Here is a 112,515-nt window from a genome sequence, read left to right as displayed (position 1 = left end):
GGCTTCGCAATTTCTGGCCTGCGCCGCTGGGCATCGACGGGCGTGAACGCCTGCGCTTTATCGCCGGTGCCGTGATCGGGGTTCTCATCACGGCATTGCTCAGCCGGTGGTGGGCGGGCGATGCGGCCTCGGGCCCCTGGATGGTGGCGTCCCTGGGGGCCAGCGCCGTGCTGGTGTTCGGCATGCCGTCGAGTCCCCTTGCGCAGCCGTGGCCGGTGCTGGGCGGCAGCACGCTGTCGGCGCTGGTGGGGGCGTTGTGCTCGGCGGTGGTGCCTGACCCCGTGATATCCGGCGCCCTGGCCGTGGGACTGGCCATCGCGCTCATGGTGCCGCTGCGCTGCCTGCACCCGCCGGGCGGTGCCATGGCCCTGTACGTGGTGCTGACGGCGGGCGATGGCTTGCATCTGGCCGTGTTTCCCATTCTGTTCAATGTCGTGATCCTGCTGATCGCGGCCATGGTCTACAACGGTCTCACCGGGCGCCGGTATCCTCATCCACAGCGGGTGGCGCCCAGAACCCACGTCGCCAAAGGCGCGTTCACCGCCTCTGACGTGGACGCGGCGCTGGCCCACTACAACCAGGTGCTCGATGTCAGCCGGGCCGACCTGGAGGGCCTGCTCCATCTGGCGGGGCGTGCCGCGTTCCAGCGCACGCTGGGAGATGTGCGCTGTGCGGACATCATGTCCAAGCCTCCGTTCGCGGTGGAGGCGGGTGTCTCGCTCAAGGAGGCATGGACGTTGATGCGCAGCGAGCAGATCAAGGCGCTGCCCGTGGTCGATATGCAGCGGCAGGTCATCGGGATCGTGACCGTGGCGGATTTCATGCGGCTCGCCAACCTGGACCTGCATGAAGGCCTGGGCCAGCGCCTGCGTGCGCTGGTCATGGGCCGCAGCGGCCAGCCCACTGCGGTGGACCAGATCATGTCCCACCCGGTTCAGGTGGCCCGGACCGGGCAGCACGCCATGGACCTCGTTCCCCTGTTTTCGCAGGGGGGCCACCACCACATCCCCATCGTGGACGAAGAAGACCGCCTGGCGGGCGTCATCACCCAGACCGATCTGGTGCGGACCCTCGCCGTGGCCGTGCAGGGGCGCGCCGAAGATGGCATGTCTGCACCGCCCCGGGCGCCTCGTGCGCAGGCGGCCCTGGCCGCCCAGGCAAGGCCGTAGGCAGATTGCTGCACATCGCGGTACAATCGACAGGCTTTGCACAGCGCTCTGCCTGTCCATTGACGCCGTCTCCCCCGGCCCTCTGCCTGATCTGCGCCCCGGGTGCAGCGACTCCCACCGCCCGCAATGCACCGTGTGTCGAGCACCGTCCCACGCGGTAGCTGCCGTGGTGGATGCACGAATCAGGCGCCGATCACAGAATATTTGTTTTGAAGAGATAGAACATGGCCAAAGAAGAACTCATTGAAATGCAAGGCTCCGTGACGGAAGTCTTGCCCGACTCGCGCTTTCGCGTCACGCTGGACAACGGTCACCAACTGATCGCATACACCGGCGGAAAGATGCGCAAGCACCACATCCGCATCCTGGCGGGTGACAAGGTATCCCTGGAAATGTCGCCCTATGACCTGACCAAGGGGCGCATCACCTTCCGCCATCTGGCCGGCCGTGGCCCTGGCCCTTCCAGCAACCGCTGATCCCCTGGGCTTGAGGTCCGCTGGTTTTCTTGCTGTTCCCGTGACCGCGCGCTGCTTCGCACGGGGTGTGATACCTGTCGGTGCCGGTCCCCATGAATTGCTTTCAGAAAAATCACAAAAAGCGGGCATCGAGCAAAAAACAGGCAAATTCCCGGGTTAGAATACGAGCTGTCGGAGCGTAGCGCAGCCTGGTAGCGCATCTGCTTTGGGAGCAGAGGGTCGCGAGTTCGAATCCCGCCGCTCCGACCAATGTTTGAAGGCCTTGCAGCACATGCTGCAGGGCCTTTTTTCTTGCCTGCTGGTTTTCCCGGTTCCTGGTTGCGGTTCCACGCGGCTGCCGCGGCGGCATCGGATTTCCGTACCATCGGGGCTCGCCGTGGCGAGCTGCCATCCGCACCCCCATCACCGCTCGCCGCCCCTTCGCCTGCAATGCAATGAACCGCGTGCCTTCCCCTTTGCCTGCTTCGTTTTCCCATTCGTCGCCGCGCTATGACAGCGTGGATGCCCTGCGCGGCCTGGCGATGGTGTGGATGACGGTTTTTCATTTTTGCTTTGACCTGAGCCATCTGGGTTTCTGGCCCCAGGATTTCCGGGGCGATCCGGTCTGGACCCTGCAGCGCACGGCGATCGTGAGCCTGTTCCTGTTCTGTGCCGGCCTGGGGCAGGCCATCGCACTTCAGCAGGGGCAGGGGTGGCGACGGTTTGGGCGGCGATGGCTGCAGATCGCCGGCTGCGCGCTGCTGGTGTCCGCGGGGTCGTTCGTGATGTTCCCGCGCAGCTTTATCTATTTTGGCGTGCTCCACGGCATGGCGGTGATGCTGCTCATCGCCCGAGGCACGGCGGGCTGGGGGCGGTGGCTGTGGCTGGCAGGGCTGGTGGCGGTGGCGCTTCCGCCGCTGGCGCAGCAGCTTCTGGCCAGCGCATGGTCCGAGGCCGCGCCGTGGTTCAACGGACGTGCCCTCAACTGGCTGGGCCTGGTTTCTCGCAAGCCGTTCACGGAGGACTACGTGCCGGTGCTGCCCTGGCTGGGCGTGCTGTGGTGGGGGCTGGCCACTGGCCAATGGGCCATGGCGGCGGGGGCGCGGGCCGGGGGGGCGCCGTTTGGGCGGCTTCCGGGGGCTTTTCAGCCCCTGGCACTGCTGGGCCGGTGGAGCCTGAGCTACTACATGCTGCACCAGCCCGTGATGATCGGACTGCTGATGGCCGTGGCCTGGATGACGACGAAGGGCTAGCTAGCGCGCGGGGAGCAGGGGGGCGCTGATGCATGCGCTGCATGCGGCATCGACAGAAACGCGGCTGTGCCACCATGAAAAAACGCGGCCTGGGCCGCGTTCGTTTCGGGCGGGCATCGCAGCAATGCGATGCGGCGGGACCCGTTACTCGACCTTGGCCTTCGCGCGCAGGTCTTCCTGGAACTTCGCCAGCTTTTGCTGTTGCAGCTGCTGTGCCACCTGGGGCTTCACTTCTTCCAGCTTGGGCAGTTCTGCCTGGCGCACATCGTCCAGGCGGATGACGTGCCAGCCGAACTGGCTCTTCACGGGGGCGTCGGTCATCTTGCCCTTTTCGAGCTTGACCAGGGCTTCGGTGAATTCACTCACATAGCTGGAAGGGTTGGCCCAATCCAGGTCGCCGCCCTTGGCACCGGACCCTGGATCCTTGGATTGCTTCTTGGCGATGTCTTCAAACTTGGCGCCCTTCTTGATGGAAGCGATGATGGCCTTGGCATCCGATTCCTTTTCCACCAGGATGTGGCTGGCCTTGTATTCCTTGCCGCTGTTGGCCGCGACGAACTTGTCGTACTCAGCCTGGATCTCGGCATCGGTCACCGGGTTCTTCTTCTGGTAGTCGGCGAACAGTTCGCGGATCAGGATGGTCTGGCGGGCCAGATCCATTTGCGCCTTGTAGTCCGCCGAGCCTTCCAGGCCGCGCTTTTGCGCTTCCTGCATGAAGATTTCGCGGGTGATGACTTCTTCCTTGATCTGGCCTTCGATGTCCGGTGTCACGGGGCGGCCCGAGCGCTCCACTTGCTGCTTGAGTGCCTCGACGCGCTCTTTCGGCACGGCCTTGCCGTTGACGATGGCGACATTCTGGGCGGAAACGGGCAGGGCCATCGTGCCCAGCACGGCGGCGGCCACGAGGCCGGACAGGAGCTGTTTCTTCATGCGGAATCCAAAAAATGAGAGGTTGTTTGCCAGCTGAGTTCCGGCAACTGGGGACATGGGGGCCGGTTCAGAGAACTTCAATGGCAAGGGCGTGAACCCCTTGGTCAATAAATTCTTGCAGCGCATCATACACAAGGCGGTGCTGCGCGACCCGGGCCTTGCCTGTAAACAAAGGTGACGAAATGCGGACCCGGAAATGGGTGCCGAAACCAGTGCCGTTGGCCCCCGCATGTCCCGCATGGGCGGCGCTTTCGTCGAGCACTTCCAGGGCCGTGGGCGTGAGCCGGTCCGCCAGGGCCTGGTGCATCTGCTGCGCGAGTGTGGTCATGGCAGGTCGTCCTTCAGGCTGCGGGCTCATCGCCTTCGTCGCCCTTGAGGTGGGGCGCCACATAGATGCCCTGGCCCACCAGGAAGACCAGCGGGAAGGCATACCCCCAGAGCTTGAAGTCCACCCAGGCCTCGGTGCTGAAGTTGACGACGACATACGCGTTGATGGCCGACATGAACGCGCAGTACACGATCCAGGCGACGTTCAGCCGGTGCCACACACCCTCTGGCAGGGTCAGCTGGCTGCCCAGCAGCATCTTGAGGAAGTTCTTCTTCATGATCCACACCGCCACCGCGAGCGCGACGGACATGGCGCCGTACAGCACGGTGGGCTTCCACTTGATGAAGCGGTCGTCCTGCAGCACCAGCGTGAGCGTGCCGAACAGCAGGATCAGCACCAGGGTCACCTTGTGCATGGTCTGCAGGCGCCGGTCGATGGCGTAGATCAGGGCCATCTGCGCGACGGTGGCGCCCATGAGCACCGCGGTGCCCACATAGATGCCGTACAGCTTGTAGGCCCCGAAGAACAGCAGGATGGGGAAGAAGTCGATCAGGATTTTCATGGGGTCAGGGGCGGGTCTCGGGGCTCAGTCCTTGCCGGATTCGAAATCCAGCGAGGCCGAGTTCATGCAGTAGCGCAGGCCGGTGGGGGTGGGGCCATCTTCGAAGACATGGCCCAGGTGGGCCCCGCATTGTGCACACACTGTCTCGGTGCGGACCATGCCATGGCTGCGGTCCACGATCTCGGTGATCGCCCCGGGGATGGCCTCGGAGAAACTGGGCCAGCCGCAGCCGGCATCGAACTTGGTCACCGAATCGAACAATTTCGCGCCGCAGCAGATGCAGTGGTAGCTGCCATCGGCCCAGTGGGCCTCGTATTTGCCGGTGAAGGGGCGTTCGGTGGCGGCATGGCGCGTCACCTGCAGGGCGGCGGGTTCGGCGCCCTTGCCCTGCAGGATGGCTTGCCACTCGGCTTCGGTCTTCTGGACGGGGTAGGTCATGATGAACAGCTGATCTCGATGGAAGACGCCCAGTCGGGCGGGAAGGCTGCGTAGGCGTCGTGCCCGGGGTGCTCGTCGAAGGGGTGCTCCAGCAGCCGCTGAAGGGTTTGGAGTTCGCTGAAGTCGCCAAGTTTCGCCGCGCGGATGGCTTGCTCGCCCAGGTGGTTGCGCAAGACGAACTTGGGATTGGTTTTCAGCATCAAATCGGCCGCTGGCGCTTGCTCATCAAGCGCCAGCAGCTCTGAATAGGATAGCAACCACTGGTCCAGGGCGGCGCGGTCGGCAAACAGGTCCCGCACGGGCTCGAAATCGCGCCCGGCCACTGCATGCGACAGGCGGCGCCAGAAGATCGTGTAGTCCACACCGTTGCGGGCGAGCAGCAGCAGGATGCCGTCGATCAGTTGCCCATCGCCTTCGCTGGCGCCCGCAAGCCCCAGCTTGGCGCGCATGCGGGCCATGAATTCCTCGGGGAACACGCTCTTGTAGGACTCCAGGGCCTGCTTGGCCAGTTCCTGGTCGCCGATCAGGGGCAGCAGCGCCTGCGCCAGGCAAAACAGGTTCCAGTACGCCACGTTGGGCTGGCGGTTGTAGGCATAGCGGCCCTGGGTATCGCTGTGGTTGCACACGTGGCCGGGCACGAAGGCATCCAGAAACTGGAAAGGGCCGTAGTCGATGGTCAGGCCCAGGATGCTCATGTTGTCGGTGTTCATCACCCCGTGGCAAAACCCCACGGCCTGCCACTGCGCCATCAGCCTGGCCGTGCGCTCGCTCACGGCCTGCAGCAGCGCGGCGTAGGCATTGCCGCCGACCTCGGTGGTGCCCCGGCATTCAGGGTAGTAGCGGTCGATGACATAGTCGGCCAGGGCCCGAAGCTGTGGCTGCAGGTCGTTGGCGGCGAAGTGCTCGAAATGGCCAAAGCGCACGAAACTGGGGGCCACGCGCGTGACCACGGAGGCTGTTTCGATCTCTTCGCGGCGCACGGGCGCGGGCGAGCCGGTGATGCACAGCGCGCGCGATGTCGGAATGCCCAGGCCATGCATGGCCTCGCTGCACAGGAATTCGCGGATGCTGGAGCGCAGCACGGCCCGCCCGTCGCCCATGCGGGAGTAGGGCGTGCGCCCCGCGCCCTTGAGCTGGATTTCCAACCCGCCGGCGGTTTCCCCCAGCAGGATGGCCCGGCCGTCGCCCAGCTGGCCGGCCCAGACGCCGAACTGGTGCCCGCTGTAGACGCTTGCAAGGGGCCGCGAGCCAGCGAGCAGCACGTTGCCCGTGAAGGCCTGCAGGGCTTCGTCGCTCTCCAGCCATGCAGGGTCCAGGCCGATCAGCCGCGCCACGGCGGCGCTGGTTCCCACCCAGTGCGGCGCGGGCAGCGGGGTCGGGCGCAGTTCGGTGAAAAAGTCCGGTCCCAGGGCCGCGAAACCATGGTTCCAGGCCAGGCCGATGTCGGCGGTGGTGTCGCTGTCGGCGGGCAGGTTCATGGGGTCGATTGTCTCGCACCGGTGATGCCCCGGCCCCGGCAGGGCCATGGGTGGGGGAGCGCGCAACCCGTTGCGCCGCGCGCAGGCCGCCGCGCGGCCCGCGTGGGTTCGCCGGGTGTTCTCAGGCGCCCTGTTCGGATGCCGTGCTTTCGGGCTCCGCGTGCAGTACGTGGGCCCGGTACTGGCCGGGCGGCATGCCGAACCAGCGCTTGCACGCCCGAAACAGGTTGCTCTGGTCGGCGAACCCCAGCAGATCGGCCACCTCCGCCAGGCTGCGGCGCTCATCGCTCAGGTACTGGCCGGCCAGCTCGCGCCGCGTGTCGTCCAGCAGTTGCTGGTAGCTCACGGATTCGGCCTGCAGGCGCCGCTGCAGCGTGCGGTCGGTCAGGTGCAGGCGCGCCGCCACGTCTTCGCGGCGGGGTTCGCCCAGGTGCAGGATGCGGGCCACTTCGGTGCGCACGCGCGTGCTGGCCAGCGTCTGGCCCAGGTGGTCCAGTTCGGTCTCGACCAGTCTTTCGTGCAGGGCCCACAGGCTGGGGTTGTGGGTGGGAATGGGGGCCAGAAGGTCGGCCTCGGCCAGCAGGAAGCGGTTGGCGGGCTGGCTGAAGTGCGGCAGCAGGCCGAAGGCGGAGCGGTAGCGCGCCTCGTCCGCGGGCGGCGGGGTGATGAGTTCGACCGCCAGCGGCGTGAGCTCGCGGCGCGTCAGCCAGCCGCACAGGGTCAGCAGGGTCAGCACGGCGAACTCGACCCGCTGGCGCGGAATGGGCCGTGTGGCGCCGATGTGGCTCAGGACGAGCCAGTACCCGCGCGGCCCGCGCTCCATCTCGAAGGTGGTGGCGTCCGAGATCACCGCCATGTGCCGCTGCAGGTGCTGAAACCCAACAAGGAGATTGGGGCCCGACGCCAGCGCATAGCCCACCAGATCCACGTTGCCGTAGCGCCCGGTCAGGTTGCGGTCGAGCCCCAGCCCCGGCTTGCCATACTGCGCCGCGGCCAGCTCCCACAGGCGGCTCACTCGGTCCACGTCGACGCGGGTCTGGGGCAGGTGCAGCGCGGCCAGGTCGATGCCCGCCTCGGTGCACAGCTGCGCGGCCGGCAGGCCCTCGGCCGCGAACATGTCCGCGATGCCCCGCACCCAGGCGGCCGAACTGGTGCGTGGGGTCATGGGTGGTTTTTCCCCTCAGGGTTAACGCTAGGGTGGTGTTCTGAAGTCACTGTTTTGGCGAGGTTGCGATAGTGGGCCGAAGGCGAAGCATTCACACAATCGTCGCTGAGGACGGGCCCTGCCGCAAGTGTGACGCTTCAGAGAGGCCCGCCCCATTCCTGAAAACCCCAAAGGAGACAAAACATGCCCGATTTTCAGTGGTGTCTGCGGTGGAGTGCCGCCGTGCTGTCGGTGTTGGCGACAACGGCGTGTGGCGGTTCGGACGGCAAGCCCCCCGAGCTGCGGGAAACCCGCTACGGCATGGTGCGTGGCGTGGACGACAGCGCCGCCACCGGCACCTATGCCTGGAAGGGCATTCCCTTCGCGAGGCCGCCGGTGGGCGAGCTGCGCTGGCAGCCGCCGGTGGAGCCCGTGGCGTGGTCGGGCGAACGCAATGCCAGCCAGTTCGGCAATGCCTGCCTGCAGATGGGCCGCATCTACGGTCCCGGCGCCAACAACCGGTTCGACGACACCATCGGCCAGACGCTCAACACGCCCGTGGGGAACGAGGATTGCCTGACGCTCAACATCTGGCGCCCGGCCACGTCGCAGGACAACCTCCCCGTGCTGCTGTTCCTGCACGGCGGCAGCGCCATCTCGGGCTACACCGCCGATCCCGTGTACGACGGCGCGGCGCTGGCCCGCGCGGCCAATGCCGTGGTGGTGACCGCCAACTACCGCTTGGACGTGCTGGGGTTCATGCAGCTGCCCCAGCTGCACGGCGGCGGCCAGCCCTATACAGGCAACTACGCCCTGCTCGACAACGTGCAGGCACTGCGCTTCATCCAGAACAACATCGCCGGTTTTGGCGGCAACGCGGGCAATGTCACCCTGATGGGGCAGTCGGCGGGCGCCATCAATGCGCTGGCGCTGCTGACGGCGCCCCAGGCTGCTGGGCTGTTCCACAAGCTCCTGCCGGTGAGCGGGGGGATTTCGCTGGCGGCGAATCTGCCGCCCGGCTCCATTCCCACGCTCAATCCCGCATCCCGGTATGCCACCCAGTCCGGCATGCTGCTGGCGCATCTGGCGCTGGCCGACGGCCTGGCGCCCGCGTTGCCCGCCGCCCAGGCACTGGTCGCGGGCTGGCCCGCCTCCCAGGTGGCCGGCTACCTGCGCGGCAAGGATGCGAGCGTGATCCTGCAGACGCTGCTCAAGAACGGGCTCACCGGGTCCGGCCCCATCCCCGACGGCGTGGTGGTGCCCGCCGATCCGATCGCCGAACTGGGAGCCGGGCGCTATCACAAGGTGCCTGTCCTGTCCGGCTACACGGCGGACGAGGGCAAGCTGTTCGCGCCGTTCCTGGCATTGCTGGGGGGCAAGCCGGGGATGAAGATTTCCGACGCGGACCGCTTCGCGATGATGCAGAAGTTCAACCCCGACGCGCCCACCACGCTCACGGCCGGCGACATCCTGGATGCCTCCTATCTGCCCGTGACGGCGCCCGGCACGGGCTACAACGCGCGCACCCGCCTGCTGGGCAGCGTGTTCATCGACCCGAGCCGCGACAACCTGCTCAACACCCTGCGCAGCCAGCAATCCGCGGTATGGAGCTACCAGTTCAACTGGGCGCAGCAGCCCGCGCCCTGGAACGACGTGTACGGCGCGGCGCATGCGTTCGACCTGCCGTTCCTGTTTGGCAACTTCGGGCCCTCGGTCTTTGCCAGGGCCACCAACAGCGCGGCCAACCAGCCAGGGCGCCTGGCGCTCTCCAAGGCCATGATGGACAGCGTGCGCGCGTTCGTGCACACGGGAGATCCGAACAACGCGACGGTGAACCAGAACTGGAAGCCGTGGCCCAGCCGGCTCCTGTTCGACGCCGACCAGAAGGCCGTGCGCCTGAGTGTGCAATAAGGTGAGGGTGCCAGTGCGATCTGCAGGGTGTCAGCGCGCCGCGGTGGCGGCGAGGTACGCGTTCAGCGCCTCGTCGTCCACGATGGCCACACGTCCGAAGTCCAGCGACACGATGCCCATGCCTTCCAGCGCGCGCAGCACCTTGTTCACCGTCTGGCGCGACAGGCCCACCAGCTGGCCCAGCTCGTCCTGCGTGAGGTTCAGCCGCCGCGTGCTGCGCCAGAACAGGCGGCTCAGGTACAGCGCGACGCGGTGCTCGGTGGACTGGGTCCGTCCGGCCTCGATGATCGTCATGGCCTGGCCCAGCCGCATGTTCAGGTGCAGCACCAGAAACTGGTTGAACGCCAGGCTGCTCTCGCGCAGCGTTGCGAACAGCGGCAGCGGCAGGCACAGCAGCGTGGTGGGGCGCAGGGCGACCACGTGGTACCGACGGGGCTCGGGCTTCATGGCCGATCCTTCGCCGAACCATTCGCCATCGGGCACGCCGATGAAGGCCGAGGAGCGCCCCTGGCTGGCGGGGCTTTGGAGCATCACCAGGCCGGACAGCACCGCGTGCCAGCCTTGCACGGCACTGCCGGCCGGCATCATCACTGCGCCCTTGTCGCCGTGCGTGGCGAATACCTCGGCGCGCAGGCGCTCCTGCAGGGCTGCGGGCACGCTGGCAAACCAGGGCTGGGCCGCGATGAACCGTGGGGCGGAGGGGGCGGAACTGAGCATGGGCGTGATTGTCACCGCCCACGCCAGGCGTTCAGGGTATTCCCTTGGCCTTTGTCAATGGGACGACAGGTGTTGGCAGGCGCGGCCGCCGCGCGCACACTGCGGCCCTGTTGCATGTGCGCCGGCCGGCCAGTCCGCTTGCCCTGGGCGACACCGCAATGAGACACGCCGCGCTACGATGACCATTCCATTCACCACAACATCCAAGGAGCACACATGCTGGGCCTGATGCAGAGCCAACCGTTGCTGATTTCGTCGTTGATCGAGTTCGCAGAGCGCCACCATGGCGATGCCGAAATCGTGTCGCGGCGGGTCGAGGGCGACATCCACCGCTACACGTACCGCGATCTGGGCGCGCGTGCACGCCGGTTGGCCAATGCGCTGGACGAGCTCAAGCTCGCGTTCAGCGACCGCGTGGCCACCCTGGCCTGGAATGGCTACCGCCACATGGAGATGTATTTCGGCGTGAGCGGCTCCGGCAGGGTGCTGCACACCGTGAACCCGCGCCTGCACCCCGACCAGATCGCCTGGATCATGAACCATGCCGAAGACCAGGTGCTGTGCTTTGACGTGACGTTCCTGCCCCTGGTGCAGGCCGTGCATGCCCGGTGCCCCACGGTGAAGAAATGGGTGGCCCTTTGCGATGCGGACAAGCTGCCCGCGGATTCCGGCATCCCCGGCCTCACGAGCTACGAAGCCTGGATCGGCGCGCAGTCGCCGGACTACGCCTGGCCCGCGTTCGACGAGAACTCGGCATCGAGCATGTGCTACACCAGCGGCACCACGGGCAACCCCAAGGCCGCGCTCTACAGCCACCGCTCGACCACGCTGCACGCCTATGCCGCCGCGCTGCCGGACGTGATGTGCCTGTCGGCCCGCGACTCGGTGCTGCCCGTGGTGCCCATGTTCCACGTCAATGCCTGGGGCATCCCGTACTCGGCGGCGCTCACGGGCTGCAAGCTGGTGTTCCCCGGCCCGGCCATGGATGGCAAGTCGATCTACGAACTCATCGAATCCGAGAAGGTCACCTACGCGGCCGGCGTGCCCACCGTGTGGCAGATGATGCTGGGCCACATGAAGCCGGCCGGCCTGAAGTTCTCCACGCTCCGGCGCACCGTCATCGGCGGCTCGGCCTGCCCGCCCGCGATGATCCATGCGTTCAAGGAAGACTTCGGCGTGGAAGTTCTGCACGCCTGGGGCATGACCGAGATGAGCCCGCTGGGCACGCTGTGCACGCTCAAGAACAAGCACCTGGCCATGTCCAAGGACGACCAGATGAAGATCCTGCAGAAGCAGGGCCGCGCGATCTACGGCGTGGACATGAAGATCGTGGGCAGCGACGGCAGCGAGCTGCCCTGGGACGGCAAGACCTACGGCGACCTGCTGGTCAAGGGGCCGTGGATCGTGGACAGCTACTTCAAGGGCGAGGGCGGCCATCCGCTTATCCAGGATGCCCAGGGCCGGGGATGGTTTCCCACCGGCGACGTGGCCACCATCGATGCCGACGGCTTCATGCAGATCACCGACCGCAGCAAGGACGTGATCAAGTCCGGCGGCGAATGGATCAGCTCCATCGACATCGAGAACATCGCCATGGCGCACCCCGCGATTGCGATGGCGGCCTGCGTGGGCATGCCGCATCCCAAGTGGGATGAGCGCCCCATCGTGGCCGTGGTCAAGCGCACCGGCACCGAGGTCACGCGCGAGGAGCTGCTGGCCTTCTACGAAGGCAAGACCGCCAAGTGGCAGATCCCCGACGACGTGGTGTTCGTCGAGGCCATTCCACTGGGCGCCACCGGCAAGATGCTCAAGACCAAATTGCGCGAGCAATTGAAGGACTACAAGCTTCCGGGCCTTTGAAGAAAGCATGACGGCGGTGGCCTCAATGCATCGCCATCGTCGTGGCCGTCGAATCTGGCGCAGACCAGACCAGGCCAGTGCACCCGTGGAACCGGTTTTGCCGGGCCACCGGGTGCGCCCCCTCCCGCGCAGCGAGAGACGGGTGAAGGCGCGCAGCGCCACAGGGGGTGACACCGATTCCAGTCACGTGTGCGACGCTGGTAGGGGCAATCCCTGAGCATCGCTTTGTTGCAACGCGGTACGCTGCGTTGTGTTGATTTACAAGGAGACAAGACCATGAAATTTGCTATTAAGGCTGTAGCAGCCTCGGTACTGTTGGCAAGCGCTGGCGGGGCATTCGCTCAAAAGGGCGAGACGGTGAAGATCGCCTGGCTCGACCCGCTCTCCGGCCTGATGGCGGCAGTGGGAACGAACCAGCTCAAGAGCTTCCAGTTCATCGCTGAAGAGTTCAACAAGAAGAACCCGGCGGGCGTCAAATTCGAGATCATCGGCATCGACAACAAGCTCAGCCCCCAGGAGACCACGAGCGCCCTGCGTTCGGCCATGGACCAGGGCGCACGCTACGTGGTGCAGGGCAACGGCTCCGGTCCGGCCCTTGCCATCATGGACGCACTGGAAAAGCACAACGCGCGCAATCCCGGCAAGGAAGTGCTGTTCCTGAACTACGCGGCCGTGGACCCCGACCTGACGAACAGCAAGTGCAGCTACTGGCACTTCCGTCTCGATGCAGACACCTCCATGAAGATGGAAGCGCTGACGACCTACATGAAGGACTTGCCTGAAGTCAAGAAGGTCTACCTGATCAACCAGAACTACTCGCACGGCCACCAGGTGGCGAAGTTCGCCAAGGAAATGATGCAGCGCAAGCGCCCCGACGTGCAGTTCGTCGGCGACGACCTGCACCCCCTGGCCCAGGTGCGCGACTTCTCGCCCTACATCGCCAAGATCAAGCAGTCGGGTGCCGACAGCGTGATCACCGGCAACTGGGGTTCCGACCTGGCGCTGCTGATCAAGGCAGCCAACGACGCGGGCCTGAACAACGTCAACTTCTACACCTACTACGGTTCCGTCACCGGCAGCCCCACGGCCATGGGCGCCGCCGCGGCGGGCCGCGTGTACATGGTGGCCTATGCGCACATGAACTTGCCGGGCGAGCTCAACAAGATCGTGGTGGACTACAAGAAGAAGTTCAACGACGACATGTACACCGGTGCCGTGTACCACGCGTTCACCATGCTGTCCGAAGGCTTCGCCAAGGCCAAGTCCACCGACCCGGTCAAGGTGGCCGCCGTGTTCGAAGGCATGAAGTTCAAGAGCTTCAACGGCGAGGTCGAGATGCGCAAGACCGACCACCAGCTGCAGCAGGGCCTGTTCATCTCCAAGTGGGAAAAGGCGGGCGCCAAGTTCCCGATCGACTCGGAGAACACCGGCTACACCTTCGTCCCTGTGAAGTACTACGAGCCCTATGTGGCCAGCACGCCCACGTCGTGCCAGATGAAGCGCCCGTAAATCCGGTTCCATCGCTTCGAGGCCCGACCTACTCGGGCCTTTTTTTTACCTTGCAATGAAAAATTCCAATGAATCCTGAGTTTTTCGTGATTTCCCTGCTGAACGGCGTGAGCTACGGGCTCCTGCTGTTCATGCTGAGCTCGGGCCTCACGCTGATCTTCAGCATGATGGGGGTGCTCAACTTTGCGCACACCAGCTTCTACATGCTGGGGGCTTATTTCGCGTTCACCATCTCCGGGGTGGTGGGCTTCTGGCCGGCGCTGGTGCTGGCCCCGCTCGTCGTGTTCGCGCTGGGCGCCGCCTTCGAGCGCTACTGCCTGCGCCGGGTGCACAAATTCGGGCACGTGCCCGAACTGCTGGTCACCTTCGGCCTTTCGTACCTGATTCTTGAAGTGGTGCAACTGGTGTGGGGACGCTCCACCGTGCCCTATGGCCTTCCGGAGCAACTGCAGGGACCCCTGTTCTCCCTGTATGGCACGCAGTTTCCCAAGTCGCGCTCTTTCGTGATGCTGGTGGCGTTGCTGATGCTGGTATCCGTGTGGCTGCTGCTCACGCGCACACGCATCGGCCTGGTGATCCAGGCGGCACTCAAGTACCCCGAGATGGTGGAAGCGCTGGGCCACAACGTGCCGCGCGTCTTCATGCTGGTGTTCGGCGGCGGCGCCGCGCTGGCCGGCCTGGCCGGCGTGATCGGCGGCAACACCTACGTGACCGAGCCCGCGATGGCGGCATCGGTGGGCTCCATCATCTTCGTGGTGGTGGTGGTCGGCGGCATGGGCTCGCTGGCGGGGGCCTTCCTCGCGTCGCTGCTCATCGGCCTGGTGCAGACCTTCGCCGTGGCGCTCGACTATTCGCTGATCCATGTCTTCCAGGCCGTGGGCGTGGCGGTGACCGACCAGACCTTCGGCTATCCCTTGCTCAAGCTCACGATTTCCCAGGTGGCGCCCATCCTGCCCTATCTGTTCCTCGTGCTGATCCTGATCTTCCGCCCCAAGGGCCTTCTGGGCACGCGGGAGGACTGATGCCATGAATTCCACTACGACAACCACCCCCGCTGTTTCCAGCGCCACCTCCTACTACCGGTTCAAGCCGTGGAACGTGGGCCGGTTCATGATCTGGACCCTGTTCGCGGTCATGCTCATCGTCGCGCCCATGCTGTTTCGCAGCAGCCTGGCGCTGACCATGCTCTCGCAGATCGGCTACCTGATCATCATCTGCCTGTCCTACAACATCCTGCTGGGGCAGGGGGGGATGCTGAGTTTCGGCCACGCGGTGTACACCGGGCTGGGTTCGTTCATCGCCATCCACGCGATGAACATGGCGACCAAGGGCTCGGTCAACATTCCCCTGGTGTTCATCCCGCTGGTCGGCGGCCTGGCCGGAGCGTTCTTCGCCATCCTGCTCGGCTTCGTGACGACCAAGAAGTCGGGCACCACCTTCGCCATGATCACGCTGGGCATTGGCGAACTGGTCGCCTCCATGGCGCTGATGTTCCCTGAGTTCTTTGGCGGGGAGGGCGGCATTACCACCGACCGCGTGTATGGCAAGGCCTTCTTCGGCCTGAACTTCGGCTCGGGCATGCAGGTGTACTACCTGATCGCAGCCTATTGCTTCGTCTGCACCGCCGCCATGTTCGCGTTCACCGGCACGCCGCTGGGCCGCATCCTGAACGCCGTGCGCGACAACCCCGAGCGCGTGGAGTTCATCGGCTACAACACGCAGCGCGTGCGCTACTTCGCGTTCATCATCGCGGGCTTCTTCGCGGGCATTGGCGGGGGGCTCGCCACCATCAACTTCGAGATCATCACGGGCGCCGACAGCCTGAGCGTGATCCGCTCCGGCGGCTACCTGCTGTTCACGTTCCTGGGCGGTGCCACCTTCTTCTTCGGGCCCATCATCGGCGCGGTGCTGCTGGTGCTGGCGTCGGTGCTGCTGTCCGAGCTGTCCAAGGCCTGGCTGCTGTACCTGGGCCTCGTGTTCCTGTTCATGGTGATGTATGCGCCCGGCGGCATCGCCAGCCTGATCATGATGAACCTGCGGCTGGCCAAGTACGGCAAGCTGCGCCCGCTCTGGAGCTCCTACCTGGCCCTGGCCGGCACGGCGCTGGTGGGCGTGATGGGTGCGGCCTGCATGATCGAGATGACCTACCACCTGCAGCTCAACGCAGCGCTGGGGCCTGAGCTGACGTTCCTGGGCGCGACACTCAATGCCAAGGGCTTCACGAGCTGGTTCGGCGCCATTTTCGTGATGGTCACGGGCTTTGGACTCTTTGAACTCTGCCGTCGCCAGTTCGTGCGCCAGTGGAGCACGATCCAGGAAGAGATCGAACATGAAATCAAGCGTGGGGAGGCGCTGTAAACATGGCGGCTGACAACGCAACCAATACCTATGCGCTCGAACTGCGCGACCTGCGCAAGAGCTTTGGCAAGACGGAAATCATCCGTGGCGCGAACCTGGCGGTCGCTCCGGGCGAACGCGTGGCCATCATCGGCCCCAACGGCGCGGGCAAGTCCACGCTGTTCAACCTCATCAGCGGGCGCTTCGCACCCACCAGTGGGGACGTGATCCTCAACGGCCAGCGCATCAACGGCCTGGCACCGTACGAGATCAACCGCAAGGGGCTGTCGCGCAGCTTCCAGATCACGAACATCTTTCCCAAGCTCTCGGTGTTCGAGAACCTGCGCTGCGGCGTGCTGTGGAGCATGGGCTACCGCTACACCTTCCTGCGTTTCCTGTCGAACCTGCACGACGCCAACGAGCGCGCCAAGCAGCTCATGGAGATGATCAAGCTCGACAAGAAACGCGACACGCTGGCCATGAACCTCACGTATGCCGAGCAGCGCGCTCTCGAGATCGGCATCACCATCGCGGGCGGCGCCAACGTGATCCTGCTGGACGAACCCACGGCCGGCATGAGCAAGAGCGAGACCACGCGCTTCATCCACCTGATCAAGGAGGTGACCGAGGGCCGCACCCTGCTCACGGTGGAGCACGACATGGGCGTGGTCTTCGGCCTGGCCGACAAGATCGCCGTGGTGGTGTATGGCGAGGTGATCGCTTTCGATACACCCGAGAAGGTGCGCGCGAATGCGCGCGTGCAGGAGGCCTACCTGGGATCGGCCGTGGCCGACGAGCAGGGCGCGGGACACTGACTTATGCTGAAAATAGACAATCTCCACGCCTACTACGGCAAGAGCCATGTGCTGCATGGCGTGAGCTTCGACGTGCAGCCCGGCGAGATCGTGGCGCTGCTCGGGCGCAACGGCTCGGGCCGCTCCACCACCGCCAAGGCCATCATGGGACTGGTGGACTGGGAGGGCACGCTGCAGTTCAAGGGCCAGGACCTCAATGGCAAGAAGGCCTATGAGATCGCCCACCTGGGCCTGGGCTACGTGCCCGAGAGCCGGGACGTGTTCCCCAACCTCACCGTGCACCAGAACCTGCTGCTCGGCCAGAAGGGCAACGGCAAGGGCAGCCGCTGGTCGTTCGACGACATGTACGAGATGTTCCCGCGCCTCAAGGAGCGCCAGCACACCGAGGCGGGGGTGATGTCCGGCGGCGAGCAGCAGATGCTCACGCTGTGCCGCACGCTCATGGGCGACCCGGACCTGATCATCATCGACGAGCCGACCGAGGGCCTGGCGCCCAAGATCGTCGAACTGGTGGGCCAGTACCTGCAGACCATCAAGGCGCGCGGCATCTCGGTGCTGCTGATCGAGCAGAAGCTGACCATCGCCATGAAGATCTCGGACCGCGCGCTGGTGATGGGGCATGGCTCCATCGTCTTCCAGGGCACGCCGGACAGCCTGCGGGCCGACAACTACATCCGCAAGGAATGGCTGGAGGTATGAAGGCCCCCCGGAGTCGCTTCGCGCCATCCCCCCATGGGGGGGGACGCTCCCAGCGCGGCGGGGCGGCCCTTGCGCGGGAGCGCTGGCCTTGGCCGCGTCCGATTCAAAGGCCATGAGCCCTGCTACAGCCTGTGATTGGCCGAGAGAGGCGCCTGGACTGACCTGGCGCCTCTTTTTTTGCCCGAAGAGACGGGTTGGCGGCCAGGAGCCATGTCCCCACCGGGACAAATTGACACGCCAGCGCCGCGCGAAGTCTCTACAATAAAAACGCACGATCGTTCTTTTTCACTCTCCAAGGAACAACAGCACCATGACCGCTGAATACAAAGTCCACGGCTCCGTTGCCGTGATCACCATGGCCAATCCCCCCGTCAACGGACTCGGTCTGGCGACCCGCCAGGGCATCGTGGACGGCCTCGGCCGTGCCAATGCCGATGCAGCGGTCACTTCCATCGTCATCACCGGCGCTGGCGGGGCCTTCTCCGGGGGGGCCGACATCAAGGAGTTCGGCACCGACAAGTCCCTGCAGGAGCCCAACCTGCTGTCGGTGATCGCCGCCATCGAGAACTCGGCCAAGCCCGTCGTCGCCGCCATGCACACGGTCGCCATGGGCGGTGGCCTGGAGCTGGCTCTGGGTTGCCACTACCGCATTGCCGCGCCTGGCTGCGCCATCGCGCTGCCGGAAGTCAAGCTGGGCCTGATCCCCGGCGCGGGTGGCACGCAGCGCCTGCCGCGCGTGATCGGCGTGGAGGCGGCGCTCAACATGATCGTGAGCGGCGAGCCCGTCAAGAGCGAAATGATTGGTGGCGTGCCAGGCCAGAAGCTGTTCGACAAGATGGCCGCGTCCGCCGAGTCCCTGGCGCAGGAAGCCCTGGCCTTCGCCCAGAGCGTGGCTGACGCCCGTCCGCTGCCCCTGGTGCGCAATTTCCCCTGCAAGCATCCCGAAGGCGACGCGTACTTCCAGTTCGCGCGCAACATGGTCAAGGGCATGGCCAAGAACTTCCCGGCGCCCGCCAAGTGCGTGGACGCGGTCGAAGCCGCCACGAAGAAGAAGTTTGCCGAAGGCATGCTGGTCGAGCGCGAGATCTTCATCAACCTGATGTGGACGGCCGAGTCGCGCGCGCTGCGCCACCTGTTCATGGCCGAGCGTGCGGCCAGCAAGATTCCCGACGTGCCGTCCGACACCCCCAAGCGCGACATCAAGCTGGTGGGCGTGATCGGCGCGGGCACCATGGGTGGCGGCATCTCCATGAATTTCCTGAATGCGGGCATCCCCGTCAAGATCCTGGAGATGAAGCAGGAAGCCCTGGACCGTGGCGTGGCCACGATCAAGAAGAACTACGAAGCCCAGGTCAAGAAAGGCAAGCTCAAGCAGGACAAGTACGAGCAGCGCATGGCCCTGCTGAGCACCACGCTGAGCTACGACGACTTGAAGGACTGCGACCTCATCATCGAAGCCGTGTTCGAGGAGATGGGCGTCAAGGAAGCCGTGTTCAAGCAACTCGACGCTGTGGCCAAGCCCGGCGCCATCCTGGCCTCCAACACCTCCACGCTTGACGTGGACAAGATCGCAGCGTTTACCAAGCGTCCGCAGGACGTGGTGGGCATGCACTTCTTCAGCCCTGCCAACGTGATGAAGCTGCTGGAAGTGGTGCGTGGCAAGCAAACCGCCAAGGATGTGCTGGCCACCGTGATGGCCATCGGCAAGAAGATCAAGAAGACTTCCGTGGTCTCGGGCGTGTGCGATGGTTTCATCGGCAACCGCATGATCGAGCAGTACAGCCGCCAGGCAGGATTTCTGCTGGACGAAGGCTGCACTCCGCAGCAGGTGGACAAGGCGGTCGAGAAGTTCGGCTTTGCCATGGGTCCGTTCCGCATGGGCGACCTGGCCGGCAACGACATCGGCTGGGCCATCCGCAAGCGCCGCGCCGTGGAGCGCGCCGACATGAAGTACAGCCGGACCGCCGACAAACTGTGCGAGCTGGGCCGCTTCGGCCAGAAGACCGGCGCGGGCTGGTACGACTACCAGGCCGGCAAGCGCGATGCGATCCCGAGCGACCTGGTCAACAAGATGATCGAAGACCACCGCAAGGAACTGGGCATCACGCCGCGCAAGATTTCGGACGAAGAGATCGTGCAGCGCCTGGTGTTCGCCCTGGTCAACGAAGGCGCGCACATCCTGGAAGACGGCATCGCCAGCAAGTCGGGCGACATCGACATGGTGTACCTCACGGGCTACGGCTTCCCCATCCACCGTGGCGGCCCCATGCACTACGCCAGCGAAGTGGGCCCGTTCAACGTGGTGCAGGCCATGGACCGCTTTGCCAAGAACCCCAACGACGATGCGGCGTTCTGGAAGCCCGCTCCGCTGCTGGCCAAACTCGCCGCAGAAGGCAAGGCGTTCAACTGACATCGATGCGAAGCCGCACCGCGTGCGCAGGCCGCAGGCCGCCACGGGTGCGTTCCACCCCCTGAAAGGATTTCCCCATGACCTCCGCAGTGATTGTTTCCACCGCCCGCACCCCGCTCGCCAAGAGCTGGAAGGGTTCCTTCAACATGACCCACGGCGCCACGCTGGGCGGCCATGCCGTGCAGCACGCCGTGGCGCGCGCCGGCATCGACGGCGCCGATGTCGATGACGTCATCATGGGTTGCGCCACGCCTGAAGGCGCCACCGGCAGCAACATCGCGCGCCAGATCGCCTTGAAGGCCGGTCTGCCCATCACCGCCTCCGGCGTCACGGTCAACCGCTTTTGCTCTTCGGGCCTGCAGACCATTGCCATGGCAGCTCAGCGCATCATCGCTGGTGAAGCCGATGTGTTCGTGGCCGGCGGCGTGGAGAGCATCTCCTGCGTGCAGCAGGAGATGAACCTGCACATGATCCAGGACCTGGCTCTGGCCAAGCAAAAGCCCGAGATTTACTGGAGCATGCTGCAGACCGCCGAGCAGGTGGCCAAGCGCTACAACATCGGCCGCGAAGCCATGGACGAGTACGGTGCAGGCAGCCAGCAAAAGGCCTGTGCCGCTCAGGCCAACGGCTTGTTCGATGCAGAAATCGCCCCCATCACCGTGACGGCCGGTGTGGCTGACAAGACACTGGGCCTGATCACCAGGCAGGTCACGGTGAGCAAGGACGAAGGCACGCGTGAAGGCACCACGGTCGAGGCGATCCAGGGCCTGCGCTCGGCGCTGCCCGGCGGCCTGATCTCGGCCGGCAATGCCAGCCAGTTTTCCGACGGCGCGGGCGCCTGCGTGGTGACCAGCGAGGAGTACGCCAGCAAGAAGGGCCTGAAACCCCTGGGCCGCTTCCTGGGCTTCGCGGTGGCGGGCTGCGAACCCGACGAGATGGGCATCGGCCCGGTCTTCGCCGTGCCCAAGGTGCTCAAGAAGCTGGGTCTCACGGTCAACGACATCGACCTGTGGGAGCTCAACGAAGCCTTCGCGGTGCAGGTGATCTATTGCCGCGACAAGCTGGGCATTCCGGCGGACCGCCTGAACGTGAACGGGGGGGCCATTGCCGTGGGCCATCCCTACGGCGTGTCGGGCCAGCGCCTCACGGGCCATGCGCTCATCGAAGGCAAGCGCCGCGCCGCCAAGCGCGTGTGCGTGACGATGTGCATTGGCGGCGGCATGGGTGCCGCAGGCGTGTTCGAGGTGTTCTGAGGCATGGCCTCGGACCGCCCCACCGACATGCGGTCCGGGATGGCCTCGCCCGAGGCCTTCCTGGCGCTGGGCCGGCAGGTGCTGGCCAACCAGCCCTTCAGCGTGCTGCTGGGGGCGGAGCTGGCGGCGCTGGCGCCGGGCCGGTGCGAGCTGTCCCTGGCGCTCACGCCGCAGCTGCTCCAGCAGCATGGTTTTGCGCACGGCGGGGTGGTGAGCTATCTCGCGGACAACGCGCTCACCTATGCCGGCGGAACGGCCATGCAGGTGCCGGTGGTCACGTCCGAGTTCAAGATCAACTACCTGCGGCCCGCGGTGGGCGAACGCCTGCTGGCCCGTGCCGAGGCGGTGCACCATGGCAAGAGCCAGGCTGTATGCCGCTGCGAGGTATTTGCGGTCCGAGGCGGGCAGGAAAAGCTCTGCGCCGTGGCGCAGGGCACGATTGCGGCATTGCCCGCTGCGGCGGGGCAGGGCGTGCCGGGCGAAGGGGCCGCGGCGGGCGAAGACTGACGGGATGAAGGGGCGGACTACAAATTGTTTCTTTGTCGGGGCGTGACGTGGAGGTCCGGTGCCGGCCGCACGGGCAGAATCCCCGCGGCCACCGGTGTGCTGGTGGCCCTGGCCTCCGTCCTCCACCCCAACCCGGTACCTTCCATGCGTTGCCTGCTTCCTTCCGCCCCCCTTCTTGTCGCCCTGTCGGCCCTGGCCGTGGCATGTGGCGCCCACGCCCAGAGCTTCAAGCTCCAGCTGCCGCTGGAGTCCGATCCTGACGTGGTGCTGCAGGACATCGTGCTCGACGCGCGGCAGACGCGTGTGACGCTGCTGGTGAAAAACACCACCGACGAGGCGTTTGAGGCCTGCGCGCAGCCCACCGGCTCGGCCGATGCGTTCACGCTCAAGGACCTGGGCAGCGGCGCCGTGCTGCAGCAGCAGGCGATCAGCGGCCTGACGTTCTGCAATGTGAAGATGGACGTGGTGAAGCCCGGCCGCACCAAGATCCTCAAGATCACCTTCCCGCCGCTCCCCGCGGGTGCATCGCGCCTGCAGCTGGGCGAGGCCAGTTGCCAGCCCAGGCCCGATTCGGACATGGACTACTGGTGTTTCAAGAATATTGTGCTGCCCGCACGCTGAGCCCCTGAACGCAGGGGCCGGACCGGGCATTGCACGCAGTGACAAGGAGACCTTATGACCCTGCGTTCCACCCTCGACTTCCTGCTGTACGACTGGCTTGATGCCAAGGCCCTGACGGCCCGCACGCGTTTTTCCGACCATTCGCGCGACACCTTCGACGCGGTGCTCGACACCTGCGAGCGCATCGCGCGCGAGAAGTACGCGCCCTTCAACCGCACGGTGGACATCGAGGAGCCTCATTTCGACGGCGAGAAGGTCACGCTGCCCCAGTGCACGCACGATGCGCAGAAGGCCTACGCGGCCTCGGGCATGCTCAGTGCCGCGCAGGACTACGACATTGGCGGCATGCAGCTGCCCTACACGGTGGAGGCCGCGGCCAACAGCTTCTTCGCCGTGGCGTCGATCAGCATGGGCTCGGGCCTGCTCACGGTGGGCAATGCCAACCTGTTGATGGTGCATGGCACCGAGGCGCAGAAAACCGTGTTCGCGCTCAACGAATTCTCGGGCCGCTTCTCGGGCACCATGTGCCTGTCGGAGCCGCAGGCGGGTTCGTCGCTCAGCGACGTGGCCACGCGCGCCGTGCCCGATGGCGAGGGCTTCGAGAGCGACCCGCTGGGCCCGCGCTACCGCTTGAAGGGCAACAAGATGTGGATCTCGGCCGGCGAGCACGAGCTCACCGAGAACATCATCCATCTGGTGCTGGCCAAGATCCCCGGGCCCGACGGCAAGCTCGTGCCCGGCACCAAGGGCATTTCGCTCTTCATCGTGCCCAAGAAACTGGTGGACACCGAGGGCAAGCTCACCGGCGTGCGCAACGACGTGGCGCTGGCGGGCCTGAACCACAAACTCGGCTGGCGCGGCACGACCAACACGCTGCTCAACTTCGGCGAGGGCAAGTACCCGGTCGATGGCGAGGCCGGCGCCGTGGGCTACCTGGTAGGCCAGCCCGGCAAGGGCCTGCACTGCATGTTCCACATGATGAACGAGGCGCGCATCGGCATCGGCATGGCCGCGACCATGCTGGGCCTGGCGGGCTACTACGCGAGCCTCGACTACGCGAAGAACCGCCCCCAGGGCCGTCCGGTGCAGGGACCCAAGGATGGCGCCGCTGCCGTGGTGAAGGACGTGGCCCAGCCGCAGGTGCGCATCATCGAGCACGCCGACGTCAAGCGCATGCTGCTGGCGCAAAAATCGTACGGCGAGGGCGCGCTGGCGCTCAACCTGTTCTGCGCGCGCCTGGTGGACGAGCAGGCCACGGGCGATTCGGCCGCCGCCGACGAGGCGCGCCTGCTGCTGGAGGTGCTGACTCCCATCGCCAAGAGCTGGCCCAGCGAGTGGTGCCTGGAGGCCAACAGCCTGGCCATCCAGATCCACGGCGGCTACGGCTATACGCGCGATTTCCCGGTGGAGCAGTACTGGCGCGACAACCGCCTGAACATGATCCACGAGGGCACGCACGGCATCCAGGCCATGGACCTGCTGGGCCGCAAGGTGCTGATGGAGGGCGGACGTGGCCTGCAACTGCTGGCCGGGCGCATCAATGCCACCATCGAACGCGCGATCCAGGTGCCCGCGCTGGCCGCGCATGCCAACGCGCTGGGCGCGGCGCTGCAGCAGGTGGGCGCCGCCACCAAGGCCGCATGGGCCACGGGCCAGCCCGCCGACGCGCTGGCCAATGCCGTGCCCTACATGCAGGCCTTTGGCCACATGGTGCTGGCCTGGGTGTGGCTGGACGTGGCGCTGGTCACGCTGGCCGCCGATGCACAGCTGGCCCGGCCGGCCAGCGTGGGCTGCATGGGCGCGATGCGCTTTTTCTTCCACTACGAGCTGCCCAAGATCGGTGCCTGGCTGCAGGTGGTGAGCGCGCGCGATGCGACCTGCGCCGCCTTTCCCGAAGAGGCGTTCTGATGGTGGCACCCCGGACGCTGCAACGCCTGCACAAGCTCATCTGGACGCTCATCTACGGCGGCCTGCTCACGCTGGTGCTGGGCATCGCCACGGGGCGCACCGATGGTGCGCTGGGCTGGAGCCTGGTGGTGGGCGGCGCCCTGGTGGCCGTGGTGGGCGTGGCGCTGATCGCGGTGCGCGCGCGCCTGAAGGCGGGCTGACCCCGCCGGCCGACGCGGGGGCGACACAATGGCCCCGCGTTGCGCCGCACAATCATTGACTGATTTCCCCTGCCGGAACAGCGCGGCGCGTGGCGCCTCCGTTCCGGGCAGACGACCCATCCAGAGCAACCCAAGGAGACAACCCATGACCCGCACCATCCAACAATTGTTTGACCTGACTGGCAAGACCGCGCTCGTCACCGGCGGCTCGCGCGGCCTGGGACTGCAGCTGGCCCACGCGCTGGGCGAGGCCGGCGCCAAGATCGTGCTGAGTTCGCGCAAGGCGTCCGACCTGGAAGAAGCCGCCGCCGACCTGCAGGCCGCCGGCATCGACGCCCGCTGGATCGCCGCCGACTGCGCCAACGAGGCCGACATCCGCCGCCTGGCCGACGAGACGCTGGAGCGCTTGGGCCACGTGGACATCCTCGTGAACAACGCGGGCGCCGCCTGGGGCGCACCGGCCGAGGACCATCCCGTGGAGGCCTGGGACAAGGTGATGAACCTCAACGTGCGCGGCTATTTCATCCTCTCCCAGCACATCGCCAAGCACAGCATGATCGGCCGCCGCGGCGGCAGCATCATCAATGTGGCATCCATCGCCGGCCTGGGCGGCAACCCCAAGGGCATGAATACCATTGCCTATAACACCTCCAAGGGCGCGGTGATCAACTTCACCCGTGCGCTGGCGGCAGAATGGGGCGCCTACAACATCCGCGTCAATGCCATCTGCCCAGGCTTCTTCCCGAGCAAGATGACGGTGGGTACCCTGAAGGCCATGGGCGAGGAAGCACTGGCGGCGCATGCTCCCCTGGGCCGCCTGGGCGACGATGAGGATTTGAAGGGCCTGTGTGCGCTGTATGCGTCCGATGCCGGCAAGCACATCACGGGCCAGTGGCTTGCGGTCGATGGCGGCGTGAGCATCGTCACGGGCGGCTAGTTGGAGTACAACCCCCCGAGGCGCTTCGCGCCTTCCCCCTTCTCTCGGCTTCGCCGGGAAGGGGAACACCGCCAGCGCGGCGGGGCGGCCCTTGCGCGGCGGTCGCTGGCTGGGGCCGCGCCAGTTTTTGAGTTTGTGTACTGAGGAAATGCCGTGAAAAGTTTTGGTGTCGAAATTCCCTTTGTCAGCCACCTTGGCTTCACCCTGCACCGCATGGAAAAGGGCGAATCCGAACTGCGCTACGAAGCCAGGCCCGAGCACCTGAACTCCTTCGACGTGACCCACGGCGGCGCGTCGATGACGCTGCTGGACGTGACCATGGCCACGGCCGCGCGCAGCGAGACGCCCGACATGGGCGTGGTCACCATCGAGATGAAGACCAGCTTCATGCAGCCCGCCCGCGGCCCGCTGGTGGCCAAGGGGCGGCTCATCCACCGCACCGCCACCATGGCGTTCACCGAAGGCACGGTGTACGACGCGCAAGGTAAGGTGTGCAGCCACGCCACCGGCACCTTCAAGTACGTGAAGCGCCTGCCGGTGGACAGCCGCACCGCGAATGGCCTCAAGGTGATTTCCACCGACTGAGTCCGCTCGGAATTTGAGTAAAAATGGCCACTGGCGCTTGATGGATAAGCGCTAGAAGCTATCAAAATAGTAGCAAATGTTCAAGGAGCTTCCCATGCCACGCAACCAACAGATCGTTCTCGACAACCGCCCCCAGGGCGAGGCCGTGGCCAGCAACTTCAAGCTGGTGGCGGTGGACACGCCTGCGCTGCAGGACGGCCAGGTGCTGGTGCGCCACCACTACCTGAGTCTGGACCCCTACATGCGCGGCCGCATGAACGAGAGCAAGAGCTATGCGGCGTCCCAGGGCCTGGGCGAGGTCATGATCGGCGGCACCGTGGGCGAGGTGGCCGAGAGCCACCACCCCAAGTACGCCGTGGGCGACAAGGTGGTGGGCATGGGCGGCTGGCAGGAGTACAGCGTGGTGGACGGCAATGCCGTGGGCGCGCTGCGCAAGGTGGACACCACCCATGTGCCGCTGTCGCACTACCTGGGCGCCGTGGGCATGCCCGGCGTGACGGCGTGGTACGGCCTGGTGAAGATCATCGCCCCCAAGGAAGGCGACACCGTGGTGGTGAGCGCCGCCACCGGCGCCGTGGGCAGCGCCTTCGCCGCGCTGGCCAAGGCGCGCGGCTGCCGCGCAGTGGGCATTGCCGGCGGTGCCGACAAGTGCCGCTATGCGGTCGAGGAACTGGGCTTCGACGCCTGCATCGACTACAAGGAACACAGCGATGTGAAGGCCCTGTCCAAGGCCTTGAAGGAAGCCTGCCCGAACGGCATCGACGGCTACTTCGAGAACGTGGGCGGCTGGATCATGGACGCCGTGATGCTGCGCATGAACGCCTTCAGCCGCGTGGCGCTGTGCGGCATGATCGCCGGCTATGATGGCCAGCCCCTGCCCATGGCCAACCCCGCGCTGATGCTGATCAACCGCATGAAGATCGAGGGCTTCATCGTGAGCGAACACATGGAAGTGTGGCCCGAGGCGCTCAAGGAACTGGGCACCCTGGTGGGCACCGGCAAGCTGCGCCCGCGCGAGACGGTGGCGCAGGGCATTGCCGCCGCGCCCGAGGCCTTCCTGGGCCTGCTCAAGGGCAAGAACTTCGGCAAGCAACTGGTGAAGCTGATCTGATGACGCTCCGTTGGGTCTGGGCCCGCTTCGATGACCTGGGCGTGCACGCGCTGCATGACGCCCTGGCCCTGCGCTGCAGGGTCTTCATCCTGGAGCAGGGCCCGTACCAGGACCCGGACGGCGCGGACAAGCAATCGTGGCACCTGCTGGGCTATGACGAGGCGGGTGCGCTGCAGGCCTGCCTGCGCGTGGTGGACCCGGGCGTGAACTACCCCGAGCCGTCCATCGGCCGCGTGGTCACGGCCCGGGAGGCGCGCGGCAACGGCACGGGCCGGGCGCTGATGCTGGAAGGCATCGCCCGTTGCAGCGGTGCGTGGCCCGGCCAGTCCATCCGCATCAGTGCGCAGGCCCACCTGCAGCGCTTTTACGGCAGCCTGGGCTTCGCGGCCGTGTCGGACGAATACCTCGAAGACGATATCCCCCATATCGAAATGTTGTGGAGCCCATCATGACCACTGCCGCTGCCCGCCCCGCCAGCACCCATGAGGTGTTCAACCAGAGCACCCCCTGGGCCGACGTCAATCTGTTCACCACCAACCGTCCCTTGCAGGATGCGCTGCGCCTGCACAGCCCGGCGCTGCCGCTGGAAGGCCTGACCGCGCTGGGCGCCGAGATGGGCTCCGCCGAGATGCAGGCCCATGCCCGCCTGGCCAACACCTGCCAGCCCCAGCTGCGCACGCACGACCGTTTCGGCCACCGCACCGATGTGGTGGAGTTCCACCCCAGCTACCACGCGCTCATCGGCGCGGCGCTGCGCCACGGGCTGCACGCCACGCCCTGGTCGCGCAAGGATGCCGCGGGCGCGCCGGTGCCGCATGCCCACATCGAGCGCGCGGCGGGCTTCATGCTGTTCACCGAGGCCGAGCCCTCGGTGCTGTGCCCCGTCTCCATGAGCTACGCCGTCACGCCCGCGCTGCGCGGCAACCCCGCCGTGTGGGCCGACTGGAGCGCGGGCCTGGCCAGCACGCGGTACGACCCGCGCCTGGCCCTGTTCTCGCAAAAAACCGCGCTCACCATGGGCATGGGCATGACCGAGAAGCAGGGCGGCTCGGACGTGCGCGCCAACACCACGCAGGCGGTGCCTGATGGCGAGGACGCCTGGGGCCCGCGCTACCGCATCACCGGGCACAAATGGTTCTTCTCGGCGCCCATGTGTGATGCCTTCCTGATCCTGGCGCAGGCGCCCGGCGGGCTCACCTGCTTCTTCCTGCCGCGCGTGCTGCCCGGTGAAGGGGAGGGGTCCGTCAACACCATCCGCATCCAGCGCCTGAAGGACAAGCTGGGCAACCACGCCAACGCGAGTTCCGAGGTCGAGTTCATCGATGCGATGGCCTGGCGCGTGGGCGAGGAGGGGCGTGGCGTGGCCCAGATCCTGGAGATGGGCACCATGACGCGCCTAGACTGCGCCCTGGGCACCAGCGGCCTCATGCGCCAGGCGCTGAGCATCGCGCTGCACCACACGCGCCAGCGCTCGGCCTTTGGCAAGAAGCTCATCGACCAGCCGCTCATGCGCAATGTGCTGGCCGATCTTGCTCTTGAAAGTGAAGCGGCTACCGCACTATCCATAAGGCTTTCCAGCGCTTTTGATCAAAAAGACAGCAGTGGGCACGAGGCCGTGATGGCCCGCCTACTCACGCCCGTGGCCAAGTTCTGGGTGTGCAAGCGCGGCAGTGCGTTCGCCCAGGAGGCCATGGAGTGCCTGGGCGGCAACGGCTATGTGGAGGAGGGCGGCGAAGGCACCATGGCCCGCATCTACCGCGAGATGCCGCTCAACTCCATCTGGGAAGGCGCGGGCAACATCATGGCGCTCGATCTGCTGCGCGCCGTGCGCCGCGCCGACACGGCGGCGGCCCTGGCGGACGAGCTGGCCCCGGCGCGCGGCGCCCACCCGGCACTCGACCGCATGGCCAGCGCGCTGCCGCTGCGCGTGGACGCGATGACCACCGAGGCCGAGGCCCGGCGCCTGGCGCAGGACGTGGCCCTGGCCGTGCAGGCCGCGCTGCTGTACAGGAGCGCGCCGGCCAGCGTGTTCGGCGCCTTCTGCGATGCGCGCCTGGGCGGCGACTGGGGCTACAGTTTCGGCACGCTGGGCGCGGGCGTGGATTTCGACGCCCTGCTGGACCGCGCGCTGCCTGCATGAGCGGCACCCCACCACCACAGCCTTGCCGGAGAGCCCCCGATGACCACCTCCCTGATCCTGCACCACTACCCCTCGTCCCCTTTCTCGGAAAAGATCCGGCTGGCGCTGGGCTACAAGCAACTGGCCTGGAAGTCGGTGATCATCCCCAGCATCGCGCCCAAGCCAGATGTGGTGGCGCTCACGGGCGGCTACCGCAAGACGCCGTTCCTGCAGATCGGTGCCGACATCTACTGCGACTCGGCCCTGGTCTGCGACGTGCTCGAGCACGTGCAGCCCGAGCCCGTGCTCTACCCGCCACACCTCAAGGGCGTGGCGCGGGTCTTCGCCCAGTGGGCCGACACCACGCTGTTCTGGGCCGCCATGGCCTACAACCTGCAGCCCAAGGGCGCATCGGCCATGTTCGCCAACCTGCCGCCGGCCGCGGCCCAGGCCTTTGGCGAAGACCGCCGCGAGATGAGCGCCGGCATGCAGCGCCTGCGCCCGGCCGATGCCACGGCAGCCTACCGCTCCTACCTGCGCCGCATCGCGCACATGGCCGAGGAGCATGACTTCCTGTTCGGCGCCGAGCCCTGCCTGGCCGACTTTGCCGCCTACCATCCGCTGTGGTTCACGCGCCAGTGCGTGCCGGTGATGGCCGACATCTTTGCCGCCACGCCCGCGTTGCTCGAATGGATGGACCGCGTGGCGGCCCTGGGCCATGGCCGCATGGAAAAGCTGAGCGCCGAGGACGCCATCACCGTGGCGGCGGGGCTGGACCCGCTGCCCCTGGCGGACGACGTGTTCCAGGACGAGCACGGCATCCCGCTCGGCAGCGCGGTGACGATTGCCGCCGAGAGCTTCGGCACCGAACCCACGGAGGGCGAACTGATCGCCGCCACGCGCACGCGCTACACCCTGCGCCGTACCGACCCACGTGCGGGCACGGTGCATGTGCACTTCCCCCGGATTGGCTACACATTGCGAAAGGCCGAAGCCACCAAATGATCGACGATTTCAAAGGCAAGACAGCCGTTCTCACCGGCGCGGGTTCGGGCTTCGGCCTGGAATGCGCGCGCATCGGCGCGCGCCTCCACATGAACCTGGTGCTGGTGGATGTGCAGCAGGACGCGCTCGACGCGGCCGCCGCCGAGGCGCAGGCCGCCGGTGTCCAGGTGCTGGCGCGCAAGGTGGACGTGTCCGACGCAACGCAGATGGAGCAGCTGGCGGCGGACGTGGAGCAGCGCTTTGGCGCGCCGCACCTGGTGTTCAACAACGCCGGCGTGGGCGCGGGCGGCCTGGTGTGGGAAAACACCGCCAAGGACTGGGAGTGGGTGCTGGGCGTGAACCTCTGGGGCGTGATCCACGGCGTGCGCCTGTTCACCCCCATGATGCTCGCCGCCGCGAAGAAAGACCCGGCCTGGCGCGGCCACATCGTCAACACGGCCAGCATGGCCGGCCTGGTCGATGCCCCCAACATGGGCATCTACAACGTCAGCAAGCACGCGGTGGTGAGCCTGTCCGAAACGCTGTACCAGGACCTGGCCCTCGTCACCGACCAGATCAGCGCCAGCGTGTTGTGCCCGTACTTCGTGCCCACCGGCATCGCCCAGAGCCACCGCAACCGCCCAGGCGAGCTGCAGGCCGGCAAGCCCACGCGCAGCCAGCTCATCGGCCAGGCCATGAGCGACAAGGCCGTGGGCAGCGGCAAGGTGACGGCGGCCGAGGTGGCGCAGAAAGTGTTCGACGCGGCCTCGCAGGGCCAGTTCTACATCTACAGCCACCCCAAGGCGCTGGCTTCCGTGCAGACGCGCATGGAGGACGTGCTGCAGGGCCGCAACCCCACCGACCCCTTCGCGGGCAAGCCCGAGATCGGCGCCCAGCTCAAGGCCGCCCTGCGTGCTGACTGAAAAACGCGGGCCTGCAGCAGCCCAGGGCTTCGCGCTGTTTTCGACGGCGGTGGGGCACTGTGGCCTGGCCTGGAATGGCCCCTTGCTGGTCGGTGTGCAGCTGCCCGAGGACGAGGGCGAGGCGCACACGCGTGCGCGCATGCAGCGGCGCTTTCCGGGTGCGCCTGAATCGCCCATGCCACCCGAAGTGGCCGCCTGGGCGGCACGCGTGGTGGCCTTGCTCGCGGGCGCGCACGACGACCTGCTCGACGTGCCCTTGGCCACCGAGGGCGTGCCGCCCTTCAATGCCCGTGTCTACGAGCTGGCCCGGCGCATACCGCCTGGCAAGACCATGACCTATGGCGAAATGGCCGCCGCCCTGGGCGAGCCCGGCGCCGCGCGCGCCGTGGGGCAGGCGCTGGGCCACAACCCCTTCGCGCCCGTGGTGCCCTGCCACCGCATCCTCGCGGCGGGCGGCAAGACCGGCGGCTTCTCGGCCGGAGGGGGGGCCGCCACCAAGATGCGCATGCTGGAGATCGAGGGCGCGTTCGCCCATGAGACCCTGGCGCTCTTCGCGCCACGGGACTGATGCCGGCCTCAGGGCCTACCCGCGTTTTCTGAGCAGGGCCGAGCCGCTGCTGGCCATGGCGAGTTCTTGCGTGGTAGCCAGCAGAGCGGGGCCCAGGGCCAGCATGCGCTCCTCGGTCAGGCGCACCAGAGGCCCCGCGATGGTGACCACGCCGATCACCGCGCCGTTGTGGCTGCTGCGGACGGGCGCGGCCATGGCGGTCATGGCGGGGGCGAACACTTCCACGATCATGCTGAAGCCGCGCTCGCGCGCCGCCTGCAGGTAGGCCAGCAGCGCCTTCACGGTGGTGGGCGCATTGGGGCCGTAGTCCTCGGGCTTGCCAAAGCCACGCCTGGCGACCAGCGCCAGGGCTTCCTCGTCGGTCATCGTGGACAGCCACGCGTGGCCGGCCGAGCTGCATGACAGGTTCACCGACAGGCCCATGTCCGGGTCGTAGCGCAGACCGCGCATCGCCCCCTGCGCCTTGGCCACGAAGGTCAGTTCGTCGCCATCCACCACCGCGAGGCGCACCAGCTCGCCCGATTCGGCGGCCAGCCGGTCCAGCAGCGGCTGCGCAATGTCCACGATGCCGCTGGCGCTCAGGAACCCGAGGCCCAGCGACACCAGCTTGATCGTCAGCATGTAGTTGCCCTGGTTGTGTTCCTGGCGCACATAGCCGCAGCGGACCAGCTCGGCCAGCAGCCGGTGCGTGGCGCTCAGCGGCATGTCCAGTTCGGACGCGAGGTTCGACAGCGCCTTGCCTTCGGGGTGGGGCGCGAGGTGTTCCAGGACTTTGAAGCTGCGCTCGAGGATGCTGCTCATGGGCAATGGCTTTCGAAGATTTGTGCGGACGCACGCTGGGAGCGTCCGCACCGGTTCGGCTGCAATGTACCAAAAATTGTTAAAGGGTTTCTACTATGGAAACACTTTCCACTTTTTTCTACGATGCCTCCCAAGTGCTGCGGCGGCGACTTCGGTTGCGCCCTGGCAAGCCTTGGTCCCTTTTTTGATGGAGATCCCCCGTGAAGAAAACTGCCTGCCTGCTGGCCACCGCCGGCCTGTCCCTGTTGCTGGCCCTGCCTGCCGCTGCGCAGCAAGAGCGCGTGATCCGCTTCGGCCATCTGAACAATGCGGACCATCCGGTGAGCTTTGGCGTCAAGCGCTTTGCCGAACTGCTGGCGGCCAAGAGCGGCGGCAAGCTCAAGGTGCAGGAGTACCCCGCCTCGCAGCTGGGCAACGAGATGCAGCAGCAGTCGGCCCTGCAGGGCGGCGTGCAGCAGATGTCGGCCCCGGCCACCACGTCGCTGGCCGGCATCGTCAAGGAATTCGGGCTGGTGGACTTTCCGTTCGCGGTGGCCAACTTCGCCCAGGCCGATGCGCTGCTGGACGGCCCGCTGGGCCAGACGCTGATCGCCAAGCTGCCCGAAAAAGGCCTGGTGGCCCTGGGCTACTGGGACCTGGGCTTTCGCAACGTGACCAACAGCAAGCGCCCCATCACCAAGGCCGATGACTTCGACGGCCTGAAGCTGCGCGTGATCCCCAACCCGGTGTTCCTCGACACGTTCAAGGCCTTCAAGGCCAACCCGGTGCCCATGCCGTTTGCCGAGTTGTATGGTGCACTGGAGGCCAAGGCGGTGGACGGCCAGGAGAACCCCTATGCGGTGATCCTGTCGAACAAGATGTTCGAGGTGCAGAAGTATGTGAGCGCCACCAACCACGTGTACGCCGCCAACATCGTGCTGGTGAGCAAGAAGTTCTGGGACCAGCTCTCCCCCGCCGAGCAAAAGATGATGCACGACGCCGCCAACGAGGCGCGCGGCTACCAGCGGCAGGTAAGCCGTGCCGCCGCCCAGAAGTCGGTGGGCGACCTGCAGGCCAAGGGCATGGCCTACAACGAGATCGCGCCGGCCGAGCTGGCCCGCATGCAGCAGATCGCCAAGCCCGTGATCGAGAAGTTCGCCGCCACCTACGACCCGGCCATCGTCAAGCTCTACAACAGCGAACTCGCCCGCATCCGCAAGTAATCGAGCAGCCCCGAAACCCCATGAAAATCCTCGTCCTCCACGGCCCCAACCTCAACCTGTTCGGGCGCCGCGAACCCCACATCTACGGCACCACCACGCTGGCGCAGATCAACGAGCGGCTGCAAAAGCTCGCGGCCGAACTGCAGGTCGAACTCGCCATCGTGCAGTCCAACCACGAAGGCGCGCTCATCGACTTCCTGCACGACCACATCGACGCCGCGCAGGGCGCGCTGGTGAACCCCGCGGGCCTCACGCAACACGGCGTGCCGCTGCACGACGCGATCAAAGCGATGCCGTTCCCGGTGATCGAAGTGCACATGTCCAACATCGCCGCCCGCGAGGCATGGCGCGCGCACTCCATCATCTCGCCGGCCGTGAAGGCCACGGTGCAGGGCTTCGGTCCGCATTCGTACCTGGCGGCGCTGCGCTCGCTGGTGGAGAGCCTGCGCGAGGCTGCGCAGCCCGCCTGAGCGCTGTTCCGCCAGGACTTACTGTGCTGTGCCTCGCGCGCAACGTACAAAACTGACTCAGCCCAAGCCAGTGCCCCCGTGCAAGGGCCGCCCCGCCGCACTGGGGGCGTCCCCTTCCCGACTCGCGCAGCGAGACGAGAGAGGGGCTGAGGGCCGAGGCTCCGAGCCTGCCTGCGCAGGGTCGGACGTGCTCGAAGAGCCGTCGCCTCTGGCGGTGGCACCGAGGCGCGAAGCGCCTCAGGGGGTGTTTTTTAGGACGCAACATGAATAGATGGATAGACCGCGCCTGCCGCGGCCTGGAGGCGGTGATCGCCGCCCTGCTCGCGCTGATGGTGGTGCTGGTGTTCGGCAACGTGGTGCTGCGCTATGGCTTCAATTCGGGCATCACCGTGTCGGAGGAAGTGTCGCGCTGGCTCTTCATCTGGATGACCTTCCTCGGTGCCATCGTCGCGCTGCGCGAGCATGGCCACCTGGGGGTGGACATGGTGGTGCAGCGCCTGCCCGCGCTGGGCAAGAAGATCTGCCTGGCCCTGGGCCATGGGGTGATGCTCTACATCGTCTGGCTGCTGTTCCAGGGCAGCCTGGCGCAGGCGCGCATCAACTGGGACGTGACGGCGCCGACCACGGGCGCGTCCATGGCCATCGTCTACGGCGCGGGCCTGGTGTTCGCCGTCTGCGCGGCGCTGATCCTGGCCATCGACCTGTACAAGCTGCTCAGCGGCCAGATCGCCGAGGAGGACCTGGTGATGGTGCAGGAGTCCGAAGAGGCGGTGCAGCTGCAGCAGATCCTGGGCTCGGCAGGCACCACCGATGCGCCGCGCGGCAAGGAGGCCGCGCGATGACCATCTTCGTCTTTGTCGGATCGCTGCTGCTGGCCATGGCCATGGGCATCCCGATCGCGTTCTCGCTGCTGGCCAGCGGCGTGGCGCTGATGTGGCACCTGGACCTGTTCGACGCGCAGATCCTGGCGCAGAACCTGATCGGCGGGGCCGACAGCTTTCCGCTGCTGGCCGTGCCCTTCTTCATGCTGGCGGGCGAGATCATGAACGTGGGCGGCCTGTCGCGCCGCATCGTGGACTTCGCCCTGGCGATGGTGGGCCATGTGAAGGGCGGGCTGGGCTATGTGACCATCATGGCCGGCTGCCTGCTGTCGGCCCTGTCGGGCTCGGCCGTGGCCGATGCGGCGGCGCTCACGGCGCTGCTGCTGCCCATGATGGTCAAGGCCGGGCACGACAAGTCGCGTGCCGGCGGGCTGATCGCGGCCACCGGCGTCATCGGCCCGGTGATCCCGCCCAGCATCGGTCTCGTGATCTTCGGGGTGGCGGCCAATGTGTCGATCTCCAAGCTGTTCCTCGCGGCCATCGTGCCGGGCATCCTGATCGGCGCCGCGCTGTGGCTCACCTGGGCCTTCCTGGTGCGGCGCGAGAAGATCGTGCCGCCGCCGCGCAAGTCCGCTGGCGAGATCCTCACGGCCCTGCGCAAGGCCCTCTGGGCGCTGATGCTGCCGGTGATCATCCTCGTGGGCCTGCGCATGGGGGTGTTTACGCCCACCGAGGCGGCTGTCGTGGCGGCGGTGTACGCGCTCTTCGTCTCGGCAGTGATCTACCGCGAGATCACCTGGCGCGACCTCTACGGCATCTTCGTCGCCGCCGCCAAGACCAGCGCCATCGTGATGTTCCTGATCGCCGCCGCCATGGTCAGCGCCTGGCTCATCACCGTGGCGGACCTGCCGTCCAAGGTGGTGGGGTTGCTGCAGCCCTTCATGGACAACAAGATCCTGCTCATGGCGGCCATCATGGTGCTGGTGATGGCGGTGGGTACCGCCATGGACATGACGCCCACCATCCTGATCCTCACGCCCGTGCTGATGCCGGTGGTCAACGCGGCAGGGATCGACCCGGTCTACTTCGGCGTGATGTTCATCATCAACAACTCCATCGGCCTCGTCACCCCGCCCGTGGGCACGGTGCTCAACGTGGTGGCGGGGGTGGGCAGGATGTCGATGGACGATGTGACCAAGGGGGTCGTCCCGTTCATGGTCGCGGAGTTCGCCATCATGTTCCTCATGGTGGTCTTTCCCTGGCTGGTGACCTGGCCCGCGAAGTGGTTCCACGGCTGAAGCGGGGCGTGGAGGATGCAGGGTAGTTCCGTGTTTTCGCGGGGACAGGGCGGGTGTTACATTCAAAACATGCCTGCTGGCGCGGGCCGCGCGCGGCGGCGCATCCCCCCAGCACCCGACAAGGACCCACCGCATGTCACCGGAACGCGAGCGACTGACCCGCATGCTCTTCGATGAGTACATCGAGATGTATGCCGCGCGCGATGCCCGGCTGCTGGCGCGTTTCAGCGAGAATTTCAGCGGCTTCGCGGGCAGCAGCGACCAGCTGATCAAGACCCGTGCCGGATGGATCGAGGTGACGCAGCAGGATTTCGCGCAGGTTCCAGCGCGCATCGGCATCGAGATGGTCGAGCTTTTCGTGCAGGACCTGGGGGCCGACCTGCTTGCCGCCACCGCCTTCTTCCACATCCACCTGCCCATTCCCGACGCGCTGTTTGCCCGCGAGACCGCGCGCAAGGTGGTGCTGTTCCGGCGCGAGGGCGGCCAGGAGGCGGGAGGCGACTGGAAGATCGCGCACGTGAGCGTCTCCATCCCGTTCGGCAAGGCCCGTGGCAGCGAGGTGTACCCCATCGAGGAGCTGCGCCAGCGCAACCGCGAACTCGAGGCGCTGGTGCAGGAGCGCACCCAGGCCCTGGCGCAGGCCAATCAGCGCCTGGAGCTGCTGAGCAATACCGACGGCCTCACGGGCATCGCCAACCGCCGGCACTTCGACGATGCCCTGGCGCGTGAATGGGCGCGCGCGCAGCGGGCCCGCACGCCGCTGGCCCTCATCATGCTGGACGTGGATGTGTTCAAGCACTTCAACGACCACTATGGCCACCTCGCGGGCGATGCCTGCCTGCAGGCGCTGGCCCTCACGCTGGCGCAGACGGGCGCGCGGCGCGAGGGCGAGCTGGCAGCGCGTTTTGGCGGCGAGGAGTTCGTGGTGCTGCTGCCCGGCTCCGACCTGCAGGCCGCGGCCGATGTGGCGCGCCACATCCAGGAGGCGATCCATCAGCTGGCGCTGCCGCACGAAGGGGCGCCGCTGGGCATCGTCACCGTGAGCTTCGGGGTGGCCAGCGTGCAGCCGCAGCGCGACGAGTTGCCCGAGATGCTGGTGCGCCTGGCCGACCGCGCCATGTACCGCGCCAAGCAGGGCGGGCGCAACCGGATCGAACTGGCCGACGGGGCGGGCTGACAGGCAGCGCGCGCGGGCCCGGCGCCTTGCGTCGCAACCGGGGGCGGCCGCGCTGTTGCGGGTTTTTGCAGGGTTAACCCGCAGGCTTGCACCAAACTGGTGACAATGGCCTGCTATGCATGCTTCCCGTTTCTTCAAGATGGCCCTGATCCTGGGCCTGCTGTCGGCCATCGGCCCCTTTGCCATCGACATGTACCTGCCGGCGCTGCCCGAGATCGGCGCGAGCCTGGGCGCGGAGGTGGGCGCCGTGCAGTGGAGCCTGACGGCGTTCTTCATTTCGCTGGGCGTTGGCCAGCTGTTCTATGGTCCGGTGTCGGACATGGTGGGCCGCAAGCCGCCGCTGTACGTGGGTCTGCTGCTTTTCACGCTGGCGAGCGTGGGCTGTGCGCTCGCCACCGACATCCAGACCCTGGTGGTCCTGCGTTTCGTGCAGGGGCTGGGCGCCGCTGCCGGCATGGCGATTCCCCGCGCCGTGGTGCGCGACCTGCACACCGGCACCGAGGCCGCGCGCCTCATGTCGCTGCTGATGCTGGTGTTCAGCATTTCCCCGCTGCTGGCGCCGTTGGCGGGCAGTGGCGTCATTGCGCTGACGGGGTGGCGCGGGGTGTTCTGGGCCGTGGCGGTGGCGGCGGTCGCCGGCCTCCTGCTGGTATCCCGGGGGCTGCGCGAAACGCGGCCGGCAGCCGAGCGCCTCGAAAGCAGCCTGGCGGGCGCGCTCTCGGGCTACTGGCTCCTCCTGCGCGACGGGCACTACCTCGGCCTCGTGTTCATCGGGGGCTGCTCGATGGCGGGGTTCTTTGTCTACCTGGCGGGCTCGCCCTTCGTGCTGATCAACCACTACGGCCTCACGCCCGTGCAGTACAGCCTGGCGTTCTCGGTGAATGCCGCCGCATTCTTTGCCGCCGCGCAGTTCACCGCTCGGCTGGGGCGCCGCTTTGGACTGGTGCCCACTGTCAAGGTGGCGGTCACCGGTGCGGGCGCCGTGATGGTGGCCATGCTGGCTTACTACCTGGCTGGCGGCGACCGGCTGGAAGTGCTGCTGGGCCTGTATTTCGTCGCCAGCGGCCTGATGGGCCTGGTGATTCCCACCACCTCGGTGCTCGCCCTGGAGGAGCACGGCGCCATCGCGGGTACCGCCTCGGCGCTGCTGGGCACGCTGCAGATGCTGATCGGCGCTGCCGCCATGGGCGTGGTCGGTGTGTTCGCCAATGGCAAGCCGCTGCCCATGGTGGTGGGCATGGCCAGCGGCGCGCTCCTGGGCCTGGTGCTGACCTGGGTCACGCTGGGCGGCGAGCGCGCGGCACGGCCGCTGGCCAAGGGCAACGCGCCGTAGCTTGATTGCTATTGAATTGATAGCTTTCTGCGCTTGTGCATCCAGCGCAGGCGGCCTTTTTCGTTCAAACCGCGTGATGCGGGCGAGCCCTGTGGATCACTTCGGCCCGGCATGGCGCCGTGGGGTGGCGCGCGGGCCCAGGGCATGGATCAGCGCAGGCACCTGCGCCGACAGTTCGCGCGCCAGGTAGCCCAGCGTGCCCTGGTCCCGCGCCAGCGCGCTGCCCGCGCGTGCATGCAGGAGCACGCCCCAGGCCGTGGCATGCAGCGGCGGCGCGCCGCGCGCGGCCAGGCCGCCGATGAGGCCCGCCAGCGTATCGCCCGAGCCCGACGTGGCCAGCCCCGGGGTACCGCCCGCAAACCGCAACGAACAGCCGTCGGGCTGCGCGATGCAGGTGGTGCTGCCCTTGAGCGCCACGCAGGCGCCCCAGCGTTGCGCGCCCGCCCGGGCGGCGGCCAGCGGGTCGGCCAGCACGGCGTCCTTGGATGCACCGGTCAGGTGGGCCATCTCCCCGGCGTGGGGCGTCATGACGACGGGCTGGTCGAACGCCGCGCCGACTGCGGCCGACATGGCGTAGGCGTCCAGCACCACCGTGCTGCGGCGAAACAGCGGCAGCATCGTGCGCACGAAGGCCACGCTGCGGGCTTCGTCCAGCATGCCGGGGCCCAGCACCACGGCGCTCACCTGGTCGGACAGGGGCCCGAGCCGGTCACAGTCGCGCGCGGCAAAACCCCCGGCCCGCGTCTCGGCAAGCCCCATCACGCGCGCCTCGGGGATGGCCAGTGCCAGGCCCTGCGCCACGCGCTCCGGTGCGGCCACGGTGAGTTTACCGGCCCCCGCACGCAGCGCGGCGACGGCCGCCAGCAGCGCCGCGCCGGGCATTTCATGGCTGCCCGCGACCACCAGCACGTGCCCGCGCGCTTCCTTGTCCGCATCGTCGCCGGGATGGGGCAGGGGCCAGCGCCGAAGCAGTGCCTCGGTCAGGGCTCTGGGCCGGGGCCAGGTAGGGTTGCGGGGCATGGCGTGCCGTCAGGGCTTGGGGGCGGTGGCGGCGTCGGGCTCCCGCGTCACCGGGGTCCGCGCGTCGCGCAGCGGGGCAAGGAAGTTGGCCTGGACCAACTGCATGGCCTCGTCGGTGCGCCCCTCGTGCGCCCCATGGGCGCGGTAGATCGTCACCGCGCAGTTGGGCACGTCGCCCTGGCGGTCGATATCCAGGATCTGCTGCTCGTCCATCTGCTCGATGAGGTAGCGCATGCAGTTGACGATGACCTGGTGCGCGACCACCAGCACCCGTTGCCCCGCGTATTCGCGCGTGACCATCTCCTGCAGGCTGCGCAGCCGCAGGATCACGTCGCACCAGCTTTCACCGCCGGGCGGCCTGAAGTAGAACTTGCCCACGTGGGTGCGTTGCTCATGCAGCTGGGCGTGCTGCTGCTGGATGCCGAACTTGGTAAGCCGGTCCAGGATGCCGAACTCCTTTTCCCGCAGCCGCTCGTCCAGCCGCAGGGTGACATGCTCCAGACGGCTGTGCCGCGCCACCAGGCGGGCGGTCTGCAGCGCGCGCACGTAGGGCGAGCACAGGATGACCTGCGGCTGCCCATCCACGGGCTGGCGTCCAAACCATTCCCCCAGCGCCACCGATTGCGCGGTTCCCAGGTCCGACAGCGGCACATCGATGTCCCGCCATGCGAGGTCGATGGTCTGAAGCCCCGCCGCCTCGGCCGCGTCGCGCGCGACATTGCCGGCGCTTTGTCCATGCCGCACCACCCACAGCCGCGCGGGCCAGCGTGTTTCCATGGCCTCGGGCTACCGAGGGGCGCGAAGGCGGGCCCTGCCCACGGCGCCAGCCGCCGGGGCCTTTTCCGCCGCCCGTGCCAGCTTGCCGGCCACCCCGTCGCGCCCCGATGCGGCGCGCGCGATGAGGGCGCTGCCCAGGGCCCGGCCCGCTGCGCGGCGCACCAGGCCACGGCTGCGGCTGGCGCCGCGCAGCACCAGCAGGCCCGCACCCAGCACCAGCCAGTGCTCGCCTGGAAAACCGGCACGTTCGGCGTCCCATTGGCGCACGCCGCGGAGTTTTTGAAGAAGGTTCATGTGACGGGCCCTGACGTTGACAGCATGCCGCCATCGTCGCGCAGGGTAAGGCCGCCCGGTGTCAGCGCACGGTTTTGGCGCGGGTGCTCCGCGTCCTACACCACGGGGCTGGGCGCTGCGGCGGGCGCCGGGCCGCCAAGCTGGGCCGCCACGCATTCGGCCAGCGCCTGCACGGTGCGCGGCGCGCAGCCTTCCGCATGGTTGCTGATGGCCACGAAGGCGTTGTGCCCCCGCCCGGTGACGCCCGCGATCAGGCTTGCCAGCGCGGCCCGCGTGCCAGGGTCGGGGTGGTGGAGCCGGTCATAGGGCGCATAGTTCTTTTCCGCGTCTTCATAGCCATAGGGGCCGTGGATGGGGTGGAGATTCCAGCGGCACACCAGCGGACCGGGCCAGAGCGCGCGCAGCATGGGCAGCTGTTCCTGCAGCGGCGGCATCTTTGCGTGCAGGCCCAGGCAGTAGGTGGCCCCGGCCTCGCGCAGCACCGCCGCGAAGCGCGGGGTGAGCCATTGGGGATCGCGCACCTCCACGGCCATCACGCCGTCCGGCGCGGTGGGGTGCAACGCAGGCTGCGCACACAGCATGGCGCGCAGGCGCTCCAGCAGCTCGTGCATGCGGTCCAGCTGCGCCAGGGGCAGGGGGCTGATCTGGAACACCAGCGCCCCCAGCTTGTGCCCCAGGCCCTGCAGCGCGGGTTCCACGAATTCACTGAGGGCGAGTTCGGGGCTGAGGAAAGCCGGATTGGGCTGGCGCCCCCGCCCGTCCTCGCTGCGCACGAGGGCGTCGGTCACCAGGCTGGGCGCCTTCACCACGAAGCGGAAGTCATCGGGCACCTGCGCGGCATAGCGCTCGTACTGGCTCACCGTGAGCGGCCGGTAGAAGCTGCGGTCGATGCTCACCGTGCGCAGCAGCGGGTGCTGGGCGTAGACCGCCAGCCCCTGCTTGGAGAGCATGGACTCGGAATGCTCGCCTTCCCACACCAGTCCCTTCCATCCGGGGTACGTCCATGACGACGTGCCCAGCCGCAGCTGGCGGGGGAGGGCGGCGGCCAGGGCGCGCAGACCATCGTGCCCGGGGGCCGGATGCACCCCGGTGCGGCGCGGCCTGGCCGCCGCGGGCTCATCTGCATCGGCCGCGAAGCCAGCGGCGGCGGCCTTGTCGGTGGGAGGGGGCGGCACCGGCGGGCCGCCGAAAAGGTCGTCTTGCATGTGAGGGACGCGGATGGTGTGGCGGGCGCGAGCCGGAATGGGGTGCCGCAGAGGAGGTCACAGGCCCGCGAACAGTCCACCTTCGTTCAGCAGTTCGTAGGTGATTTCCGGGTGCTGGTCCATGCTCTTGCGGATCGCGGCGGGAATCGCCTGGCGGGTCTTGCGGCACAGGCCGGGCTGCTCCAGCACCAGGATCGCAATGCCCCGCAGGCTGCGCACCTCATGGGGGCTGGGGGTGATGGAAAGGCGCACGCCCAGCTGGTCTTCCATGCGGCCCAGCAGGCGGCGCAGGTCGCTCAGGCTGGTGAGGTTTTCCAGCCGCTCAAGCAGTTTTTTTTCCTCATTGCGCGTGAGGCGCAGGATGCGGACATCCCCGCCCGGCGCCTCCAGCAGTGCATCCCGGCCGCACACGCAGGTGCCGGGAGGGCATTCGGTGCGGATGGGGAAGGCAAGAGGGGCGGCGTCCATGCGTGTGCTTGGGGTGGCTTGGTGGCCCGGCACATTCTAAGAGCGGCGGTGCGGGCGTTCGCGGCGTGGTACTTCTTCGGGCCGTTGCTGTGCCCGCACCGGGTGGAGCCTCGCCCTTTGCCGGTGTCCGCTTTCGGTGATGGCCGTGCCCTGCCGCGCCTGCGCGCCCGGGGGACGCTACCGCTCCAGCGCTTGCGCACCGTTGCCAGAAACGACCGGCGCGCCTCGAGGGCGCGCCGGTCTGTTCAATGTCGATGCATCAGCCTCTCGTGAGAGAGACCCGGGTCAGCGAAGGTTGCCCCGCTTGCGCTGTAGCCACACCCCGCCCATCAGGGCCAGGCCCAGCAGCATCATTCCGTACTCGCTCAGGGTGGGGATGTTGCTGACCACCGCGCCGCCACGGGTGAGGGTGTAAGACTCGCCGGTAGTGAAGTTGCCCGTGCCCGCGCCCGCACCGCCGAGAGGCGAATTGGCCGGGACAGGGCCGACGATGGAATCGTCGTCCACCACATCCAATCTCAAGGTGCCGCTGCCTGTTCCGGTATTGACAGTGACCGTGTAGACGGCTCCTGAACCGCTGACACCCGTCACCGATGCACCTGCAATGGTTCCGGTCGATGTCAGCACGAAATCCGAAGCACCGACCCCGGTGACCGGTTGAGTGAACGTTACCGTGTAGTTGACGGATGCCGCCGCGGTGGGGTCGGGATCGGTCCGCACAATGGACTGCACTTCAACACATCCAGGACCGCTGTCCGTGCAACCTGCCAATGCAAACACGCCCCCGCCTTGGGGCAGTCCTTCGATGACAAGACCCAGTCGGTAGCGACCGGTTTGCTGGATCCCCATCAGGAACCGGAGGTCGATGGAGGCGCCCGCGGCCAGGGGGGTTCCCAAGGTCACGGCCCCGGCGGACATGGTGGAGTTGAAACCACCGCCGTTGGTTTGGGAAGGGGGCTGTTCCAGCGTGGTACCTTCCACGGTCACGTTGCTCGTGCCGGAGCCGCAAGGAGCGCGGTCTACGGTGACCACCACACTCGAAGATGTGCGGGGGCGCAGATCAGCAATACCGGAAGGAGCGGGGAACGTCGTCAGGTCAATGATCTTGAAGCGCAGCCGCGTCAGGTCGCCTCCGCTCGTATTGGTGAAGGTCCGGCGGACGTCCAGCGTGCCAAAGGTGGAGTTGTTGGCCGGATCGCTTGTGAAATCGCGCACTGAATTGGGCGGTGCGGGCGCGGCCACACAAGGGTCGAGCAAGGCGGGGCTGACAATGCTGCCGATGACGGGGCTACTCAGGTTCGAGGGTGATGGTGCCCCCAGCCGCTGTCCGGCCCCCGCCGATGTGCCGTTGGTGTCCACAAAATAGAAATCGACGGCGTTGTTGTCGGTGTCCAGCGCTACTCCGGTAGCCAAGCATGCGGTAAATGTCGCGATGGAACCCTGTTTTCCGCAGATATCGCGGGTGAACGCGTAGTTGATGGAGAAGGGAGTTAGTGCGGGATAACCAGTGCCTTCCTTGTACAGCGTATTGGCCTCAGACGTGGAGCCTACGGCATCCAGGCGGTTGGCCAGCAAGAACTCGGCGGGGGTATTGCTGTTGAACAGTGCAATCCCGGCATTGTCGGGAATGTCCGTGACGTAGGTTGCGTCGCCTGTGGCGGTAGTGCCATTGCCGGCGGGGTAGCCACCGATGGAGTAGGTAGCGCTGTTGACGCACAGGTAGTGTCCATAGGCAGGGATGATCGTGCCATTCGGGACGGAGCACCGCAGTAGGCCATCCGATGCCGCAACGCCATACCCGGTGCCCGTACCGGTGGCCAACACCGTCAATGGTGAAGCGGTTTCGTTATAGAGCTTGATGAATTCATCGTTGGCACCAGCGGGGCCGCGCAATCGGAATTCCCCGACGATCAATGCAGAAGCCTGTGGCGCCGCGATGCAAAGCAGGATACAGGCCATCGCACTGGAGCGACGGCGCGCCAATGAAAGGAAATTCCGGACCAGTTCGTCGAGTCTCATACATCCTCCGGCACAAAGTGCGTGGCGTGGGGCCGTAAGTGGATGTGTAAATGAGAAGGGAGGCTGTCTGCCTGGTCACGTACAAAAGCAAATATTTACGGAACTGTTACAGAGTGCGCTTTATCTGCAGGCTGCGCAATAGGTGAAGGCCAGAACGCAGCCCGCTACAGTGCTGTCAATCCTCCCTGTACTTTTTGGCTGTCACTGCGGGTGATCCATCCGGGCTTCTGCACTCTTGCTGCCAAGAATCCCTGTGGCAAACTCGCGCGCTTCGCGTTTTGTTTGATTGAGTCTCAGAGAGTTCGCCCACCCATGCAGCAGATCGTCCGGCAGTTGGCCGCAGAAATCAAAGTCAGTGAATCCCAGGTGCGCGCAGCGGTGGAGCTGCTCGATGGCGGCGCCACGGTGCCGTTCATCGCGCGCTACCGCAAGGAAGTGACCGGCGGGCTGGACGACATCCAGCTGCGCGAACTCGAAGCGCGCCTGTCGTACCTGCGCGAACTGGAAGACCGCCGCGCCGCCGTGCTCAAGAGCATCGACGAGCAGGGCAAGCTGACCGATGCCCTGCGCCTGGCCATTGCACAGGCGCCCACCAAGCAGGAGCTGGAGGACATCTACCTGCCCTTCAAGCAAAAGCGCCGCACCAAGGGCCAGATGGCCCGCGAGTTCGGCATCGAGCCGCTGGCGGACAAGCTGTTTGCCGACCCCACGCTGGACCCGACGACCGAGGCCGCGGCCTTCACGCGGCCGCCCGAAGTGCTGGACGACGGCAAGACGGGCGCCGATTTCTCGACCGTGCCGGCCGTGCTCGACGGCGTGCGCGACATCCTGTCCGAACGCTGGGCCGAAGACGCCGTGCTGGTGCAGAACCTGCGCGAATGGCTCTGGGCCGAGGGCCTGCTGCGCAGCAAGAAGGTGGAGGGCAAGAACGAGAACGACCCCGAGGTCTCCAAGTTCCGCGACTATTTCGAATACGACGAACCCATTGGCCGCGTGCCGTCGCACCGCGCACTGGCCGTGTTCCGCGGCCGGGGGCTGGAGATCCTGGAAGCCAAGCTGGTGCTGCCCGTGGAGCCCGAGCCCGGCAAGCCCAGCCTGGCCGAAGGCAAGATCGCCCTGCACCTGGGCTGGAGCCATGCAGGCCGCCCGGCCGACGACCTGATCCGCAAGAGCGTGGCCTGGACCTGGCGCGTGAAACTGAGCCTCTCGACCGAGCGCGATCTGTTCGCCCGCCTGCGGGACGACGCCGAGAAGGTCGCCATCAAGGTGTTTGCCGACAACCTGCGCGACCTGCTGCTGGCGGCGCCTGCAGGCCCGCGCGTGGTGATGGGGCTGGACCCCGGCATCCGCACCGGCGTGAAGGTGGCCGTGGTCGATGCCACGGGCAAGCTGGTCGAGACCGCCACCGTGTTCCCGCACGAGCCGCGCCGCGACTGGGAAGGTTCTTTGCACACCCTGGCCAAGCTGGCCGAGAAGCACGGCGTGAACCTGATCGCCATCGGCAACGGCACGGCCAGCCGCGAGACCGACAAGCTGGCGGCCGACCTCATCAAGCTGGCGGCCAAGGTGGACCGCGTGATCGAAAAGGTGGTGGTGAGCGAGGCCGGCGCCTCGGTCTACTCCGCCAGCGAATACGCGTCGCAGGAAATGCCCGACGTGGACGTGAGCTTGCGCGGCGCCGCCTCCATCGCCCGCCGCCTGCAGGACCCGCTGGCCGAACTGGTGAAGATCGACCCCAAGAGCATCGGCGTGGGCCAGTACCAGCACGACGTGAACCAGAGCGAGCTGGCGCGCACGCTGGGCACGGTGGTGGAAGACTGCGTGAACTCCGTGGGCGTGGACCTGAACACGGCCAGCGTGCCGCTATTGAGCCGCGTGTCGGGCCTGTCGGGCAGCGTGGCCAAGGCCGTGGTGCGCTGGCGCGAGGCCAACGGCGCGTTCAAGAGCCGCAAGCAGCTCATGGACGTGGCGGGCCTGGGCGCCAAGACCTTCGAGCAGAGCGCGGGCTTCCTGCGCATCCGCGGCGGCGACAACCCGCTGGACATGACGGGGGTGCACCCCGAGACCTACCCGGTGGTCGAGCAGATCATGGAAAAGACCGGCAAGCCCGTGGCCGAGATCATGGGCCGCGCCGACATGCTCAAGACCCTGAAGCCCGAGCTGTTCGCCAACGAGAAATTTGGTGTGATCACCGTCAAGGACATCCTGTCCGAACTGGAAAAGCCCGGCCGCGACCCGCGCCCGGACTTCAAGGTGGCGCGCTTCAACGACGGCGTGGAGGACATCAAGGACCTCAAGGAAGGCATGGTCCTGGAGGGCACGGTGAGCAACGTGGCCCAGTTCGGCGCCTTCATCGACCTGGGGGTGCACCAGGACGGCCTGGTGCACGTGAGCCAGCTGGCGCACAAGTTCGTGAACGACGCGCGCGAGGTGGTCAAGACCGGCGACATCGTGAAGGTCAAGGTCATGGAGGTGGATGTGGAGCGCAAGCGCATCGGCCTGTCGATGAAGCTCGATGCCGCACCGCCGCGCCAGGGCGGGGAGCGGGGCGCGCCCCGCGACAACCGGTTCGAGGGCGCTGGCCGGGGCTACGCGCAGCCGCAGCGCCGTGCCCCCGAGCCCGCGCAGCAGTCGGCCATGGCGTCGGCATTCGCCAAGTTGCAACAGGCGAAGGGCCGTTGACGGATTGGGGGGTGATGGGGGCCATAATCGCCAGCAATCGAAACTCTGGCGCCTGACCCCATGGAGTTGAACGCATTGCTGGCACAACCAGTGGCTCTGCCCAGCCTTCCGCGTGCGGTGGCGCTGCTGATGAGCGAACTGGCCCATGAAGAGCCCAGCCTGCGGCGCCTGAACCAGCTCTTTGGCACGGACCCGGCGCTGGCCGGGCGACTGCTGGAGCTGGCCAATTCCCCCACCTTCCAGTTGCCGCGCCAGATCGCGGGCATCCCGGAGGCCCTGGCGCTGCTGGGCACGGCCCAGGTGCGCTCGCTGGTCAATTCGGCACCGCTGGGCACCACCTCCCGCTCGGTGCCCGGAGTGAACATGCAGCAGTTCTGGCGCTACAGCCTCAACACGGCCAAGCTGGCGCGGTCGCTGGCGGGTATCGCGCAGCAGGACCAGATCGCCGCATACACCGCGGGCTTGCTGCACGCGCTGGGCGAGCTGGTCATTCACCTGGCCGACCCGGAAAAGGCGCAGTCGGTCAACACGCTGGTGGCGCCATTCGATCTGCGGCGCGGCAAGATCGAGCAGCGCATCTTCGGCTACTGCTATGGCCATGTGACGGCCGGGCTGGCGCGCCGCTGGCAGCTTCCCGAGGTGGTGGTCGATGCGCTGCAGCACCAGAGCGTGCCGTTCGACAACAACGCCTACGAGCCCCTGGCGGGAGTGATCCACCTGGCCTCCTGGCGCGCGCGGGCCCGCGAGGCGGAGCTGGGCGAGAAGGAGATGGCCGTATCGTTCCCCGGCGAGGTCGGCCTGACCCTGGGGCTGGACATCGACATGGTGCTGCAGCAGGACCCCATCGACTGGACGGCCCGGCCCGAGGCCGCCGACTACGTGGTCTGACGGCGGGTTTGCGAACCGGGGTGCTTGCGCCCGGCCCGGGCACCTTGCGCGACACGCCGGGGCGCGGTGCTTTGCGACAATGCCGTCCATGAAAGCCCTGCGCATCCATGCCGGCCCCCGCGCCCGGCAGCACCTTGAAAACCACGGCCTGCGGCCGGGCGACGTGGGCGTGATCCCCGCGGCGGCCGGTGGCCCCAAGGGGCTCATCCTGGGCCCCCTGGACCGCTTCATCTTCGGCGAATGGCTGGCCCAGTCGCGCCAGCCGGTGGACCTGGTGGGCGCGTCGATCGGCGCCTGGCGCATGGCCACGGCCTGCCTGCAGCAGCCGGTGGCGGCCTTCGAGCGGCTGGAGCACGACTACATCCACCAGGACTACGACCTGCCGTCCGGCAAGAAGCGCCCGTCGGCGGCCCACGTGAGCGAGCGGTTTGGCCAGAACCTGCAGGCGTTCTATGGCGGGCGTATCGACGAGGTGCTGAACCACCCGCGCTACCGCCTGCACATCGTCACCTCGCGGGGGCGGCACCTGCTGGGCCGCGAGCACCGCGTGGCCACGCCGCTGGGCTATCTGGGCGCCTTTCTGACGAACACGGTGCACCGCAAGGCGATGGGGGCGTGGCTGGAACGGGTGGTGTTCTCCTCGTCCGATGCGTCCAGTACCTCCGCCGAGGGGGCGGGGGCTGCGTGTGCTGCATTGCCCTTTGGCACCTCGGACTACCGCACGCGGCAGGTGCTGCTCAGCAACGGCAACTTCATGCAGGCGCTGCAGGCCAGCTGCTCGATCCCGTTTGTGCTACAGGCGGTGCACAACATTCCGGGTGCGCCCCGTGGGGCGTATTGGGACGGGGGCATCACCGATTACCACCTGCACCTGGCCTACGGCCGGCAGAAACAGGATGCTATTGAATTGATAGCTTGTGGCGCTTATCCATCAAGCGCTGGCGGCCAAAAAGACTTGAATTCTGCCCCCGTGGTCTCGCCCGGCCTGGTGCTGTACCCGCATTTCCAGCACCGCGTGGTGCCCGGCTGGCTGGACAAGGGACTCAAGTGGCGCCACCGCTCCACGCCTGCGCTGGACAACATGGTGGTGCTGTCGCCCAGCCCCGACTGGGTGCGCAGCTTGCCCAACGCCAAGCTGCCCGACCGCAACGACTTCACGCACTACGGTGCCGACAGCGCCGCGCGCGCCAAGGCCTGGCTGGCGGCCACGCGGGCCAGCCAGCAGCTGGTGGACGAGTGGCAGGCGTGGCTGGCGCGGCCGGACATGAACGCCGTGCACCCGCTGTAGGGGCCGCTCAGGTCGCTGCAGGCCGCCGTGCCGCATCCTGCACGGCCCGGGCCGCGTGGCGGGCCGTGTGTTGCCGTGCCCAGGTCAGTACCTCGTGCGCGGGCATGGGCCGGGCGATGCCAAAGCCCTGGGCACGCTCGCAGCCCAGCTCCAGCAGCCGTGCGGCCTGCTCGGCGGTCTCCACCCCTTCCGCGACCACGTGCCGCTGAAAGGCCGTGGCGAGCGCGACGATGGCTCCCACGAGCGTGAGGTCGTCGCCGTCTTCCAGGATGCCGCGCACGAATGACTGGTCGATCTTGATGGTCTCGGCCGGCAGGCGCTTGAGGTAGGACAGCGAGGAGAAGCCGGTGCCGAAGTCGTCCAGGGCGAAGCGCACGCCCAGCAGCTGGCAGTTCTGCATCATCTGGCGCATGTACTGCATGTCCTGCAGGGCCGCGGATTCCAGGATTTCCAGTTCCAGGCGGGTGGGCGAGACCTCCGGGCAGGTGTGCAGGATGTCCTTGAGCCGCTCGACGAAGTTGGGCCGGTGGAAGTGCGGCGCGGAGATGTTCACGCTCACCTCCCACTGCATGCCGGCATCGGTCCATTGCCGCATCTGCGCCAGGGCCTGGCGCAGCACCCATTCGCCCAGTTCCACCTCCAGCTCTGCGTCCTCGATCAGCGGCAGCACATGCTGCGGGCCCAGCAGGCCGTGGTCGGGATGCTGCCAGCGCAGCAGGGCCTCCAGTCCCAGGATCTCGCCGGTGCGCAGGTGCACCTTGGGCTGGTAGTGCAGCACCAGCTCGCCCGCGTGCAGGGCCTGGGCCACGCGGGTCTGGCGGGTGTGCTGGGTCTGCACGGCATGGTCCAGCTGCACGTCGAACACGTGCATCTGGTTGCGGCCGAAGCCCTTGGCCTGGCACATGGCCTGGTCGGCGTGGCGCAGCAGGGTGTCGGGGTTGGCGTCGTCCTGCGGGAACACGGCCACGCCCACGCTCACGGTGGTGTGCAGCACGCGGTCGTCGATGGCGTAGGGGGCGGCCAGCTGCTGCATGAGCACGCCCACGCGGGCCTCGATGGCGGGCACGTCCGGCAGCTCGCCCAGCAGCAGCACGAACTCGTCGCCCCCCATGCGCGCCACCGCGTCCTGGGGCGTGATGAACGCGCCCAGGCGCCGCGCGGTTTCCTTGAGCAGCCGGTCGCCCACACGGTTGCCGTGGGTGTCGTTCACGGCCTGGAAATGGTCCAGGTCGAGCATGCACACGGCCAGCAGCAGGCCCTTCTGCCGGGCGACGAAGATCGCGTGCGTGAGGCGCTCGGCCAGCGCCGTCCGGTTGTACAGGCCTGTGAGCGCATCGTGGCGGGCATGCCACGAGATCTGGTGGCGCAGGTTGCGCGTCTCGGTCACGTCGCGGAACACCAGCACGCAGCCCACGGCCGTGCCGTCGCCCTTGCGGATCGCCGACGCGGTGTACTCGATGGCGTAGCGCTCGCCGGAGCGGTGGATCAGCACCTCGTGCGCGACCTGGTGGAGGGCGCCCGGCACGGTCTCGCGCTCCGCGGCCGAGCTGGCATTGCGGCTCGCGAGCTCCTGGTACAGCCGGAACACGTCGTCCAGCTGACGGCCCAGGGCCTGGTCCGCCGTGAAGCCGGTCATGAGCTGCGCGGCTTCGTTGATGGTCTCGATGCAGCCGGCCAGGTCGGTGGTGATCACGCCGTCGCCGATGGAGGCGAGCGTGACCTCGGCACGCTCCTTCTCGGCGCGCAGGGCCTCCTGCGCGCGCTTGCGTTCGGTCACGTCGACCAGCGTGCCGATGGTGCCGGCCAGTGTGCCCCGGGTGGTGGTGAACGGGGCTTCGTAGTAGGCCATGTCCCGGGGCGGCTGGTGGTTGGCGGGGTGGATGCGGATCTCGTTGTCCTGCGCCTGCGCGATCTGCGCGGAGCGCGCGGGCGCCAGCTCTTCGGGGTACGCCGGGGGGGATGCGGGGGCCGTGCCCGTGCTGGCGGGCGTGTGAAAGAGCCGTTGCCAGGCCCGGTTGACTTCCAGGTAGGCGCCATTGGCGTCCCGCACGAAGACGGGCAGGGGCAGCGCGTCGATCAGCTGGCGCGTGAAATGCAGCTGCTCGCTTTGCAGGTGCTGGGTTTCGCGCAGCGACAGCACGAGCGACTGGACCTTGCCGGCCATGTCGTTGAAGGTGGCCGCCATGGCGCGTGATTCGAGCGTGCCGGTCACTTCCATGCGCGTGTCCAGATGGCCGTGGCGGAACGCGTCCGTGGCTTCGGCCAGCCGCCGCAGCATGCGCGCATTGGCCCGCAGCAGCAGCGTGAGCAGGAACAGGATCGTGAAGATATTGAGCGCCGAGATGCGCAGCTGCACCACGACGGTGCTCCAGATCTGGCCCACGAGGGGCGCGGATTGCAGCGTCACCGTCAGCCGTCCGGTCTGGCCTCCGGGCACGGCCTGCCCGAACTGCTGCGTGGGCGGCGCGATGTGCACCCACTCTGAGAACCATCCCGGGGCCGATGCGCGCAGGGGCGGCGCCTGGACATCGATGACGGGTCCGCCGCCCACCTGCCATTTCACCGACTGGACGCCCGGCCCGAAGCGGGCGACCCCTTCATGCAAAAGCGTGGCCTGGGCTTCGTGCTCCGAAGCGGGCAGGGCCGCCACCCCGGGCAGCAGCGCATCGCCCGCCCGGCGCAGCTCGGTGGCGGCATGGCGGCGGACTTCGTCGGTTTCCGCGGCCACCAGGTAGTGGTAGCGCACGGCGCTGACCAGCAGGATGATCAGGACAATCGGAACGTACAGCCGGGGATAGGTGCCCCGCAGGAGCCAGGTACTGAGATTTCCGGTGCGCATCGGTCGTGGCCCTCCCCCCAAAACCCCAGGGTAATGAATTGTTAATTAATTGTTGACCGACCGGAGTCTAGCGTGTGGGCAGGGGGTGTGCGGCACCCGGGGTAGCGCAATCCCGCCGGGCTTCGCCAGGGGGAAGGCTGGGGGTGTGTTGCGGGCGCGCGGGCACGGCGAGGGGGGCCGCCGCCCGCTGGCCGCGCGCCGCGCCAGCGGGGCAGGCGCGGCGGGGGGGCTGGTGAAAAGCCGGGGGGACGGGAGCTGGCCCTACAGCGACTGGCTCAGGATCTCGCGGTACTCCTCGGGCGTGGCGATGCGGGGGTTGGTCTTGTGGCAGTGGTCGGCCAGCGCGCCCCTGATGATGTCGTCGAACATGCCTTCGGTCACGCCCATGGCGGCAAGGCCCGTGGGCAGGCCCAGGCGGGCGTTCATGTCGCGGATGGCCTCGGGGATGTCGCCCGCCGCGCCCAGCCCCATGGCGTGGGCCATGCGCTCCAGGCGTTTTTCGTTGCGCACCGATTCGGCCCCGGCATTGAACCGGACCACGGCGGGCAGGAACATGGCGTTGAGCGTGCCATGGTGCAGGCGCGGGTTCACGCCACCCAGGCTGTGGCTGAGCGAGTGCACGGCGCCCAGTCCCTTCTGGAAGGCCATGGCGCCCTGCATGCTCGCGCTCATCATGTGCAGGCGCGCCTCGCGGTCGCTGCCGTTGCGCGTGGCCGGCTCGATGTGGGCCCAGCCACGCGTGAGGCCGTCCAGGGCAATGCCGTCGGCCGGCGGGTTGAAGGCGGCCGACATGAAGGTTTCCATGCAGTGGGCGATCGCGTCCATGCCCGTGGCGGCGGTCAGCATGGGCGGCAGGCCCAGCGTGAGCTCGGGGTCGCAGATGGCGGTCTTGGGCACCAGGTTCCACGAGTGGAACCCGAGCTTGCGGTGGTCGTCCACGATGATGATGGCGCCGCGCGCCACCTCGCTGCCGGTGCCGCTGGTGGTGGGCACCGCGATCAGCGGCGCGGCGCGCTCGGTGATGCGGGGCGAGCCGCCTTCGATGGTGGCGTAGTGCGTGAGCGGCCCGTCGTGCGTGGCGGCGATCGCGATGCCCTTGGCGCAGTCGATGGCCGAGCCGCCGCCCACGGCGATCAGGCCGTCGCAGCCCTCGGCCTGGTAGATCGCCACGGCGGCGCGCACGGCGGCCTCGGTGGGGTTGGAGGGCGTCTGGTCGAACACCGCCACGGTCATGCCAGGCAGGGCGTCCAGCGCCTTTTGCAGGACACCAGCGGCCTTCACGCCGGGGTCCGTCACGAGCAGGGGGCGTGTGATGCCGACGCGCTCGCATTCCTGCCGCAGCAGCTTGACCGCGCCGAACTCGAACTGGATCTGGGTGACGTAGTAGATGAAAGCCATGGTGAAGGTGGAAGTTACGTTTACGATTGCTGCAAAGACTCTACAACCCGGAGGCACCGATGACCACGAAGCAAACCCTCATTCCGCTCGCACTGGCCGGTGCATTCGTCGCGTTTGCGACATCCGCGCAGGCCGGCTGCCTGACCGATGCCCAGGCCGCCGAGCTGGTGGCCCACTACACCGCGAAGACCCCGGCCGCCAACCCCGAGGACCTGTCGGACGCCGATGGCGCCTGCACCCGCGCCAAGGTCAACCAGTTGCTGGCGCAGCGTCTGGGCAAGGTCGTGGGCTACAAGGCCGGCCTTACCAATCCTGCGGTGCAAAAGCGCTTCAACACCGACAAGCCCGTGTGGGGCAAGCTCTATGAAGGCATGGTCCTGCCCAGTGGCGCCACCGTGGACGCGGCCTTCGGCGCCCGGCCGCTGTACGAAGCCGACATGCTGGTGCGGGTGAAGAGCACCGCCATCAACCATGCCAGGACGCCGATGGAGGTGCTGGAAGCAGTGGACCAGGTCATCCCTTTCATCGAACTGCCAGACCTCATGGTGCAGGCGCCGCCCAAGCTCAATGGCGCCGGCGTGACGGCCATCAACGTGGGTGCGCGGCTGGGCGTGGCGGGCGCGCCGCTGCCCGTGCCGGCCTACCGGGCCGAGCGCTTCGCGATGCTGCAGGCCCTGGCCGACATGAATGTGTCGCTGGCCGACGGCGTGGGTGCGCGCCTGGGCGGCGGCAAGGGCAGCGACATCCTGGACCATCCCCTCAATGCCGTGGTGTGGCTCGCGGGCGCCCTCGCGCAGGAGGGGCTGGCGATGCAGCCGGGCGACCTGATCAGCCTGGGTTCGTTCTCGCCGCTGCTGCCGCCCAAGGCGGGCCTGGCGGTGACAGCGACCTACGACGGCCTGCCGGGCGCCGCGCCCGTGCGCGTGACCTTCAAGTAACAACAAACAAACAATCGACCCGCGGGCTGCCCGCCTGCGCGGCCTTCCTCCTGTTGCCGAGATCCTGACCGTTGGCCGACCTGCACATCCACCACACCCGCCTGACCCCCCAGATGCGCAGCGTGCTTGAGCGCATGGCGCGCGCGGGGCACCCCCCGCTGCACACCCGCTCGCCCCAGGACGCACGCACGGCCTACCAGGCGGGCGCCGATGTGCTGGAGGTGCCCAAGGCGGCCCTGGCGCGGGTGGAGGACCTGCACATCCCCGCGCGCGACGGCCATGCGCTGCCCGCGCGGCTGTACGCACCGACCACGGAAGCGGGCCTGCCAGTGCTGTTGTACACCCACGGCGGCGGCTTCACCATCGGCAGCATCGCCACGCACGACATCCTGTGCCGCGAGCTGGCGCGCCTGGGCCGCTGCATGGTGGTTTCGCTGGACTACCGGCTCGCGCCCGAGCACCGGTTTCCCACCGCGAGCAACGATGCCTGGGATGCGCTCGCATGGCTTGCTGCCCACGCCCGCGAACTGGGCGCCGACCCGGCGCGCATGGCCGTGGGCGGAGACAGCGCGGGCGGAACACTGGCCGCCGTGAACGCCATCCTGGCGCGCGACGCGGGCCTGCCGCTGGCGCTGCAGCTGCTGTTCTACCCGGGCTGCGCGGCCCACCAGGACACGCCCTCGCATGCCACGTTCGCGCGCGGCCTGGTGCTGGAAGAGCCTGCCATCAGCTGGTTCTTTGGCAACTATGTGCGCAGCCGCGCCGAGCGCGAGGACTGGCGCTTCGCCCCGCTGCACGCCCCCGACGTGGACGGCGTGGCCCCCGCCTGGATCGGCCTGGCCGAATGCGACCCGCTGGTGGACGAGGGCGTGGACTATGCGGACAAGCTGCGGCTCGCGGGCGTGCGCGTGGACCTGGAGATCTACCGCGGGGTGACCCATGAATTCATCAAGATGGGCCGTGCCATTCCCGAGGCGCGCACCGCCCATGCCGACGCGGCCCGGGCGCTGCGCCAGGCGTTCTTTCAAACCACGGAGTGAATCTATCCATGCAACGCAGTGACTTCCGCTGTTTTCACCGCCTGCGCGTGCGCTGGGCCGAGGTGGACATGCAAAAAATCGTGTTCAACGCACACTACCTCATGTACATCGACACGGCGATGTCCGACTACTGGCGGGCGCTGGCGCTGCCGTATGAAGCGGGCATGCTGGCCCTGGACGGCGAGATGTACGTGAAGAAGGCCACGCTGGAATACCATGCGTCGGCGCGTCTGGACGACACGCTGGACGTGGGCCTGCGCTGCGCCAGGGTGGGCAATTCGTCCAGCCTGTTCCAGGCGGGCATCTTCAGCGGCGACCAGCTGCTGGTCTCGGGCGAGCTGGTCTATGTGTTCACCGACCCAGCCACGCAGACTTCGCGCCCGGTGCCTGACAGCCTGCGCTCCATCTTCGAGGGCTTCGAGGCCGGCGCCGCGATGGCCGAGGTCAAGACCGGCGACTGGAACACGCTGGGCCGCGATGCCGGGCGCCTGCGCACCGCGGTCTTCGTGCGCGAGCAGGGCATTCCCGCGGACATCGAGGCCGATGCCCTGGACGCCAGCGCGCGCCACGCCGTGCTCTACAACCGCCTCGGCATGCCCGTGGCCACGGGGCGGCTGCTGCAGGAGGCGGCCGGCGTGGGCCGCATCGGGCGCATGGCGGTGGACCGCTCCGTGCGCGGCGCGCAGTGGGGCCAGCAATTGCTGGAAGCCTTGGTGGCCGCCGCGCGGGCCCGTGGCGACGGCGAGGTGCGCCTGCACGCCCAGCGCAGCGCGGAAGGCTTCTACCGCCGCGCGGGGTTCGCCGTGGTGGGCGAGCCCTGGGAAGAGGCGGGCATCGCCCACATCGCCATGGCGCGGCGCTGGTAGATTTTGCTATCAAAAAGAAAGCGCCTCGCGCTTTCCTGCAAACGGCCCTGGGGGGATTCGTATCTGGATCCGCCCCGCATCAAGCGCGGGATGCTCCTGAATGCATAGCGGCGTGGCCTGATCCCGCAGCGGCCCGGTCCTGCCCGCGGGCGTCAGATGTCCGCGAGCAGCTCGTACGGCAGGGGCGCCAGCGCCAGCGGCACGCCCTGCACGTTGCCCACCTGCAGGGCACCACCCTGCGCCGCGGCGATCTGCAGCGACACGAGGGCGTCGGTGCCGCCACCGGGTGCCTGGGCGGCCTGCACGACGGTGCCGCAAGGCTGTTCCAGGTCTGGCACGGCGAACACTTCGGCCCCCACCGCCACATCGGCCGGGGCGTGGGCAATGTAGGTGCGGCGCTTGAGCGTGCCCCGGAACTGGCTGCGCGCCACCACCTCCTGCCCGGGGTAGCAGCCCTTCTTGAAGTTCACGCCGCCCACGGACTCGTAGTTGAGCATCTGGGGCACGAAGGCCTCGACAACCGGGGTGGTCAGCGTTGCCACGCCGCTGCGCACTTCGCTCCAGAGCCACAGGGCGGGTTCCATCGCGGGACCGGCGGGCGCGGGTTCTGCCGCGGGGGCCACCCAGAGCGCGCGCGGCCGGCCGTCGGCGGGATACAGGTGGACCACCGAGGCGGCACCCACGTCGGCCTTGGTCCAGGCGGGCTGGCCGCCGCCGGGCACCACATCGCCCGCCAGGCCGTACAGGGCGAAGTCGGCGGTGGCGTCGGTCAACCTGGCCTTGGAGCGCAGCACGAACATCGACAGGCGCTTGAGCGTGGGCGGCAGCAGGTCGCGGCTGCAGACCAGCAGGATCTCGCTGGCGCTGCGCTTGAAGCCGATGAAGGTGGCCTGCATGCGGCCCTTGGCGGACAGGAACGCTGCCAGGCGGGCCTGGTCCATGCCCAGCAGGGCGAAATCCTGGGTGAGCTGGCCGTGCAGGAACTTGGCGGCGTCTTCGCCTTCCACGCGAATCACGCCCAGGTGGGACAGGGGGGCTATGCCGTTCAAGGGGGTAGTCATCGCTGAATTATGATGCCCGGTTCTACACACACATTCATCAGGGTTGTGCGACGTCTATTGGCTTTGATTGCGTTGGTTCTGATCGCCTCGGGCGGTGCGGCCTTCTGGTGGCTGCACCAGCCGTTGGTGACGGGCAGCGAACCCCTGGAGCTGGCCATCGAGCCCGGCACCACGCCGCGGGGCATTGCGCGCGACGTGGTGGCGGCAGGGGCGCGGGTCGATGCGCGCATGCTCTACGCATGGTTCCGCTTCTCGGGCCAGGACCGCGCCATCAAGGCCGGCAACTATGAAATCCCGCCCGGAACCACCCCGCGGGCCCTGCTGCAGAAACTGGTGCGCGGCGAGGAAACCCTGCGCGCGCTGACCCTGGTGGAGGGCTGGAACTGGCGCCAGGTGCGCCAGGCCCTCGCCAGGGAAGACCAGCTCAAGCCCGACGCGGCGAACCTGAGCGACGAGGCGCTGATGGCCCAGCTGGGCCGCCCGGGCGTGCCTCCCGAGGGGCGGTTCTTTCCGGACACCTACGCCTATGCCAAGGGCTCCAGCGACATCGCCCTGCTGCGCCGGGCGCTGCACGCCATGGACCGCCGCCTGGAGGCCGCCTGGGCCCAGCGCGCGGCCGACACGCCGCTCAAGTCGGCCGATGAAGCATTGATACTGGCCAGCATCGTCGAGAAGGAAACCGGCCGTCCGGGCGACCGCGCCCAGATTGCCGGGGTTTTTGCCAACCGCCTGCGCGCCGGGATGCTGCTGCAGACCGACCCCACCGTCATCTACGGCCTGGGCGAGCGGTTCGACGGCAACCTGCGCCGGCGCGATTTGCTGGCCGACACGCCGTGGAACACCTACACCCGGGCCGGCCTGCCTCCCACGCCCATCGCCATGCCCGGCAAGGCCGCCCTGCTCGCGGCGGTGCAGCCCGAGCCCACGCGTGCGCTGTACTTCGTGGCCAAGGGCGACGGCACCAGCCATTTCAGTGCCTCGCTGGAAGAGCACAACCGTGCGGTCAACCGCTACCAGCGCGGCCAGTAGCGCATGCGGCCTGGTGCGCGGGCGGCCGCGGCGCCCCGAGCCATGCGCCCCTGCAGATTCAACCCAAGGCTTTCATGTCACGACCCGGTCTTTTCATTACCTTTGAAGGCATCGACGGCGCGGGCAAGTCCTCGCACATCGAGGGCCTGGCGGCGGCTTTCCGTGCGCAGGGCCGCGCGGTCACGGTGAGCCGCGAGCCCGGTGGCACGCCGCTGGCCGAAAAACTGCGCGAGATGGTCCTCAACGACCCGATGGACCCGCTCACCGAATCGCTGCTCATCTTCGCCGCGCGCCGGGACCACCTGCGCAATGTGATCGAGCCCGCCCTCGCACGTGGCGACGTGGTGCTGTGCGACCGTTTCACCGATGCCACCTTCGCCTACCAGGGGGCCGGCCGGGGTTTCGATCTTGGCGTGCTATCGATATTGGAGCGGCTTGCGCAGACGGGTCTTTCGCCAGAGGCCGATCTGATGCGTGAGCCCGATCTGACCGTGTGGTTCGATCTGGCGCCTGAAGTGGCTGCCCAGCGCCTGGCCGGCGCCCGCGTGCCCGACCGTTTCGAGGCCCAGCCGGCCGAGTTCTTCCGCCGGGTGGCCCAGGGCTATGCCGACCGCGCGGCCGCCGCACCCCAGCGGTTTGCACGGCTGGACGCCGCGCAGGACCGCCACCGCGTGTGGCAGCAGCTCACCAGCGTCTTTGTGCGCAAGGGCTGGCTGGCCATCATGGTGGCCACCCAGGGAGGGGCGGCATGAGCGAATCCGCCAACGCCCCTGCGACGGCCCTCGCGCCCTGGATCGCCGCACAGCGTGCCAGCCTGCTGGCCCAGCGCGGGCATGCCTGGCTGCTGCAGGGCCCGTCGGGCATGGGCCAGTACGCGCTGGGCATGGAGCTGGTGCGCGCCTGGCTGTGCGATGCACCGACCGCGCAGGGTGCCTGCGGCCAGTGCGGCAGCTGCCATGCGGTCAACGTGCGCACCCATGCCGACCTGTGCGTGCTGATGCCCGAGGTGCAGATGATGGCGCTGGGCTGGCCCCTGTCGGAGAAGGCCCAGGCGGACATCGACGACAAGAAGCGCAAGCCCAGCCGCGAGATCCGCGTGGAAGCGATGCGCGACGCGGTGGAGTTCTCGCAGCGCACCTCGGCCCGTGGCCGGGGCAAGGCCGTGCTGGTGTATCCCGCCGAGCAGATGAACCACATCACGGCCAATGCCTTGCTCAAGACCCTGGAGGAGCCGCCGGGAGATGTGCGCTTCGTCCTGGCCAGCGAGGCCGCGCACCAGTTGCTGCCCACCATCCGCAGCCGCTGCCTGGGCCACACGATGGTCTGGCCCGCCGAGGACCAGATGCTGCAGTGGCTGCAAGGGCAGGGCGTTGCCGGCGCCGCCGCGACGGCGTTCCTGCGCGCCGCCGGCGGGCGGCCCGACGATGCGCTGGCGCTGGCCCAGTCGGGGCGCAGCCCGCAGGCCTGGTCCGCGCTGCCCCAGGCCGTCGCCAAGGGGGATGTGACCGCGCTCGGGGACTGGGCGCCTGCGCAGGCCATCGATGCGCTGCAAAAGCTCTGCCATGACCTGCTGGCGGCGAGCGTGGGCGCCGCTCCGCGCTACTTCGCGGCGGCGGACCTCCCGAAGGCGCTGCCGCCGCTGGGCGCGCTGACACGCTGGTCGCGCGCGCTGGCCAAGGCCGCACGCACGGCGGACCATCCTTTCAATGCCGGCCTCATGCTGGAGGCGCTTGTCGCCCAGGCGCGAAACACCCTACACTCCAAGCACTGAGCCGTACCCACCCATCCATGAGCAGTCCATCCACCGCCCCCCGCCCCAGCGTCATGCAGCTGGCCATCAAGGAAAAGGCGGCCCTGTACGCGGCCTACATTCCCTTTTTCGCCGAAGGGGGCATTTTTGTCCCCACCCAGCGGGACTACAAGCTGGGTGATGATGTCTATGTGCTGCTGACGCTGCCGGACGACACGCAGCGCTACCCGGTGGCCGGCCGCGTGGCCTGGGTCACCCCGGCGCGGGCTGCGGGCAACCGCACGCAGGGCGTGGGCATCCAGTTTCCCAAGGACGAGAAGTCGCGCCAGCTCAAGGCCAAGATCGAGGAACTGCTCGGCACGGCGCTGGGGTCCGACCGGCCGACACAGACCATCTGAGCCGGCACCCGCCCACCGTGCCGACCCGTGCCAGGCGGGTCGGCATTTTTGTTTGCTGGCTGCGGCGGGCGGGCGGGGCTGCCGCCCACCCCGGAGGCTGCGATGGCCACCGGTGGCCCGCGTGGTGCGCAAACACGATTATTTTGAAACCGCATGTTCACTGATTCGCACTGTCATCTCAATTTTCCCGAACTGGCGAGCCAGCTGCCCGCCATCCGCCAGGCCATGGCCGACGCGCGGGTGGACCGGGCCTTGTGCATCTGCACCACCCTGGAAGAGTTCGAGGGCGTGCATGCCCTGGCCATGGCGCACGACAACTTCTGGAGCACGGTGGGCGTGCACCCGGACAACGAAGGCATCGCCGAGCCCACGGTGCAGGACCTGCTGGAGCGCGCCGCCTTGCCGCGCGTGGTGGCCATTGGCGAGACGGGGCTCGACTACTACGGCATGGAGGACCGCAAGGGAGGGCGCAGCATCGCCGACCTGGAGTGGCAGCGCGAGCGCTTTCGCAACCACATCCGCGCGGCGCGGGCGTGCGGCAAGCCGCTGGTCATCCACACCCGCAGCGCGTCGGACGACACGCTCTCCATCTTGCGCGAGGAGGGGGAGGACGGCCTCGGCAACCGCGCGGGCGGCGTGTTCCACTGCTTCACCGAATCGATGCAGGTGGCGCGCGCGGCGCTCGATCTGGGCTACTACATCTCCTTTTCGGGCATCGTCACATTCAAGAGCGCCCAGGAACTGCGCGACGTGGTGGCCTTCGTGCCGCTGGACCGCACCCTGATCGAAACCGACAGCCCCTACCTCGCGCCCGTGCCGTACCGTGGCAAGACCAACAACCCGTCGTATGTACCCTACGTGGCCAGGCAGGTGGCCGAAACCAAGGGGCTGGCGCTCGAGGCGGTGGCCGAGGCCACGAGCCGCAACTTCGACGCCTTGTTCAAGGGAGTGACCGAATGATCCACCATCGCCGCAACGTGTTGGCGACCCTGGTGCTGGGGCTGGCTGCTCCCGCTATCTGGGCAGGAGCCTACGAGGATTTTTTTGTCGCCATCCTGCGCGATGACGGTGGCGCCATCACCGCGCTGCTGCGCAGGGGGTTCGATCCTGATACGCGCGACCCGAAAGGCCAGGTGGGCCTCACCATCGCCTTGCAAAACGGCGCTTCCAAGGCCTTCTTTGCGTTGCTGGCCGCACGGCAGGTGAATGTGGATGCACGGAACGCACAGGACGAGAGCCCCTTGATGATGGCCGCGCTCAAGGGCAACGTGGAGGCCGTGAAGGCGCTTCTTGCACGCGATGCGGATGTGAACAAGACGGGCTGGACGCCCCTGCACTACGCGGCGTCCGCCGGCTCGCCCCAGCATGCGGCGATCATCGCGCTGCTGCTGGAAAACCATGCGTACATCGATGCCGCTTCGCCCAACGGCACGACCCCCCTCATGATGGCGGCGCACTACGGCTCCATCGAGTCCGTGCAGCTTTTGCTGGACGAGGGCGCCGACCCCACGCTCAAGAACCAGCTGGGCCTGACCGCCACGGACTTCGCCATGCGCGTGAGCCGCACCGATTCTGCGGAACGGATTGCCGCGGCCATACGCAAGCGCCAGCCCAACCGGGGCAGGTGGTAGGGCTCCTGCGAGGGTTTCCCGCGCGGGGTGGCGCGGGTTCAGTGGAGTGCGGCGGTTTCGCCCGAGGGCGGCCGCGCCTGCAGGCGCGCGTACAGCCCGCCCCGCGCCATCAGTTCGCCATGGGTTCCTTGCTCGGCAATGCGTCCACGCTCCATGACGATGACCCGGTCCGCATGTTCGATGGTGGACAGGCGGTGGGCAATGACCAGCGTGGTGCGCCCCTGCATCAGGCGCTGGAGGGCGTCCTGCACCAGCCGTTCCGATTCGGTGTCCAGCGCCGAGGTGGCCTCGTCCAGGATCAGGATGGGGGCATCCTTGTACAGCGCCCGGGCAATCGCCAGCCGCTGCCGCTGCCCGCCTGACAATTGGGTGGCGTTGTGGCCCACCACGGTGTGGATGCCCCGTGGAAGCGCCGCCACGTGTTCCGCCAGGTTCGCGGCCGCCAGGCATTCCTGCACGCGCAGGTCGTCCACCTCGCGCCCCAGCGCCACGTTGGCGGCGATGGTGTCGTTGAACATCACCACGTCCTGGCTCACCATCGCGAACTGCGACCGCAGCGATCCCAGGTCCCACTCGGGCAGGGGGCGGCCATCCACCAGGATGTCGCCCGACGCGGGCATCACGAACCGTGGCAGCAGGTTGACCAGTGTCGTCTTGCCGGCGCCGGAGGGGCCGACCAGGGCGACGATTTCACCGGGCTCCACGCGCAGGCTGACCTGGTCCAGTGCCGGGGCATGGTCGGGGCCGTACGACACCGTCACCCGGGACAGCTCCAGCGCGCCCCGCACGCGGTCCGTGCGGTACTGGCCGCCTGTTTCGGCGCCGGTGTCGCCCAGCAGCGCGAGTCCCCGTTCAAGGGCCGCCACCCCCCGGGTGATCGGGCTGGCGACATCGGCCAGGCGGCGGATGGGAGCTATGAGCATCAGCATGGCCGTGATGAACGACACGAAGCCGCCCACCGTGACGTCCTTCGCGTCCACCGCGCCACGGCTTTGCCACAGGGCGATGCAGATCACCACGGAGAGCGCCGCGGCGGCCAGCAGCTGCGTGAGCGGTGTCATGGCCGCGGACGCAATCGTCGACTTGATGGCCAGGCGGCGCAGGCTCTGGCTCAGCCCGGCGAAGCGCCCGGCCTGGCCGGCCTGCGCGCCGTGCAGCCGCACCATGCGGTGCGCCAGCACGTTTTCCTCCACCACGTAGGCCAGCTCGTCGGTCGCCTGCTGGCTGCTTTTTGTCAGGTGGTAGAGGCGCCGGGAAAGTGTCTTCATGATCCAGGCCACGCCCGGCACCACCACCGCCACGATCAGCGTGAGCTGCCAATTGAGGTACAGCAGGTAGGCCAGCAGCGCCACCAGCGTGAACCCGTCACGCGATACGCCCAGCAGTGCCTGCACGAGCAAGGTTGCGCCGGTCTGCACTTCGTACACCACGGTGTTGGACAAGGTGCTGGCAGACTGCCGCGAGAACAGGCCCATTTCCGCCGCCAGGACCCTGTCGAACAGCGATTGCCGCAGCGTCAGCATGCCCTCGTTGGCTATGCGTGCCAGCGCGTACTGGCCGACGAACTGCGCGACGCCGCGCACGAAGAAAACGCCCAGGATGGCCAGGGGCACCATCCACAGCTGCAGGGTTCCCTGGGTGAAGCCGCGGTCCAGCAAAGGCTGCAGCAGCGCGGGAATCAGGGGCTCGGTCACGGCGCCCACGAGGGTGGCGACAACGGCAAGGCTCCAGGCCATCCGCTGGTTGCCGAAGTAGACCGATAGCCGCTGAAGGCGCGTGGTCAGGCTTGCGGCAGGAGGAGGAGGGGGGGCGGGCGTGGCGCCCGGGCCTGAATCTGTGGCTTGCATGTGGCCCGGATTCTACGGTCGCGGGCTGCCAGGGCCTGCACGCTCCTCTGAGCGGTGCCAGATTGATCGGATGCGGGCCGGCGCGGCAGGAAAAAGCCAGCGCCCGAAGGCCATGCGCACGGTTGGCTCGAAATCAAGGCCGATGGCCCTGGTGGCCGCACAGTTTGTCACAGGGGTTTTCCCGCTGTGTGTAACATTCGGGTTTGCCCTTCGGCATTTGTTCGGCTACCGCTGGATGCCAATGACCACAGATCGAATCTCTACACACCCATCTCCTGCGGCTTTGCCGCATCCCTTGCGCCGCCAGGTACTGGCCGCGCTCATTGCCACTCCCGCACTGCCAGCACTGGCGCAATTTCGCGTCGAGGTGACGGGCGTTGGCCTGACCCAGCTGCCCATTGCGATCGCTCCGTTCCGGGGCGAGGCGCAGGCGCCCCAGAAGATGTCGTCCATTGTCCAGGCCGACCTGGAGCGCAGTGGCCAGTTCCGTGCGGTGGATGCGTCGGGCGCGGTGCTGGACGAAACCGCGCGCCCCGATGTGGCCCTGTGGCGCCAGAAAAGCGCGGATTCCCTGGCAACCGGCAGCATCACGCGCCTGGCGGATGGCCGCTTCGACATCCGCTTTCGCCTTTGGGATGTGGTGAAGGGGCAGGACCTGGGCGGGCAGAGCTTTGTGGTCACGCAGGGCGATCTGCGCCTGGTGGCCCACCGCATCGCCGATTTCATCTATGAAAAGCTGACGGGTGAACGCGGAATTTTCTCGACCCGCATTGCCTACGTCACCAAGACCGGCCCCCGCTACAGCCTGTGGGTGGCGGACGCCGACGGCGAGAATGCGCAGTCGGCCCTGTCGAGCCCCGAGCCCATCATCTCGCCCGCGTGGTCACCCAATGGCGGCCAGCTCGCCTATGTCTCGTTCGAATCACGCAAACCCGTTGTCTACGTGCACGACGTGGCCTCCGGCCGCAGGCGCCTGATCGCCAATTTCCGGGGCTCCAACAGCGCGCCCGCCTGGGCTCCGGACGGACGCTCCCTGGCCGTGACGCTGAGCCGTGATGGCGGCTCCCAGCTCTACACCATCGACGCCAATGGCGGCGAACCGCGCCGCCTCATGCAGAGCTCGGGCATCGATACCGAACCCGTGTTCTCCGGCGACGGCCGCAGCATCTACTTCGTGAGCGACCGGGGTGGCGCACCGCAGATCTACAAGGTCCCTGCCTCTGGCGGCAATGCGGAGCGTGTCACTTTCACGGGCAGCTACAACATTTCCCCCAGCATCAGCCCGGATGGCCGCTGGCTGGCCTATATTTCCCGCGTTGGCGGGGCTTTCAAGCTGCATGTCATGGACCTGTCCTCCGGCACCGTGAATGCAGTCACGGACACCACGGCGGACGAGAACCCCAGTTTTGCTCCCAATAGCCGCCTCATCGTCTATGCCACCCAGCAGCAAGGGCGCGAAGCGCTCATGACCACCACGCTGGACGGCAAGATCAAGGCCCGGCTCGCGGGGCAGGCGGGAGATATCCGCGAGCCCGACTGGGGCCCATTTCAAAAGCAATGAACTTATCCGCACTTTCAGTTACCAAGCTTTCAGGAGAATTTTGGATGATCAAACGCATTACCCTTGCCCTTACCGTTGTCGCATTGATGGCCGGATGCAGTTCCGGCGTGAAGCTGGATGACGTGCCTGTCGAAGACAAGAACGCCACGTCCACCATGGGCACCAACAGTGGGGCCAACTCCGGCAACACTGCCCAGAGCGGCGTGGCCGGCGTGGACCTTGGCCAGTCGGGCCGCGATGCAGCCGGCCCCGTGGGTGTGAGCCGCATCGTCTATTTCGACTACGACAGCTACGTGATCAAGCCTGAATTCCAGTCCCTGATCGAAGCGCATTCCCGCTTCATTAAGTCTGGCAACGGCCGCAAGGTGATGATCGAAGGCCATACCGACGACCGTGGTGGCCGCGAGTACAACCTGGCCCTGGGCCAGAAGCGCGCCGAAGCCGTGCGCCGTTCGCTCGCGCTGCTGGGTGTGCCAGACAACCAGATGGAAGCCGTGAGCTTTGGCAAGGAAAAGCCCGCCGCCCAAGGCAATAGCGAAGACGTGCACGCACAGAATCGCCGGGCAGAACTGTCCTATCGTTGATGCGCACGTTGTCTTTTCCTGTGTCCTACCTGTTCAAGGCACTGGCGGCCGGGGCGCTGTCGACGGCCTTGCTGCCCGTGGCGCATGCAGCCCTTTTTGAGGACGACGAGGCCCGCCGCGCCATCATCGAAATGCGCCAGCGTGTTGACGGGCTGCAAATGTCCCAGCAACGCGCAGCCGAAGAAATGCGCAGGCTTGGCGAAGAGAATGGCCAGCTCCGGCGCAGCCTGCTTGATCTGCAGGGGCAGATCGAGACGCTGCGCATGGAGCAGTCCAAGCTTCGGGGCCAGAACGAGCAGTTGCTGCGGGACGCTGCGGACCTGCAGCGGCGCCAGAAGGACATTGCCCAGGGAGTGGACGAGCGCCTGAAGCAGTTTGAGCCGGTGAAGGTGACGGTGGACGGCCAGGAGTTCCAGGCCGACCCCGCCGAAAAGAAGGACTTCGAAGCGGCCCTGTCCGTGTTCCGTTCGGGCAAGTTTTCCGATGCGAGTTCGGCATTTGCGGCGTTTGTGCGGCAGTACCCGCGCAGTGGCTTCGTGCCTTCCGCCCGCTTCTGGCTGGGGAACGCCCAATATGCCACCCGCGAGTACAAGGAGGCCATCAACAACTTCAAGCTGATGCTGGCTGATGCCCCCTCCCATGCCCGTGCGCCGGAAGCGGCCCTGTCCATCGCCAACTGCCAGATCGAACTCAAGGACACGCGGGCCGCGCGCAAGACGCTGGAAGATCTTCTGCGCGCCTACCCGCAATCTGAAGCTGCGATGGCGGCCAAAGAACGCCTTTCCCGCTTGAAGTGATGCCCGGCGCACCGTCTTTTCAAGCGGCGCCGTCCCCCATTGTCGTGCCTGAGTCCGCCGCCCCGGATCGCCGTTTCGGCGGACTGGAGCGGCTGTACGGCGTGCAGGGCGCCGCCCGGATCCGCCAGGCACACATCGCGGTGGTGGGGATTGGTGGCGTAGGCTCATGGGCCGCCGAGGCCTTGGCGCGCAGCGGGGTGGGGCAGATCACCCTGATCGATCTCGACCATGTGTCCGAGTCAAATATCAACCGCCAGATTCATGCGCTCACCGGGACCATTGGACAAGCCAAGGTTCTGGCGATGCGGGATCGGATCGCACAGATTCACCCGGAGTGCACGGTCCATTGCATCGAGGACTTCGTGGAGCCGGAAAACTGGCCTGGGTTGCTTCCCGTGCCCGTTGATGCGGTGATCGATGCCTGCGATCAGGTCAAGGCCAAGACGGCCATTGCGGCATGGGCCCAGGCCAGCGGGGTGCTGCACATCACCGTGGGTGCGGCGGGTGGCAAGCGGCATGCGCACAAGGTGGATGTGGACGACCTCGCGCGGACGACCCACGATCCTTTGCTGGCGCAACTGCGCTATCGCATGCGCAAGCACCACCGTGCCGCACGCGAGGGCAAGAAGATCGGCGTGGACTGTGTCTTCAGCCGAGAGGCTGTGGCTCCGCCGGATGCGTCATGCCAAATCGATGGGGATGGCTCCCTGAATTGCCATGGGTATGGTTCGGTCGTCGCCGTGACGGCCACCTTCGGCCAGTGTGCCGCGGGCTGGGTGCTGGACAAACTTGCCGCAACTTCCAGGAAGGCCGTAAAAACAACGCTATAATCCAAGGCTTTGCAGCCATCGACCACGATTGCTGCAACAGGTCGGGACGTTAGCTCAGTTGGTAGAGCAGCGGACTTTTAATCCGTTGGTCACAAGTTCGAATCTTGTACGTCCTACCAAGAATTTGGTTATGAATCAAGCACTTAGCGCAGAAATGCCTAGGTGCTTTTTTCTTGTCTGAGCGCCATTGCTACTCTATTGCTACCGGCTGGAATGACGGTCGATGATAGTGCGCGTGGTTGCGGCCATGCTTGTATGAGGCTCGCCGACCCGAAGCAGCCAGTCATTGGCCGTTCAACTGTTGCGTCGCGTCTAGGCTTGGATTTTTGGTTCATCCTCCGCGCGCGGTTGTCTGGTTCCTGTGCGGCTTCGGAAAGCTGTGTCCTGACGCGCCGTAACATGCAGGAATGAATGAACACGCCGATTCATCTGTGAGCATGCTTCCGCCTGCGGTCATCAACAACCCAAGAATTGATCAACTGCCTCTTTACACACTCCGGCATGTTGGAAACTGGCGTGACCCACAAAGCTACCCTCTACCGGATAGCAAAAACTACAAAGTCTGGGCATGGGAGTTCCTGCGTCGGAATGCGGAGTACGGGGCGTTCGCCCTGTGGTGCGCCACCTTGCCGGAAGACCTTCGCACTCGACAAAAACCAAAATCATCAGACTTGGTGGAGCATCTTGTCTGCATGCCTCCTGCTCCTGCATCTGTGCGCACCTATGGCGACTATAAAAAATGGTGTCGTGAAGAAAAGCAAAATTGCACCGTCCAGACTCCCAATCAAGTCCTGCGGTCGGCGTGGGGAATAACTTACCCGCTTTTGCCAAGTGAGAAATTTCCTGCCACAAAGAAAGCCAAGACGAAGTTCAAGCGTGCGCCAAAATTCCTCAGTACAACTATTTCTCATTTTCTGCCTGCGTGGGCACAGCAGAACAACGGATGTATAAATTATCCAGGAATTAGAAATATCGCTACAAACCTCAATCCCGATGAAATACTTATCCGCTTCAGGATTGATGAGCCAATTGAAAAGCAAACAAAGCGTGCTGGAGTATTTCTGGATCAGTGGCAGCGGAGATATTTGAAGGCCAAGCATATCAGGATTGCTTCCCAGTCCGCCATGGATGATATTCCGAAGCCAAAGTCAGAAACGCCAAAAAATAGGGTCGATCTTAAAGCCGTTCACTATATGTTGCGAATTCTTGATGCCGCGCATGACCCAATTCTTGGGCAGAATGAGCTTTCCCAAAAAATTGTGCGTGATCTTCTCAAAAAATTTGGAAGCGACAAGGAATTAGACGATTTTATGAGTGGGGAGGTCGCGGTGGCTGATAACTGGGAGCCGCCAACCTTTAGTGCTGCCCAGGTTAGAAATTGGTATAACATGGCATGCCACTATGTAACGCAGAATGGCTATTTGGCAGTTGCCGCGTATGCCGCTGGTCACAAAAAAAGAAAGAAGTGATCTTTGAAGTTTTGGCGCACGTTTCAATAGAATAGCACAAATTTAGATTGATTTTATATTTCAATTTAAATTGAATGTGCAAAACTTTCTATGATACCATAAATAAAATTATTTGAAATTCATTGTGCTTGCTAAAATATCTGCGTGCTTTTGAATTCTGATAATATTATCGGTTTTTCCAATAAAGCCTTTCTAAGGCATCATATGGGGTGCCTATTGCACCGACTGGGGGCACTGCTTCCCCGGTGGCTGGACGGCTCCGACTTGGTTCGAGAATGCCGTGAACTGGAGCAGCGTTGTTGGCGTGAACTTGGCTACTCGCAACAACCAGTCTTTGGTGGCGATTTGCCGCCGTTTTTAATTGCGGATGCTGATGGTCATTCCGCCGATTTGTCGAACCCAACTGACCCGGCAGACCTAGCTGACTTGATGGCAACCTTGGAGCCAGCACCACTGCCTGCAGTGTCATACGTTGGCGCGAATCTCGACACGCTGGCGCGGCTGCTGAATATCACGCCCTTCGAGTCCCAGTGGCTCCTGTGGTCGTACTGCGTCCGGCGCTTTGGCTGTGCGATCTTGCCGATCATCCCTCTGCGCGATCAAGAGCATGGCTGCGAGGTGTTGGCGCTGCTGAGCGAGATGCCGGTGGATGTTGTTCGGGATGCCGTGGCGTCGCGCCGGTTGCACACCTGGGGTTTGCTGGATGGCATGGGTAGCGATGATGCGATGCCATCCATGCTCAGCGGCTGGCTGTTGGCCACCGACCAATTTGCTGATTGGATCGAGCAACCCTATGACTCGGACACTGACTTGTTGATAGCGCTCTGCCAGGCGCAAGTTTCATTGCCAGCCTCTCGCTGAGGCCACGTCTCTCGTCGGCTGCTTTTCTGCGGCCGCACTGATTTCTCTCACCCGCGTTTTCTATCCGGTACCTGTTTGCGGAGGACTACGCACGTCCATTTTTTAACCGTTTTGTTTCGTTCCATGCCCAAGGAGATTTCCATGACCACAACACCAACGTCCAAAACCGATGCAGCGGCTCCTGCGCGGACCACGCCGACCATCATCTATTCCAACACCGCCCGGTTCCCGCTGGGCCAGATCGTAGCCACGCCCGGAGCATTGGAACTGCTGCAAGAAACCGGCTTCAGCGCAGCCGCATTGATCTCACGGCATGTTCACGGAAGTTGGGGCAATCTGTGTGATGAAGACCGTGCCGAGAATGACTTTGCTGTCGCGCGGCGGCTGCGGATTCTGAGTTGCTATCGGTTGGTCGATGCTGTGCGGCTGGCGGCAACACCGACAGACAAGCGGTCATCCCTGCCCACGGTCTGGATCATCACGGAGGCCGACCGCAGTGTGACCACGCTGCTTCGTCCAGATGAGTATTGAAATGTCCAAGGCGATTTCATTGAATCGCCCGGCTGTGTCCTATCGGTTCCAGCGGGTATACCCCGGCATCCAGACCGGGCACGCGCTGACGGTGCAGACCAAGCGCCAAGAGCCGGTGCGGTTTTTCATGCAACAGTCCGATCTTGACGGGGCCTGCGGCATACACATCGCGGCGATGATTTTGGCGATCCACGATCTCGCAAAACCGTCTGCCCTGCACGAGATGAGCCACAGAAAGTCCGGCGTCTCCGCGCTGGTTTGGCAGGCTTTTGAGCACACCTATTTTGCTGGAGTCCATCCCGAAGAATGGGTGGAACTGATGGATGGCCTTGACCTGCCATTGGCACTGACAGCCAAGTACGGCATGCAAGACAACGCAGACGGTCATGCTGTCGAATGGCTGATGCGCGGTGGCGATCTGGTGGCACTGGCATTCGCTTCTGTGAAACACAGCCGAACCAAGCACTGGGCGCTGGCGGTTGGCGTGGAAGGTGCGGCGGTCGGCAAGGTGCATACGCCGGACACCATTCTCTTGATCGACCCCAGCGCCAGCGAGCCCAGTTTTGCTCCCTCGAATGCGCGGCTGCGCTTGCCAACGACCGGCCCTGGCAGTCGGCGAGCACCACCGGATTTATTCAAGCCCTCGAATGATGGCAAGCGCAAGCCGGTGCATTGGATATACGAGGCGGCAGAGTGGAATGCCGAAGAAGTTCGATTGCTGGCCGCTGTGCGGCTGCAACGGAGGGTGGCAGCATGAAGCACAGTTTGATGCGGCGCCAAGTCCTCAAGATCGTCGGTGGCATGGTGCTATCACCCCGGCCACTGCTTGCGGCATTGACCCCGGCCGACAAGGTGCAGCAGACGGTGGCGGCGCTGCTGGCGGCGACAGAAGAAGGCTCTCTGTTGCAGATCGACCTGGAAGATTTACGCAACACGCTGAAGCTCTGCGGCAGTTCCCCCCTGAGCTTCACGGCGACGAACCACGACGCGGACAAGGTCCTTGATGCAAGCCGCAACGCATTGGCACAGATGCCGACGCACAACAAAGCAGCCGCTGTGGTGGTGTGCAGCGGGTACGGCAAGGGCTTTCAACTGACCCAGTGTGCAGAGGTCTTCAGGGCGATCCAGCACGCCATGGATGAATCGGCGTGTCTGGTGTTTGGCGTGGTTTCCAACCCCATGCTGGTGGGTGCCATGAGCGTCACTTGGCTGGCTGGCGCACCGGATGGTTAGCGCAGCGGTGAGCGGCGTGTTCCTTGTGGCCGGTCCCCGGTCTTTGCCAACGACGCCTCGTTGATCCGGCGCTTCACCGACGTGCGGCGAAGGTTCTTCGGCAACTGGGCCTCGAAGCCGCCCATCAATTCGGTCATGGTCATGCCAAGGGACTTCGCCAGCGAGTCCAGCACCAGCAACGTAGGTGCAGACAGACCGCGCTCCAACAGCGAGATGTAAGTGCGATCCATGGACGCATCGAAGGCGAGTTCGGCCTGGGACTTGTCGCTGTCCTTGCGCACGCTCTTCAGGTACTCACCAAACGCCACGGCCAGCGGATGACGGTCGGCAGCGACCTTCTTCTTGGCGGTGGTTGGCGTGGATTCCATTGAGGCAAAAATGCCTCAATGACGACTTAAATACGACAGAGTTAATTCTTCATTGTGAGAAACTTCCAGATACAGAAAGAGGATGGAGATGACAGCAAAACTTAAATGCGTGGCCTGGGGTTGCCTCGCCATGGTGTGCGGTTCGGTTTCCGCGCAGATTCGTGATGGCGCCTATACCGGAACACTGGACTGCGGCCCCTTGCTCACCAATCCACAGCAGGATGCTTGGAGCCAGCCGATTCAACTCACCGTGTCGGGCCAGAGCGTGGCCTGGGAGCGGCTGGATAGCCGACTGACCGAGACAGGCTCCAGTGTGCTGCGCGATGGCCGCGTGAGCTTCGCGCTGGAGGGCCGCTGGAACCCTGGACAGGGCCGTTCCGGGCAGTGGCGCAACGTGGTCATGCTGGAGTGGAAGAACGCGGCGCTGTCCGGGCCTGCCACCATTTTTTCTGCCAATGGCGAGCAGCGCTTGCGGGATTGCTCGGTGAGGGTAGTGATGGCCGGGAGCGCCGATACCTCGGCAGCAGCATCGCTTCAACGCAATGCAGGAGCGGCGATCTCATCGGCCGCCAACGGCAAGCTCGCTAATGTGGGTGAGTCGGTGGTGTCCAAGTTGCAGCGCGCTACAGCAATCCCCGCACCGGTGCTCGAAGCTCCTGCGCAGCCCCACAAGCAAGCCCCGATAGCACAGCGCTCGACTGATCCTACAGCCACAGAGTACGAAGCCGCTCAAGCCAAATTGCGCGCGGAGGAAAAAGCTCGTCAAAACCGTGCGCCAGTGCCCAACACACCGGACATGTGCGTCGATGGAGTATGTGTAGAGCAAGACCTGGGGGCTGTTGCTGCGAATTTGAACTGGGCTCCACCCGAGCCCATGGATCAAATTCCGAGCAGTCATCGTAAAGCCTACGAGGACGGAATTCGTCAAGGAATGCAGACCTGCGAACAGGCCAACCAGCCGCTTTGGGCGGACAAGGCGCGCAAGCTTTGCGACTTTCTCATCCTGGGGCCGTTGCGCCCCAAGGCCGATCTGGTGGCGTTCTTCAAGGAGAACCGGCAAGCCGTCTGTGTGACTGGCAGCAAGTATTTCAAGCTGCAGATCAAGACCGCCTTGGGGCCGACCTATGTCGAAGTTCGGTTCTCGCGGGATGGACGACCCAGGATCAAAGAGATTTCCAAGGAATTCCAAATCAAGAACAAGGACGATCTGGCCGATTTGAGCGCACAGATGCGCAAGAAGCACCCCTATATCGGCAAAAGCACTCGTGCAGTGACGGCTCCATGGGGTGGCTATGTCTCCTACGACGATGGCTATGCCCTGGGGCCCACATACCGGCTCGAAGCGCGCTCTGTGCTCTTTGATTCGCGCGAAGAGCCCAACGAGGGAACCTGCACGCCCGTGCGCAAGACGATCACCGTGCAATGAACAGCGCTTCTGGCAATCCATCCGATTTCTTCCTTGACGACAACACCATGATGAACTTTGATTTTTCACGCGCCACGTCGGTGATCTCGATCCTGGCTGCAGCCGCACTCTCGGCTTGCGGCGGTGGTGGTGACAGCAGCGCACCGACCACGCCTGTAACTCTCACACTGGCGGCTGCTCCAGCCATTGCCCCCGCCAACGGAAGCACCGGTGCCGACTATGTGCCTGCGGTGCAGTTCACGGCCAGCAAGGCCCTGGCTGCGGCCGGTATTAAGCTGGTATGCGATGGGGCTGCCGTGGCCGGTAAAACCACCGTCTCCGGCGCCGTGGCGACCTTCAGGGCAGATGCTCCAGGAGTTGCCGCCAATGCACAGTGCACGGCTTCGGTGGACGCTGCAGCAACGAAGGATGCGGCTGGAGCCGTGTTTACCGGCTCAACGGCCTTGACTAGCTTCACGGTGAAGGCGCTGGCTTGTCCTGGCGGCACCACCAACACCCCGCCGTCGTTCAATGGTGCGGCATTGGTAGCCGCCTGCGGCAATGTGTTCATTGAACCTGCGGTTGCCAAGAATCTCTGGCCGGGGATCGTCACTGGCATCCAGGCAGCCCTGGAGATGGATCGCAAGGTCTATGGCCAACTGCAGGCGGCCCAGCCGGATGTGCTGGTGTGCCAGTCGGGTGCCTGCGCGGACTATTTCGCGGGGCCACGGCGGCGCAATGTGACGCTGTACCCGAACACCTATGCGGGCCAGTATGTGGCGCCGCGCATGACCGTGGTGCTCACGTCTCCGACCTGGACGCAGAACCCCTATGTGCTGGCGCACGAGTTCTCGCACGTGGAGGTGGCAAAGCGTACCAATGGCGCGCATGTCCCAGCGTGGTTCGATGAGGGGCTCGCAACATATGTGGGTGGTGAGCCAGTCTGCACGAACGTCACCGGCAAGGGCATTGACGATCTGGGCAAGCTTGATCAGGAGACGGATTGGGTGGCGCACACCGGGCCGGAAGATGTGTTTTTCAAGACCTACTGCCAAGCACGTGCCGAGGTGGCGGCATGGATCGGCAAGCGCGGCAATGCCGGGGTGGTGCAACTGCTGGATGCGGTGCGGCAGGGGCAGCCGTTTGCGGGGAAGTATGGTGCGATGCTGACGCAATAAAGTTAGCCGCCCCTATCGCGGACAGATGATTTGCAAGGAATTTTTTGCCGCACTGACCAACGGTTGCAGTCGCTGTTTCAGCAATCACTATTTGCAGCCGAAACCGTCAATGTTAGTGACCGCAAACATGAGATGCGGTTCGCGCTGACAGTGACGGTCAATGGCCGAATTCGGCGCCAGAGACGGTGCCGGAGATCGCCAATTTGGCCGTTTTGAGCGACTTTCGATGGTGGCGTGTGGCTCTCCAGTGCCAACCATCGAAAGCTCGCCAAATCGCGTTTAAATTGATTTCATATTGTGATATTCGGTGATGGCCGGAGCATTGAACGTGTCGCTGCTTATTTGTTGGCTTTTGCGTCTCCGGCATCAGCACCTTTGCAAAGGGCCCCCCATTTGTGGGCATAGCTATTGAAGCCGGTACCCTGGATCAGAACCTCACCAATGGTTTTCATTGCACGGCGCTGAAGTTCGACGCTGGGCTCCCCACGAATATCAATGCCGGTTTTTGCCAAGATGGTTTTGCGCGTGGCCGCGAACGTGCTGTGACTGTCGGTGAATGCCGTCCGGTGTCCGCTAAGCCACAAGAGCAGTTTCATTTGTTGAACGTTCGTGAGGTCGCTGAGATGCTCGATTTGGGGCGCCACGCCGCCTGCTTTTGACAGACGCTCGATCCATACTTGCATGCGCTGGCGGGCAGCTTCAACATTCCATGCCAGCGGGTCGTTCAAGCCAAGGCGTTTGAGTTCAGGTGCGCGCAGCACCAATTCGAGGCGCACGCAGTTCTGCACCTTCTCCAGCAGATATTTCCGACCATAAACATGGGCAGGAAGACCGCGCTTGGGCTTCTCGATTTCCAAATCCTTACGGTAAATCCGAAGAGTCCAGCGGCTACTATGCTGCTGAACATAGACGGTTTCAATGCCGTAGGCACTCGCATCTTTGGCCTTCGCATAAACCAAGCTGCGCAACGCAGCCATAACGGCAGCGGCGCGCTCGGGCATACCGCAATCGCAATGCACGGCGTAGTCAATGCGAACCATCTGAAACTTCCCTTTGTTGAGCTTGGCGCGCTCTTTCACAGTTGGATCAATACCCATTTGTTTCAGAACGGCATTAATCATACTGAGGCAAGGTAAAAAAAGTTCCTCCACGCCGACAATGTTCTGACCCGTCGAGAATTTTGGAATGGACGCTTCAATATAGAGCTTCGCACCATTATCCCGGCTCAACACGCGGGCATTGATTTCACGAGAAAACTTGGAATGAACACGAAGCTCGAAGTTGCCCTCTCTTTTCAAATTCTGGTTGTTCTCTGCCAAGCGCTTCAAGGGCTTATGGCGCAGATCAATGACAACCGCCACAGTATCAATCAGACAAGAGAAAAAGGGTTTCCATTCGGCAGACGGTTTGACCACCACCGTTGCCAGCGGAAAGCGCATGCTCGGCTTTAGCGGCGTGCTCGGTTGCTTTTGCCGTGCCCGCTTGGGCGATGTGAGCATACGGCCACGGCGGCCAGCCATGGGTACGCGCTTTACTGGCGACCTGGCTGGATCAGAAAATATGCTGTTGCCGATGAGTTTGGGCAGCTTATTGGGATGGTTTTCATGAGTTCTCATAATCGACTCAAAAACTAATATTTCAATGAATTGTTGCGTATTACAGCCAGCGGCGAGCGCAGCCCTTTGCACTGATTTTGCGAGCGGCATACTCCCGCGCTGGCCGGTTTATGTCTTCAATCGGACGTGACAACGTGACAAGCTCAGTCCGCCGTTTCACCGTCAAAGCGGATGGATGCGCGAATCGCATAGAAGCGTTTACGCAGCTTTTCTTCCATGGGCAGCCGTACTTGCATTTGCCAGCCCTCGCTGTTTTTCACTAAATAGCCCGCGTCATACAACTTCTGCAATGCCATCTGGAGGCCGAATTTCTCGGTCAGAAGGGCCTCCAGCACCCCTGGCAAGAGCAGATAAACCATCTCACCGCCGCTGCCTTTGGTGTAGCCCATGACATTGCTTTGATCCGAGCGTCCGAACATGGCAAGGGCCGGGAAACGGTTGGCATTGCGGTCGATGAAGTCACGGACGGTCGTGATCACTTTTTCGCCGATGGGCGTGGTGTGGTGGGCTTGGCGAGCGGCATGCTCACGCAGAACCAGGCGCAGGGCCTTGAGCACCACCTCAGGCTTGAGTTTTAGCACCTTGAGATTGATCGCCAGCCAGCCCGTCACAACCCAGACCGCCAATCCGCTGACCAGGCGCAGCGTGACCCGATCCTTAATGTCCAAGCCTTCCAGCAGGCCGGTCTCTGCTTCCTTCAGCTTCTTGGGAAGCCAGTCACGAATTTTTCCGGGAGGCTGCTTGGCAATGGCGGCGATCCACTCGGCCCAGGCCGCACCGTAGTGCTCCCCACACGCCCGCTTCAGTTGATTCGCAAATTCATGCGCCTGCATGCCCTCCGGCAGGGTGTGAAAGGCACCATGCGGCCCCTGCAGCACCAACTCGAAGCAACGAGCAGAGAAGCCCTCCGGCAAGCTCATCTTGGAGTCGCCGACCATTTCCATGAACGACATTTCCGACGAAAAGCTCACACCGCATGACAGTTCATCGCCTGCCTGGACTTTCTGATTGGCCGTGCTGGTCAGGCGCTGTCCGCCATTGGCAACCAGGAAGCACAGGCCCATCAGCCCCTTCATGTCTTCCGCTTTATGAACGTCTTGGAAGAACACGGGCGCATCCGGGTGCTGCTCCATCTTCACGCGCAGGCCGTTGGTGGTGCCCGATGCGTCGTCGATCTTGTCGGCGCGCTCACGGACACTGCGGCCCACCTGCTGCAGCGTAGTCTTGCCCACGCTGCTGGGGGCCACGATCATCAAGATGGGGATCGGTAGTCCCAGCGCGCGGGCCAGCGCAGGAGCCAGCGCGGCCAGCACCGACACCAGCATGTAGGGGTTGCCCGGCAGATGGACGCCAATGGCTTTTTGCCAACTGGCGAGGTCTCCGGACGGCGGATCAATGCCGCCAGCCTCATTGATCACCACCACGGACAAAGGCGGCTTGAGACCAAAGAAGTAGGGCTTCCCGTGCAAGACGTAGAAGCCATAGCGCTGGCCTTGCAACTGCAGGCTGTGAAAGCCCTCGCGGCGGGCGACATACACCTCCTTGTCCGCAGACTCTGGCAGGATCGCCGCCATGGTGCGCAGCCCCTTCGGCGACATGAAGCTGGACATTCCGGCGCGCACGGCGAAATGCGCCAACCCCTCGCAACGGCCAAGTGCCAGTTCTTTTTCGTCCAGGGTGGCGTGGATATCATTGCCGCGCTTGTCCGTCGCCTTCACCAGCAATTGTCCCGACAACTCCCCCTTGTCATTCACCACCTGGTTGACCGAGAGCAGGTTCTTCGGCAAATCGGGGCTCAGCCGGGTAGCGGCGGGCTTGGACGAGGGCTTTTGCTTTTTCGGTTTGCTTTTAACCGCAGGGGGCGCGGCTTCCTTATTCTTGTGATCGTCTGCTTTCGCTGTCTGGTTCATGGCCTTAATCCTTCGCGACGATCATGCTCATATGGGATTGAAGGAACTTGGCCACTACCTCATCGGTGTAGCGCACCGTTTTTCCAATCTTGATGTAGGGAAGCTCTTTCTTGAATTTGCCCAGATAGCGCCACTGCGCGGGCGTCCTGGGGTGGATTTTCAAAAGTGCCGTCAAGTCTGCGTCAGACCATAGTTTTCCAGGGACAACCAGTCCTTCGGTGGATTTTTGAGTCACGATATTTGCGCGATTGCGCGCCCGTTCAAAATTAATACATGGCATCTGTTAATGCCGCTTGAACGTTTGTTTACCGCTTGGGTTGTTATTGTTGAAGCAGAGGCTTGAAGAGCCGGGCCGAAGCAGCACCCCTCCGTTTGTCTCAGCATGGACGCTGCGATAAGCGGAGAAGACTGGTCTTGTGCCTGTACTCTTGGCTTCGGTCTCTGCTGATTCGCATGGTCGCGTAGGTTGGCTGAATTCGCAAAAAAAGTAGCCGCCCTCTACTTTTTCTGACAGCGATGCGAGGGTGTGCTAGCGGTTTTCTTCGTGCTGTGAGGGATGTGGCTGGTGGTGTTCATGCCGCTGAGTACGTGACAACGTGACAAGCCATACGCGCAAGCTTGCAACGCTGGCGATTGCTGGCCTTTTTCACAGTCTCGCCAAAAGACTCCAGAACAGCGCGCCATGTGATGACGCCACTCTGCATCCAGCCAAGTAAGAAAGCCGCTCAAAAGCCGTTTTGGTAGCTTCTGGAGTGGATTTTTCTGACGGTTATTGCCAGCGACGGATGGCGACGAGCAGTAATCTGCTGTCTATTTGAAGTACACGCTATTTTTACAAATAGCGGGGGCTCTTTTTATGTCCACTTAGAGTGGTTTGGAAATTTATTGACATATTCCAAATTACCTCTTAGATTCTATTAAGACACATTTGATAGAAAGAGCCAGTCATGACAACCAAACAGCAACTATCCAGTACCGGACAAAAAATCGGCTATATCCGAGTATCCAGTGTGGATCAAAATGATGCACGCCAGCTAGATGGGTGGATGCTGGACAAAATATTCACAGACAAGGCTAGCGGCAAAGACGTGCATCGGCCGCAACTGCAGGCAATGCTCAGCCATGTGCGCGAAGGGGATCATGTGTACATCCACAGCATGGATCGCCTGTCCAGATCGTTGAAAGATTTGCAGGAAGTGGTGGAATTGTTGACGGCGCGCGGGGTGGCCGTGGAGTTCTGCAAGGAGAACCTGAGATTTGAGCGACCTGGGGCCACTGGTAGCGGTCATACGGCAGCCTATTCCAAACTGCTATTGCAAATGCTCGGAGCCGTGAGTGAGTTTGAACGCGCTTTGATTCGAGAACGTCAGCGAGAGGGGATTGCTATCGCCAAAAGCAAAGGAGCCTATAAAGGTAGAAAACCAGTGCTTGATGAAACTGCTAGAACTGCGTTGCAGGAAATGGTGGCTCGTGGCATGAAAAAAACTGAGATAGCCCAGGTGCTTGGTGTATCGAGAGCAACTGTTTATCAATACTTGAACGCCATTATTTAGAGGGTGCCGAGATCCTGCACATTGGTTTCTCAAGTTGCTCCACAAATTTGGCATGGCTGGATACCTGTTCCATATGAGGGGAACCAGTCTCCAAATTGATTACAACACTTCCGGCGCACGACCGCCCCTCATCTGAGCCTGCTGAAAATGGGAGACTTCCTCGATCTTGCTTTAGACTTTGCGAATGGCAATTTTCTGATATTTGAGTACAGGCAACATATGTTTTGCTTTTTGAGCAAACACTAGCGACTATTTCGGGGCGAGGGTTCCCGTGTCTTCCTCTCCCATTTGAGAAAAGCACTGTACCTGGTTTTACAGCATCCAGTAATTTATTTGAGAAATCTGTGGTGAAATCTGTTCCTGGCTTTCCACCATGGTGAGGGAAAACGAGTGTGGATGCAGCCAAATCTTGGCCACTAGATACAATTTCCTCTAATGTTTTCTGCTCCATGTCTGCTGCGAGGAGTGCTTTTATCCCACTTTTGTGCGAGACACGCACAACAATGCTATGAGAGTTCGCCGATATTTTTTTTCCATTCTCATCTCTTGCCCCAACTCCACCAAGTGCATTGAAAACGTTTGGCGATAAAGCGTCTAGAGAAACATCTTTTCCTACCCAGTCCTTAATGACTCCTCTAAAAACACCAATTTGCAAATCAATCTTACCCTCATTGAACTGAGATGCGAGGATGGCTCGTACGTCACGCCAAATTTTTGTATCTTTCGCGGCGTCGGAATTCAATATAACTTTCTTGACCTTAACTTGTTCTGAGGACAGAAGGCCTATAACTCCTGCAAGGTGGTCGTCATCAGTATGGGAGATAATTATTAGGTCAACTTCTGTAATGCCTACAGAAGAAAGATAAATGGAAGCATATGGACCTTTACCTGCATCAATAACGGCAACGAGGCCATTGTCAAAAAGTACTGAGCAGTTCCCATGCCCAACATCAAGCACTGTAAGATGGGAGCTCATAATGTCTTCCAGTTGGAAAAATATAATTCGGTCACATCTTCAGCACCAGTGTTAACTTCGGCAGTTACACGTGCTTCGCCCTTTTCCTTGAGTTCTTCTTGAATATTGATCGCTTGGGGAAAGCGGTCAACCTTTACCCGGATTTTGACGCCACTATGTGGATCCCAATTTGGAACCACAACATTTAGATCGAATGAATCTCCGTTCTTTTCAAGACCTTCGATCCGAACAAGGGTTCTGATTGGTTGCCTTCTTGTGACAAATGTGCCTTTGTATTCACCAATGCAAAGCATAAATGCTTCTATCAACGAGCTGGGCTCAAGTGATTCGCTTGAGATGGTTTTTGGAATGAATCTTTTTTGTCCATCTAAAGACAGTGGGGTGAAGTGACTTGAAATGATGAACGGGATTTGCCGTTTGTAGGCAGCCTCACCATATATATCCCCATTAAATGGAGAGTATTTCGTACTGTTTAGCTGATAGTCGAAGATGATGCCGTCGGTATAAGGGTCGATTGATCCGAACAAACTATCAATATCTTTGATTGGTGCACATACATCCACCCCCTCTAAGCCCATGTCCCTAATAGTTTCAAGATACGCATCTCTTACCAGTGGATCGTCATCTATGACATGAATACGCTGAATTTCTTTGTCTAAAACCATCAAGGACATTTTATTTCCCCAATATTGGCAAATCTATCAAAAATTCTGCTCCGCCCAGGTGGCCTGGTGTGGATACAGAAACAGTTCCTCCTAAATCTCGTACGGTATCTCGTACAATAGTTAAGCCAAGTCCTGTTCCATTGCTTGACGACGTAATGCCAGGCAGCCAAATTTCATTCGTTTTTAAATCTTGAATTCCTGGGCCGCTATCAGAGACAACGATTTGGCACCTTGATTTGCTTACCGTTGTTTGTATTTTTATTAGGCGATGATCTGTTCCGGCTCGTCTGAATGCGTCAACTGAATTATTCACAAGATTTGCAAGAATTGATTCAAATGCAGCTTCGCTTGCGTATATAAAGGGATTTTCGGAGGAGAGATCAAGTTCAACCTGGGTGTCTCTGCCTCGCCAAAATGGAGCCATCAAATCAATAAGCGTTGATATGGTTTTGTGCAAATCTACTTTGCCAATCTTCCTTTTTTCAGCTTTAATTAGGCCAAGAGTGGCTGCGCCTAGTGTGCTAAGTGATCCAACTGAGATCGCTATTTTGTCGGTAGGTCCTAATAATCGTGGACGCTCATCTATCGACGTAATTTCATTTATTCTTCGTTGCAAGGTTTTAAGGTTGAGGGAGATCACCTTCAATGGATTGCCTTGACTTTCATGCGCAAAAGTGGCTGCCGTGATTCCTGCCGTGCTTAGAGTTCTGTATAACTGAATTTCTTTCCGCAATGCGTCTGCTTCTCTATCCCTTGAGGAAGCGTATTTCTTGAAAGCCACTTCAACTGTAGCGCGCGAATCATTGGGGATTTTTAATAGCGCTGCAGCAAATGCGTCTTTTTCAGTTTTTGCAGCTTCTTCCGCTTGTTGCTTCTCGAAGGCTCTTCGCTGCTCTGCTTGCGCCAAGCGCCATTTAGCCAGCCACTCTAAGGCATCGAGAGCAAAACTCGTGAGTTCTACAAATGTTTCGTCTTCAATAAATCCAGATCGATCTGTCTTTTGAACTAGTTTATAGGTGCTGCGGCTTTTTAGTACTACTCGACCAATTGAATTGTTCGTGCTGGGCCTCTCCTCCGGGCTACGTGCTCTCGAAAGATTGATTTGAAGCCAGTCATTGCCGGGGTCTCCGTATGGAGCGACACGGACATTATCCTGATATATATGGACACCACCAAAGTGGTTCAGCCATTGCCGAATTTCTCCAACGCGAGATTTCCTTCCCTGCATGAAGCTGTTGGATTTAAGGAGGAACGTCCATAAATCGAATTGGCAAGGGGGAGCGTAATATGGTTTATCTTGTTCTTTTCTTTTTATTTCCGCATGCCCGGCGGATGCTAATTCTTCACCTCGCCAGTCCAATAGCCTTACAGTGGCTCTCCCATCAGAGTCCAAGGTGGCGGACAAATGAAAATCCGATTCGTCAAAATATTTTTTCTTTACAAACTTCTCAATATCAGTGAATTCTGCGCTTTCCAGTTCGACTTGGAAGCCTGTTGTGCTATCACCAAATGGGTCTGTAAGCAGAATAAGGGACCTTGCGAGTTTTCTAACTTCATCTGCCCTAACGGCTGCCCGTAGTGATCGCAATTCGATAACTGTTCCATGTCCACTGCTTGTTTTTTTATCTGTATTTATCGAAAGGCTAACATCTTCAACGGTTTTTGCCTGCTCGAAGTCATCCCAGTTAATATGTAGTGAATGAATACTTCTAGGTGCCCCATTCTTAACGGACGAAAGGAAAACCTCTTTTCCCATTCGCAGCGCAGCGAGCCGTCCTAAGCCTTTACTGCCAGCCGGCGTTCTACCTAAATCTGTCTGCACATCAGAGCTTTTTTCTGACTTTCCTAGAACAAGCCACGAATCTTTGATGGCGTTTTGATCCATACCATTGCCATCATCGGAGACGCGAATGATTCCGCCTATTCCACTGGTATCAAAAAGTTCGATTTTGCATGTCCGTGCATCTGCGTCATACGCATTTTTTACTAACTCTAGAATGCTTTGATCGAAGGTTTGATTGAGTTCTTCCCCGAGTCTGGCAAGTATTCGAGGAGAGAATTTCAATTTAGCAGATTGCATTGATTAACTCTCCCAGTTCTGCAGCGGAACGGACTTCAAGGCGGCGGTTGTAAGGTGCCTGCAGCGGATTTGATCGTTAATGTGATCAGTTGTGGCTTGGTCGCCTAGGATTTTTGCTAGCTTGCGACAGTCCTCAAGACTTTGGTTTCTGGGTAGAGCAACAATTAGGTGATTTTCTACCGCTACTAATTCAGGTGCAGTAATAATTGTGCAGATTATTCTCTGTTTGTCCGAAGGGTTAGATGTGCGCCGTATTGCTACAAATGGGGTTTTGAAGCAACTACCGTTAAAACGTCTATGTGTAGAAATCTCAGTCTCCGCATTGGCAGGAGCGTTGCTGACGCGAAGATAAGGCTTCCATGAGCCCTTATCTCCTTTATGTCTGTGTGGAACAACGGAGCCAACCCGGATCAAGAAAAAATCATCTACAGTTGCATTGCAACGAAGGACCGCAGCCGGACTTGTATCTACGTTCGGAGTGCTGTGGATTTCGTATCGATTTATGAATACATCTACATCTGTTCGTTTTTCGAAGCGACCATATATTTTTGTTTTTGTAGTGCTGGCTCGCTTTGAGATTTCCTCCCTCCACCGCTGGTATCGGGTTCCACCTCTTAATACATCTGGAAGCACCGCGATGACGACTTGTCCTTCTTTTCTATAATTTATAACCGCCTCTAAGAATATTGCTGCGAGTTGGGTTTTTCCAGTGCTCCAAGTGCAGTTGATTTCTGCGTTTCTGTGTCCGAATGGAGGATTGACTAATATGCAGTCAAATTCCCTGCAAATAGATGGGCTGCTGAGATAATCAATTTTTTGGATGTTTTTGAAAAGATTGCTAGCTTTTATATCTGTGTTTTCTGTCAAAAGACCATGGCGGTTTTTGGCTAGCAATGCCAGTCGCCATTTTGCGGCATTAACAAATGCTTCATGCAAGTCTGTACCTCCCAATCTCTCGCCCCAGGCATCTAAAGTTTTGGATAAACTATCTTCAAGAGGGAGAAGCTTCGCCGCCGCAATTAAGAGGTCCCCTGCGCCGCAAGCGGGGTCAAATATTCTGGCGCCATTTATTATTAGGTCTTCTGCAAATCCTGCAGTTTCTTGAGACAACGCATGACCGCTAAAAAAAATCCCGTCCTTTGTTCGGATGGGCCTTGGGATTTTTGCGTGTACTTCATCTGCGGCAGCGCCGTCAAGTAGCCGATGAACCTCTTGATCGACAGTAGTGGTTTGAACTGACTTCTGGACTTGCGCCACAAATGGGAGGTAAAAATTGTCGGGGGATTGCAAATTGGGCGACATTTGTTATTGACTTTTTGCTTGACTAGCGGGTCGTGAAGTTCAGTGTATGTTGCGTTACAAGCGTTCTACCCTGAACGGCAGCTTTCCCAGGTGCGGCTCATGTACTACTGTGCATGTTGGACGCGGTGGGTTGGCCGTAATGTGAGAGCTAGGCTGGTGAAGCAAGGAGTAAATGGGCTCAGTTTGTACCTGCTGCCGTATAGATAGATGCAACTGCCTTCTCCATTGCTTCGCGTACCGGGTCAATCCACAATCGGTCATAAGTCTTCGTGGTGTCCAAGGACTTGTGGTTGAGGGACTTACCGATGATCGATAAATTTGCTCCGCTCCCTGCCATCCAAGCACCAAATGTACGCCGTAGGTCATGAAGCCGCACGTCTTCGATGCCCGCTTTTTTGCGAATGGTTTCCCATGCTCGCTTGGGTTCGACCAGATGGCCTTGGGCCCCTGTGCTGGGGAACACGAAAGGGCTGTTGGCGGCGTCGGGGTCTGCCTTGCGTTCCGCGAGGACTTCCAGCGCCTGCGGGAGTAGGGGGATGATCTGCGACTCGCCGTTCTTGGTCTCGGGGATCGTCCATTCCTTCCGCACGAGGCTGATTTGGTCCCAGCGCATAGCCAGCACGTTGGAGCGACGTGCGCCCGTGACCAAGCTCATCTTGATGTAGTCGCGGGCCACGGGATTCCTGCATTCGTTCACAGCCTGGAAGAATGCCGGAAGCTCTTCACGGGTCAGGAAGCGCGAACGTTTGTTTTCCTTGTGCCGCCTGACGCCGCGACACGGATTCAATCCATCGTAAAGCTCTGCGCGGATGGCCTCGCTGAAAACGCTGCTGACCAAGGCTAGCACGCGGTTGGCGGTGATGGGGTGCGTTTCCGCGATCTTGTTGAAGACAGTCTTGATTTCGTGAATACCGATCTCGGACAGGCTGCGCTTGGCAAGGTTGACGCCGTACTTCCGGTCGGATAGGTACTTAGTGAACTTTGCTAAGTCCTCCTTGTGCGTCTTCTTGCGTGGCTTGCTGTGCTGTTCATAGTACAGCGTGAACATCTCGCCGAAGGTGATTTCCGCGCGTTGCTGCCGCTTCTTGTCAGCGGGGTTGCTGCCCAGCGCGACTTTGCCATTGTGTTCGATGGCCTTGGTGCGCGCTTCGTCCACCGTGAGGTCGGTGGTGCGGCCGATCTTGATGCGCTCGGGGCGGCGGTTGATCTTCTTGTACAGAACGTAGGTCTTGACGCCGCTGGCGCCGACGCCGACAGCCAAGCCGGGCACTTTTGTGTCGTAGTAATACTTCCAGCCGGACTCCGGGATCGGAAGGTTTTCGATGCTCGCCTTGGTGAAGTTGATGCGGTTGGTGGAGCTTGTCATGGTGGTCAGAACCGTCATGGCAAACGACCATCGGATGGACTTCTGGTTGCTACCGTATTGCTACTGTGCAAGCGAATTGCTACCCCATTGCTACCATCAGAGTCGATTTTGCATGACGCATGAAAACTTGGTTGATTTAAAATTTCCATTATAAATCAACAGTTTATGATGATTTTTGACCGTTCATGACCTCGCATGATGCTATGCTTTTTGCGTCTTTTAATCCGTTGGTCACAAGTTCGAATCTTGTACGTCCTACCACCCGATTTCTTGTGTGATATGAAAAGCCTGCTATTGAATAAATAGCAGGCTTTTTTGTTTTGGGTTCAGGAATAGCCTCAGATGGGCTCATCACTACCCAAAAAAGGTAGCGTGCTACCCGGCGCCCCGGTAGGGTCCCCGTACCATGGCAAGCATTCAAGAAAGACCGGGTGGCGAATGCGGCTGTCAGCGGTCATCAGGATCGCGGCCCGAACCCTTTCAGCTACACCACTGCGGGTCGGACCGAGAAAGGTCTGCCGGCGGAAGTGGCTTGGCGCTGCGTGCCGCCATGGCAGCTCCCTATAGGTAGCAAGTGAATTCAACCGTCCGATACACTTGAACACATATGTATTCATATGGAGGAGCGGAGATGAACTTGCGCAGTGCCTGCGTCGGCTTGGCGTTCTTGGCCGCGGCGAACGCGGCCCAAGCCATTTACACGATCAACATCGATCAGGTGGGCGCGGATGTTGTGATGACAGGCTCCGGCTCGCTCAATACGAGTTCAATGTCTGCGTTGACAACCATCGGGTTGTGCGCTGCAGGACACGGGTTGATCCACAACAACGCTATCTGCATCGGGACGGAAACGACTGCAGACATGTTCAGCGGTGTGCTATTCCCAAGCTTGACTGGCGTAGCCTCCACACCACAAGCCGGCACTGGTTCCATGGGGCCTGGCGTCTACATTCTCGGTGCCGATCTTTATTTGCCCGAGAACTACATCTCTGAGGCTTCCATCTCGAACTCAACGACGTTCGCGGGGACAACCCTCGCGGGAGCGGGGCTGACCGTCGGAACCCGAACGCTCTTCTTGCCCTCGGGCGACGAGATCATCATCAACATCGGGCTGGCTCCGCCGCCAGTTGTCCCCGCCGCCAGCATTCCTACCTTGAGTGAGTACGCCTTGATGGCCATGGCGTCAATGATGGCCATGCTGGGCATCGCAGCAGTGAGACGCAGGCGGGGCTGAAGGCTGCCCGGGCTTTCCAGCAGGAACCCCGATCAGCGGCAGCGCCACTGCCGGGCCCCAGCTATGCACACAGGACCCGAAGTTGACGTGTCGGTTGACTTTTGAGGTTGGCGGCTGCACGTCATCTGGCAGTTTCAGGTTGCTTGCTGCTGCCAATCAACCAACGTCCGCCCCAGGTCTTTTGGGTGGCCACAAGGACCGCAGCGTGTTCCTGGATCGCTGCGGGCCAGCTTCCGCACATCGACAACAGCCACGGCATCGCGCCGCGGGGGAACCTCCAGGCGGCGTGCACAGCGCTAGGCCACACGGCCATTCTTGAAGAACGTGCGCTCGGTTTCGCGCGGCTGGCTGCCGTCGGGCTGGCTTGCCATGCGCACCACGGGGCCCTGCAGAAAGCCTGCCACCAGTTGGCCTTCGCGCCATTGGCGCATGTCGGCATCGAGGCTCAGCATTTCGAACAGGCGCCCCGTGCCCTGGGGGGCCAGGTCGTTTCCCTGCGCGTCCAGGCAGCGCAGGTAGCGCGTGGCGCCATCATGGCCCTCGATGCTTTCGGTGTTGAGTGCGCCGCTGGGCCAGTAGCGCAATTGATGTTCGCCCTTGTCTTGGCGCCTGCAGCGCAGCAGTGGTGCGCCACAGGGGTAGAAGTGCTCGCTGCACAACTCCTCTCCGTACCAGTACAACTGCGTGCTTTCGCGCTGGCCCTGGGCGTCGAAAGCCTCATGCAGGCCATGGTGGCCCAGGCCCAGTGCCAGCCGGTCGCTGCGCACGGACTGCAGGGCGCCACTCATGAAGTGCTCGCCGCTGGTCCAACTGTTGCTGGCCTGGCTGGGGTAGTGGATCCAGTGGCGACCGCGCTCATTGCCAAAGCCCTGTGTCTCGCACTGCAGCAGCGTGCGGTCGGGCGAGAACCAGACCACGTCGCAACCGCAGTCCTGATTCTCGAAGACGTTGGGGCCGATGGGAAAACCATCCACGAAGCGCAGGCGGTGCGCACCGTCTGCAAGCGTCACATGCTCGACACCGCTGCCACGCAACCCGGGCACGGCCGCCAGGGCGAAATAGCGGTGTGGGTGGCGCACGATGTCCTGCTCCAGCCGCTGGCGGACAGCGTGGTGCAGGGCGAAGAATTCGGTGGCGATGGCTGCAAGGCGCTCCCCGTGCGGGGCGAGCAGAGCCTGGTAGGCGTCCCAGGCATCTTCGTCACCGCCTTCTTCTCTCTCATCATCATCATCATTTTCTTGGTCCGGATACGCCTGCGCGACCATATTCCAGATCGCGTGCGCTTCCTCGATCAGCGGCAGCACGGACGCATAGACGGGATTGGCCGCGATGATGCCCGGCACCGCGCTTGCATCGTCCAGATGCGCGGCCACGTTGTCGAAGTACTGATCCACGCCGCCATTGGAGACCTGCGCGTCGAACAGGTCGAAGTAGTACACCGCCCGCGCCAGCGGCGCGAAGCCGTCAGGCCCGGATGCGTGCAGCGCATCGACGACGGCACGGCTGAAGTACGGGGCGCAGCGCAGCAGCGCGGGCCAGTCGGCAAGGGGCAGTCGTGGGCTCATTCCATGTCCTTGTGCTGTTTCAGGAAGGTCTCGCAGACCTCGGGCCGGTTCAGCCACCGGGCCGATTGGTCCTCCATCGCTTCGGCATCATCGGAGCCGGGCGAGGTGATGAACAGAACCGCAGCGTTGGCCCCCTGGCGGTGCCGGCCCAAGAAGCCCTCGTTGTCCAGCCGCTTCAATGCCTCGATCAGGGCGTGAGGCTCCTGGGCCTTGACGGTGTCGGATGAAGCCACGTCACCGGAGCCATGGCCCTGTCCATGGTCCTCATTCTTTATGCTCCCGTATTGATAGCTGCTTGCGATTTGTGGACGGGCGCTGGTGGCTATTTTCATTTACGTCACCTGTACGAAGAAGAGGCCACTGCAGTCGGTGCTCTCGTTGGCCTGCGTGGGCAGGTACAGGTAGCCTACCCCGTCGGCCAGGTAAAACAGGTTGCGCAGCGGCGCGGGCAGGTTGCCGCCGTCGATCTGCAATGCGAAGGCCAGGCCGCCGAGTTCCAGGTCTTCGTTTTGCAGCCATTGCGGCGCACCGCCGATGAAGGACCGCGCGTCCCCGCCGGCCTGCACGTGGATGCCGTGCGGGGGCAGTTCCAGCGCGCTCTGCACCAATGTGCCGGCCTCGTGCACCAGCACTTGCGTGGTGCCCCGGCGCAGCAGCGCCAGTTCGGCCGGGTCGCCGTGGTAGGTGATCTCGTCGAGGAAGTACGTGCCCGGCGCGTAGGTGGTGAAGACCGAGGCGATGCGGCCCGCGCCGATGTCAATGCCCGCATGCTCGGCCAGGAATGCCGCGGGCAGCGATGCGGCGAGCACCAGCGGCCGGCCCGAGGGGCCGTGCGGCCAGTGGGCCACGCCGCCGATCAGCGCGCCGCCGCCCAGGCGGGGCGCCAAGGGGTGAACGCCGTCAGGGGTGATGGTGAGGGGTGTCGGCATGGTTTTGCTTCACATGTGATGGCTGCTTGCGCTTGCTGGAAGGGTGGTGGAGGTCGGTTTAGATCAAATCACTTCTTTCATCACACGCAGCGCCAGCAGTGCATACGGTACTGGGAGATGCTGGTCAATCGCAATCTGCGAAGCAAGGTGCGAAGTAGTCTTCGTAGAAGTCGATAAAGCTGGGTCCGGTGCGATCGACATGGCCGCTGTGCGAGCTGGGGTAGAAGTGCACCACGGGATTTTCGCCGTCCACCACGCGCGATGTGTCCAGGCAGGACGGCTCGTTGTCGTCCCCATTGCACTGAATGGCCACGAGGTAGCAGTGGCGTGAACCCGCGTCTTGCCGCCAATGCAACGTGTCGTCGTGCGCGGTGCCGCGCCCGCCCAGTGGCTCGCCCGCGGGTAATGCGGAAATCGGGAACAGATCCAACCCACCGTCGCCGGTGCGCAGGATGAAGTTGCGGACTGAGCCGGAGATGCGCAGGTTGAGTGCCGCCTCGACGTTGGCGATGGCCTGCTCGATGCTGGCACCGGCTCAGCTGACTTCGGCATCGGTATCCTGTCGCGCAAGATCATGCAGACGGATAACCAAAGTGCCGATGCGTTCACGGGAGCGTGAATTCCTGATGTTCTCTTTGGCAGTGGCATCTGATCTGGGGTTCATGGCACATCCTGCCTCCGTGCCTCCGTGCCTCCAGACCCAGGCTGGCGCCAAAGGTCCGGCGTGGATGTGGCGCAGCGCGGAGGCTGCCAAGGAAATCAAGATGCTGATTGGTGAAAGCGTTTCACGGGTTGGCCAGGGCGCCACACTGGTTGACCAGGCCGGCACAACGATGACCGAAGTGGTCAGCGCCATCAAGCGCGTGACGGACCTCATGGGAGAGATCAGCGCCGCCAGCGAGGAACAGAGTCAAGGCGTGGCGCAGGTGGGAGAAGCGGTGATGCAGATGGACTAGGCCACCCAACAGAATGCGGCGCTGGTCGAAGAGATGGCGGCAGCGGCTAGCAGCTTGAACAATCAAGCGTCAGAGTTGGTCAATGCGGTAGCGTTTTTCAAATTGTCAGGCGCAGATGGAGCCGTCGTGCGCAGCCGCAAAACCGAGTCGTTCCCCGAACAACGACCTACCGTTGCCGCTCGTCTAAGGTAGTTCGCCGAGGAGGGGACCGCCTTGGTCGATGGCCAGGCGCGGACGGCAGGCATCCTCCACGACGGCTTTCAGCGATGCCATCCCGCGCGCCCGCAACTGTCATCTCCGGGCCCTCCAGGGGCATATCCAAGATTGCCTACCTCCTCGGCTCAACCACCGGGAACATCGTCTCGAAGCTGTCGAACATTGCCAGCAACTCGCCAAGCTTGGCGCGGTCACCCTCGACCTTGATCTGCCCGGTCTGCACCGCTTCGAGGAAGGTGGTCTGCCTAAGCGTAATTGCGTCCAGCGTGGCACGGCTCAGGGTGAGGGTTGTGTCTGCATTGCGGGCTTGGCCACTGGCATGGGTGAGTGCCGAGTTCTCCAGCGTCAGCGCGAACTGCTGCTTGGAATCGGTGAAGTTCCAGTTGATCACCATCTTCTTGCCTTCGGCCTTGGCCGCATCAAGGCGCACAGCCAGGTAGTCGAAGTACAGCTCGTTGCTCACCGCCTTGAGCGTGTCGGGGGTGCTGCTGCTGCGCGCAGGGATCTTCGGTACTCCGCCGCGCAGTTCCATCGCACCCGCCAGGTAGGCGTTGCGCCAGGTGCTGGCCTCGGACTGATAGCCCAGCTGCTCCAGGGCGTCGGCGCCCAATTGGCGCGCCGCGCTGTTGTCCGGATCGGCAAACACCAGCTGATTCATCACGCTGGCCACCCAGCGGTACTCGCCTTTCTTGAAGTCATCGCGGGCACGGGCCAGCACGGCATCTGCGCCACCCATGTATTCGATCGTCTTTTTCGCATGGGGCACGGGTGGTAGCGGGTCCAGGTTGGCCGGGTTGGCGTCGTACCAGCCCAGGTACTTCTGATAGACCGCCTTGGCGTTGTGGCGCAGTGTGCCGTAGTAGCCGCGTGCCGACCATTCACGCTCCAGGCTGGCGGGCATGCGCAGTTGCTCGGCGATGTCTTGCGGCCCCAGGCCGTGGTTGAGCAGGCGCAGCGTCTGGTCGTTGATGAACTTGTACATGTCGCGCTGCTTCTTCAGCAGGTCGGCGACACGCTCGCGCCCCGTCACCGGCCAGTGGTGCTGCGTGATCATCACGTCGGTCTTGTCGCCGAAATCCAGGCGTGCGCGATCAATGTATTTGGCCCACAGGTTGCCATCGCGCACCTCTGCGCCGCGGATGGTGTAGAGGTTGTGCATCGTGTGCGCCACATCCTCTGCCATGTTGAGCACGCGCTGTTGCGGCAGGTGGATCAGCATCTCTGCTGGAGCCTCTGAACCCGGCACCAGCTGGAACACGAAGGCCACGCCGTCGATGGTGCGCTCCTCCGTGGTTTTTTCGATAGTGCTGGTAGGCGCGATCAGGGTGGTGGTGCCGCTGGCCAGACGTTTGCCCAGGCCGGCGTCGACCTGGCCGCGCGGGCCCGAGGGCAGCAACACGCCGAACTGGTAGTGCGCACGGCGGCTCATCGCGGTGCCGGCCAGGATGTTCTCGGCCACGGCCGACTCCATGAAGCCCGACGGCGCGATCACTTGTACCTTGCCGGCCGCGACATCGGCCTCGCTGACCACGCCCTTGACGCCACCGAAGTGGTCGGAGTGGCCGTGGGTGTAGATGACGGTGCCCACTGGTTTCCTGGGTCGGTGCTGGTAGTAAAGATCGAGCGCTGCGCGGGCGGTCTCCACGGAAAGCAGCGGGTCGATCACGATCAGGCTGGTGTCGCCTTCAACAATCGTCATGTTCGCGAGGTCAAAGCCGCGCACCTGATAGACCTTGTCGACCACCTTGAAAAGGCCGTGGATGAGATTGAGCTGGGCCTGGCGCCAAAGGCTCGGGTTGACGCTGTCAGCCGGCGCGTCGACCTTCAGGAAGTCGTAGGGCTTCAGGTTCCAGACCGGGCGCGCGCCGGTACCCGGCACCAGCGCATCGGGCACCGTTCCGATGAAGCCGCGCATCGCATCCTCGAAATCCTGGCGATCGGCGAAAGGCAGCGCCTTCGCCATCTCTGCATTGGCCTTCAGCGTGGCGGGCTCGGGCGCCTTGGGTGCGGTCTGCGCCAGGACCGGCGCGGTGGCCAGCATGCAGGCCCAGGCGGCGAAGGCAATGGGAAGGAGGGAAGAACGGGGCATGGTTGTCTGCTTATGTGAATGAGGAACAAGCGAGCGACCCATTCTCGAGAGCATTCAAATCCTTGGCAAATGCAAAATATGTGCTGACATTTAAAGAAAAACGCAAAATGCAACTACGACAGCTCGAACACCTTGTTGCCCTCGCCGACCATGGCAGCTTCGGCCGCGCCGCGCTGGCGGTGCATTTGTCGCAGCCCGCGCTTTCGCGCAGCATCGACACCCTCGAGGACAGTCTGCAGGCGCGCCTGGTCGACCGCGCCTACGGCACCGTGCGCTTCACGCAAGCTGGAGAGCTGGTGCTCGCGCGCGCCCGCGAATTGACCGCCGATGCGCAGCAGATCCGGCGCGATGTACTGCAGCTCGAAGAGCTCGCAATCGGCCGCCTCGCGGTCGGGCTGGGCCCGTTCGCGGCTGGCACGCTGGGCCGTGCGGCGTTGTCGCTGATGGCGCAGCGTTATCCGCAGCTGACGATGCAGGTGGAAGTGGCACATGCGAATTCGCTGTGTGAACGGCTGTACAACCGACAGCTGGACCTGTTCGTGGCCGACACACGAGACCTGAAGAAGCAGCCTGGCCTCAAGATCGCGCGTCTGCCCAACCAGCCGGTCTCGTTCTTCGTGCGGCCCAAACATCCGCTGAGCCAGCTCAAGCAGGTCACGCTGGCGCAGGCCATGCAATATCCCATGGCCGGTCCGCACCTTCCTGCCGAAGTGGCCATTCAATTCCATCAGCAGTTTCCTCGGGCTGACCGGGCTGTCTTCAACGTGGCCTGCGACGACGAAGGCACGCTGCAGCATCTTGCCCTGACCGCGGATGCGGTGATCCTCGCACCGCATGCCGCGGCACTCAAAGCGAATACCGACACTCTCGTGCAGTTGCGGATCGTGGGCTTCACGGACATGCAAACGCACTACAGCCTGGTGACGCTTGTGGGGCGCACGCCTTCGGCCGCGGCCCGCGCCTACATCGGCGTCCTGGCCGAATTGCTCGGGCCTGCAAGGTAGCGTGCACACAGGCCGCGGCGCCGGCAGATTGGTCAAGTGCGTTTTTGCTGCACGCCCAGCCGCACCGGCTGGGAAGAATGGACCTTGGCACCGTACCCGCTGCGCGGGGACTGGGCGAACGATAGTGGCCAGCTTGCGATGTTTTCTTACAAAGCACTGGTTCACATAGCGTTGACAATTTTTCCTCCACACGCCACCGGAGGTTGGTCATGCCATTTGAGTACCTGCAAGAACTCGCCGCTTGCGAGCTTCCATTGACTGTCCACGACCCTGCCTGCATTGACAAACTCAGGGTACTTCGGGCGGCCGATCTTGTCGCGGTGCTGGTGTCCAATGATGAAAGCCCGGTGCCATTCGCACGGGTGCTCTCGCTCACGGACAAGGGGCGAACGATGCTGGCCCAGGGCGAGGCGCGTGAAATCCTGTGACCGGGTATGGGGTGGGCAGCTCTGTGCCCGCGGTTTGGACCTCTCCGTGTGACCCCCTGCGACAAGGGCCCCGACGATGTCGGCCGATGGAGACCCCGCCAGGCGGCGATGGCTTGGTCACGCAGGCCGTCGCCCTGGCTCTTCAGGCAAGCGCCATGTCATTCTGTCGACGCTGATCCCGTCGTGCTGGGGGAGAAGAGATCCCAGCTGGCGATGAACAGGGCGGCGATGACAGGGCCGATCACGAAGCCTGTCAGGCCAAAAAGCGCCATGCCGCCCAGGGTCGAAATGAGCACAACGTAGTCAGGCATCTTGGTGTCCTTGCCCACCAGAATCGGCCGAAGGACGTTGTCCACCAGGCCGATGACCCCGATGCCGAACGCGGTCAGCACCACCCCTTGCCATACAGCGCCGGTGGCCAGGAAGTAGATCGCCACGGGCACCCAGATCAGTCCTGCGCCCACGGCGGGCAGCAGCGACAGGAATGCCATCGAAACGCCCCACAGCACGGGTCCCTGGATGCCTAGGATCCAGAAGATCAATCCGCCCAAGGCGCCCTGCGACGCGGCCACGACGATGTTGCCCTTGACCGTTGCGCGGATCACGGTGGTGAATTTGCTGACCAGCTGCCGCTTGTGCGTGTCATCCAGCGGTGTGGCCTGGCCGATGCGCAGCGCGAGGCTTGATCCATCGCGTAGCAGGAAAAACAGCAGGTACAGCATGATGCCGAAGCTCACCAGGAACTGCAGCGTGTTCTGCCCGATGCTCAATGCTTGCGCGGCCACGAACTGGCTCGCCTGGACGGCGACCGACGAGAACTTCTGTTGCAGTTCGCCAACGGTTGTGAGGTTCAGCCGGTCCAGCAGGTTGGCCGCCCAGGCGGGCAGGGCGGCGATCACCTGTTGCAGATAGAGCCCGAAATTGAGCTGGCCGGAGCGCATCCGCTCATAGATCACCGTGGCCTCTTGCACCAGCGACACCGTGATGGCGGTCATGGGCAGGATGACCACGATGAGGCACAGCCCCAGGGTGCACAGTGCGGCGAGATTGCGCCGCCTGGGCATGCGCCGCAACAGCTTGCGGTGCAGGGGGGCAAAGAGAATCGCCAGGATGACACCCCAGAAGACGGCCCCGTGAAACTGCCACAGGATCGCCCCGAAGGCAATGGTGACAAGGGCCAGCAACAGCAAGAAGGCCTTGTTCTGGGGGGTGGGTGGTGTCATGTTGGTGCGTGGCAATGGGATACCCGGAATGTACGCGAGCGCGGGTTCCCGCTGCTGGCCGGCCCGCTCGTGAAAACCTTTCCCGTTGGGCGGCAGGCTGTTCGGTGGCACAATGGCGCCCGTACCAAGGCCCTTCCCCAGCCACAGTCGCATCCGCCAATCGGTTCAGCCGTGTCGCGGAAGGTTTCTCAACCAGCTAATGCTTTCCCAAGGAAAGCGGAGGTCAGCGGAATATGAGCGATACGACGTCCGTCTATCAAGCCTACCAAGGCAACACCTACCTCTTCGGCGGCAATGCGCCCTATGTCGAAGAGATGTATGAGAACTACCTCGCCAATCCAGGCAGCGTGCCAGACAACTGGCGCGAATACTTTGACGCACTGCAAAACGTGCCCGCGGTGGACGGCAGCAATGCCAAGGACGTTCCCCATCTCCCCGTGGTCAATGCCTTTGCCGAGCGCGCAAAGCAGGGTGGAACCAAGGTCGTCGTCGCCACCGGCGCGGATTCGGAACTGGGCCGCAAGCGCACCGCCGTCCAGCAGCTAATCGCCGCTTACCGCAACGTGGGCCAGCGCTGGGCCGATCTGGACCCCCTGAAGCGCACCGAGCGCCCCGCCATCCCCGAGCTCGAACCCTCCTTCTATGGTTTCAGCGATTCCGACCAGGAAGTCGTGTTCAACACCAGCAACACGTTCTTCGGCAAGGAGTCGATGCCGCTGCGTGAGCTGATCAACGCCCTGCGTGAAACCTACTGCAGCTCCATCGGTGCCGAGTACATGTACGCCACCGACCAGAACCAGAAGCGCTGGTGGCAGGAAAAGCTCGAAACCATTCGCAGCAAGCCCAGCTTTGGCGCGGACAAGAAGAAGCACATCCTCGACCGCCTGACCGCGGCCGAAGGCCTGGAGCGCTTTCTCCACACCAAATACGTCGGCCAGAAGCGTTTCTCCCTCGAAGGGGGCGAAAGCTTCATTGCCGCCATGGACGAACTGATCCAGTCCGCCGGCGCCAAGGGCGTGCAGGAAATCGTGATCGGCATGGCCCACCGCGGCCGCCTGAACGTGCTGGTCAACTCCCTGGGCAAGATGCCTGCGGACCTGTTCGCCGAATTCGACCACACCGCTCCCGAAGACCTGCCATCGGGCGACGTGAAATACCACCAGGGCTTCAGCTCCGACGTGACCACCCCCGGCGGCCCGGTCCACCTGTCGCTGGCGTTCAATCCGTCGCACCTGGAAATCGTGAACCCCGTGGTCGAAGGCTCCGTGCGTGCCCGCATGGACCGCCGCGCCGACCCCCATGGCAAGCAGGTGCTGCCCGTGCTGGTGCACGGCGACGCGGCCTTTGCCGGCCAGGGCGTGAACCAGGAAACGCTGGCGCTGGCGCAGACCCGTGGTTATTCCACGGGCGGCACGGTGCACATCATCATCAACAACCAGATCGGGTTCACCACCTCCGACCCGCGCGACGCACGCTCCACGCTGTACTGCACCGACATCGTGAAGATGGTCGAGTCGCCCGTGCTGCACGTGAACGGCGACGATCCCGAGGCCGTGGTGCTGGCCACCCAGCTCGCCCTCGAATTCCGCATGGAGTTCCAGAAGGACGTGGTCGTGGACATCATCTGCTTCCGCAAGCTGGGCCACAACGAGCAGGACACGCCTGCGCTGACCCAGCCGCTCATGTACAAGAAGATCGGCCAGCACCCCGGCACGCGCAAGCTGTACGCCGACAAGCTGGCCACGCAGGGCCTGGGCGAAACGCTGGGCGACGACATGGTCAAGGCCTACCGTGCCGCCATGGATGCGGGCAAGCACACGGTCGACCCGGTGCTGACCAATTTCAAGAGCAAGTACGCCGTGGACTGGAGCCCGTTCCTGGGCAAGAAGTGGACGGACGCTGGCGACACCGCCATTCCCCTGGCCGAGTGGAAGCGCCTGGCCGAGAAGATCACCACCATCCCTGAAAGCGTGACGCCGCACCAGCTGGTCAAGAAGGTGTACGACGACCGCGCCGCCATGGGCCGTGGCGAGATCCCCGTGGACTGGGGCATGGGCGAGCACATGGCGTTCGCCTCGCTCGTGGCCAGCGGCTATCCCGTGCGCCTGTCGGGCGAGGACTGCGGCCGCGGCACCTTCACGCACCGCCACTCGGTCATCCATGACCAGAAGCGCGAGAAGTGGGACATCGGCACCTATACGCCCCTGCAGAACGTGGCCGAGAACCAGGCTCCGTTCGTCGTGATCGACTCCATCCTGTCCGAAGAGGCGGTGCTGGGCTTCGAGTATGGCTACGCGTCCAACGACCCCAACACGCTCGTGATCTGGGAAGCCCAGTTCGGCGACTTCGCCAACGGTGCGCAGGTCGTGATCGACCAGTTCATCGCCTCCGGCGAAGTGAAGTGGGGCCGCGTGAACGGCATCACGCTGATGCTGCCGCACGGCTACGAAGGCCAGGGCCCGGAGCACAGCTCGGCACGCCTGGAGCGTTTCATGCAGCTGTCGGCCGACGCCAACATGCAGGTGGTGCAGCCGACCACGGCCAGCCAGATCTTCCACGTGCTGCGCCGCCAGATGGTGCGTGATCTTCGCAAGCCGCTGATCATCATGACGCCCAAGTCGCTGCTGCGCAACAAGGATGCCACCTCGCCGCTGTCCGAATTCACCAAGGGCAGCTTCCAGACGGTGATCCCGGAACAGGACGAGGCCATCGTGAAGAAGGCCGCCAAGGTCAAGCGCGTGATCGCCTGCTCCGGCAAGGTGTACTACGACCTCGTGAAGAAGCGCACCGAGCGCGAAGACGATGACGTGGCCATCATCCGTGTGGAACAGCTCTATCCCTTCCCGCACAAGGCGTTTGCCGCCGAACTCAAGCGCTACCCCCATGCCACCGACGTGGTGTGGTGCCAGGACGAGCCGCAGAACCAGGGCGCCTGGTTCTTCATCCAGCACAACATCCACGAGAACATGCTCGAAGGCCAGAAGCTGGGCTACTCCGGCCGCGCGGCATCGGCGTCGCCTGCCGTGGGTTACTCGCATCTGCACCAGGAACAGCAAAAGGCGCTGGTGGACGGCGCGTTTGCCAAGCTCAAGGGGTTTGTCCTGACCAAGTAAGGCCAGCTACCCGAACGAACACAGAACAAACAGAACCCTACTGAAAGAATTCAAAATGGCTATCGTAGAAGTCAAAGTCCCCCAGCTGTCCGAATCCGTGGCGGAAGCCACCATGCTGACCTGGAAGAAGAAGGCCGGTGAGGCCGTGGCCGTGGACGAAATCCTGATCGAGATCGAAACCGACAAGGTCGTGCTCGAAGTGCCCGCGCCGTCGGCTGGCGTGTTGTCCGAAATCATTCAGGGCGACGGCGCCACCGTGGTGGCCGAACAGCTCATCGCCAAGATCGACACCGAAGGCAAGGCTGGCGCAGCCGCCCCCGCACCGGCTGCCGCTGCGCCGGCTCCCGCGGCCGCAGCGCCCGCCGCCGCACCAGCGGCTGGCGGTTCGAAGGGCGATGTGGCCATGCCCGCAGCCGCCAAGCTGCTGGCCGACAACAACCTGTCGGTGTCGGCCGTGGCCGGCACGGGCAAGGATGGCCGCGTGACCAAGGGCGACGTGCTGTCCGCCGTGGCCGGCGGCGCCAAGGCTGCTGTGGCTCCGAGCGTGATTCCCACGGGCGTGCCGACCAAGACGCTGCCCCAGGTGTCCGCGCCTGCCGCCAAGGAAGACCTGAGCGGCCGTCCCGAGCAGCGCGTGCCCATGAGCCGCCTGCGCGCCCGCGTGGCCGAGCGCCTGCTGCAGTCGCAGTCGACCAACGCCATCCTGACCACGTTCAACGAAGTGAACATGGCCCCCGTGATGGATCTGCGCAAGAAGTTCCAGGACAGCTTCACGAAGGAACACGGCACCAAGCTGGGCTTCATGTCCTTCTTCGTGAAGGCCGCCGTGCACGCCCTCAAGAAGTACCCCGTGCTGAACGCCTCGGTGGACGGCAACGACATCGTCTACCACGGCTACTTCGACATCGGTATCGCCGTGGGCTCGCCCCGTGGCCTGGTGGTGCCCATCCTGCGCAATGCAGACCAGATGAGCTTCGCCGACATCGAGAAGAAGATCGCCGAGTTCGGCAAGAAGGCGTCGGAAGGCAAGCTGGGCATCGAAGAAATGACCGGCGGCACGTTCTCCATCTCCAATGGCGGCACGTTCGGCTCCATGCTGTCCACTCCCATCATCAACCCGCCCCAGTCGGCCATTTTGGGTGTGCACGCCACCAAGGACCGCGCCGTGGTCGAAAACGGCCAGATCGTCATCCGCCCGATGAACTACCTGGCCATGTCGTATGACCACCGCATCATCGACGGCCGCGAAGCCGTGCTGGGCCTGGTGGCCATGAAGGACGCGCTGGAAGACCCATCGCGCCTGCTGTTCGACATCTGATCCCCTGACTGTATCGACCCACCCGCGTGGCCCGACCTCTGGTCCTGCCCGCCGGTGGGTCTTTCTCCAACTGACTGAACGAGATTTCCCATGAGCAAACAATTTGATGTGATCGTCATCGGTGGTGGCCCCGGCGGCTACATCGCCGCCATCCGCGCTGCCCAGCTGGGCTTCAACGTGGCCTGTATCGACGAATGGAAGAACGAGAAGGGTGGCCCCGCGCCCGGCGGCACCTGCACCAACGTGGGCTGCATTCCGTCCAAGGCGCTGCTGCAATCGTCCGAGCACTTCGAGCACGCCAACAAGCACTTCGCCGAACACGGCATCACGGCCACCGGCGTGAAGATGGACGTGGCCAAGATGATTGCCCGCAAGGACACCGTCGTGAAGCAGAACAACGACGGCATCCTGTACCTGTTCAAGAAGAACAAGGTCAGCTTCTTTCACGGCCGCGGCTCGTTCGTGAAGGCCGCCGAAGGTGGCTACGAGATCAAGGTGGCCGGCGCCGCCGAAGAGGCGATCACGGGCAAGCAGATCATCATCGCCACGGGCTCCAACGCGCGCGCGCTGCCCGGCACGCCGTTCGACGAAGAGTTCGTGCTGTCCAACGACGGCGCGCTGCGCGTGGGCGCGGTGCCCAAGAAGCTCGGCCTCATCGGCTCGGGCGTGATCGGCCTGGAAATGGGCTCGGTGTGGCGCCGTCTGGGCGCTGAAGTCACGATCCTCGAAGGTCTGCCGACCTTCCTGGGCGCGGTGGACGAGCAGATCGCCAAGGAAGCCAAGAAGGCGTTCGACAAGCAGGGCCTGAAGATCGAGCTGGGCGTGAAGGTCGGCGAGATCAAGACCGGCAAGAAGGGCGTCTCCATCGCCTACACCAACGCCAAGGGCGAAGCCCAGGCGCTGGAGGTGGACAAGCTCATCGTCTCCATCGGTCGCGTGCCCAACACCATCGGCCTGAACACCGAAGCCGTGGGCCTGGCCCTGGACGAGCGCGGCGCCATCGTCGTCGATGCAGACTGCAAGACCAACCTGCCCGGCGTGTGGGCGGTGGGCGACGTGGTGCGCGGCCCGATGCTGGCGCACAAGGCGGAAGAAGAGGGCGTTGCCGTGGCCGAGCGCATTGCCGGCCAGCACGGCCACGTGAACTTCAACACCGTGCCCTGGGTCATCTACACCAGCCCCGAGATCGCATGGGTGGGCCGCACCGAGAAGCAGCTCAAGGCCGACGGCGTCAAGTACAAGGCCGGCTCCTTCCCGTTCCTGGCCAATGGCCGCGCGCGCGCGCTGGGCGACACCACCGGCATGGTCAAGATGCTGGCCGATGCCGACACCGATGAGATCCTGGGCGTGCACATCGTGGGCCCGCAGGCCAGCGAGCTGATCTCCGAAGCCGTGGTAGCCATGGAGTTCAAGGCCAGCAGCGAAGACATCGCGCGCATCTGCCACGCGCATCCGTCCCTGAGCGAAGCCACGAAGGAAGCGGCCCTGGCCGTGGACAAGCGCACGCTGAACTTCTGATATTTGAATAAAAACCGGCTCTAGCGCTTGACCATCAAGCGCTGGAAGCTATTAAATTCATAGTATCAGGACAACCACCACGTGACCGTCAAACAGGCTTACCTGGCCGAGCTGGCCGCCAAAGGCTTCCAAAGCGACCCTGCCCAGCTGCGTGCCGTGGATGCCCTCCAGCGCTGCGCCGATGAATGGGCGGCCTACAAGGCCCGCCGCTCCAACGCGCTCAAGAAGCTGATCAACCGGCCGGACATTCCGCGCGGCGTGTACATGTATGGCGGGGTGGGGCGCGGCAAGAGCTTCCTCATGGAGTGCTTCTTCGACGCCGTGCCCCTGAAGCGCAAGGTGCGCCTGCATTTCCATGAATTCATGCGCGAGGTCCATCGCGAGCTGGCGGCGCTGCAGGGCACGGTGAACCCGCTGGACGTGCTGGGCGAACGCATTGCGCGGCGCTACAAGCTCATCTGCTTCGATGAGTTCCACGTTGCCGACATCACCGACGCGATGATCCTGCACCGCCTGCTGGCGGCACTGTTCGACAACGGCGTGGGTTTTGTCACCACCTCCAATTTCAAGCCCGACGACCTGTACCCCGGCGGCCTGCACCGCGACCGCATCCTGCCCGCGATCGCCCTGCTCAACGAGCGGCTGGAAGTCGTCAATGTCGACAACGGCACCGACTACCGCCGGCGCACCCTGGAGCATGTGAAGCTGTACCACACGCCACTGGGGCCCGAGGCGGACGCCGAGATGGGCCAGGCCTTCGACCAGCTGGCCGAAGTGCACGACGAAGACCCGGTGCTGCACATCGAGGCCCGCGAGATCCGCGCCCGCCGCAAGGCCGGCGGGGTGGTGTGGTTCGACTTCAAGACGCTGTGCGGCGGTCCCCGTTCGCAGAACGACTACCTGGAGATCGCGACGCAGTTCCATACCGTGCTGCTGTCCGACGTGCCCCACATGCCCGTGAGCATGGCGTCGCCCGCGCGGCGTTTCACCTGGCTCGTGGACGTTCTCTACGACCGGCGGGTCAAGCTCATCCTGTCCGCGGCGGTGCCGCCCGAACAGCTGTACACCGAAGGTCCCCTGGCGCACGAGTTCCCGCGCACGATTTCGCGGCTCAACGAGATGCAGTCCAAGGAATTCCTGGCGCTGGAGCGCCGCACTGTCGATACGGGGCTGACATGATCATGCTGAAGCGCCTGGCCCTTGTTGCCCTCGCAGGCTTTGCCTGTGTTTTCGCGGCCCCTGCACCGGCGCAATCCGGTGCGCCAGCGAGTGTGCCGCAGGGCAGCCCACAGGCCGCGGCCGCCCAGCGCAAGGCGGAGCACGACCGTATTCGCCACGAGCGCGATGCCGTCAAGGCCCGGCGCCAGCAGGACGAAGCGGCCTGCTACCAGCGCTTCTCGGTGGAGGACTGCCTTCGCGGTGTCCGTGCGGGAGCGCGTGACGCGGAGTCCCGCCTGCGTGCCCAGGAGATCGAACTCAACGACGCGGAGCGCAAGGAAAAGGCGGCGGAGCGCCTGAAGTCGATCGATGAAAAGCAGCGGGCGGTGGTGCCGGAGGGGCCGTCGGCGGGTGCCAGCGCGCCGGATGCCTTGCTGCGCAAGCCGCACGATCCGCAGGGCATGAAGTCCCAGCGCGACCAGGAGGCAGGGCAACGGGCGCAGCAGCAGCGCGACCGGGTGCAGAAGCAGGCAGAGGAACGGGCTGCCCACAATGCCACGAATGCCGAGCGTGCCGCGCAGGCGCGCGGACGCCACGCGGCCGCGCTCAAGGCCGCGCAGGAACGCCGCGCACGGATAGAAAAGTCGCAGGCAGAGGCTGCTGCCCAGGGGCGCAAACCCGCCGCGCCGCTACCCGCTGCTTCGGCGGCGCGCTGAGAACGGTTCTGGCGTAGGGCATGCGCAGGCGCCGCGCAGGGATCTGGCGGGGTGGCCTGGATCTGCTGGCGCAGGCGTGAGCCCACCAACCAGCGTCAGCCGGGCCCCGGGGCGTATCAGGGCCGGCCTGCGTCGGCGGGGACCAGGCGCGCCACCTTCTTTTCTTCCACCAGCGCTTCCATCTTCACGATGACCAGGGAAAGGTTGTCACCGCCGCCGCGCGCCCGGGAACGGGCTTTCTCGATCAGGAACTCCGTGGCTTCCCGTGGCGACAGCGAGTCCACCACGGAACCCAGTTCGGTGGGCGAAAAGTAGTGCCACACGCCGTCGCTGCAGGCCATGAGCACGTCGCCCGGCTGCAGCTGCGGAATCACATGGGTGGTGATGGGCGGGTCGCTTTCGGTCCCCAGGCAGCCCACCAGGATGTTGGAATGCGGATGGTTGTTGGCCTCCGCCTCGGTGAGCTCGCCCCGGTCCACCAGTGCCTGGACATAGGAATGGTCGCTGGTGCGGAACACCATGCGCGCGCCCTGAAAGTGGTAGATGCGCGAATCGCCCGCGTGCACCCAGTGGCAGTCGCCGCGCGGGTTGATGAGGAAGGCCGCGATGGTGCTGTGCGGCTCCTGCTCGGCCGCGATGGCCGTGAGGCGGATGACGATGTGGGCTTCCTCGACCATGCTCTTGAGCATGGCCACCGGGTCGTCGGTGTCCGGAGAATAGCGTTCGAACAGCTGGCGCGCCGTCATCATGACCTGGTCGGATGCCTTGCGCCCGCCGCTGCGGCCGCCCATCCCGTCGGCAATCACGCCCAGCACGCAGCCGTTGTGCCGCTCGTGCGAGATCAAGGTCACCTGGTCTTGCTGGTACTCCCGGTCACCCTTGTGGATACCGGTGGACGCGATGAGGCGAAACGCTTTGGTCATGCTGGTGATTGTGGGGGCGCGTGCGCAAACGGCCGTCGCGGAATGCGGGCCAAGCGCGTATTATCCGCCCGCCTGTGGCATTTTTGCCATCCTGCGGCCCCCACGCCTTGAACCTCAGCCTCCATTCTCCGCACCGGCAGCTCATTGCACTGCGCATCGAACATGCCGATCTCGATGCCCTGATCGGCCTGTGTGCTCCAGACGGGGCACCTGACGAATTCACACTGCGCCGCCTCAAGAAGCGCCGCCTTGCGCTGCGCGATGCCATGCACCGCCTGGAGCGGGCCCTTCAACCCCAAGAGCCCGCCTGATGGCGCTGGCGGAAATGGTTCAGGAGGTGTTCGCCGCCGATGGCGTGCTGGCGCGGGCGGACGTGCATTTCCAGCCCCGCGCGGGACAGACGGACATGGCGGTGGCCGTGGCGCGCACCATCGAGGTCGGTGGCGCCCTGGTCGTGGAGGCGGGCACGGGGGTGGGCAAGACCTTCTCCTACCTCGTGCCGGCGCTGCTCAGCGGCGAGCGCGTGCTGCTGTCCACCGCCACCAAGGCCCTGCAGGACCAGCTGTTCGCGCGCGATCTTCCGCGCCTGGCCCAGACGCTGGGCCTGCCGGTGCGCATGGCGCTTCTCAAGGGCCGGGCGAGCTATCTGTGCCTGTACCGCATGGGGCTGGCGCGCCAGGACGTGTCTGCCCGTGAGCCCGGCGTGGCGCGCGTGCTGGCCAAGGTGGAGAGCTGGTCGCACGGCACCCGCTCGGGCGATCTGGCGGAGCTGACAGGGCTGGACGAACGGTCGCCCGTGATACCGCTGGTCACATCCACCCGGGAGAACTGCCTGGGCTCCCCGTGCCCGCGTTTCCGCGAATGCCACGTGCATCTGGCACGGCGGGAGGCGTTGGCGGCGGACATCGTGGTCATCAACCACCACCTCTTCTTTGCCGACCTGGCGGTCCGCGAATCCGGCATGGCCGAGCTCTTGCCGTCGGTGCGCGTGGTGGTGTTCGACGAGGCGCACCAGATCAACGAGACCGGCGTGCAGTTTCTGGGGCTTGCGCTGTCCACGGGCCAGCTGATGGACTTCGGCAGGGACCTCCTGGCCGTGGGGCTGCAGCATGCGCGCGGCCTGGCGGACTGGACGGGGCTGGCCAGCCTGGTGGATCTTTCGGCCCGGGACTTGCGCCTGACGGTGGGAGAGCGGCGGGGCGGGGCGAAGCTGCGCTGGACGGATGAGGCGCCGCAGGGCGTGGCGGGTGATGCGTGGCATGCGGCCATCCGCGGCGTGGCGGTCGCCTGCGCACAGGCCCAGGAGGCGCTCGACACGGTCAGCGAAATGGCGCCCGACTTTGTGCGGCTGTACGAGCGCGGGACCGAACTGCTGGCGCGGCTGGCGCATTTCGCCGGCCCTGGCAACCCTGACGCCGTGCGCTGGATCGACGTGGGCGCGCAATTGCGCCTGATGGAGTCGCCCCTGGACATCGCCGAGGCCATGCGCACCCGCCTGCTGGCCGCGCCGGCCGAACCGGCGGGCGAAGATGGCTGGCCCGGGGAGTCCGCGGCGGGCCCCGGCAGGGCATGGATCTTCACGTCGGCCACGCTGGGCGATGACGAGCGGCTGAGCTGGTTCACGGAGCGGGCCGGCTTGCAGGATGCCGAGATCCTGCGGGTCGCTAGCCCCTTCGACTATGCGTCGCAGGCGGCACTGTACGTCCCGCGCCACCTGCCGTCGCCGGCCGACCCCGCGCACAGCGGCATGCTGGCGCAATGGGTGGCCCAGGCGGCGGAGCAGCTCGGTGGCCGCACGCTGGTATTGACCACCACGCTCAAGGCCCTGCGCACGATCGGCGATGCGCTCGGAGACCGGTTTGCGGCATCGGGCAGCCTGGAGGTCCTGGTGCAGGGCGAGTGGCCCAAGCGGCGGCTGATGGAGCGTTTTCGGGAAGGTAGCGAGCACGGACAGCGGGGCTGTGTGCTGGTGGCGTCGGCCACGTTCTGGGAAGGATTTGATGTGCCCGGCGACGCATTGCAGCTTGTTGTCATCGACAAGCTGCCTTTTCCGCCTCCGGGCGACCCCCTGGTGGAAGCGCGCACGCAGCGCATCGAAGAATCGGGCGGGAAGGCGTTCAAATCCTACGCGCTGCCGGAGGCTGCCGTCGCGCTCAAGCAGGGAGCGGGGCGCCTGATACGCCGCGAATCCGACCACGGCATTCTCGTGGTGGGCGACACCCGCCTGGTCACCATGGGCTATGGCAAGCGCCTGCTGGCGGCGCTGCCGCCGATGCGGCGCCTGGAATCACAGCAGGAATTCGAGGCCGCGGTTCAGGCGCTTACCAGAACTTCCACCACGGATCGGCCTTGGCCCTGAGGCCGCCGCGCACGTACTCGCTCTGGGGGTACGAGGTGTCCATCACCCGGCGCGCATCGTCGCGCAGCTGCGTCATGCCCAGCGCGTCATAGGACTGGATGAGGATGTACAGCGCTTCTTCCAGCGCGGGCACGCCCTGGTAGTCGGCCAGCGCCACCTGCGCGCGGCTGATGGCCGCCACATAGGCGCCGCGCTGGAAGTAGTAGCGCGCCACATGCACTTCGTATTGCGCGAGCGAATTGACGATGTAGGTCATGCGCTGGCGCGAGTCCTGCGCGTAGCGCGATTCCGGAAAGCGGGTGACCAGCTCGCTGAAGGCTTCGAACGAATCCTTGGCGGCTTTCTGGTCGCGCTCGGAGAGGTCCTGGCGTGAGATGAACGAGAACAGGCCCAGGTTGTCGTTGAAGTTCACCAGGCCCTTGAGGTACAGCGCGTAGTCGAACGCCGGACTGGCGGGGTGCAGCTTCATGAAACGGTCCAGCGTCGCGATGGCCTGGGCCTTCTCGCCGGCCTTGTAGTGCGCGTACGCCTTGTCGATCTGGGCCTGCTGCGCCAGCGGAGTGCCTGCCGCGCGGCCCTCCAGCTTTTCCAGCAGGGGAACGGCCTTGTCATAGGCGCCGCTGTTCATCTCGTCCTGCGCTTCCGAATGAATGCGGTTGGGGCTCCAGTTGGCCGTTTTGTCTTCGGTCGTGCTGGAGCAACCCGCCAGCAGACCGGCAAGCAGCAGGGCGGAAACGAGGGGCAGTGGGGCACGCAGCATCGCAAGCAGCTTTCAGCAAAAGAGGAGACAGGGGGTGCAGGATATCTGCGCCGGTCCAGCGGGCCGGGCGCCGTTGGCATCCGGGGCACGGAAAGGCATTGTACCGGCGGCCGTCCCTGTCAAGAGGCGCCGTGCGGCTGGCTTTCGTGGCGAGGCGCGTGGGGCTTTCTACAATGCTCCCATGTTTGTTCACCTGCGCCTGCACACCGAGTTTTCCGTCGTCGACGGTACCAATCGAATCGATGAGGTGGCCAAGGCCGCCGCCAAGGACGGCCAGCCCGCGCTGGCCATCACCGATCTCAACAACCTTTTTGGCGCGATCAAGTTCTACAAGGAGGCGCGGGGCAAGGGCGTCAAGCCCGTCCTGGGGGCCGAGATCTTTCTGGAGGGCGAGGCGGGCGCAGCGCCCTCGCGCCTCATCGTGCTGGTGCAGAACCGCCAGGGCTACCTCAATCTGTCCGAACTGCTGGCGCGCGCCTGGACGCGCAATGTCGTCAAGAACCTGGCGCTGTGCACCTGGGACTGGCTGCAGGAGCTTTCGGAGGGGCTGATCGCCCTGGCCGGGGCACAGGCAGGGCCCGTGGGGCAGGCCCTCCTGAAGGGGGATGAGTCGGGCGCCGCCCAGGTGGCCTTGCGCCTGGCGGGGCTGTTTCCACACCGGTTTTACATCGAGTTGCAGCGGGCGGGCCGCGTGGACGATGAAAGCCACGTGGTGGCCGCGGCGCAGCTGGCGGCGCGCCTGAGCTTGCCCGTGGTGGCGACGCATCCGGTGCAGTTCGCCACGGCGGACGACTACGAGGCGCACGAAGCGCGCATCTGCATCGCTGAGGGCGAGATCCTGGCCAATCCGCGCCGCGTGCGCAAGTTCACGCGCGACCAGTACTTCAAATCCTCCGCGGAGATGGAGGCGCTGTTTGCGGACGTGCCCTCGGCCATCGCGAACACGGTGGAAATCGCGCAGCGCTGCAACCTCACCCTGGTGCTGGGCAAGCCGCAGCTGCCGGACTTTCCCACACCCAACGGCATGCCGATCGACGAGTATTTTGGGCTTGCATCGTTCGATGGCCTGGAGGCGCGGCTGAAACTGCTGTTTCCCAAGGAGGCCGAGCGCGACCAACAGCGCCCGCGTTACGTGGAGCGGCTGGAGTTCGAGATCGGCACCATCCTCAAGATGGGCTTTCCGGGTTACTTCCTCATCGTGGGGGACTTCATCCAGTGGGCTAAGGCCAACGGCTGTCCCGTGGGGCCGGGCCGGGGCTCGGGCGCCGGCTCGCTGGTGGCCTATGCGCTCAAGATCACCGACCTGGACCCGCTGCAGTACAACCTGCTGTTCGAGCGCTTCCTGAACCCCGAACGGGTGTCCATGCCCGACTTCGACATCGACTTCTGCCAGTCCAACCGGGACCGGGTGATCGACTACGTGAAGGACAAGTACGGCAAGAACGCGGTGAGCCAGATCGCCACCTTCGGAACCATGGCCGCCAAGGCGGCCATCCGCGACGTGGGCCGGGTGATGGACATGAGCTACATGTTCTGCGACGGCATCTCCAAGCTGGTGCCGGGCAAGCCCGGCATGTCGTACACGCTGGCCTACCCGCCCGAGGTGAAGAAGGAAGGCGACAAGAACAACTACGCGCTGGAACTGGAGCCGCAGCTGTACGAGCGCGTGCAGAAGGAAGAGGACGTCAAGACCATCATCGAGATGGCCCAGAAGCTCGAGGGCATGACGCGCAACATCGGCATGCATGCGGGCGGGGTGCTGATCGCGCCGGGCAAGCTCACCGACTTTTGCCCGCTGTACCAGCAGCCGGGCAGCGAATCGGCCGTGAGCCAGTACGACAAGGACGACGTGGAGGCCATCGGCCTGGTGAAGTTCGACTTCTTGGGCCTGGCCACGCTGACCATCCTGGAGATCGCGCGCGAATTCATCATGAAGCGCCACAAGGGGCAGGAGAACTTCACGTATGAAGCCGTCCCGCTGGACGACGGGCCCACCTACCGCCTGTTCTCGGAAGGCAAGACCGAGGCGGTGTTCCAGTTTGAAAGCCGGGGCATGCAGGGCATGCTCAAGGAGGCGCGCCCCAGCCGGCTGGAGGACCTGATCGCGCTCAACGCGCTGTACCGCCCGGGCCCCATGGACCTGATCCCCAGCTTCGTGAACCGCAAGCACGGCAAGGAGGTCGTGGAATACCCGCACCCGCTGGTGGAAAAGGTGCTCGCCGAGACCTACGGGATCATGGTGTACCAGGAGCAGGTGATGCAGACCGCCCAGGTGCTGGGGGGCTACAGCCTGGGCGGCGCCGACATGCTGCGCCGCGCCATGGGCAAGAAGAAGGCCGAGGAGATGGCCGAGCACCGCGAGATCTTCCGCAAGGGGGCCGCCGAGAAGGGCATTGGCCAGGAGAAGGCCGACGAAGTGTTCGACCTGATGGAGAAGTTCGCCGGCTACGGCTTCAACAAGTCGCACGCTGCCGCGTACTCGCTGCTGGCGTACCACACCGGCTGGCTCAAGGTGCACTTCACGGCCGAGTTCTTCTGCGCCAACATGACCGTGGAAATGGACGACACCGACAAGCTCAAGGTGCTGTTCGAGGACGCGCAGAAGATGGGGCTCTCGTTCGAGCCGCCGGATGTCAACCGGGGCTTCTACCGCTTCGAGCCGGTGACCGACAAGATCATCCGCTACGGCCTGGGGGCCGTCAAAGGCACGGGGCAGCAGGCCATCGAAGCCATCGTGGCCGCGCGCGAGGGGCGGGGCGAGGGGCCGCAAGGCTCGACCACCGGCCCGTTCAAGAGCCTGTTCGACTTCTGCGTGCGGGTGGACCGGGCGCGCCTGAACAAGCGCACGGTGGAGGCGCTGATCAAGGCGGGTGCGTTTGACTTGCTCCATCTCAACCGCGCCTCCCTGGTGGCTTCCATCGACCGCGCGTTCGATTTTTCGGCGGCCACGCTGGCCAATGTGAACCAGGGGGGGCTTTTCGACATGATGGGCGACGACGCCCATGGATCGAGCACGCAGGAGCCGGATCTGGTGGATGCCATGCCCTGGGGCATCAAGGAGCGGTTGACGCAGGAGAAAACGGCGGTCGGCTTCTACCTCTCCGGCCATCTGTTCGACGAAGTCGCCACCGAGGTGCGGCGCTTCGTGCGCACCTCCATCGACGAGCTGCTGGACAGCCGCGAACCCCAGGTCCTCGCCGGGATCATCAGCGACTTCCGGGTGATCAATGGCCAGCGCGGCAGGCTGGGCCTCTTCCGCCTGGACGACAAATCCGGTGTCATCGAAGCCTCCGCGGACGAGGCACTGCTCAACACCTACAGGAACCAGCTCAAGGAAGACGAGTTCGTGGTGATGATGGGCCGCCTGCAGCTGGACCATTTCAGTGGCGGGCTGCGCGTGAAGGTGCAGCAGGTCTGGGATCTGGCCGGGGCGCGCTGCCGCTTCGGCAAGTATCTGCATGTGCTGGTGGGCGACAAGGGGCCGGATGTGCCTCGGCTGGTGCGGGAGTTTCCCGCCCGCCGCGAGGAGATCGCGGAGGGTGAACTGGTCCATGGCCTGCGGGTGCGCATGGGCGTGCGCTGCGTGGCGGGCGACGCGGCGGCGGTCGCGGAGCTGCAACTGGGAGAAAGCGCCCGTTTCTATCCCACCGACGCGGCGCTCGCGGCCTGGACGGCCCAGGCTGGCAGCGGGTCCGCCACCGTGGTCTACGAATAGGGCGGGCCCGCGACACCCAAGAGTGAATATCCGGCGTGCCATAGCTTGAAAAAAACAGGATCAACGTCAGATTTCTCTCACGGCATCACCCCGCGCGGATCGCTAGAATGATTTTCATGGCAACAAAACCACCTTCACCCCCCACCGCGCCGCCCGTGACCCGGCCAGCGCGGGATGATGGCGGTTCGGTCGTGCTCGAAAGACGCACACAAAAGACCCAGCCGCCCCAGATGTACCAGGTGGTCATGCTCAATGACGACTACACCCCCATGGAATTCGTCATCGTGGTGCTGCAGGAGTTTTTCAGCAAGGACCGCGAGCAAGCCACCCAGATCATGTTGAAGATCCACCTCGATGGCAAAGGCGTCTGCGGCGTTTACTCCCGCGATGTGGCCGCCACCAAGGTGGAACAAGTGCTTGACGCCGCCCTCAAGGCGGGCCACCCACTGCAATGTGTCAGTGAGCCTGTTGAATAACAGGTTTTTGATCCCGATCTACAGTTATCCCTTCCACGCAAGCACAAAGGAGTTCACATGATTGCCCAGGAACTGGAAGTCAGCTTGCACATGGCCTTTGTTGAGGCCCGTCAGCAGCGCCACGAGTTCATCACCGTGGAGCATCTGTTGCTTGCATTGCTCGATAACCCCAGCGCAGCGGAGGTGCTGCGCGCTTGTTCTGCCAACATCGATGATCTGCGTTCATCGCTGGCGAACTTCATCAAAGACAACACGCCCC

The 112,515-nt window shown here is 64.3% G+C and carries 102 protein-coding genes, 2 tRNA genes and 1 pseudogene (2 of these 105 running past the window's edge); 70 read left to right on the top strand and 35 right to left on the bottom strand.

Annotation, left to right across the window (positions count from 1 at the left end):
* The 4 genes from AC3RCE_RS14840 to AC3RCE_RS14825 all read left to right on the top strand — a co-directional run.
* On the top strand, positions 1-1,169 hold the 3' portion of the coding sequence (locus AC3RCE_RS14840; RefSeq protein WP_492253351.1) for an HPP family protein. 88 nt of this gene lie to the left of the window's left edge; 1,169 of the gene's 1,257 nt are visible here — the last part of the coding sequence; its start codon lies beyond the left edge, outside the window; it ends in the stop codon at positions 1,167-1,169.
* Positions 1,170-1,393: 224 nt separating this feature from the next.
* On the top strand, positions 1,394-1,645 hold the full coding sequence (infA, locus tag AC3RCE_RS14835) for a translation initiation factor IF-1 (protein WP_218294751.1): 252 nt from the start codon (positions 1,394-1,396) through the stop codon (positions 1,643-1,645).
* Positions 1,646-1,817: 172 nt separating this feature from the next.
* A tRNA-Pro gene (locus AC3RCE_RS14830) sits at positions 1,818-1,894 on the top strand.
* Between the two features lie 185 nt (positions 1,895-2,079).
* The gene (locus AC3RCE_RS14825; protein ID WP_492253350.1) at positions 2,080-2,877 is read left to right on the top strand and encodes an acetyltransferase domain-containing protein; all 798 of its coding nucleotides are present in this window, start codon (positions 2,080-2,082) and stop codon (positions 2,875-2,877) included.
* Positions 2,878-3,021: 144 nt separating this feature from the next.
* Here the strand turns inward: AC3RCE_RS14825 and AC3RCE_RS14820 are convergent, their stop codons facing one another.
* The 6 genes from AC3RCE_RS14820 to AC3RCE_RS14795 form a co-directional block, all read right to left on the bottom strand.
* Positions 3,022-3,807 (bottom strand): foldase protein PrsA, encoded by a 786-nt coding sequence (locus tag AC3RCE_RS14820; RefSeq protein ID WP_218294753.1) that lies wholly within the window; start codon positions 3,805-3,807, stop codon positions 3,022-3,024.
* Positions 3,808-3,874: 67 nt separating this feature from the next.
* Positions 3,875-4,135: a BolA family protein gene (locus AC3RCE_RS14815; RefSeq protein WP_218294754.1), complete on the bottom strand. Its 261-nt coding sequence runs from the start codon at positions 4,133-4,135 to the stop codon at positions 3,875-3,877.
* 13 nt (positions 4,136-4,148) lie between these two features.
* On the bottom strand, positions 4,149-4,697 hold the full coding sequence (locus AC3RCE_RS14810; RefSeq protein ID WP_218294755.1) for a septation protein A: 549 nt from the start codon (positions 4,695-4,697) through the stop codon (positions 4,149-4,151).
* A gap of 24 nt (positions 4,698-4,721) precedes the next feature.
* Positions 4,722-5,135, bottom strand: coding sequence for a peptide-methionine (R)-S-oxide reductase MsrB (gene msrB / locus AC3RCE_RS14805; protein WP_218294756.1), 414 nt, complete (start codon positions 5,133-5,135; stop codon positions 4,722-4,724).
* Entirely contained in the window at positions 5,132-6,613 is a 1,482-nt protein-coding gene (locus tag AC3RCE_RS14800; RefSeq protein ID WP_492253349.1) for a protein adenylyltransferase SelO, read from the bottom strand. The genes msrB and AC3RCE_RS14800 overlap by 4 nt, the downstream gene beginning before the upstream one ends.
* Positions 6,614-6,734: 121 nt before the next feature.
* Entirely contained in the window at positions 6,735-7,778 is a 1,044-nt protein-coding gene (locus AC3RCE_RS14795; RefSeq protein ID WP_218341100.1) for an AraC family transcriptional regulator, read from the bottom strand.
* A 183-nt stretch (positions 7,779-7,961) separates the two neighbouring features.
* Here AC3RCE_RS14795 and AC3RCE_RS14790 point away from each other — a divergent pair, with 183 nt between their 5' ends.
* A complete protein-coding gene (locus tag AC3RCE_RS14790; RefSeq protein ID WP_218294759.1) occupies positions 7,962-9,668 on the top strand; it encodes a carboxylesterase/lipase family protein in 1,707 nt (568 codons plus the stop codon).
* A 30-nt stretch (positions 9,669-9,698) separates the two neighbouring features.
* Here the strand turns inward: AC3RCE_RS14790 and AC3RCE_RS14785 are convergent, their stop codons facing one another.
* Positions 9,699-10,385, bottom strand: a complete 687-nt coding sequence (locus tag AC3RCE_RS14785) for a Crp/Fnr family transcriptional regulator (RefSeq protein ID WP_218341101.1) — start codon at positions 10,383-10,385, stop codon at positions 9,699-9,701.
* Between the two features lie 216 nt (positions 10,386-10,601).
* Between AC3RCE_RS14785 and AC3RCE_RS14780 the strand changes: the two genes are divergently transcribed.
* From AC3RCE_RS14780 to AC3RCE_RS14685, 20 genes are all read left to right on the top strand, one after another.
* Positions 10,602-12,245, top strand: a complete 1,644-nt coding sequence (locus AC3RCE_RS14780) for a 3-(methylthio)propionyl-CoA ligase (protein ID WP_492253348.1) — start codon at positions 10,602-10,604, stop codon at positions 12,243-12,245.
* A 276-nt stretch (positions 12,246-12,521) separates the two neighbouring features.
* The gene (locus AC3RCE_RS14775; RefSeq protein ID WP_218294762.1) at positions 12,522-13,754 is read left to right on the top strand and encodes a branched-chain amino acid ABC transporter substrate-binding protein; all 1,233 of its coding nucleotides are present in this window, start codon (positions 12,522-12,524) and stop codon (positions 13,752-13,754) included.
* 68 nt (positions 13,755-13,822) lie between these two features.
* Positions 13,823-14,776 (top strand): branched-chain amino acid ABC transporter permease, encoded by a 954-nt coding sequence (locus AC3RCE_RS14770; protein WP_218294763.1) that lies wholly within the window; start codon positions 13,823-13,825, stop codon positions 14,774-14,776.
* A 4-nt stretch (positions 14,777-14,780) separates the two neighbouring features.
* Positions 14,781-16,112, top strand: a complete 1,332-nt coding sequence (locus AC3RCE_RS14765) for a branched-chain amino acid ABC transporter permease (RefSeq protein WP_218294764.1) — start codon at positions 14,781-14,783, stop codon at positions 16,110-16,112.
* 2 nt (positions 16,113-16,114) lie between these two features.
* Entirely contained in the window at positions 16,115-16,906 is a 792-nt protein-coding gene (locus AC3RCE_RS14760; RefSeq protein WP_218294765.1) for an ABC transporter ATP-binding protein, read from the top strand.
* 3 nt (positions 16,907-16,909) lie between these two features.
* Entirely contained in the window at positions 16,910-17,605 is a 696-nt protein-coding gene (locus tag AC3RCE_RS14755; RefSeq protein WP_218294766.1) for an ABC transporter ATP-binding protein, read from the top strand.
* Between the two features lie 310 nt (positions 17,606-17,915).
* Positions 17,916-20,015 (top strand): 3-hydroxyacyl-CoA dehydrogenase NAD-binding domain-containing protein, encoded by a 2,100-nt coding sequence (locus AC3RCE_RS14750; RefSeq protein WP_492253347.1) that lies wholly within the window; start codon positions 17,916-17,918, stop codon positions 20,013-20,015.
* Between the two features lie 77 nt (positions 20,016-20,092).
* On the top strand, positions 20,093-21,268 hold the full coding sequence (locus AC3RCE_RS14745) for an acetyl-CoA C-acyltransferase (protein WP_492253346.1): 1,176 nt from the start codon (positions 20,093-20,095) through the stop codon (positions 21,266-21,268).
* Positions 21,269-21,271: 3 nt separating this feature from the next.
* On the top strand, positions 21,272-21,775 hold the full coding sequence (locus AC3RCE_RS14740) for a PaaI family thioesterase (RefSeq protein WP_492253345.1): 504 nt from the start codon (positions 21,272-21,274) through the stop codon (positions 21,773-21,775).
* A 144-nt stretch (positions 21,776-21,919) separates the two neighbouring features.
* The gene (locus AC3RCE_RS14735; RefSeq protein WP_218341104.1) at positions 21,920-22,396 is read left to right on the top strand and encodes a hypothetical protein; all 477 of its coding nucleotides are present in this window, start codon (positions 21,920-21,922) and stop codon (positions 22,394-22,396) included.
* A 54-nt stretch (positions 22,397-22,450) separates the two neighbouring features.
* On the top strand, positions 22,451-24,304 hold the full coding sequence (locus AC3RCE_RS14730; RefSeq protein ID WP_492253344.1) for an acyl-CoA dehydrogenase: 1,854 nt from the start codon (positions 22,451-22,453) through the stop codon (positions 24,302-24,304).
* Positions 24,304-24,504 carry a hypothetical protein gene (locus AC3RCE_RS14725; RefSeq protein WP_218294771.1) on the top strand — a complete coding sequence of 67 codons (201 nt, stop codon included), beginning with the start codon at positions 24,304-24,306 and terminating at the stop codon, positions 24,502-24,504. Before AC3RCE_RS14730 ends, AC3RCE_RS14725 begins: the two co-directional genes overlap by 1 nt.
* A 145-nt stretch (positions 24,505-24,649) precedes the next feature.
* Positions 24,650-25,441, top strand: a complete 792-nt coding sequence (locus AC3RCE_RS14720) for an SDR family oxidoreductase (protein WP_218294772.1) — start codon at positions 24,650-24,652, stop codon at positions 25,439-25,441.
* A gap of 153 nt (positions 25,442-25,594) precedes the next feature.
* Positions 25,595-26,026 (top strand): PaaI family thioesterase, encoded by a 432-nt coding sequence (locus AC3RCE_RS14715; protein WP_218294773.1) that lies wholly within the window; start codon positions 25,595-25,597, stop codon positions 26,024-26,026.
* 94 nt (positions 26,027-26,120) lie between these two features.
* Positions 26,121-27,137 carry an NADP-dependent oxidoreductase gene (locus AC3RCE_RS14710; RefSeq protein WP_369642633.1) on the top strand — a complete coding sequence of 339 codons (1,017 nt, stop codon included), beginning with the start codon at positions 26,121-26,123 and terminating at the stop codon, positions 27,135-27,137.
* Positions 27,137-27,589, top strand: coding sequence for a GNAT family N-acetyltransferase (locus tag AC3RCE_RS14705; RefSeq protein WP_492253343.1), 453 nt, complete (start codon positions 27,137-27,139; stop codon positions 27,587-27,589). Before AC3RCE_RS14710 ends, AC3RCE_RS14705 begins: the two co-directional genes overlap by 1 nt.
* Positions 27,586-29,277, top strand: coding sequence for an isovaleryl-CoA dehydrogenase (locus AC3RCE_RS14700; protein WP_492253342.1), 1,692 nt, complete (start codon positions 27,586-27,588; stop codon positions 29,275-29,277). The genes AC3RCE_RS14705 and AC3RCE_RS14700 overlap by 4 nt, the downstream gene beginning before the upstream one ends.
* A 39-nt stretch (positions 29,278-29,316) precedes the next feature.
* Complete coding sequence (locus tag AC3RCE_RS14695; protein ID WP_492253341.1) at positions 29,317-30,261, top strand: glutathione S-transferase family protein; 945 nt, start codon at positions 29,317-29,319, stop codon at positions 30,259-30,261.
* Positions 30,258-31,163: an SDR family oxidoreductase gene (locus AC3RCE_RS14690; protein WP_492253340.1), complete on the top strand. Its 906-nt coding sequence runs from the start codon at positions 30,258-30,260 to the stop codon at positions 31,161-31,163. Before AC3RCE_RS14695 ends, AC3RCE_RS14690 begins: the two co-directional genes overlap by 4 nt.
* On the top strand, positions 31,153-31,731 hold the full coding sequence (locus AC3RCE_RS14685) for a methylated-DNA--[protein]-cysteine S-methyltransferase (RefSeq protein ID WP_218294779.1): 579 nt from the start codon (positions 31,153-31,155) through the stop codon (positions 31,729-31,731). The genes AC3RCE_RS14690 and AC3RCE_RS14685 overlap by 11 nt, the downstream gene beginning before the upstream one ends.
* Positions 31,732-31,746: 15 nt before the next feature.
* Here AC3RCE_RS14685 and AC3RCE_RS14680 read toward each other — a convergent pair whose 3' ends face one another.
* Positions 31,747-32,532 (bottom strand): IclR family transcriptional regulator, encoded by a 786-nt coding sequence (locus AC3RCE_RS14680; RefSeq protein WP_218294780.1) that lies wholly within the window; start codon positions 32,530-32,532, stop codon positions 31,747-31,749.
* Between the two features lie 200 nt (positions 32,533-32,732).
* Here AC3RCE_RS14680 and AC3RCE_RS14675 point away from each other — a divergent pair, with 200 nt between their 5' ends.
* The 6 genes from AC3RCE_RS14675 to AC3RCE_RS14650 all read left to right on the top strand — a co-directional run bounded on the left by AC3RCE_RS14675 (position 32,733) and on the right by AC3RCE_RS14650 (position 38,833).
* Positions 32,733-33,734, top strand: coding sequence for a TRAP transporter substrate-binding protein (locus AC3RCE_RS14675; RefSeq protein WP_492253339.1), 1,002 nt, complete (start codon positions 32,733-32,735; stop codon positions 33,732-33,734).
* A 20-nt stretch (positions 33,735-33,754) separates the two neighbouring features.
* Entirely contained in the window at positions 33,755-34,204 is a 450-nt protein-coding gene (locus AC3RCE_RS14670) for a type II 3-dehydroquinate dehydratase (RefSeq protein ID WP_218381364.1), read from the top strand.
* Positions 34,205-34,467: 263 nt separating this feature from the next.
* Positions 34,468-35,046 (top strand): TRAP transporter small permease, encoded by a 579-nt coding sequence (locus AC3RCE_RS14665; RefSeq protein ID WP_492253338.1) that lies wholly within the window; start codon positions 34,468-34,470, stop codon positions 35,044-35,046.
* Positions 35,043-36,323 carry a TRAP transporter large permease gene (locus AC3RCE_RS14660; protein ID WP_492253337.1) on the top strand — a complete coding sequence of 427 codons (1,281 nt, stop codon included), beginning with the start codon at positions 35,043-35,045 and terminating at the stop codon, positions 36,321-36,323. The genes AC3RCE_RS14665 and AC3RCE_RS14660 overlap by 4 nt, the downstream gene beginning before the upstream one ends.
* A 133-nt stretch (positions 36,324-36,456) precedes the next feature.
* Entirely contained in the window at positions 36,457-37,500 is a 1,044-nt protein-coding gene (locus AC3RCE_RS14655; protein ID WP_218294785.1) for a diguanylate cyclase, read from the top strand.
* A gap of 115 nt (positions 37,501-37,615) precedes the next feature.
* Positions 37,616-38,833, top strand: coding sequence for a multidrug effflux MFS transporter (locus AC3RCE_RS14650; RefSeq protein ID WP_218294786.1), 1,218 nt, complete (start codon positions 37,616-37,618; stop codon positions 38,831-38,833).
* Positions 38,834-38,929: 96 nt separating this feature from the next.
* Here AC3RCE_RS14650 and AC3RCE_RS14645 read toward each other — a convergent pair whose 3' ends face one another.
* The 6 genes from AC3RCE_RS14645 to AC3RCE_RS14620 all read right to left on the bottom strand — a co-directional run bounded on the left by AC3RCE_RS14645 (position 38,930) and on the right by AC3RCE_RS14620 (position 44,616).
* Positions 38,930-39,853, bottom strand: coding sequence for an NAD(P)H-hydrate dehydratase (locus tag AC3RCE_RS14645; RefSeq protein ID WP_492245362.1), 924 nt, complete (start codon positions 39,851-39,853; stop codon positions 38,930-38,932).
* A 9-nt stretch (positions 39,854-39,862) separates the two neighbouring features.
* Entirely contained in the window at positions 39,863-40,630 is a 768-nt protein-coding gene (locus tag AC3RCE_RS14640) for a histidine phosphatase family protein (RefSeq protein WP_492253336.1), read from the bottom strand.
* 9 nt (positions 40,631-40,639) lie between these two features.
* Positions 40,640-40,924: a hypothetical protein gene (locus AC3RCE_RS14635; RefSeq protein WP_218294788.1), complete on the bottom strand. Its 285-nt coding sequence runs from the start codon at positions 40,922-40,924 to the stop codon at positions 40,640-40,642.
* A gap of 95 nt (positions 40,925-41,019) precedes the next feature.
* Positions 41,020-42,129 carry a DUF72 domain-containing protein gene (locus tag AC3RCE_RS14630; protein ID WP_218294789.1) on the bottom strand — a complete coding sequence of 370 codons (1,110 nt, stop codon included), beginning with the start codon at positions 42,127-42,129 and terminating at the stop codon, positions 41,020-41,022.
* A 57-nt stretch (positions 42,130-42,186) separates the two neighbouring features.
* Entirely contained in the window at positions 42,187-42,597 is a 411-nt protein-coding gene (locus AC3RCE_RS14625) for a hypothetical protein (protein WP_218294790.1), read from the bottom strand.
* A gap of 285 nt (positions 42,598-42,882) precedes the next feature.
* Complete coding sequence (locus AC3RCE_RS14620; protein WP_492253335.1) at positions 42,883-44,616, bottom strand: IPTL-CTERM sorting domain-containing protein; 1,734 nt, start codon at positions 44,614-44,616, stop codon at positions 42,883-42,885.
* 312 nt (positions 44,617-44,928) lie between these two features.
* On the opposite strand from AC3RCE_RS14620, the gene AC3RCE_RS14615 reads away from it, so the two are divergent.
* The 3 genes from AC3RCE_RS14615 (at position 44,929) to AC3RCE_RS14605 (ending at position 49,474) form a co-directional block, all read left to right on the top strand.
* Positions 44,929-47,298: a Tex family protein gene (locus AC3RCE_RS14615; RefSeq protein WP_492253334.1), complete on the top strand. Its 2,370-nt coding sequence runs from the start codon at positions 44,929-44,931 to the stop codon at positions 47,296-47,298.
* 60 nt (positions 47,299-47,358) lie between these two features.
* Positions 47,359-48,186, top strand: a complete 828-nt coding sequence (locus tag AC3RCE_RS14610) for an HDOD domain-containing protein (RefSeq protein WP_218294793.1) — start codon at positions 47,359-47,361, stop codon at positions 48,184-48,186.
* Positions 48,187-48,274: 88 nt separating this feature from the next.
* Positions 48,275-49,474, top strand: a complete 1,200-nt coding sequence (locus tag AC3RCE_RS14605) for a patatin-like phospholipase family protein (RefSeq protein ID WP_492253333.1) — start codon at positions 48,275-48,277, stop codon at positions 49,472-49,474.
* Positions 49,475-49,481: 7 nt separating this feature from the next.
* Here the strand turns inward: AC3RCE_RS14605 and AC3RCE_RS14600 are convergent, their stop codons facing one another.
* Together AC3RCE_RS14600 and gbd are read right to left on the bottom strand one after the other, a co-directional pair.
* Positions 49,482-52,313 carry a bifunctional diguanylate cyclase/phosphodiesterase gene (locus AC3RCE_RS14600; RefSeq protein WP_492253332.1) on the bottom strand — a complete coding sequence of 944 codons (2,832 nt, stop codon included), beginning with the start codon at positions 52,311-52,313 and terminating at the stop codon, positions 49,482-49,484.
* Between the two features lie 261 nt (positions 52,314-52,574).
* The gene (gbd, locus tag AC3RCE_RS14595; protein ID WP_218294796.1) at positions 52,575-53,711 is read right to left on the bottom strand and encodes a 4-hydroxybutyrate dehydrogenase; all 1,137 of its coding nucleotides are present in this window, start codon (positions 53,709-53,711) and stop codon (positions 52,575-52,577) included.
* A 59-nt stretch (positions 53,712-53,770) separates the two neighbouring features.
* Here gbd and AC3RCE_RS14590 point away from each other — a divergent pair, with 59 nt between their 5' ends.
* The 3 genes from AC3RCE_RS14590 (at position 53,771) to AC3RCE_RS14580 (ending at position 56,555) form a co-directional block, all read left to right on the top strand.
* Positions 53,771-54,649: a 2-keto-4-pentenoate hydratase gene (locus tag AC3RCE_RS14590; RefSeq protein ID WP_492253331.1), complete on the top strand. Its 879-nt coding sequence runs from the start codon at positions 53,771-53,773 to the stop codon at positions 54,647-54,649.
* Between the two features lie 113 nt (positions 54,650-54,762).
* The gene (locus AC3RCE_RS14585; protein WP_492255386.1) at positions 54,763-55,689 is read left to right on the top strand and encodes an alpha/beta hydrolase; all 927 of its coding nucleotides are present in this window, start codon (positions 54,763-54,765) and stop codon (positions 55,687-55,689) included.
* Positions 55,690-55,697: 8 nt separating this feature from the next.
* The gene (locus AC3RCE_RS14580) at positions 55,698-56,555 is read left to right on the top strand and encodes a YbgC/FadM family acyl-CoA thioesterase (protein ID WP_492253330.1); all 858 of its coding nucleotides are present in this window, start codon (positions 55,698-55,700) and stop codon (positions 56,553-56,555) included.
* 152 nt (positions 56,556-56,707) lie between these two features.
* Here AC3RCE_RS14580 and ygfZ read toward each other — a convergent pair whose 3' ends face one another.
* Positions 56,708-57,616, bottom strand: a complete 909-nt coding sequence (ygfZ, locus tag AC3RCE_RS14575) for a CAF17-like 4Fe-4S cluster assembly/insertion protein YgfZ (protein WP_492253329.1) — start codon at positions 57,614-57,616, stop codon at positions 56,708-56,710.
* 45 nt (positions 57,617-57,661) lie between these two features.
* Between ygfZ and mltG the strand changes: the two genes are divergently transcribed.
* From mltG to AC3RCE_RS14545, 6 genes are all read left to right on the top strand, one after another.
* Positions 57,662-58,645: an endolytic transglycosylase MltG gene (gene mltG, locus AC3RCE_RS14570; protein WP_370628468.1), complete on the top strand. Its 984-nt coding sequence runs from the start codon at positions 57,662-57,664 to the stop codon at positions 58,643-58,645.
* Positions 58,646-58,719: 74 nt separating this feature from the next.
* On the top strand, positions 58,720-59,397 hold the full coding sequence (gene tmk / locus AC3RCE_RS14565; RefSeq protein WP_218294802.1) for a dTMP kinase: 678 nt from the start codon (positions 58,720-58,722) through the stop codon (positions 59,395-59,397).
* On the top strand, positions 59,394-60,416 hold the full coding sequence (locus AC3RCE_RS14560) for a DNA polymerase III delta subunit-related protein (protein WP_218294803.1): 1,023 nt from the start codon (positions 59,394-59,396) through the stop codon (positions 60,414-60,416). Before tmk ends, AC3RCE_RS14560 begins: the two co-directional genes overlap by 4 nt.
* A gap of 17 nt (positions 60,417-60,433) precedes the next feature.
* The gene (locus tag AC3RCE_RS14555) at positions 60,434-60,793 is read left to right on the top strand and encodes a PilZ domain-containing protein (RefSeq protein WP_015013859.1); all 360 of its coding nucleotides are present in this window, start codon (positions 60,434-60,436) and stop codon (positions 60,791-60,793) included.
* Between the two features lie 153 nt (positions 60,794-60,946).
* Positions 60,947-61,753 (top strand): TatD family hydrolase, encoded by an 807-nt coding sequence (locus tag AC3RCE_RS14550; RefSeq protein ID WP_492253328.1) that lies wholly within the window; start codon positions 60,947-60,949, stop codon positions 61,751-61,753.
* Positions 61,750-62,424, top strand: a complete 675-nt coding sequence (locus tag AC3RCE_RS14545; protein ID WP_492253327.1) for an ankyrin repeat domain-containing protein — start codon at positions 61,750-61,752, stop codon at positions 62,422-62,424. The genes AC3RCE_RS14550 and AC3RCE_RS14545 overlap by 4 nt, the downstream gene beginning before the upstream one ends.
* Before the next feature lie 38 nt (positions 62,425-62,462).
* On the opposite strand, the gene msbA is transcribed toward AC3RCE_RS14545, so the two are convergent.
* The gene (gene msbA / locus AC3RCE_RS14540) at positions 62,463-64,271 is read right to left on the bottom strand and encodes a lipid A export permease/ATP-binding protein MsbA (protein WP_492253326.1); all 1,809 of its coding nucleotides are present in this window, start codon (positions 64,269-64,271) and stop codon (positions 62,463-62,465) included.
* A 241-nt stretch (positions 64,272-64,512) separates the two neighbouring features.
* Between msbA and tolB the strand changes: the two genes are divergently transcribed.
* The 10 genes from tolB to AC3RCE_RS14490 all read left to right on the top strand — a co-directional run bounded on the left by tolB (position 64,513) and on the right by AC3RCE_RS14490 (position 72,137).
* Positions 64,513-65,832 carry a Tol-Pal system beta propeller repeat protein TolB gene (gene tolB / locus AC3RCE_RS14535; protein ID WP_218294807.1) on the top strand — a complete coding sequence of 440 codons (1,320 nt, stop codon included), beginning with the start codon at positions 64,513-64,515 and terminating at the stop codon, positions 65,830-65,832.
* Between the two features lie 44 nt (positions 65,833-65,876).
* A complete protein-coding gene (pal, locus tag AC3RCE_RS14530) occupies positions 65,877-66,416 on the top strand; it encodes a peptidoglycan-associated lipoprotein Pal (protein WP_218294808.1) in 540 nt (179 codons plus the stop codon).
* Between the two features lie 8 nt (positions 66,417-66,424).
* Positions 66,425-67,213, top strand: a complete 789-nt coding sequence (gene ybgF / locus AC3RCE_RS14525) for a tol-pal system protein YbgF (RefSeq protein ID WP_492253325.1) — start codon at positions 66,425-66,427, stop codon at positions 67,211-67,213.
* The gene (locus tag AC3RCE_RS14520; RefSeq protein WP_492253324.1) at positions 67,213-68,043 is read left to right on the top strand and encodes a tRNA threonylcarbamoyladenosine dehydratase; all 831 of its coding nucleotides are present in this window, start codon (positions 67,213-67,215) and stop codon (positions 68,041-68,043) included. The genes ybgF and AC3RCE_RS14520 overlap by 1 nt, the downstream gene beginning before the upstream one ends.
* 43 nt (positions 68,044-68,086) lie before the next feature.
* Positions 68,087-68,162 (top strand) — tRNA-Lys (locus tag AC3RCE_RS14515).
* A gap of 288 nt (positions 68,163-68,450) precedes the next feature.
* Positions 68,451-69,512, top strand: a complete 1,062-nt coding sequence (locus tag AC3RCE_RS14510; RefSeq protein WP_492253323.1) for a transcriptional regulator domain-containing protein — start codon at positions 68,451-68,453, stop codon at positions 69,510-69,512.
* 144 nt (positions 69,513-69,656) lie between these two features.
* On the top strand, positions 69,657-70,373 hold the full coding sequence (locus AC3RCE_RS14505; RefSeq protein ID WP_492253322.1) for a hypothetical protein: 717 nt from the start codon (positions 69,657-69,659) through the stop codon (positions 70,371-70,373).
* Positions 70,374-70,514: 141 nt separating this feature from the next.
* Positions 70,515-70,904: a type I restriction endonuclease subunit M gene (locus AC3RCE_RS14500; protein ID WP_492253321.1), complete on the top strand. Its 390-nt coding sequence runs from the start codon at positions 70,515-70,517 to the stop codon at positions 70,902-70,904.
* Position 70,905: 1 nt separating this feature from the next.
* Positions 70,906-71,661 (top strand): hypothetical protein, encoded by a 756-nt coding sequence (locus AC3RCE_RS14495; RefSeq protein WP_492253320.1) that lies wholly within the window; start codon positions 70,906-70,908, stop codon positions 71,659-71,661.
* The gene (locus tag AC3RCE_RS14490) at positions 71,658-72,137 is read left to right on the top strand and encodes a hypothetical protein (RefSeq protein ID WP_492253319.1); all 480 of its coding nucleotides are present in this window, start codon (positions 71,658-71,660) and stop codon (positions 72,135-72,137) included. The genes AC3RCE_RS14495 and AC3RCE_RS14490 overlap by 4 nt, the downstream gene beginning before the upstream one ends.
* Here the strand turns inward: AC3RCE_RS14490 and AC3RCE_RS14485 are convergent.
* Positions 72,134-72,505, bottom strand: a complete 372-nt coding sequence (locus tag AC3RCE_RS14485; protein ID WP_492253318.1) for a helix-turn-helix domain-containing protein — start codon at positions 72,503-72,505, stop codon at positions 72,134-72,136. The genes AC3RCE_RS14490 and AC3RCE_RS14485 overlap by 4 nt on opposite strands.
* Positions 72,506-72,593: 88 nt before the next feature.
* Between AC3RCE_RS14485 and AC3RCE_RS14480 the strand changes: the two genes are divergently transcribed.
* Complete coding sequence (locus AC3RCE_RS14480) at positions 72,594-73,931, top strand: hypothetical protein (protein ID WP_492253317.1); 1,338 nt, start codon at positions 72,594-72,596, stop codon at positions 73,929-73,931.
* On the top strand, positions 73,928-75,088 hold the full coding sequence (locus tag AC3RCE_RS14475; protein WP_492253316.1) for a hypothetical protein: 1,161 nt from the start codon (positions 73,928-73,930) through the stop codon (positions 75,086-75,088). The genes AC3RCE_RS14480 and AC3RCE_RS14475 overlap by 4 nt, the downstream gene beginning before the upstream one ends.
* A 338-nt stretch (positions 75,089-75,426) precedes the next feature.
* Here the strand turns inward: AC3RCE_RS14475 and AC3RCE_RS14470 are convergent, their stop codons facing one another.
* From AC3RCE_RS14470 to AC3RCE_RS14460, 3 genes are all read right to left on the bottom strand, one after another.
* Entirely contained in the window at positions 75,427-76,704 is a 1,278-nt protein-coding gene (locus AC3RCE_RS14470; RefSeq protein WP_492253315.1) for a phage/plasmid replication protein, II/X family, read from the bottom strand.
* Positions 76,705-76,847: 143 nt separating this feature from the next.
* Entirely contained in the window at positions 76,848-78,614 is a 1,767-nt protein-coding gene (locus AC3RCE_RS14465) for a DUF927 domain-containing protein (protein WP_492253314.1), read from the bottom strand.
* Positions 78,615-78,618: 4 nt separating this feature from the next.
* Positions 78,619-78,849 carry a hypothetical protein gene (locus AC3RCE_RS14460; protein ID WP_146052293.1) on the bottom strand — a complete coding sequence of 77 codons (231 nt, stop codon included), beginning with the start codon at positions 78,847-78,849 and terminating at the stop codon, positions 78,619-78,621.
* A gap of 712 nt (positions 78,850-79,561) precedes the next feature.
* Here AC3RCE_RS14460 and AC3RCE_RS14455 point away from each other — a divergent pair.
* Complete coding sequence (locus AC3RCE_RS14455) at positions 79,562-80,167, top strand: recombinase family protein (protein WP_492253313.1); 606 nt, start codon at positions 79,562-79,564, stop codon at positions 80,165-80,167.
* Here AC3RCE_RS14455 and AC3RCE_RS14450 read toward each other — a convergent pair.
* From AC3RCE_RS14450 to AC3RCE_RS14430, 5 genes are all read right to left on the bottom strand, one after another.
* Positions 80,160-81,143 (bottom strand): ComEC/Rec2 family competence protein, encoded by a 984-nt coding sequence (locus tag AC3RCE_RS14450; protein WP_492253312.1) that lies wholly within the window; start codon positions 81,141-81,143, stop codon positions 80,160-80,162. The two genes, AC3RCE_RS14455 and AC3RCE_RS14450, sit on opposite strands and share 8 nt — an antisense overlap.
* The gene (locus AC3RCE_RS14445) at positions 81,140-81,817 is read right to left on the bottom strand and encodes a hypothetical protein (RefSeq protein WP_492253311.1); all 678 of its coding nucleotides are present in this window, start codon (positions 81,815-81,817) and stop codon (positions 81,140-81,142) included. Before AC3RCE_RS14445 ends, AC3RCE_RS14450 begins: the two co-directional genes overlap by 4 nt.
* A gap of 1 nt (position 81,818) precedes the next feature.
* Complete coding sequence (locus tag AC3RCE_RS14440) at positions 81,819-83,888, bottom strand: sensor histidine kinase (protein WP_492253310.1); 2,070 nt, start codon at positions 83,886-83,888, stop codon at positions 81,819-81,821.
* Between the two features lie 3 nt (positions 83,889-83,891).
* On the bottom strand, positions 83,892-85,190 hold the full coding sequence (locus tag AC3RCE_RS14435) for an N-6 DNA methylase (RefSeq protein WP_492253309.1): 1,299 nt from the start codon (positions 85,188-85,190) through the stop codon (positions 83,892-83,894).
* A 178-nt stretch (positions 85,191-85,368) separates the two neighbouring features.
* A complete protein-coding gene (locus tag AC3RCE_RS14430; RefSeq protein ID WP_492253308.1) occupies positions 85,369-86,556 on the bottom strand; it encodes a tyrosine-type recombinase/integrase in 1,188 nt (395 codons plus the stop codon).
* Positions 86,557-87,187: 631 nt separating this feature from the next.
* On the opposite strand from AC3RCE_RS14430, the gene AC3RCE_RS14425 reads away from it, so the two are divergent.
* Entirely contained in the window at positions 87,188-87,790 is a 603-nt protein-coding gene (locus tag AC3RCE_RS14425) for an IPTL-CTERM sorting domain-containing protein (protein ID WP_218341132.1), read from the top strand.
* 296 nt (positions 87,791-88,086) lie between these two features.
* On the opposite strand, the gene AC3RCE_RS14420 is transcribed toward AC3RCE_RS14425, so the two are convergent.
* From AC3RCE_RS14420 to AC3RCE_RS14405, 4 genes are all read right to left on the bottom strand, one after another.
* The gene (locus AC3RCE_RS14420; RefSeq protein ID WP_492253307.1) at positions 88,087-89,355 is read right to left on the bottom strand and encodes a DMP19 family protein; all 1,269 of its coding nucleotides are present in this window, start codon (positions 89,353-89,355) and stop codon (positions 88,087-88,089) included.
* Positions 89,352-89,687 carry a hypothetical protein gene (locus AC3RCE_RS14415; RefSeq protein ID WP_492253306.1) on the bottom strand — a complete coding sequence of 112 codons (336 nt, stop codon included), beginning with the start codon at positions 89,685-89,687 and terminating at the stop codon, positions 89,352-89,354. Before AC3RCE_RS14415 ends, AC3RCE_RS14420 begins: the two co-directional genes overlap by 4 nt.
* Positions 89,688-90,284, bottom strand: coding sequence for a hypothetical protein (locus AC3RCE_RS14410; RefSeq protein WP_492253305.1), 597 nt, complete (start codon positions 90,282-90,284; stop codon positions 89,688-89,690).
* A 124-nt stretch (positions 90,285-90,408) separates the two neighbouring features.
* A complete protein-coding gene (locus tag AC3RCE_RS14405) occupies positions 90,409-90,762 on the bottom strand; it encodes an SMI1/KNR4 family protein (RefSeq protein ID WP_492255385.1) in 354 nt (117 codons plus the stop codon).
* Positions 90,763-91,018: 256 nt separating this feature from the next.
* Between AC3RCE_RS14405 and AC3RCE_RS14400 the strand changes: the two are divergent.
* Positions 91,019-91,432: pseudogene (locus tag AC3RCE_RS14400) on the top strand (methyl-accepting chemotaxis protein); the annotation flags it as partial.
* Between the two features lie 136 nt (positions 91,433-91,568).
* Here AC3RCE_RS14400 and AC3RCE_RS14395 read toward each other — a convergent pair.
* Positions 91,569-93,545: an alkyl/aryl-sulfatase gene (locus tag AC3RCE_RS14395; protein WP_492253304.1), complete on the bottom strand. Its 1,977-nt coding sequence runs from the start codon at positions 93,543-93,545 to the stop codon at positions 91,569-91,571.
* A gap of 62 nt (positions 93,546-93,607) precedes the next feature.
* On the opposite strand from AC3RCE_RS14395, the gene AC3RCE_RS14390 reads away from it, so the two are divergent.
* Positions 93,608-94,549, top strand: coding sequence for a LysR family transcriptional regulator (locus AC3RCE_RS14390; RefSeq protein WP_492253303.1), 942 nt, complete (start codon positions 93,608-93,610; stop codon positions 94,547-94,549).
* Between the two features lie 209 nt (positions 94,550-94,758).
* Complete coding sequence (locus tag AC3RCE_RS14385) at positions 94,759-94,977, top strand: hypothetical protein (protein ID WP_218294817.1); 219 nt, start codon at positions 94,759-94,761, stop codon at positions 94,975-94,977.
* A gap of 158 nt (positions 94,978-95,135) precedes the next feature.
* Here AC3RCE_RS14385 and AC3RCE_RS14380 read toward each other — a convergent pair whose 3' ends face one another.
* Positions 95,136-96,200 (bottom strand): AI-2E family transporter, encoded by a 1,065-nt coding sequence (locus tag AC3RCE_RS14380; protein ID WP_218294818.1) that lies wholly within the window; start codon positions 96,198-96,200, stop codon positions 95,136-95,138.
* A 233-nt stretch (positions 96,201-96,433) separates the two neighbouring features.
* On the opposite strand from AC3RCE_RS14380, the gene AC3RCE_RS14375 reads away from it, so the two are divergent.
* From AC3RCE_RS14375 to AC3RCE_RS14355, 5 genes are all read left to right on the top strand, one after another.
* Positions 96,434-99,313, top strand: coding sequence for a 2-oxoglutarate dehydrogenase E1 component (locus AC3RCE_RS14375; RefSeq protein ID WP_218294819.1), 2,880 nt, complete (start codon positions 96,434-96,436; stop codon positions 99,311-99,313).
* Between the two features lie 55 nt (positions 99,314-99,368).
* A complete protein-coding gene (odhB, locus tag AC3RCE_RS14370) occupies positions 99,369-100,631 on the top strand; it encodes a 2-oxoglutarate dehydrogenase complex dihydrolipoyllysine-residue succinyltransferase (protein WP_218294820.1) in 1,263 nt (420 codons plus the stop codon).
* Positions 100,632-100,721: 90 nt separating this feature from the next.
* The gene (lpdA, locus tag AC3RCE_RS14365) at positions 100,722-102,149 is read left to right on the top strand and encodes a dihydrolipoyl dehydrogenase (protein WP_492253302.1); all 1,428 of its coding nucleotides are present in this window, start codon (positions 100,722-100,724) and stop codon (positions 102,147-102,149) included.
* An 81-nt stretch (positions 102,150-102,230) separates the two neighbouring features.
* Complete coding sequence (zapE, locus tag AC3RCE_RS14360) at positions 102,231-103,328, top strand: cell division protein ZapE (RefSeq protein WP_218294822.1); 1,098 nt, start codon at positions 102,231-102,233, stop codon at positions 103,326-103,328.
* Positions 103,325-104,023 carry a hypothetical protein gene (locus AC3RCE_RS14355; protein WP_492253301.1) on the top strand — a complete coding sequence of 233 codons (699 nt, stop codon included), beginning with the start codon at positions 103,325-103,327 and terminating at the stop codon, positions 104,021-104,023. Before zapE ends, AC3RCE_RS14355 begins: the two co-directional genes overlap by 4 nt.
* Before the next feature lie 116 nt (positions 104,024-104,139).
* Here AC3RCE_RS14355 and AC3RCE_RS14350 read toward each other — a convergent pair whose 3' ends face one another.
* The gene (locus AC3RCE_RS14350) at positions 104,140-104,946 is read right to left on the bottom strand and encodes a PP2C family protein-serine/threonine phosphatase (RefSeq protein WP_218294824.1); all 807 of its coding nucleotides are present in this window, start codon (positions 104,944-104,946) and stop codon (positions 104,140-104,142) included.
* Positions 104,947-105,053: 107 nt separating this feature from the next.
* Between AC3RCE_RS14350 and AC3RCE_RS14345 the strand changes: the two genes are divergently transcribed.
* Positions 105,054-105,257 (top strand): YdcH family protein, encoded by a 204-nt coding sequence (locus AC3RCE_RS14345; RefSeq protein WP_369642568.1) that lies wholly within the window; start codon positions 105,054-105,056, stop codon positions 105,255-105,257.
* Entirely contained in the window at positions 105,257-107,305 is a 2,049-nt protein-coding gene (gene yoaA, locus AC3RCE_RS14340; protein WP_492253300.1) for a DNA repair helicase YoaA, read from the top strand. The genes AC3RCE_RS14345 and yoaA overlap by 1 nt, the downstream gene beginning before the upstream one ends.
* Here the strand turns inward: yoaA and AC3RCE_RS14335 are convergent.
* A complete protein-coding gene (locus AC3RCE_RS14335; protein ID WP_218294827.1) occupies positions 107,268-108,065 on the bottom strand; it encodes an outer membrane protein assembly factor BamD in 798 nt (265 codons plus the stop codon). The genes yoaA and AC3RCE_RS14335 overlap by 38 nt on opposite strands.
* Positions 108,066-108,246: 181 nt before the next feature.
* Here AC3RCE_RS14335 and dnaE point away from each other — a divergent pair, with 181 nt between their 5' ends.
* The 3 genes from dnaE to clpA all read left to right on the top strand — a co-directional run.
* Positions 108,247-111,780 carry a DNA polymerase III subunit alpha gene (gene dnaE, locus AC3RCE_RS14330; protein ID WP_492253299.1) on the top strand — a complete coding sequence of 1,178 codons (3,534 nt, stop codon included), beginning with the start codon at positions 108,247-108,249 and terminating at the stop codon, positions 111,778-111,780.
* Between the two features lie 107 nt (positions 111,781-111,887).
* On the top strand, positions 111,888-112,256 hold the full coding sequence (gene clpS / locus AC3RCE_RS14325) for an ATP-dependent Clp protease adapter ClpS (RefSeq protein ID WP_029414237.1): 369 nt from the start codon (positions 111,888-111,890) through the stop codon (positions 112,254-112,256).
* 57 nt (positions 112,257-112,313) lie between these two features.
* Positions 112,314-112,515, top strand: partial view of an ATP-dependent Clp protease ATP-binding subunit ClpA gene (gene clpA / locus AC3RCE_RS14320; protein WP_218294829.1) — the beginning only. Its footprint extends 2,147 nt past the window's final position; the window shows 202 of its 2,349 coding nt (coding positions 1-202); the start codon lies at positions 112,314-112,316; the stop codon falls past the right edge of the window.

Source organism: Acidovorax sp. GW823-FHT05D11, from assembly GCF_058795695.1.
Note: the sequence above shows the minus strand (reverse complement) of the source record. Positions and strands in the feature narration are given on the sequence as shown.

Bases quoted from the DNA above. Each gene is read 5' to 3' on its own strand.
- AC3RCE_RS14800 (WP_492253349.1), bottom strand. From the start codon at position 6,613: ATGAACCTGCCCGCCGACAGCGACACCACCGCCGACATCGGCCTGGCC.
- AC3RCE_RS14780 (WP_492253348.1), top strand. From the start codon at position 10,602: ATGCTGGGCCTGATGCAGAGCCAACCGTTGCTGATTTCGTCGTTGATC.
- AC3RCE_RS14520 (WP_492253324.1), top strand. From the start codon at position 67,213: ATGCCCGGCGCACCGTCTTTTCAAGCGGCGCCGTCCCCCATTGTCGTG.
- AC3RCE_RS14590 (WP_492253331.1), top strand. From the start codon at position 53,771: ATGACCACGAAGCAAACCCTCATTCCGCTCGCACTGGCCGGTGCATTC.
- AC3RCE_RS14655 (WP_218294785.1), top strand. From the start codon at position 36,457: ATGTCACCGGAACGCGAGCGACTGACCCGCATGCTCTTCGATGAGTAC.
- AC3RCE_RS14475 (WP_492253316.1), top strand. From the start codon at position 73,928: ATGAACAGCGCTTCTGGCAATCCATCCGATTTCTTCCTTGACGACAAC.
- pal (WP_218294808.1), top strand. From the start codon at position 65,877: ATGATCAAACGCATTACCCTTGCCCTTACCGTTGTCGCATTGATGGCC.
- AC3RCE_RS14740 (WP_492253345.1), top strand. From the start codon at position 21,272: ATGGCCTCGGACCGCCCCACCGACATGCGGTCCGGGATGGCCTCGCCC.
- AC3RCE_RS14650 (WP_218294786.1), top strand. From the start codon at position 37,616: ATGCATGCTTCCCGTTTCTTCAAGATGGCCCTGATCCTGGGCCTGCTG.
- gbd (WP_218294796.1), bottom strand. From the start codon at position 53,711: ATGGCTTTCATCTACTACGTCACCCAGATCCAGTTCGAGTTCGGCGCG.
- AC3RCE_RS14645 (WP_492245362.1), bottom strand. From the start codon at position 39,853: ATGCCCCGCAACCCTACCTGGCCCCGGCCCAGAGCCCTGACCGAGGCA.
- AC3RCE_RS14435 (WP_492253309.1), bottom strand. From the start codon at position 85,190: ATGTCGCCCAATTTGCAATCCCCCGACAATTTTTACCTCCCATTTGTG.
- AC3RCE_RS14755 (WP_218294766.1), top strand. From the start codon at position 16,910: ATGCTGAAAATAGACAATCTCCACGCCTACTACGGCAAGAGCCATGTG.
- AC3RCE_RS14665 (WP_492253338.1), top strand. From the start codon at position 34,468: ATGAATAGATGGATAGACCGCGCCTGCCGCGGCCTGGAGGCGGTGATC.
- AC3RCE_RS14450 (WP_492253312.1), bottom strand. From the start codon at position 81,143: ATGAGCTCCCATCTTACAGTGCTTGATGTTGGGCATGGGAACTGCTCA.
- AC3RCE_RS14350 (WP_218294824.1), bottom strand. From the start codon at position 104,946: ATGACCAAAGCGTTTCGCCTCATCGCGTCCACCGGTATCCACAAGGGT.
- AC3RCE_RS14485 (WP_492253318.1), bottom strand. From the start codon at position 72,505: ATGGAATCCACGCCAACCACCGCCAAGAAGAAGGTCGCTGCCGACCGT.
- AC3RCE_RS14750 (WP_492253347.1), top strand. From the start codon at position 17,916: ATGACCGCTGAATACAAAGTCCACGGCTCCGTTGCCGTGATCACCATG.
- AC3RCE_RS14465 (WP_492253314.1), bottom strand. From the start codon at position 78,614: ATGAACCAGACAGCGAAAGCAGACGATCACAAGAATAAGGAAGCCGCG.
- AC3RCE_RS14600 (WP_492253332.1), bottom strand. From the start codon at position 52,313: ATGCGCACCGGAAATCTCAGTACCTGGCTCCTGCGGGGCACCTATCCC.
- yoaA (WP_492253300.1), top strand. From the start codon at position 105,257: ATGGCGCTGGCGGAAATGGTTCAGGAGGTGTTCGCCGCCGATGGCGTG.
- AC3RCE_RS14795 (WP_218341100.1), bottom strand. From the start codon at position 7,778: ATGACCCCACGCACCAGTTCGGCCGCCTGGGTGCGGGGCATCGCGGAC.
- AC3RCE_RS14415 (WP_492253306.1), bottom strand. From the start codon at position 89,687: ATGAAAATAGCCACCAGCGCCCGTCCACAAATCGCAAGCAGCTATCAA.
- AC3RCE_RS14420 (WP_492253307.1), bottom strand. From the start codon at position 89,355: ATGAGCCCACGACTGCCCCTTGCCGACTGGCCCGCGCTGCTGCGCTGC.
- AC3RCE_RS14410 (WP_492253305.1), bottom strand. From the start codon at position 90,284: ATGCCGACACCCCTCACCATCACCCCTGACGGCGTTCACCCCTTGGCG.
- AC3RCE_RS14580 (WP_492253330.1), top strand. From the start codon at position 55,698: ATGCAACGCAGTGACTTCCGCTGTTTTCACCGCCTGCGCGTGCGCTGG.
- AC3RCE_RS14690 (WP_492253340.1), top strand. From the start codon at position 30,258: ATGATCGACGATTTCAAAGGCAAGACAGCCGTTCTCACCGGCGCGGGT.
- AC3RCE_RS14555 (WP_015013859.1), top strand. From the start codon at position 60,434: ATGAGCAGTCCATCCACCGCCCCCCGCCCCAGCGTCATGCAGCTGGCC.
- AC3RCE_RS14775 (WP_218294762.1), top strand. From the start codon at position 12,522: ATGAAATTTGCTATTAAGGCTGTAGCAGCCTCGGTACTGTTGGCAAGC.
- AC3RCE_RS14470 (WP_492253315.1), bottom strand. From the start codon at position 76,704: ATGAGAACTCATGAAAACCATCCCAATAAGCTGCCCAAACTCATCGGC.
- AC3RCE_RS14815 (WP_218294754.1), bottom strand. From the start codon at position 4,135: ATGACCACACTCGCGCAGCAGATGCACCAGGCCCTGGCGGACCGGCTC.
- AC3RCE_RS14785 (WP_218341101.1), bottom strand. From the start codon at position 10,385: ATGCTCAGTTCCGCCCCCTCCGCCCCACGGTTCATCGCGGCCCAGCCC.
- AC3RCE_RS14710 (WP_369642633.1), top strand. From the start codon at position 26,121: ATGCCACGCAACCAACAGATCGTTCTCGACAACCGCCCCCAGGGCGAG.
- tmk (WP_218294802.1), top strand. From the start codon at position 58,720: ATGTCACGACCCGGTCTTTTCATTACCTTTGAAGGCATCGACGGCGCG.
- dnaE (WP_492253299.1), top strand. From the start codon at position 108,247: ATGTTTGTTCACCTGCGCCTGCACACCGAGTTTTCCGTCGTCGACGGT.
- AC3RCE_RS14730 (WP_492253344.1), top strand. From the start codon at position 22,451: ATGACCCTGCGTTCCACCCTCGACTTCCTGCTGTACGACTGGCTTGAT.
- AC3RCE_RS14810 (WP_218294755.1), bottom strand. From the start codon at position 4,697: ATGAAAATCCTGATCGACTTCTTCCCCATCCTGCTGTTCTTCGGGGCC.
- infA (WP_218294751.1), top strand. From the start codon at position 1,394: ATGGCCAAAGAAGAACTCATTGAAATGCAAGGCTCCGTGACGGAAGTC.
- AC3RCE_RS14375 (WP_218294819.1), top strand. From the start codon at position 96,434: ATGAGCGATACGACGTCCGTCTATCAAGCCTACCAAGGCAACACCTAC.
- AC3RCE_RS14625 (WP_218294790.1), bottom strand. From the start codon at position 42,597: ATGGACGCCGCCCCTCTTGCCTTCCCCATCCGCACCGAATGCCCTCCC.
- AC3RCE_RS14820 (WP_218294753.1), bottom strand. From the start codon at position 3,807: ATGAAGAAACAGCTCCTGTCCGGCCTCGTGGCCGCCGCCGTGCTGGGC.
- AC3RCE_RS14660 (WP_492253337.1), top strand. From the start codon at position 35,043: ATGACCATCTTCGTCTTTGTCGGATCGCTGCTGCTGGCCATGGCCATG.
- lpdA (WP_492253302.1), top strand. From the start codon at position 100,722: ATGAGCAAACAATTTGATGTGATCGTCATCGGTGGTGGCCCCGGCGGC.
- odhB (WP_218294820.1), top strand. From the start codon at position 99,369: ATGGCTATCGTAGAAGTCAAAGTCCCCCAGCTGTCCGAATCCGTGGCG.
- AC3RCE_RS14585 (WP_492255386.1), top strand. From the start codon at position 54,763: ATGCGCAGCGTGCTTGAGCGCATGGCGCGCGCGGGGCACCCCCCGCTG.
- AC3RCE_RS14335 (WP_218294827.1), bottom strand. From the start codon at position 108,065: ATGCTGCGTGCCCCACTGCCCCTCGTTTCCGCCCTGCTGCTTGCCGGT.
- AC3RCE_RS14385 (WP_218294817.1), top strand. From the start codon at position 94,759: ATGCCATTTGAGTACCTGCAAGAACTCGCCGCTTGCGAGCTTCCATTG.
- AC3RCE_RS14720 (WP_218294772.1), top strand. From the start codon at position 24,650: ATGACCCGCACCATCCAACAATTGTTTGACCTGACTGGCAAGACCGCG.
- AC3RCE_RS14355 (WP_492253301.1), top strand. From the start codon at position 103,325: ATGATCATGCTGAAGCGCCTGGCCCTTGTTGCCCTCGCAGGCTTTGCC.
- AC3RCE_RS14550 (WP_492253328.1), top strand. From the start codon at position 60,947: ATGTTCACTGATTCGCACTGTCATCTCAATTTTCCCGAACTGGCGAGC.
- AC3RCE_RS14500 (WP_492253321.1), top strand. From the start codon at position 70,515: ATGACCACAACACCAACGTCCAAAACCGATGCAGCGGCTCCTGCGCGG.
- AC3RCE_RS14700 (WP_492253342.1), top strand. From the start codon at position 27,586: ATGACCACTGCCGCTGCCCGCCCCGCCAGCACCCATGAGGTGTTCAAC.
- AC3RCE_RS14380 (WP_218294818.1), bottom strand. From the start codon at position 96,200: ATGACACCACCCACCCCCCAGAACAAGGCCTTCTTGCTGTTGCTGGCC.
- AC3RCE_RS14735 (WP_218341104.1), top strand. From the start codon at position 21,920: ATGCGTTGCCTGCTTCCTTCCGCCCCCCTTCTTGTCGCCCTGTCGGCC.
- AC3RCE_RS14695 (WP_492253341.1), top strand. From the start codon at position 29,317: ATGACCACCTCCCTGATCCTGCACCACTACCCCTCGTCCCCTTTCTCG.
- AC3RCE_RS14765 (WP_218294764.1), top strand. From the start codon at position 14,781: ATGAATTCCACTACGACAACCACCCCCGCTGTTTCCAGCGCCACCTCC.
- ygfZ (WP_492253329.1), bottom strand. From the start codon at position 57,616: ATGACTACCCCCTTGAACGGCATAGCCCCCCTGTCCCACCTGGGCGTG.
- AC3RCE_RS14480 (WP_492253317.1), top strand. From the start codon at position 72,594: ATGACAGCAAAACTTAAATGCGTGGCCTGGGGTTGCCTCGCCATGGTG.
- msbA (WP_492253326.1), bottom strand. From the start codon at position 64,271: ATGCAAGCCACAGATTCAGGCCCGGGCGCCACGCCCGCCCCCCCTCCT.
- AC3RCE_RS14670 (WP_218381364.1), top strand. From the start codon at position 33,755: ATGAAAATCCTCGTCCTCCACGGCCCCAACCTCAACCTGTTCGGGCGC.
- AC3RCE_RS14640 (WP_492253336.1), bottom strand. From the start codon at position 40,630: ATGGAAACACGCTGGCCCGCGCGGCTGTGGGTGGTGCGGCATGGACAA.
- AC3RCE_RS14680 (WP_218294780.1), bottom strand. From the start codon at position 32,532: ATGAGCAGCATCCTCGAGCGCAGCTTCAAAGTCCTGGAACACCTCGCG.
- AC3RCE_RS14430 (WP_492253308.1), bottom strand. From the start codon at position 86,556: ATGACAAGCTCCACCAACCGCATCAACTTCACCAAGGCGAGCATCGAA.
- AC3RCE_RS14760 (WP_218294765.1), top strand. From the start codon at position 16,115: ATGGCGGCTGACAACGCAACCAATACCTATGCGCTCGAACTGCGCGAC.
- AC3RCE_RS14615 (WP_492253334.1), top strand. From the start codon at position 44,929: ATGCAGCAGATCGTCCGGCAGTTGGCCGCAGAAATCAAAGTCAGTGAA.
- AC3RCE_RS14770 (WP_218294763.1), top strand. From the start codon at position 13,823: ATGAATCCTGAGTTTTTCGTGATTTCCCTGCTGAACGGCGTGAGCTAC.
- AC3RCE_RS14825 (WP_492253350.1), top strand. From the start codon at position 2,080: ATGAACCGCGTGCCTTCCCCTTTGCCTGCTTCGTTTTCCCATTCGTCG.
- AC3RCE_RS14560 (WP_218294803.1), top strand. From the start codon at position 59,394: ATGAGCGAATCCGCCAACGCCCCTGCGACGGCCCTCGCGCCCTGGATC.
- clpS (WP_029414237.1), top strand. From the start codon at position 111,888: ATGATTTTCATGGCAACAAAACCACCTTCACCCCCCACCGCGCCGCCC.
- AC3RCE_RS14790 (WP_218294759.1), top strand. From the start codon at position 7,962: ATGCCCGATTTTCAGTGGTGTCTGCGGTGGAGTGCCGCCGTGCTGTCG.
- AC3RCE_RS14455 (WP_492253313.1), top strand. From the start codon at position 79,562: ATGACAACCAAACAGCAACTATCCAGTACCGGACAAAAAATCGGCTAT.
- msrB (WP_218294756.1), bottom strand. From the start codon at position 5,135: ATGACCTACCCCGTCCAGAAGACCGAAGCCGAGTGGCAAGCCATCCTG.
- AC3RCE_RS14425 (WP_218341132.1), top strand. From the start codon at position 87,188: ATGAACTTGCGCAGTGCCTGCGTCGGCTTGGCGTTCTTGGCCGCGGCG.
- AC3RCE_RS14605 (WP_492253333.1), top strand. From the start codon at position 48,275: ATGAAAGCCCTGCGCATCCATGCCGGCCCCCGCGCCCGGCAGCACCTT.
- AC3RCE_RS14395 (WP_492253304.1), bottom strand. From the start codon at position 93,545: ATGCCCCGTTCTTCCCTCCTTCCCATTGCCTTCGCCGCCTGGGCCTGC.
- tolB (WP_218294807.1), top strand. From the start codon at position 64,513: ATGACCACAGATCGAATCTCTACACACCCATCTCCTGCGGCTTTGCCG.
- AC3RCE_RS14635 (WP_218294788.1), bottom strand. From the start codon at position 40,924: ATGAACCTTCTTCAAAAACTCCGCGGCGTGCGCCAATGGGACGCCGAA.
- AC3RCE_RS14440 (WP_492253310.1), bottom strand. From the start codon at position 83,888: ATGCAATCTGCTAAATTGAAATTCTCTCCTCGAATACTTGCCAGACTC.
- AC3RCE_RS14510 (WP_492253323.1), top strand. From the start codon at position 68,451: ATGAATGAACACGCCGATTCATCTGTGAGCATGCTTCCGCCTGCGGTC.
- AC3RCE_RS14705 (WP_492253343.1), top strand. From the start codon at position 27,137: ATGACGCTCCGTTGGGTCTGGGCCCGCTTCGATGACCTGGGCGTGCAC.
- AC3RCE_RS14630 (WP_218294789.1), bottom strand. From the start codon at position 42,129: ATGCAAGACGACCTTTTCGGCGGCCCGCCGGTGCCGCCCCCTCCCACC.
- AC3RCE_RS14745 (WP_492253346.1), top strand. From the start codon at position 20,093: ATGACCTCCGCAGTGATTGTTTCCACCGCCCGCACCCCGCTCGCCAAG.
- AC3RCE_RS14445 (WP_492253311.1), bottom strand. From the start codon at position 81,817: ATGTCCTTGATGGTTTTAGACAAAGAAATTCAGCGTATTCATGTCATA.
- AC3RCE_RS14495 (WP_492253320.1), top strand. From the start codon at position 70,906: ATGTCCAAGGCGATTTCATTGAATCGCCCGGCTGTGTCCTATCGGTTC.
- AC3RCE_RS14490 (WP_492253319.1), top strand. From the start codon at position 71,658: ATGAAGCACAGTTTGATGCGGCGCCAAGTCCTCAAGATCGTCGGTGGC.
- AC3RCE_RS14545 (WP_492253327.1), top strand. From the start codon at position 61,750: ATGATCCACCATCGCCGCAACGTGTTGGCGACCCTGGTGCTGGGGCTG.
- AC3RCE_RS14725 (WP_218294771.1), top strand. From the start codon at position 24,304: ATGGTGGCACCCCGGACGCTGCAACGCCTGCACAAGCTCATCTGGACG.
- AC3RCE_RS14610 (WP_218294793.1), top strand. From the start codon at position 47,359: ATGGAGTTGAACGCATTGCTGGCACAACCAGTGGCTCTGCCCAGCCTT.
- AC3RCE_RS14620 (WP_492253335.1), bottom strand. From the start codon at position 44,616: ATGAGACTCGACGAACTGGTCCGGAATTTCCTTTCATTGGCGCGCCGT.